This is a genomic window from Bradyrhizobium cenepequi, assembly GCF_020329485.1.
Taxonomy (GTDB): Bacteria; Pseudomonadota; Alphaproteobacteria; order Rhizobiales; family Xanthobacteraceae; genus Bradyrhizobium; species Bradyrhizobium cenepequi.
Genome location: NZ_JAGKJI010000003.1, coordinates 230,687 through 342,030, shown reverse-complemented (window position 1 = coordinate 342,030; position 111,344 = coordinate 230,687). Strand labels below are relative to the sequence as shown.

The following is a 111,344-nucleotide window of genomic DNA, read 5'->3' as shown; positions in this document are numbered from 1 at the left end:
GACAGTCCATACCATTGCTGCAGCAGCAGCGCCTTGAACATCACCAGCCGCGGGTAGGGCGGCGCGCCACGCTCCGGTTCCGGAAGGCCGCGCAGCACAAGCTCCACAGCCGCCCAATCGACCAGCTCGCCGATCCGCTTCAACGCTGGATTGCCTTTTCCCCGCCGCGATACCAGCGCATCTGCGAAGCTCGGTTGTCCAACCCGCCGATATGTCACTCCAGCCCCCTCTCCGATCCTCTCTTAGAGAATCGCAGATTCGCCCATTATGCAAAGCTCTCGCAAGCGGGAGAGGTGAAGTAAACTCGCAGACGAGCCGCTTCGATCAACCATACCAAGCAATAACTCACCCAAACGAGAGCGCTTCATGACCGCCACGGATTACGTCATCCCTGCCCCGCCACAAGCTTCACTCCCCGTCGTCGGCGAGACCAAATCCTTCCCCGTCCGGCGGATCTGGTGCGTCGGGCGCAACTACCTCGAGCACATCCGCGAGATGGGCAATGACGAGCGCGCGCCGCCCTTCTTCTTCGCCAAGCATGCCGACATGCTGGTGCCTGACGGTGCCAGCATCCCCTACCCGCCGCTGACCAAGGACCTGCACCACGAGGTCGAACTGCTGGTCGCCATGAAGAGCGGCGGCCTCAACATTCCCGCCGACAAGGCGCTCGACCATGTCTACGGCTATGCTGTCGGCATCGACCTCACCCGCCGCGACCTGCAGATCGCCTCGCGCAAGAAGGAGCGTCCCTGGGAGATCGGAAAGTCCTTCGACTATTCCGCGCCCTGCTCCGCGCTGCAGCCGGCCTCCAAGATCGGCCATCCGTCAAAGGGCAGGATCTGGCTCACCGTCAACGGCAAGGAGACCCAGAAGGGCGACCTCACCGAACTGATCTGGAATGTGCCCGAGATCATCTGGCAGCTCTCGCAGCAGGTGAAGCTCGCCGGCGGCGACCTCATCATGACGGGCACGCCGGCCGGCGTCTCACAGCTCCAGCCCGGCGACAAGATCGAGTGCGGCGTCGACGGCGTCGGCACGCTGAAGGTCTCGATCGGCCAGCCGGAGTAACACTCCGGCGTCACCACGCCCACAGACGTCATTCCGGGGCGATGCGCAGCATCGAGCCCGGAATCCATTTCTCCGCCGTCACCTGCCGCCTGACGGATTCCGGGCTCACGCTACGCGCGCCCCGGAATGACGACCCGCGTTATTGCCAAGGTCGAGAGCGGCCCCGGGGTTACGCTGGCGCTCTATCCGGGCTACAGCCAGAGCATACTCGGTTCTGATTGAGTCACTACTTCCTTTCCGAAGCCCGCGCAGCCGGGCCGAGATGCGTCTTCTCGTACTCCAGCCACAACTCGAGCAGGCACATGAACATCACCACGGCGCCGGCGACGATGCTGAAATGCATCGCGCGCGTGTGCGTGAAGCCGAGCAGCCATGGTGACACGATCAACCAACCACCGACGAGCAGGTTGATCCATTCTTCCCAAACGGAAAATGCAATCATCGCCGCCAGCGACAGGACCGCGATCGCCGTTCCGCTTAGGCGCAGATCGATCGCCGCCGTCGGGTTGGCGCGGACAAACATCCACGGTGCGGCAAGCAGGAAGATCGCTGCCGCCAGATTGTAGAGATCGAGCGCCGATTCACTCCGCCATTTCAACATGCCGTTTCCTCCTTGCTAGCTTATGCCGGCCGGCGATGCGCGTCGGCCGCGTTGATGTCTTTCCCGGTGTAGTCGGTCATCATCGCAGTCGCGGCCAGCGTGATGACGGCGCAGATCGCGATATAGACCGCGATTGCGGTCGACGACTGGAACGTGCCGAACAGCCAGGTCGCGATCAGCGGCGCCGGACCGCCGGCGATCACGGATGCGAGCTGGTAGCCGAGCGATGAGCCGCTGTAGCGCAGGCGGCCGGTAAAGCTCTCGGCAATCAGCGCCGCCTGCGGCCCGTACAGCATGTCGTGCGGAATCAGCGACAGGAAGATCGCGAGGAAGATGATCGCCAGCGATCCCGTGTTGAGCATCGCGAAGTAGATGAAACCGAAGATGCCGGTCGCCACCGCACCGATCATGTACATGGTCTTGCGGCCGATCCGGTCAGACAGATGCCCGAACAGCGGGATCGAGACGAACGACAGCACCGAAGCCGTGAGCACCGCGGTGAGCAGGAAGTCGCGCGAGACGTGCAGCGTGGCAATGCCATAGGAAAAGACGAAGGCGGTGAAAACGTAGAACGGCGCCTGCTCGGCCATGCGCGCGAAAGCGGACAGCAGGATTTCCTTCGGATACTCCCTTATCACCGTCAGCATCGGCGTGCGGTCGAGCTTTTGCTCGGCCACCAGTTTGGAGAACACCGGCGTTTCCATAATACCGAGCCGGATGTAGAGGCCGACGCCGACCAGGATGAGGCTGACCGCAAACGGAAGGCGCCAGCCCCAAGCGAGGAACTGGTCCCCGGCCATCTGGCTGAACGCCAGCACTGCAAGATTGGCGAGGAACAGGCCGCAGGGCACGCCGAATTGCGGCCATGACGCGATGAATCCGCGGGAGTGGTTGTCGCGCGCCCACTCCATCGACATCAGCACCGAGCCGCCCCATTCGCCGCCGACACCAATGCCCTGGATGAAGCGCAGCACTGTCAGGATCACCGCTCCCCAGATGCCGACGCTCGCATAGGTCGGCACCACCGCCACCGCCGCGGTCGCCAGTCCCATCAGGAGCAGCGTCGCGATCAGCGTCGCTTTACGGCCGATGCGGTCGCCATAATGCCCGAAGATCGCAGCACCGATCGGCCGCGCGACAAAGCCGACCGCATAAATGGCAAATGCCTCCAGCGTGCCGACCCAGGGGTCGGAGTGCGGGAAGAACAGCTTTGCGAAAACCAGACCGGTGACGGTGCTGTAGAGGAAGAAATCATACCATTCGATCGCGGTCCCAATCGTGGAGGCGATGACGGCGCGACGAAGCTGAACTTGGTGCTCGGACGGGGAGAGTGGTGTGACGTCGAGTGTTGCCACGAAGCATTCCTCCGACGCCCCCTTTTCTTTTCTGATCGTGACGCAACGCGCCACGTTGTTGAACGTTCCAACTACGTCGGGAGCGACGGCTAGACTTCAAGCGGATCGACTGACCGAAGGCGAACACAACCGCGTGTATCCTCGCGACCAACGCGCCGCTTCGTTCTTGCGCAGGCGCAGCGATGCCAGCGCAGGGCAGGAAGCTCACGGAAATTTCAAGAAGCTCACAGAAATTTAATGTGGCCGCGGGACTTAGAGCCTTTTCCGTCAGGCATTCCCATATTAACAGCAAATCAATACCAAAAAACGACGGGATGGAAGCAATGAAGCGAGGCATTGTCGTTTTCGCCTGCCTGTGCGCCCTTTCCAGCGCGGCCTACTTTGCCGTCAGCAAATGGGGAATTCGGCACGAGAGCTTGAGTCTCTATGATGAGACCCGACAACGGCCGGTGCCGGTCGATCTTGCCGTGCGTGCGGACTACGAGATGAAGGCCAATGCCGGATTCTGGAAACTTCCGGTGGCGATCATCAGCAACGGCAACACGGTCAAGAACACCGAGTATTCGTTCCTGGAAAACGTGCTGGCAGCGGACGGATATCTGGTCGCGAGCATTCAGCAGGATATTCCGACCGACCCTCCGCTGGTCACGAAGGTGGGACTGCCCTATGTCGGCAGGCTTGGCGTCTACAATAAGGGCGAAGCCAACATCGGCTTTGTGCTCTCGAAGCTAAAGACGCTTGAGCCCAATGCCGTCTACGATCATCTGACCCTGGTCGGTCATTCGAACGGCGGCGATATCGCCATGTACTACGCCAAGCAGCATCCCGAACTGGTGTCAAAGGTGATAACGCTGGACAATCTGCGCGTCCCCTTCGTGGTTGACGACAGACTGAAGATCCTGTCGTTCCGCTCGAAAGACCCCAACTTCAAGACCGATCCCGGCGTGTTGCCGGCCTCCGAACAGGCCAAGAAGCAAGTTATCGATATCATCGATACGCAATTCCGGCATACTGACATGTGCGACCGTGGACCTTATTCCGTCAAGCACAGGATCCAGGCTACGCTCGACGAATTTCTCACCAAGGGCAGCAGCAGCGAACTGTCGCCGGCGGCGACCGACAGCCCGCTCGTTGCCAACGCCGCTGCGGCGCTTCCCTAGTGCCGTAGGGCGGATTAGCGCAGCGTAATCCGGCCTACGGCCCTACACGCTCCGCATCCATCACCGCAGCGCCGACACGACGATCAGCCCGAGGATCAGCACCGCCAGCGAATATTTCAGCGTGTAGTAGACCTTGCGGTTCCACTCTTTCACGCGGCGGCTGGCTAGGTGAATCTCGTAGAGCTTGCCGAATACCTTGTTGAGCACGCCGACATGCTCGCCATCCACGTTCTGCGTGGCGGAGGCCTTGACGATGTGATGGCTCACCCAGCGGTTGATCGCGGTCATGAAGCCATACTTCATCGGGCGTTCGACGTCGCAGAACAGGATGATCCGGTTCTGGTCGGTCGCATTCTCGGCGTGGTGGATGAAGGTCTCGTCGAACATGAAGGCCTCGCCGTCGCGCCAGACGCATTCCACTCCGTCGACCAGGATCCGGCACTTGTTCGAGTTGGGAGTGACCAGCCCGAGGTGATAGCGCAGTGAGCCAGCAAAGGGATCGCGGTGCGCACCGAGCTTGCCGCCAGGCGGCAGCATCGCAAACATCGCGCCGTGCACGGACGGTATCGAATTCAACAGCTCCACGGTCTTCGGACACAGCGTGCGCGCCGACGGCAGGAAATCGTCGTACCACTTCAGGTAGAAGCGCTTCCAGCCGCTCTTGAAGAAGGAATAGAAGCCCCAGTCGTTGTTCTTCGCGGCCGCGCGGATAAAACCCTTGTCGAACAGCCGCACCGCCTCGTCGCGGATCGTCTCCCAGTTCTCGCTGAGCTTGGCGAGCTCGGGAAATTTCTCGACCGGTATCACCGGCACATTCGGGACGGCCGAACCGGCGTACATCAGCACGTTGTACGGGGCGAGATAGGTCGAATGGTCGCCGAGCTGGCGGGCAAACCGGAGCCGCTCGCGGCCGCGGAAGTGAACGTAGATGGTGGATGCCGCGAGGATGTAGAGGATCACAAGCTGCGGCGCGAATAGCGTTTTCAGCATGGTAGTCTCATGATCGTGGTCCCTAGCCACGTCCGTTTTTCCTATATCCAACGAAGTCGCGGAAGCCAATCCTGGAGGAAGCTTCGGGGCTTGCACGCGGGGGCGAATTTTCCTTGCAATTTCAAGGTGAATCGGGTCGTCCAGTCCCTGTTCACCAAAATTTTCCCCTTAACCCGTCGGGCAAATCACCTGTATAACCCCGCGCCATCTCACCCGATGAGAGGGGCGGATCGCGATCGTCACGAACGCGCGGTGAGATGCGGTGGACGCGGGTGTTGCGACTGACGAGCGTGGCATCAGCGGACGGCGAAGTCGTGTGGTTCTGGCGCCCCGACGCTGGCGCTAAGCTTGCGGGAAGTATCCCGCGGGTGACGGTGGCAAGAAAGCCCGGTCACCGGGAAGAGCACGAAGTAAGCCGTAAAACCACTGCGCAGGGAAAGCCGGTGTTGCTTCGGTTGACCTGTGGTCCTACCCCCGTGCTTTTTGTTGCACGGGGCCCACGGGTGCAACCGGCACCCGGCTTTCCCTGCGCCCTCTGCTATCGAGGAGGGTGAAACGAGACGCAAGACTCGGACGCAACGCGCCGCGAGAATGCAGACTCACATCCTCCCTGCTGTTTGACATTTGAATCGTGATCTCTCCTCGCGTCGTCCCGGGCTTGACGCGGGACCCATAACCACAGGTCGCTTGTGATATGCTCCGCCACAACCACTTGCTCGCGCCACAACAACCACCTGTGGTTATGGGTTCCCGCTTTCGCGGGGACGACACCGTGCGGGCGTTGGGAGAATCGTAGGATGGGTAGAGCGAAGCGAAACCCATCATTCACGCGGCGTGCATCATCGCGATGGGTTTCGCTTCGCTCTACCCATCCTACGCATCAAACCCGGACGCACCGTCAGGCGCGCATCGCCTGCAGGCCTTTGAAGGTCAGGCGCTTGGGGTCCTTGATGCCGGCGAGGTAGAGGCGGCGGATGAAGGTAACGGCGGCGTCGCGGTCGCAATCGGTCAGCGCCACCAGGGCATCGACGGCAATTCGCTGGGCATCCATGGGCTTCCTCGTGCTATCAGCAGCCACAGGCCGTGCAGCGTAGGGCGTCTCGGTTAATCCGGCGTTAACCGTCGCGCCAGAATGGCTGATTCGGCGCCGCGCCCGAATACGCAAAACAACCCATGGGATGCTTGGACGGATGCAGCGCGAGAACAGCGAGGATTGTCACGAATACTGCATCACGCCGTCATCCACCTTGCCGTAGCGCAGGGAGACGATGTCGAGCGCATAATTCTGGTAGAGCCGCCACGGCCGCTTCGAGCCCTGCTTGGGCAGTTTTGCGATCGAGCGTTGCACATAGCCGGAGGAGAAATCCAGCGCCGGCAGCGCCTCGATCGAGGGATCGAGGTTATGCGGCACGCATTGCCTGAAGCCGTGCCGGTCCATGTAATTGATCAGACGGCAGACATATTCGCAGGTGAGGTCGCATTTCAGCGTCCAGGAAGCGTTGGTGTAGCCGAGCGCGGCAGCGAGGTTCGGCACATCCGAGTACATCATCCCTTTGTAGCTCAGCGTTTTTGCGAAATCGACCTTGCGGCCGTCGACGCTGACCTCGACGCCGCCGAGCACCTGCAGGACCAGGCCGGTCGCGGTGATGATGATGTCAGCCGGAAGCTCGCTGCCGCCCTTTAAGCGAATGCCGTTCCTGGTGAAGGTGTCGATGTGGTTGGTGACGACGGAGGCGCGCTTCTCGCGAATCGACTTGAACAGGTCGCCATCAGGCACGAGGCAGAGCCGCTGCTCCCAGGGATTGTAGCGCGGCGTGAAATGCGTGCCGATGTCGTATTCCGGACCGAGCGCCATCTTGATGCCGCCGAGGATGAGCTGCTTGGCGCGCTCCGGCTTGCGGCGGCAGAGTTGGAAGAAATACATGCCGAACAGCACGTTGCGCCAGCGGATCAAATGATAGGCGAGCTTGGCCGAGAGCTTGCGCCTGAGCTTGTTGGCGAGCGCGTCCTCCGCCGGGCGCGCCACCACGTAAGTCGGCGAACGCTGCAGCATGGTGACATGCGCAGCCGTCTTCGCCAGTTCCGGCACCAGCGTCACCGCTGTCGCTCCCGAGCCGATCACGACGACGCGCTTGCCGGCATAGTCGAGATTCTCGGGCCATTTCTGCGGATGCACGATCTGGCCCTCGAAGTCGGCGGTGCCGGCGAATTCCGGCGTGTAGCCTTCCTCGTATCTATAATAGCCCGAGCACATGAAGAGGAAATTGCAGGTGAAGCGCACGATCTCTGCCGCGCCCTCACCTGCCTTGCGCTCAGCCTCGACGGTCCAGCGCGTCGCTTCGGACGACCACGAGACGCGCTTGACGCGATGGTTGAAGCGGATCTTCTCGTCGATGCCATTCTGCTGTGCGGTCTCGCGCACATAGTTCAGGATGCGCGGCCCGTCCGCGATTGCCTTCGGCTCGGTCCACGGACGGAACGAGTAGCCGAGCGTGTACATGTCGCTGTCGGAGCGGATGCCGGGATAGCGGAAGAGGTCCCAGGTGCCGCCAATGCAATCGCGGCCCTCGAGGATGAGGTAGCTCTTGGTCGGGCACTTCTGCTGCAGGTGATAGCCCGCGCCGATGCCGGACAGCCCGGCGCCGACGATCACGACGTCGAAATGCTCGACTGCTTCAGTCATGGCGTTCTCCCTGCCGAAGTATTGAGCAGGTGGGAACCAATTTGCAACTCGCCTTTGGTTGCCGCGGCAAAGAAAAAGGCCCCGGACTGCGCCGGGGCCTCGCAATATTTCACTCAGGAGGACTGCAGCTCAATAGCGGTAATGATCCGACTTGTACGGGCCTTCCGGCTTCACGCCGATATAGTCGGCCTGGTCCTTGCGCAGCTCGGTCAGCTTGACGCCGATCTTGGCGAGGTGCAGGCGGGCGACCTTCTCGTCCAGAGTCTTGGGCAGCACGTAGACCTTCTTCTCGTACTTGCCGTTCTTGTTGTTCGCCCAGAGCTCGATCTGCGCCAGCGTCTGGTTGGTGAACGAAGCCGACATCACGAAGGACGGATGGCCCATGGCGTTGCCGAGGTTCACCAGGCGACCTTCCGACAGCAGGATGATGCGGTGCTTGTCGGGGAATTCGATCTCGTCGACCTGCGGCTTGATGTTGGTCCATTTCAGATTGCGCAGATGCGCGATCTGGATCTCGTTGTCGAAGTGGCCGATGTTGCAGACGATGGCGCGATCCTTCATCGCGCGCATGTGCTCGATGGTGATGATGTCCTTGTTGCCGGTCGCGGTGACGAAGATGTCGGCGCGCGGCGCGGCATCTTCCATGGTGACGACCTCATAGCCTTCCATCGCTGCCTGCAGCGCGCAGATCGGATCGACCTCGGAGACCATGACGCGGCAGCCGGCCTGGCGCAGCGAAGCCGCCGAGCCCTTGCCGACGTCACCGAAGCCCGCAACCATCGCGACCTTGCCCGACAGCATCACGTCCGTGCCGCGGCGGATGCCGTCGACCAGCGACTCGCGGCAGCCATAAAGGTTGTCGAACTTCGACTTGGTGACGCTGTCGTTGACGTTGATCGCCGGAAACAGCAGCGTGCCCTTGTTCGCCATGTCATAAAGGCGGTGCACGCCGGTGGTGGTCTCTTCCGAGACGCCCTTGACGTTTTTGGCGATCTCGGCGAACCAGCCCTTCGGCTTCTCCTTCAGGAGCCGCTTGATCAGCGCGTAGAAGATCTCTTCTTCTTCCGAGCCGGGCTTGTCGAGGAACGCAGTGTCGCCCTGCTCGGCGCGGTAGCCGGCATGCACCAGCATGGTGGCGTCGCCGCCGTCGTCGAGGATCATGTTGGGCGTGCCGCCGCCGTGCCAGTCGAACAGCTTGGCGGTGTAGTCCCAGTAGTCGGTGAGCGTCTCGCCCTTCACCGCGAACACCGGAATGCCGGCCGCCGCGATCGCCGCCGCCGCGTGGTCCTGGGTCGAATAGATGTTGCAGGAGACCCAGCGGATGTCGGCGCCGAGCGCAGCCAGCGTCTCGATCAGGACCGCTGTCTGAATCGTCATGTGCAGGGAGCCGGCGATACGCGCGCCCTTCAACGGCTGCTTGGGGCCGAACTCCTCACGCGTCGCCATCAACCCGGGCATCTCGGTTTCGGCGAGCGAGATTTCCTTGCGGCCGAAGTCGGCGAGCGAGATGTCCTTGACGATGTAGTCGGTGAAGGCAGGCTTCTTGGCGGCGGCGGTCATGTGGTTGATCCCTCAAAAAGCGTATTCCGAAAAGCGATCTCAGCTTTCCGGAATACGCGACACGGTTACGAACAACAGTTACGGAGAAAGTCAGACCGCGCGCTTGAGCGGCTCGACGAGATCGGTCTTCTCCCAGGAGAAGCCGCCTTCATTGTCGGGCGTGCGGCCGAAATGGCCGTAGGCCGAGGTCCGCGCGTAGATCGGACGGTTGAGGTCGAGATGGGTGCGGATGCCGCGCGGCGTCAGGTCCATCGCCTGCGCCACCGCCTTCTCGAGCTTGTCCTCCGGCACCTTACCGGTGCCATGGGTGTCGATGTAGATCGACAGCGGTCGCGCCACGCCGATCGCGTAGGCGAGCTGCAGCGTGCAGCGCTCGGCGAGACCGGCAGCGACGATGTTCTTGGCGACATAGCGCGCCGCATAGGCGGCCGAGCGGTCGACCTTGGTCGGATCCTTGCCGGAGAAGGCGCCGCCGCCATGCGGTGCTGCGCCGCCATAGGTGTCGACGATGATCTTGCGGCCGGTGAGGCCGGAGTCGCCATCGGGACCGCCGATGAAGAACTTGCCGGTCGGGTTGATGTGCCAGATGGTCTTGCCGTTGATCCACTCCTCCGGCAGCGCCTCGCGCACATAGGGCTCGACGATGTCGCGCACCTGATTGGAGGAGAGGTCCTCGACCAGATGCTGGTGCGAGACCACGATCTCACGGACGCCGACCGGCTTGCCGTTCTCGTACTGCACGGTGACCTGGCTCTTGGAGTCCGGCCCCAGGACCTTCTCGCGGCCGGAGTGGCGCGCTTCGGAAATCAGCCGCAGGATCTTGTGGGCGTAGAAGATCGGCGCCGGCATCAGGTCCGGCGTCTCGTTGGTGGCGTAACCGAACATGATGCCCTGGTCGCCCGCGCCTTCTTCCCTGGTGTCGCCCGGCTGCTGCCCATCGACGCCCTGCGCGATGTCGGCCGACTGCGGATGCAAGAGGATCTCGACGTCGCAGGTCTTCCAGTGGAAGCCTTCCTGCTCGTAGCCAATGTCCTTGATCGCTTCGCGGACGGTGCTTTCGATCTGGTCGTTGGTCACCGACTTGGGCCCGCGGGTTTCGCCGGCGATCACCACCTTGTTGGTGGTGGCAAGCGTTTCGCAGGCGGCGCGGATCTGCCACGGGTCGATGCCGGCTTTCGGCCCTTCCCGATAGAACAGGTCCACGATCTCGTCGGAAATGCGGTCGCAGACCTTGTCGGGATGTCCCTCCGAGACCGACTCGCTGGTGAACAGGTAAGACGCGCGCATCAAGCAAACCCCTTTTTTCGTCGAGCTCCGACGTTCGTTCCTGAATGTGTCCCTGGAATGTCAGTCTCTACGACGCGAGATGACGTAGGATTCGTCGTAAAACCACAGCCCATTGTGCTTGCGCAGAACTTCGCGCGTAGCCTCCAGAGTTCGGCCGCTTTCCGTCATCTCGGTCAACCGGTCATCCTCGATCTGCGCGACATACACCGCCGCGTTCCACGCTGCAAAAGCCGTCGAGGTTCCGATCGACCCGGTGACCTCGTTGGGCAACGCTTCCATATCATAACGGAAGATCGAACGGTTATCGGCATAGGCATTAAAGTTGAGGTCGCGCCCGGCCGATCCCAGTTCGTACTTGACGGCGCGCAATATCTCATGGCGGCTGACGGCGAAAGGATTTTCTCCGGGCCACACTGACTGAATGATTTCCAGGCCCGGATCGTGGCCGTGGGAGTGAATGCCGATCAGGCGTCCACCGGCGCGCAGGGCCCGCGCCAGCGGCGCGATGATGCGCTTGGCGCGGAAATTCACAGAGGATTTTGCCCGGTATGGCTGGGATGCGATGACGAGGTCGAAATTGGCCTCGGACTTGCCGGCCCGCGGAATGATCGAATCGAGCAGGAACCTTTGGTCCTCCCGGTAGACCACCAAAACCACCGGCCGCTCATAGATGGGCATTCCCGATCGTGGGCTGACGCTGGCTCGCCAATTCTGCTCAAGAAATGGGCCGAGTTCCGTGATCTGGGCCTCGAATTCGCCCGACGATGCCCCTCGCAGTGCCACTTCGTGCCAGAGCGTGCCAGCGGCCGCCGCAGGCGATTTCGGCGTCAGCCAAGGCGCCTCGGCGTAATACATGTTGGTCAATACGAAGACCGTGGCGGGATGCTCGAACAGCCGGTCCTGCACCTTCTCCAGGGTCAGGCGGACATCCTCCAGGCTCAATTCCTTGCCGGCGACGTAGAACGGCATATGCGGAAAGCGGCTATGCATGGCGCGCAGGACTCGCGCGAGCACGGTCCCGTCGCCGATACCCGCGTCGAAGATCCGCAGCGCTGGCGGGCGGGGATGGATGGCGGAAAGCTCCAGCGCGACGCGCTGCGCAATCACCCGCTTCTCGCCGCAGGTATGGACAAACAGCAGGTATCTCTGCCGGTTCTCGAAGAAGCGGAAGTTCTGCCGCGGGTCGCGCTTTTCGGGCGGAACCACGAGGCCACGGGACGGCGCCACCCCGCCGGGCGTGGAAGTGGCGATGAAAGCCTGAATCCGGTCCAGCGTATCGATCGTGATCCGCTTACCCTCCCGCAGCCGATGCACCAGCTTGCCATCGTTCACTGCGCGGCGGCCGAACGTCGACTCGGCCATATCCGACCGGCGGCAGAAGTCGGTGATTTGGCTCAGGATTTCGTCGTTCTTCATTGGGCCGGGATGGTGGGATAACGGTGGGCAGCGGCAGGCGCAAGAGCACCTCTATCACTATCTGCCCACTCCTTGAAGCCCTCTTCCTGCTCGCCCACAACGCGTACCCCTGCAAGGTACTACCGGCCATCGCGAGCACAGCGACCTGCCCGCCGAAGCTCAACGAGCGGGGGCGGAAGCAACCCACCTTCGCGCTTGCGTAGACATGGATTGCTTCGTCGCGTCGCTGCTCGCAATGACGAAGTGGAGCTACCTGCCCCACACCTCTTCGGCGACTTCCACTGCGAGCCTGAGCTTCGCCCACTGTTCTTCTTCGGAAAGGATGTTGCCTTCCTCGGTCGAGGCGAAGCCGCATTGCGGGGAGAGCGCGAGCTGGTCGAGCGGCGCGAATTTCGAAGCTTCCTCCAGCCGCCGCTTGATGGCATCTTTCTTCTCGAGCTCGCCGAACTTGGACGTGATGACACCGACCACCACGACCTTGTTGCCCTTCGGCAGATAGCGCAACGGCTCGAAACCGCCGGCACGGTCGGAATCATATTCGAGGAAATAGCCGTCGTAATTGGTGCCGGCGAGCAGGGTCTGCGCCACCGGCTCGTAACCTCCGGACGAAATCCAGGTGGAGCGGAAATTGCCGCGGCAGACATGGGTCGATATCACCATGTCGGACGGACGGTCCGCGATCGCGTAATTTATGACTCGGGCGTAGATCTCCTGCAGGCCATCGGGATTGTCGCCGCGCTCGCGCGCCTTCTGCAATTCGTCCTGCGAGCAGAGATAGGCCCACACGGTGTCGTCGAACTGCAGATAGCGGCAGCCGGCGTCGTAAAACGCCTTCACGGCCTTGCGGTAGGTCTTGCCGAGGTCCTCGAAGAACGGCTCGAGTTCGGGATAGATATCCTTCGAGATCAGTTTGCGGCCGCCGCGGAAGTGCAGCACCGACGGCGCAGGGATCGTCATCTTCGCCGTGACATGAGCCTGGTCGGCATATTTCTTCAGAAACCTGAAGTGATCGAGCATTGGGTGGTTGTCGGGGAAATCCAGTTTGCCGATCACGCGGATCGCGTCATGGCGCGTCTGCACGCCCGCGAACTGGATGCCGACGTCGGGATGGAACAGTTCGCAGCCGGTCAGCTTGGCGAGGAAATCGAAGTGCCACCAGGAACGGCGGAATTCACCGTCGGTGGCGAGCCGCAGGCCGGTGGAGGCCTGGCGGTGCACGACCTTCTCGATCTCGATGTCCTCGATCTTGCGCAGTTCCTCGGGCGGGATCTCGCCCTTCTCAAGCTTGGCACGGGCCTCCTTGATCTTCGGTGGCCGCAACAGGCTGCCGACTTCGTCGGCGCGGAAAGGAGGTTTTGTTCGTTGCATGGTTTCGACTCCCTAGGGACAGAACTAATGGGCTTTGGCGCCGGTGACCCCAAGATGCCGCTCGAGCACCGTAGGATCGGCCTTCAAGGCATCGCTTGCCGCATCGTGAACGATTGTGCCGCGTTCCAATATCACAACGCGGTCGGCGAGCCCCAGGATCTTTTGCGCATTCTGTTCCACGATGATGGAGCAAATGCCGCTGCTGCGGGTGATTGTGCCAAGCGCCCTCAGCAATTCCTCAACGATGATCGGCGCCAGTCCTTCCATCGGCTCGTCGAGCAGCAGCACCTTAGGATTCAGCGTCAGCGCACGTCCGATCGCGAGCATCTGCTGCTCGCCACCGGAGAGTTGGTTGCCGAAATTGCTGCGGCGTTCCTCGAGCCGCGGAAACATCCGGTAGATTTGCTGGACCGTCCACGGGCCGGGCTGGGCCACCGCGGTCATGTTCTCCTCGACCGTGAGGGAGCGAAAGATATTGCGTTCCTGCGGCACCCAGCCGACCCCAGCGCGAGCCCGCTGGTCCGGGCGCAACGCCGTAATGTCCTGCCCGCCCAGCGATACGGTGCCGCCGAAACGGCGGGTGACGCCGACAATGGAATTGATCAGCGTGGTCTTGCCGGTGCCGTTGCGCCCGAGCAGCGCCAGCACCTGGCCTTCGGGGATCGACAGTGTCATGCCCGGCAGCACCACCGCTTCGCCATAGCCGGCGCGCAGACCCTCGATCGCGAGCAGCTCACGCATCGGCCGCCTCGCCGAGATAGACCGCCTTCACCTGCGGGTCGCGCGCCACAGCATCGGGCGCACCTTCGGTCAGCAGCGCACCGTTGACCAGAACCGAAATGCGGTCAGCGAAAGAGAATACGAGATCCATGTCGTGCTCGATCAGGAGTACCGTCACCTCGCGCGGCAGCGCGGCGACCGCGGCCAGAATGTCGCGGCGCTCGGTTTCGGGCACGCCGGCGGCCGGCTCGTCGAGCAACAGCACCCGAGGTCGGGCGGCGATCGCGACCGCGATCTCGAGCAGACGCTGCTTGCCATAGGGCAAAGTGACGGTGAGCTCGTTCATGACGTCGAGCAGATGAAACCGCGCGAGGATCTCGGCGATCTCGGCATTGACGTCCGCCCGCGTCCCCATCCGCCGCCACCAATCGCCGCCGCGTCCCATCCGTTCGGAGACCGCGAGCCCAATGGTCTCGAGCGGGGTGAGATCCGGATAGAGCTGATTGATCTGGAACGTTCGCGACAGGCCTCGCAGCACGCGCTTGTGCACCGGCAGGCTCGTGATGTCGTTGCCTTCGAGCAGGATGCGGCCGGCATTGGGTCTTAGCACCCCGGTGAGCAGGTTGATCGCCGTGGTCTTGCCGGCCCCGTTCGGCCCGATCAACGCGTGGCGGGCGCCCTGCTCTATCCGGAGCGAAAGGTCGCGCGTGACGCGCAAGCCGCCGAAGGATTTATCCAACCCCCTGGTTTCCAGCGCGATCGTCATGACGGGTCGCTCTCGGGAACCGCGACAACGGCCCGGCGGCCGGCCAATTGCCGGATGATGAGGTTGGGCACCCAAAGCGCCCAGCGATGGATTCGGGCGCGGCCGACCAGAACGATCACGACCAGCACCAATCCGATCCAGAACAGCCAGTATTGCGGCGTAATGGTCGAAAACAGCTCCTGCAGCATCTTGAACACCACGGCGCCGATCAGACCGCCATAGAGATAGCCGGTGCCGCCGATGACCAGCATCAGCATCAGGTCGGCCGAACGCTCGAACGAGAACACGTCGAGCGAAGCGAGCGCCGTGGTCTGTGTGAATAGCGCGCCGGCGATGCCGGCATAGAACGCCGACACCATGTAGATCGCGATCAATCGGCGATTGACGGGAATACCGATCGCGGCGCCGCGTAGCGGGTTGTTCCTGATCGCGCGAAGCGACAGGCCGAATGGCGAATGCACGATCCGCCGCGCCAGCAGGAACAGGAGAAACAGCACGATCGACGAGTAGAAGAATCCGGTCTTGCCGAAGATGTCGAAGGCAAAGCGGCCGAGGATCGGCTGCATCTCGATGCCCTGCAATCCGTCAGTGCCGCCGGTGACACCAGAGAAGCGTTCGGCGAGCGCTTCCAGGAGCAGCGCGATGCCGAGCGTCACCATCAGCCGGGTCAGATCGACGCCGCGGATGACCAGGAAACTCGTGAAGAAGCCGAGCACCATGGCAGCAAAGCCTGCGACCACGAGCGCAACCACCGGCTCGTTGATGATCCCGTGCAGTGCCAAAAGCCCGGCGGAATAGGCACCGACACCGAAGAACGCGGCATGCCCGAGCGAGACGATGCCGGCATAGCCAAGGATCAGGTCGAGCGATAGTGCGAACAAAGCCAGCCGCACGATGTCGGTCATGATGAGGTAGCGGGACGGAAACAGGAATCCGCAGGCGACGACCACGATCCAGAACGCGATCTCGCCCGGGCGCCAGCGGGCGCCAGCGATGGCACTTGTCGAGACGTCGGGAAGCGTGGTCATCGCATCCTCAACGCGCGGCCGTGCGGCCGAACAGGCCGTTCGGACGCCAGATCAGGATCACGATCATGATGGTATAGATCACGAACGGTCCCATCTTCGGGACATAATACTTGCCGGCGACATCCCCGATGCCAAGCAGGAGCGAGGCCAGGAACGGGCCCGTGATCGAGGAGGAGCCGCCCACCGTCACCACGATCAGAAAGTAGATCATGAATTTGAGCGGAAAATACGGATCAAGGCCGAGGATCTCCGCGCTCAACGCGCCGCCGAGGCCGGCGAGTCCGCAACCGAAAGCGAAGGTGAACGCGAAGACCTGTGGCACATTGATGCCGAGCCCGATAGCGGCGCGGGGATCGTCGACGGCTGCGCGCAGGCGGCTGCCGAAGCGCGTGCGCGCCAGGATTAGTTGCAGCGCGACCGTGAGCAGGCCGCAGATCACGATGATCATCAGCCGGTAGCGGCCGATGCCGACCCCGAAGAAATCGAACTGCCCTTCGAGGGCCGCCGGCAGTTTGATGAAGACCCGCGACGATCCCATGATGTAGTCGATCGCTGCGACCGACATGAAGACGAGGCCGATGGAGAACAGCACCTGGTCGAGATGGCTGCGCGCATAGAGATGACGGTACAGGGTTCGCTCCAGGACCATGCCAATGGCGGCACTCGCGACGAAGGCGAGTGGCAGCGCCGCAAAGAATGGCCAGCCGGAATTGTTCACCAGCACCGCGCAGATATAGCCGCCGGCCATCGCGAAGGCGCCGTGCGCGAGGTTGACGAAGTTCATCAGCCCGAGCGTCACCGCGAGCCCGCAGGCGAGCACGAACAGCAGCATGCCGTAGGCGACGCCGTCGAACAGGATGGTGAACAGCGTGGTCATGAACTTAAGCCAGGATCAGCCAGCGCTAAAGATGACGCCTGCGTCACTTCTTGGTCTTGCCGGGATCCTTGACGGCCTCGAAGGTGGCGAATTCCACGTTGTAGAGTTCACCGTCGACCTTCTCGACCTTGCGGATGTAGATGTTTTGCACGATATCGCGCGTCTCGGGATCGATCGAGATTGGCCCACGCGGGCTCTCCCACTTCATCCCCTTCATCGCCGCGATCAGCTTGTCGCCGGTAGCGTCGCCGCCGGTCTTCTTCAGGGCTTCGTAGATCAAATGGATTCCATCATAGCCGCCCACCGCCATGAAGCCGGGCCGGTTGTTGAACGCCTTCTTGTAGGCGGCCACGAATTCCTTGTTGATCTGCGAGGGATGCGCGGCGGAATAGAGGTGCGCGGTGACCGCGCCGAGCGCCGCGTCGCCCATGTTGTTGAGGAGATCGTCATCCATGACGTCGCCGGGGCCGATCACCCTGATGCCGCTCTTGTCGAGCCCGCGCTCGGCATACTGCTTCATGAAATTGCCGCCCTGCCCGGCCGGCACGAACACGAACATGGCATCCGGCTTGGAATCCTTCATCCGCTGCAGGAATGGCGCGAAATCGGGATTGGCGAGCGGCACCTTGACCTCTTCGACGATCTCGCCGCCGCCGGCCACGAAATGCTCCTTGAAGGAAGCGAGCGCGTCATTGCCGGGCGCGTAGTCCGAGGTCAACGTCGCCACCTTCTTGATGCCGTTCTTCGCCGCCCAGTCGCCGATGATCGTGGAGGATTGCGGCAGCGTGAAGCTGGTGCGGACGACGTAGGGCGAGCGCTCGGTAATGATCGAGGTGCCGGCCGCCATGACGATTTCCGGAACTTTCGCCTGCGTTGCCAAGGGCGCCGCGGCGAGCGCGGCCGGGGTGACGCCGAAACCGGCAATGATGTTAACCTTCTCGTTGACGATCAGCTCCTGGGCGAGCCGCTTGGTGTTGTCGGGAACCGCGGCGTCGTCCCTCAGGATGATCTCGATCTTCTTGCCGGCGACCGTGTCGCCCTTCTGCTGCATGTAGAGCTTGATCGCGTTGTCGATCTGCCTACCGGTCGAGGCCTGCCCGCCGGTCATCGGCACAATTAGGCCGATCTTGACCGCCTCTTCCTGCGCACAGGCGGGCACGGCGGCCGCTGCGGCGGCAACGGCGCCGGCAGCCAGCAACACTTGACGGCGAACGAACATGAACGCTTCTCCCCCTCATCGTTCCTGCGATCGAACCGAGTCCCCGGCCCTTGCCTCACCATAGCCCAGATTGTTCGGCCGTGTAGCGCGGCGAATGGCGTCGTCCGGTGTCGGTTTGTCAAGCCGACGTAGGGATGGCGCCGGCGCGCTGACCGGCAGCAGCCGCCGGCGACATCTTCTGTATATTCGGCAGCTTGAGGTTCTATCATACCTCCAACAGGACCTGATAAGGCTATCTTACCATTTCGAAACTAGGGTCCGCCGACCCGCGCCAAGGTTGGCGCAATTCGGTCCAAACCTTCAAGCCCCACGACACCCCGCATCGCGATGCCGACCAGCGCCCGCCATCTCGCAACCCTCTTCGCCCTCGCCCTGACGGGCTGTGCCTTGGGCGGGTGCGGTACCATCAACGAGAAACTGTCGGCCGGCACGGCGGACCTGATTCCGGCGTGGGCTGGCGGGCTGCCGGCCGACGCCCCACCTCGGCCAGGCACCGCCCAATACGACGAATTCATGCGCGAGCGGGAGCGCAAGCGGCTGATGCCGGCTTCCGAGCGCGGCGACGAGAACAAGTCGGCACCGACGTCGCAGGAGGCCGTTCACTGAGGAAGGGTTGGCGCCACTCCGCTCAGTCGACGAACACCACGGTCTTGCGGCCGTTGGGAATCACGCGGTCCTCGAGATGGTAGCGGATGGCGCGGGCCAACACGCGGCGCTCGATATCCCGGCCCTTGCGGACGAGATCGTCAGGCGTATCCCGGTGGCTGATGCGCTCGACGTCCTGGTCGATGATCGGCCCTTCGTCGAGGTCGCCGGTGACGTAATGCGCAGTGGCGCCGATCAATTTGACGCCGCGCTCGTGCGCCTGGTGGTAGGGGCGCGCGCCCTTGAAGCCCGGCAGGAACGAATGGTGGATGTTGATGCAGCGGCCTGCGAGCTTTGCCGACAGCTCGTCCGACAGGATCTGCATGTAGCGCGCGAGCACGACCAGGTCGGTGTTGGTATCCTCGGCGAGCTTCCAGAGCGCGGCTTCCTGCTCGCGTTTGGTTTCCTTGGTCACGGGGAGGTAGTGGAACGGGATCTCACCGAAATCGAGGTGGCTGTAGGCTTCGCGCGGATGGTTGGAGACGATGGCGGTCGGGATCATCTGCAATTCGCCGGTGCGCCAGCGATAGAGGATATCGACCAGGCAGTGATCGGATTTGGAGACGAGCAGCATCACGCGGCGGCGGGCCGCGCGGTCCCGCATCTGCCATGTCATGCCGAAACGTTCGGCGATTGCGGCAAAGCCGGTCTGCAGCGCCGACAATTCGACCGCGAGATCGGCGGCCGTGAACACCACCCGCATAAAGAATTTGTTCGTCTCGATATCGTCGAACTGCTGGGCATCCAGGATGTTCTGACCATTATGTGCGAGAAAGGTCGAGACCGCCGAGACGATGCCGGGGCGGTCGGGGCAGGACAGGGTCAGGACAAATTGAGGGTCGGGCATGGCGATCGATCGAGACTTGGCTGATTGGGGTTTGGCTGATTAGGGCGTGATTGATTAAGGCTTGGGCAGCCGCACGGAACGGCGGATTTGCGGCCCCTGCTCTAGCACCGCCGTCGCGCTTGCGCCAATCCTGCGGCAGGGGCCAAATTGAGCTATATCGGAGGCACCAACATGGCTGACCGGCTGAACGGCTACCGCATCCTGATCCTGGAGACGCGCGAGGAGGCGCAATTCTCCCGTCTGCTCGCCGAACAGGGCGCCGACGTGCTGCAATGTCCGATGTTCGCGATCCACGATGCGCCGGATCCGGCGCCGATCGAGGCCTGGATCCAGCGCTGCATCGAACGGCCCTTCGACGATCTGGTGCTGATGACCGGCGAAGGCCTGCGGCGGCTGATGAAGGTCGTGCGCCGCATCGACATCGAACAGGAATTCGTTGCGGCGCTGACCAAAGCCCGCAAATTCGCCCGTGGCCCAAAACCCGGCCGGGCGTTGCGCGAAATCGGGCTTGAGCCGCAGGTGACGACGGAAAAACCGACCTCTGAAGGCGTCATCGAGATGCTGTCCCGCATCGAGCTGAAAGGCCATCGCCTCGGCTTGCAGCTCTATCCGGACAAGGACCACGGCGCGCTGATCGGCGCGATCGAAGCGCAGGGCGCGGAGGTCGATACCGTGCTGCCCTACGTCTACGATTCCAAGGCCGCTGATGCCAACATCGTTGCGGCCATCGACGAGATGGTGGACGGCCGGATCGATGCGATCGCGCTGACCAACCTGGGCCAGGTGCGCCGGCTGTTCGAAGCCGCGCGGGCACGCGGCTATGAGGACAGGTTGCGCCAGGGCCTTGACCGGACCGCGATCGCCTCGGTGGGGCCGGCGGTCTCTGGCGAACTCGCCTCACACGGCCTGCGCACCGACATCGCGCCGGCGAACGACGCCTATTTCATGAAGCCGCTGATCTCGGCGATGGCGGTGGCGCTCGCGAAGCAGCCACCGCGGAAGGCGGCGCGGTGACGCTGCGCCGTCAGAAAATCACTCGGCCGCCTGCTGCGTTTCACTGAGATACGCCTGATAGGCGAGCCTGATGCCGTCTTCCAGCGACGTCTTCGCTCGCCAGCCAAGCGCAGCCAGCCGGCTGACGTCGAGCAGTTTGCGCGGCGTGCCGTCGGGCCGCGAGGTGTCATAGCTGATCGCGCCGTCATAGCCGATCGTCGCCGCGACCACACGGGCGAATTCCGCGATCGTGATGTCCTTGCCGGTGCCGATATTGATCAGGCCGCTGTCGGAATAGACCTTCATCAGGTGGATGCAGGCGTCGGCGAGATCGTCGACATGGAGGAATTCGCGCCGCGGCGTGCCCGTACCCCAGACCACGACGTTCTTCGCGCCCGATACTTTCGCCTCATGGAAGCGGCGGATCAGGGCTGCGACCACGTGGCTGTATTCGGGATCATAATTGTCGCCGCGACCGTAAAGATTGGTCGGCATCACGCTGATGAAATCGGCGCCGTACTGGCGGCGATAGGTTTCCACCAGCTTGATGCCTGCGATCTTGGCAATCGCGTAGGGCTCGTTGGTCGCCTCCAGCGGCCCGGTCAAGACCGCATCCTCGCGCAGCGGCTGCGGTGCCAGCCTCGGATAGATGCAGGAGGAGCCGAAGAACATCAGCTTCTCGGTTCCGTTGACGTGGGCCGCGTGGATCACGTTGGTCGCGATCGCCAGATTGTCGTAGAGAAACTCGGCGCGCAGCAGGTCGTTGGCGGCGATGCCGCCGACCTTCGCGGCCGCCAGGAACACCGCCTGCGGCCGCTTCGCGGCAAACCATCTGTTGACCGCCGCCTGATCGCGGAGATCGACTTCCGTTCGTGGCACCGTCAGGAGCTTGACATCTTCCCGCGCGAGCCTTCGCAACAGGGCGGAGCCGACCATGCCGCGGTGGCCGGCGACAAAGACCATTTTGCCTTTCAGCTCAAACGGCGTTCTTGCCATGGGCGACCTCCTGCCTCGCCTCGGCGAGATCGCTCGCGACCATTTCCTTCACGAGCTGGGCAAAGCTGGTCTTCGGCGTCCAGCCGAGCTTGTCGTGCGCCTTGCTGGCATCGCCGATCAAGAGATCGACTTCGGTCGGGCGGAAGTAGGTCGGATCGATCCGGACCACAGTCTTGCCGGATTTGGTGTCGACACCGGTCTCGTCGACACCCTCCCCGCGCCACGCGATTGCCCGTCCGACCTCGGCAAACGCCAGTTCCACAAATTCGCGCACCGAGCGCGTCTCGCCGGTCGCGAGCACGAAATCACCGGGGGCCTCCGCCTGCAGAATCCTGTGCATACCCTCGACATAATCCCGCGCATGGCCCCAGTCGCGCTTGGCCTCGAGATTGCCGAGATAGAGCGTGTCCTCGAGCCCGACCTCGATGCGGGCGACGCCGCGGGTGATCTTGCGGGTGACGAAGGTCTCGCCGCGGATCGGGCTCTCGTGGTTGAACAGGATGCCGTTCGAGGCATACATGCCGTAGGCCTCGCGGTAGTTCACCGTGATCCAGTAGCCGTACAGCTTGGCGACGCCATAGGGCGAGCGCGGGTAGAACGGCGTGGTTTCCCGCTGCGGCACTTCCTGGACCAGGCCGTACAGCTCCGAGGTCGAGGCCTGATAGAACCGCGTCTCCTTTTCCATGGCGAGGATGCGGATCGCCTCCAGCAGGCGCAGCACGCCGACCGCATCGGCATTGGCGGTGTATTCCGGGCTCTCGAAACTGACCCCGACATGGCTCTGCGCGGCGAGGTTATAGATCTCGGTCGGCCGGATCTGCTGCATCAGCCGGATCAAATTGGTCGAGTCCGTCATGTCGCCATAATGCAGCAGGAACGGCACGTTGCCGACATGGCGATCCTGATAGAGATGATCGACCCGCGCGGTATTGAACGACGACGAGCGGCGCTTGATGCCGTGCACGCTGTAGCCGAGGCCGAGCAGATATTCGGCGAGGTACGCGCCGTCCTGGCCGGTGACGCCCGTGATCAGCGCGACACGTCGCTTGGAGTCCTGAGCCGCCATATCCTCTCCGAAGGCGCGGAACTGCGCCGGGTTGCGAATGGCTCGGTCTGTAGCATCCGCTTCCCGCGAAGTCTAATGCCATAACCGTTTGAAATCAGGCCGTTAGGCACAAGCTTTCGGGCGCACACGGCGTCGGACCGGTCGGCTGGACTATTCGCCGTAGTGGCGCAGACGTTCGAGGTCGACGATGGTCACGCCGCCATATTCCAGCCGCAACAGCCCCTCCTTCTCCAGCCGCTTCAGGCACTGGTTCGCATTCTGACGCGAGATGCCGGAAAGCGCCCCGATTTCCTCCTGCGTGATCTCGAGATGGCACGAGAGCTCGGGGTAGAGAATTGGGTTGAACAGGGAGGCGATGGAACGCGCCAGCCGCGCGGTCGCATCCAGCGTACGGCCATATTCCAGGAGCGCAATGAACTGGCCAAGCCGCTCGTTGAGCTGCGCCACCAGGAAACGGTTGAACGCCACGCTGTTCTCGAACAGCCACACGAAGGTCTTGCGGTCCATCATGGCCAGCCGCGTGTCGCGCAGCGCCACCACATCGTAACGCCGCGCTTCGTTCTTCAGCACCGACCCCTCGCCGAACCAGGCGCCGGCAGTCAATCCGGCGAAGCTTGCCGCCTTGCCGCCGCGGGAGACGATGCCCATCCGCGCCAGCCCCGTGACCACGCCGGTCCAGTAGTCAAAACGGTCGCCGCGCATGAAGATGAATTCATTGGCGCCATAGGATTTCTCGGTGATACCACTGCGCGCGATCTCGATCTCGCGGTCATCCAGTTCACGCGACCAGGCCGCGATGCGCTTTAGGTAATCGGCAGCAATCATGATTCCGTTGACTGTCGTCCGCCTCACTATGTTGCGCCGCAACAACGCGCGGGCCGGACGAAATTTGCCAGCCAATTGTCGGGCACAAGACATTTCACCGTACCGCTTTGCCCTATGGAGAGCCACCGGCGCAATGTCTGCGCGACACGCGTGCAAGCGCGAGCGGGCAAGGCGCCGGGTGCGGCGTTACCGCGCATGAACGGTGGCGTCCGCAGTGGAACGAGGCACCATTAATCGGATGGCTTAGCCGGAACGGCCGATGTAAGATTATCGCTGTCTTTGCAAGAAGAGACAAAGAGCGCGTGAAGCGCCGCATCTGGAGGAAATAGGTGGAATACACGTTGGAGGTGCGCGGGGTGTCGCTGCGCTTTGGTGGCGTCCGTGCGCTGACCGAAGTGAGCTTTGGCGTCAAGCCTGGCGAATTGTTCTCCATCATCGGTCCCAACGGGGCCGGCAAGACCTCGATCGTCAACTGCATTTCCGGCCGCTATAAGCCGACCGAAGGCCGGCTTTTCTATCGCGGCAAGGATATCACGGGCCTCAATCCGAACGCCCGACCCTCGCTCGGCATCGGCCGCACCTTCCAGAACCTCGCGCTGTTCCACCACATGAGCGTGCTCGACAACATCATGGTCGGCCGCCATCACCTCCTGAAGAATAATTTCATCACCGGATCGCTGTACTGGTTGACCGGTGCGCGGCGTGAGGAGCTCGATCATCGCCGCAAGGTGGAGGAGATCATCGATTTCCTCGACCTGCAGTCGGTGCGCAAGGCGACCGCCGGCACACTTCCCTATGGCCTGCGCAAGCGCGTGGAACTTGCCCGTGCAATGGCGCTCGAGCCGCAGCTCATCTTGCTGGACGAGCCGATGGCCGGCATGAACTTCGAAGAGAAGGAGGACATGACGCGTTATATCGTCGATCTCAACGAGGAGTTCGGCATGACCGTTGTGATGATCGAGCACGACATGGGCGTGGTGATGGATATCTCTCACCGAGTCACGGTGCTCGATTTCGGCCGCAAGATCGCGGAGGGCGATCCCGCGACTGTGCTCGCAGATCCCCACGTCAAGCGCGCCTATCTCGGCGAAGAGGATGAGGCGCTGGTCGATCCCGATGACGTGCCGCTGCCGCGGGAGAGCGCGGCATGATCGATTACGCCGGGCGCGCCGCACGGGCCGACACCTTTCCGAAGATGCTGCGGCTGAACGCCAGGGAACATGGCCGCGAGATCGCGCTGCGCGAGAAAGATCTTGGTCTGTGGCGTGAATTCACCTGGAACGACTACCAGGCCCGCGTGCAGGAATTCGCGCTTGGCATGATCGAACTGGGCCTCGGCCGCGGCGACGTCATCGGCATCATCGGCGACAACCGTCCGGACTGGGTGGCTGCCGAGATCGCAACCCATGCGATCGGCGGCATGAGTCTCGGGCTTTACCGCGACGTGCTGGACGAAGAGGCGGCCTACCTCCTGAACTATGGCGAGGCGAAGCTCGTGTTCGCCGAGGACGAGGAGCAGGTCGATAAGCTGCTGGGGCTGGCCGACCGCGCGCCGCATCTGAAGCACATCGTCTATTCCGATCCGCGTGGCATGCGGAAATATGACGATCCGCGCTTGATGAAAGCGAGCAAGCTCGCAAGCCTCGGCCGCGAGCGCGCGGCGCGCGAACCCGGCCTCTACGACACGCTGGTCGATGCCACTGACGGCGAAGACGTCGCGATTCTCTGCACGACCTCAGGCACGACGGCCAATCCGAAGCTCGCGATGCTCGCCGCCGGCCGCGTGCTCAAGCACTGCGCGACCTATCTCTCCTTCGATCCGAAGGGGCCGGACGACGAATATGTGTCGGTGCTGCCGCTGCCCTGGATCATGGAGCAGGTCTACGCGCTCGGCAAAGGTCTGCTCTGCCGGATGAAGGTCAACTTCGTCGAAGAGCCCGACACCATGATGCACGATTTCCGCGAGATTGCGCCGACATTCGTGCTGTTCGCGCCGCGGGTATGGGAGGCGATCGCGGCCGACGTGCGCGCCGGCGTGATGGATTCGTCGCCACTAAAGCAAAGGCTGTACGATCTCGGCATGAAGACGGGGCTTGCCGCGCTCGAGCAGGACAAGCGCTCCGTGGTCGCAGATCAGCTTCTGTTCCGCGCGCTCCGCGACCGTCTCGGCTTCACGCGGCTACGCTCGGCGGCGACCGGTGGTGCGGCGCTCGGCCCAGATACTTTCAAATTCTTCCGTGCGATGGGCGTGCCGCTGCGCACGCTTTACGGCCAGACCGAACTGCTCGGCGCCTATACCCTGCATCTACCCGGCGCAGTCGACCCCGACACTACGGGCGTCCCAATGGACGAGACGATCGAGATCCGCGTCGACAACCCCGATGTCAATGGCGTCGGCGAGATCGTCGTACGCCATCCCAACATGTTCCTGGGTTACTACAAGAACCCGGAAGCGTCTGCGGCCGACATTCAGGATGGCTGGATGCGTTCCGGCGATGCCGGTTATTTCAACGACAACGAGCAGCTCGTAGTCATCGACCGCATCAAGGATCTCGCCGAGACCTCGCGCGGCGATCGGTTCTCGCCACAATATATCGAGAACAAGCTGAAGTTCTCGCCCTACATTGCGGAAGCCGTGGTGCTCGGTGCCGGCCGCGACGCGCTCGCCTCCATGATCTGCATCCGCTACTCCATCATCTCGAAATGGGCGGAGAAGAACCGGATCTCGTTCACCACTTATACCGATCTCTCCTCGCGTCCCGAGGTCTACGCGCTGTTGCGCAACGAGGTCGACACCGTCAACGCCTCGCTGCCGCCGGCGCAGCGCATCTCCCGCTTCCTGCTGCTCTACAAGGAACTCGACGCCGACGACGGCGAGTTGACGCGCACCCGAAAAGTGCGCCGCGGTGTCATCAACGAGAAATACGCCGACATCATCGACGCGATCTATCGCGGCGATGTGAACATTCCGGTCGATACCGTGATCCGTTTCCAGGATGGCACGACCCAGCGCGTGCGGACCACGCTGAAAGTGGTGGATCTGGCAGCTGCCGCGATCGCGGAGGCCGCTGAATGAGCGATCGGCAACAGCAAAGCACGATGCGCATTGTAGTGCCCTCTCCCCTTGTGGGAGAGGGCTGCTCCGCAGGTAGACAAGGCCTCGATAGGGTGAGGGGTTCCCTCTCCACACTCCCGATGCGGAGACAACCCCTCACCCGGCTTCGCTTCGCGAAGCCACCCTCTCCCACAAGGGGAGAGGGTGTAGCGGCACCTGTCTCTTTCGTTAGTTGCAAATCAACATGAACACCCAATTCCTGTTCCAGCTCCTGATCAACGGCCTCGTGGTCGGCACGCTCTATGGCGTGGTCGCAATGTCGTTCGTGCTGATCTACAAGGCGACCCAGGTCGTGAATTTCGCGCAAGGAGAGCTGCTGCTGATCGGCGCTTGGGTCTGTTGGGCGCTGCTCGCCAAATACCAGGTGCCGTTCTGGCTGGGCATGCCAATCACACTGGTGTTCATGTTCATCTTTGGCATCGCAATTCAGATCGTGATCCTGCGGCCAATGATCGGTGAGCCTATCATCTCCGTCATCATGGTGACGATCGGGCTCTCAACGGTGTTCCAGGCCGCGCTGAAATGGATATTCGGCGTCAACCCGCAACCGTTCCCGCGCGTGTTCCAAAGCCAATCGGTCAACCTGTTCGGCCTGCAGATCCAGACCGTCTACGTGATGAGCCTCGTGGTTTCGATCGCAATGATGATCGGCATGGCCTGGTTCTTCCGTGCCTCCAAATACGGCCTGGCGATGCGAGCCACCGCCTTCAACCAGCAGGTCGCGCAGTCGCTCGGCATTTCCGTGAAAAGCGTGTTTGCGATGGCCTGGGCGATTTCGGCGACCGTGTCTGCCGTCGCGGGCGTCGTCGTGGCCGTCGTGAACGGCGTCTCCTCCGGCCTCTCCGCCTATGGCATCAAGGTGTTTCCGGCCGCGATCCTGGGCGGGCTCGATTCGGTCGGCGGCGCCGTGCTCGGCGGCATCATCATCGGGCTGCTCGAGAATTTCGCGCAATATGTCGACAGCCAGTACCTCCACTGGGGCAATCTCTACGAGATCGCGCCGTTCTACGTCTTGATCATCATCCTCATGATCAAGCCCTACGGCTTGTTCGGCACCAAGGATATTGAGCGGGTCTGACCATGGCGACGCGTTCCCTGATTCCCTCCGGCGACTTCCGCACCACCTACGCGGCCGACACCACGATCTTTCCGACAATAACGAGCCGCAACTTTGCGATTTTCGGCATCCTGCTCGCGTGCTTCGCGCCCTATGTATTCTCCAACTACTGGCTCAGCATCTCGATCCAGATCGGTATCTTCGCGATTGCAGCGCTCGGCCTCAACGTGCTGGTCGGCTTCACCGGGCAGATCTCGATCGGCCACGCGGCGTTCTTCCTGCTTGGCGCCTTCACCTCGGCCTATATCTCGAACAATGCGCCGATCCCGGTGTTCTTCGCCATTCCGTTCGCCGGTCTCGTCACCGCGCTGGTCGGCTTGATCTTCGGTGTGCCGGCCGCGCGGCTGAAGGGGCTTTATCTCGCGATCGCGACGCTCGCCGCTCAATACATCCTGCTCGACTTCTTCTCCCGTGCGGAATGGTTTTCCGGCGGCTCGGTGCCGGCAAGCGCCGAGCCATTTTCGATCTTCGGCTATATGCTGCGCGGTGACCGCCAATATTTCTATGTCGTGCTGGCCTACCTGATCGTCAGCTATCTCCTGGTCACCAATTTGATGCGCACGCGCGACGGCCGCGCGCTGATTGCGATCCGCGACCACTATCTTTCCGCCGAGATCATGGGCATCAATCTCAGCAAATACCGAACGCTGTCGTTCGGCATTGCCGCATTTTTCGCCGGCATCGCTGGCGCGCTCTACGCGCACTACCAGCTTGTCGTCTCGCAGGAAGGCTTCGGCATCGAGCGCTCGGTACTGTTCCTGGCCATGGTCATCATCGGCGGCACGGGTTCAGTCATGGGGACGCTGATGGGCACAGCTTTCGTCGTGCTCCTGCCTGAGACAATGGAGTGGATCAGCCTGGAGCTGAAGGGAAGCGCGATCGACAGGGCGCTGGAGCTCAACACCAACATCACCTTCCTGCGCGAGATCGCGATCGGGCTGATCATCATCGCGTTCCTGATGTTCGAGCCGGACGGGCTCGCGCATCGCTGGCGGCAGATCAAGGCATATTGGAAACTCTACCCGTTCTCGCATTAGCGTCGGGGCAAAGACTTACGAACGCATCAACGAATAACAGGAGGAAAGACCATGACGATTAGATCCCTTTTGAGCACGGCTTCGTTGGCGCTGCTGATCGGCAGCGTATCCGTGGCCGCGCAGGCCCAGATCGCGATCGGCCACCTCGCCGACTATTCCGGCGGCACCTCGGACGTCGGAACGCCCTACGGCCAGGCCGTCGCCGACACCTTTGCCTGGGTCAACAAGAACGGCGGCATCGGCGGCAAGAAGCTCAATGTCGACACCAACGACTACGGCTATCAGGTGCCGCGCGCGATCGCGCTCTACAAGAAATGGTCGGCGCCCGACAGCAAGGTGGCGGCAATCATGGGCTGGGGCACCGCCGATACGGAAGCGCTGACCGGCTTCCTCGCCCAGGACAAGATCCCGGATATCTCGGGCTCCTATGCAGCAGCGTTGACCGATCCGCAAGGCACCAGCGGCAAGGCAAAGCCCGCCCCCTACAATTTCTTTTATGGTCCGAGCTATTCGGACGCGCTGCGCGCCATGCTAATGTGGGCGGCGGACGATTGGAAAGCGAAGGGCAAACCGGGCAAGCCCAAGTTCGCTCACATGGGCGCCAACCACCCCTATCCGAACGCGCCAAAGGCGGCCGGTGAGGCCATCGCCAACGAACTCGGCTTCGAGGTGCTGCCGCCGCTGGTGTTCGCGCTCACCCCGGGAGACTACTCCGCGCAATGCCTCAGCCTGAAGAGTTCCGGCGCCAACTATGCCTACCTCGGCAATACGGCAGCTTCCAACATCTCCGTGCTGAAGGCCTGCAAGGCGGCAGGCGCCGACGTTCAGTTCCTCGGCAACGTCTGGGGCATGGATGAGAACGCTGCCAAGACCGCCGGCGACGCGGCGGACGGCGTGATCTTCCCGCTGCGCACCGCGGTCGGCTGGGGCGGCGATGCGCCCGGCATGAAGACTGTAATGGAAATCTCCAAAATGTCGGACCCGTCCGGCAAGATCTATCGTCCCGTGCACTACATCGCCGCCGTCTGCTCAGCGCTCTATATGAAGGAGGCGATCGAGTGGGCCGACAAGAACGGCGGTGCCACCGGCGAGAACGTCGCGAAGGGCTTCCATCAGAAGAAGGACTGGGTGCCATCAGGCATGGAAGGCGTCTGCAACGCCTCGACCTGGACCGAAAAGGACCATCGCCCGACGACAAAGGTCGATCTCTACCGCTCCAAGGTCACGGGCTCGACCGACGGCGATCTCAACGACCTCATCGCCAAGGGCACGATCAAGCTCGAGAAGGTCAAGACCGTGGAGCTGCCGCGCAAGCCGGAATGGCTGGGCTGGTGAAGCACGTCACCGACGCTCAATCGTCATCCCCGCGAAGGCGGGGGATCCAGTACGCGGCGAGTTTGCAGTCAAATTGCAACCGCCTCTGGAACACTGCGTCACCCGCCTTCGCGGGTGACGACGGTCGAAAGTGATCCGATGACCCAAACTGTCGAAGCAACTCACTCGGCACCAACTGCGGTCGACGTGCCGCCTCTCCTCAGTGTCAACAACATCGAGGTGGTCTACGATGACGTGATCCTGGTGCTGCGAGGCCTGAGCCTCGAAGTGCCCAGAGGGTCGATCGTGGCGCTGCTGGGGGCCAACGGCGCCGGCAAGTCGACCACACTGAAGGCGATCTCGGGACTACTCAAGACCGAAGATGGCGAGGTGACGCGCGGCGAGATCATCTTTGACGGCGAGCGCATCAATGGCATCGATCCCGACAAGATCGTCCGCCGCGGCATCTTCCAGGTGATGGAGGGACGCCGCATCATTGCCGACATGACGTCGCTGGAGAACTTGCGGCTCGGTGCCTTCACCCGCAGCGACGGCGAGGTCAATGCCGACATTGACATGGTCTTCAACTATTTCCCGCGCCTGAAGGAGCGCACGGGGCTGGCCGGCTATCTCTCCGGCGGCGAACAGCAGATGCTGGCGATCGGCCGCGCGCTGATGGCGCGCCCGAAGATGATCCTGATGGACGAGCCGTCCATGGGACTGTCGCCGCTGCTGGTCAAGGAAGTGTTCGCCATCATCAAGGAGATCAACCGCGACCTCGGTGTTACCATCCTCCTGGTCGAGCAGAATGCGCGGGCGGCCCTTTCGGTGGCGAGCCACGGCTACATCATGGAACAGGGCAAGGTGGTGCTCGACGGAAGTGCCGATGAATTGCGTGACAACGAGGACGTCAAGGAATTCTACCTCGGCGGCGCCGGCGACCAGCGCAAGAGCTTCAAGAACCTCAAGAGCTTCAAGCGGCGGAAGCGGTGGCTGTGAGCGCAGCCCGGTGCCTATTGCAGCACCTGCTCCGCTTCTGTAACCGCGCAAAGAACATGATAGAACGAAGACGCAGGTATGGTGGCGACCAGCGACGTGCCGTCGCGATCGAACTGATCGTACCAGCCGCCCGCAACAGGGTGGCTCAGATAATGCCGCTCAAGGCGCGCCAACGCAGCGCGCGCCTCATCGGCGGCACCCGCCTCGCCGGCTTCGGCTTGCGCAATCCACGCCTTTGCGATCTCGCTCTGGGGCCACAAACGCCGCGAGTGGCGCCGGATAACGCCCTCAACATTGCCCTCGTCGGTGAGGCAGTCGGTCGCCTCGTCGCGATAGCGCAGCGCCGAGGCCAGCAATTCACCGCGATAGCGCCCCGTCGGGCAGCCGGTGATGCGTTCAAATCCCTTCAAGAGCCAGACCCATTCGGCCAGGTGTCCCGGTTCGACGCTGATGGGCGGAATCCTGGACCAGTCTTCTTCGAAATATTCGCCAAGCACGTGGGTCTGCTTGTCATAGAGATTGGCGAGGAACAGCGCAAAAAACTCGCCAGCGCGTTGCTGGAACGTCAGATCATGCGTTGCGTCGAATACGGCGATCATCGCCTCGAACAGATGCATCTGCGGATTTTGCCGCCGCGGCAGGGATGCCGGCGCCCCCTCGAGAAAGCCGCCATTCGGCGAGCGCAGATGCGCGTCCAGATAGGCGAGCAGCGCATCGATCTCCGATCGCACCTGCGCGTCCCGATCGAGTCCATACACGGTAGCGAGCGCCAGCAGCACAAAGGCGTGGTCGTAGGTGTCGCGCCGCGCGTCGAGCACACCGCCGTCGGCCGTCAGCCGGTGGACGAAGCCCGGCCGGCCGTCCGGCGCCTTCGCCTTCGTCAACAGGTGATCGAGCCCCTTCAGCGCGATCTCGCGGCCTTCGCCGTACCAGCCCATCTGCGCGGCTTTGGCATAACAGTAGATCTGCCGGGCCTGAACGAACACGCGCCGCGGCGCGAGCCGATCGGCGCGGCCGTCGGGGTCGAGCCGATCAACGAAGCCCCCTGCCGCGTCATCCCAGCCTTCCGTGCGCCACAGCGGCAGGCAGTGATCGATGACGCGACGCTTCAGCCTGCAGACGACATCGGCATCAGAAGGCTCGCTCACCTGGGCAGTCTGCATATCGGCCATTGCATTTCCCGGAGCATCGCCAGTTCGGCGGGAAGCCATCTGATAGCACGTCGAAGGCGGAGCGCAATCGGCGCGAACCCGTGAGGATCACCCATGACAGATCACTATGACGCCCGCGAAACCCGCGATCCCGCCCAGCGCGAGGCGGAACTGTTCGCCCGCCTGCCGGACGTCCTGCGCCGGGCCATGGCGGCGCCGGCCTATGCGGAGCGCCTCAAAGGCGTCGATCCCGCCACCATCACCAGCCGCGCCGCGCTGGCCCGCCTGCCGGTGCTGCGCAAGTCGGAACTCCCGGCCCTGCACAAGGCTGCCCCACCCTTCGGCGGCTTCGTTGTCGGGCCGCCAGGATCGTTTGCGCGCCTGTTCACCTCGCCCGGACCGATCTTCGAGCCCGAGGCCGCCCAGGTCGACGGCTGGCGCGGGGCGCGGGCCCTGTTCGCGGCAGGCTTTCGTCCCGGCGACGTGGTGCTCAATACCTTCAGCTATCATCTCACCCCCGGCGGGTTCATCTTCGATACCTCTGCCCGTGCACTCGGCTGTGCCGTGATCCCGGCAGGCCCTGGAAATACCGAACAGCAATTCGAGTTGATCGAGGCCTACCGGCCGATCGGCTACAGTGGCACACCCGACTTCCTGAAAATCCTGCTCGATGCGGCCGCAAGCGCCAGACGCGACGTCTCGTCGATCAAGCGCGCGCTGGTGTCGGGCGCGGCCTTTCCGAAATCCCTGCAGGAGGAGATCAAGTCGCGCGGCATCGAGGCTTGTCAGGCGTTCGGCACGGCCGATCTGGGCATGGTCGCGTTCGAGACCGGGGCGCGCGACGGCATGGTGGTCAGCGAGGACCTGATCCTCGAGATCGTCAGGCCCGGCACCGGCGATCCCGTCACACCGGGCGATGTCGGTGAGATCGTGGTCACCTCCCTCGACCTGCACCACCCCTGGATCCGCCTCGCGCTCGGCGACCTTACCGCGGCCCTGCCCGGGATAAGCCCGTGCGGACGCACGAATATGCGCATCAAGGGCTGGATGGGGCGCGCCGACCAGACGACCAAGGTCAAAGGCATGTTCGTGCGGCCCGAACAGATCGCCGAGATCGGCAAACGTCATCCGGAGCTCGGGCGGCTGCGCCTGGTCGTGACGCGTTCCGGTGAGACCGACCTGATGACGCTGAAGGCAGAAGCAGCCGCGGCGAGCGAAGCCCTTCAGCACGAGCTCGCGGCGACGCTGCGTAGCGTGACGAAGCTCGGTGGCAATGTCGAACTGGTCGGCGCGGGGGCGCTGCCGAACGACGGCAAGGTGATATCGGACGAAAGGAGCTGATAGAGACTTCGAGGGAATATGGACTTGCGACAGGTAATCAGCAAGAAAACTCCAACTCAGCTACTCTAGCGCTAGGCACTGCGCATCGATGAGGCACTATCAGATGGCCGCAAGAAGACCAGCAGTCTTTTTCGATCGTGACGGAGTGCTGAACGAAGATACCGGCTATGTATTCGAGATTGGTAAGTTGAAATGGATAGAGGGCGCACGTGAGGCAGTAAAAGCGGTCAATGATGCGGGATACTTCGCCTTTGTGATCAGCAACCAGTCGGGCGTCGCCAGAGGGCTATACGACGAGACTCAAGTGAACGCGTTACACGAGTGGATGGCAGCCGAGTTGGCCAAGATCGGAGCCCGTATAGATGCGTTCGAATATTGCCCATATCATCCTGAAGCCACGATAGAGCGCTATCGTCAGACCAGTGACCGACGCAAGCCTGCACCGGGCATGATAATCGATCTATTGAAGCGCTTCCCGATTGACATCGACCGGAGCATCCTTGTCGGAGACAAGACTACCGATCTCGAGGCGGCACGCGCCGCCGGGCTGAAAGGATACCTGTTTTCAGGTCAGAATTTGGAACGGTTCATGAAGCCACTCCTGCAAATCGAAAAAGACCAAAGCTGATCGAGATAACGGACGAAACGCCTAGCGGAGCTCCATCCGCAAAAAAGCACCGCTATGGCAGCGAGAAGGAGCGCGACGCCGCGTACTGAGACGCTCAAATTGCCCAGGCTCAAAAAACTTGATCCTGGCCGACATACCAGAGGTAAATCACGCCCGTCACCGCATGCAGCTAGCTGGCCAACGAGTTGACAATTTGTCCTTGAATCAACTTCTATCGAGACGTGCTTTCTATAAGATATGCACCTACTGCTGCGCAGCTGTCTCAGAGACATTTCTCTAAAGTGCCCGCTGAAAATTGGGTTCGTTTTGTCAGTTTTTGAGCTCCCATTACAGCTTCAACCTCATCAATCGGTACGACCATTGGAGGCGGCCGAAAGCTTCTGCGCTGCCCGCCGGCGCCTTTTGAGCGCCTGCCGTTCGTAACGGTCCAAAGCCGCCAGCCGCAGCACCTGCTTGAGGTTCGCCGAGGTGAAATCCAAATTTGCCACCAGCTTGCTGCGGACGGCGGCAACCCGCAGCAACTGGGCGTGGGCTTGCGCCATCTCGACCGCCGCTATCATCCGCATATCGTCGGCCCCTGCCGCCACCAACATCAGCGCCAACTGACGTGCCTTCATCAACGCCGCCGGGTCGGCCGTCAGGGGAAGCGACAAACCGTGGCGCAAGGCATTGCGGCTGGACCTCAAGCGTCCTGCCGCAGTTTTCGGCCCTGAACTCCGCTTGGCGTTTTCGCGATTGGCCCTGAGCTGTTTTTCACTGACCATGGCGATGCGCTCCTACTCCTTACTTACTCACTCCCTTTCGTTGCTTCACGCCGGTCTTCACGCCGCCGACGATGGTCCTCTTTGCTGAGCTTGCGTCGGCCTCGTTCACGCGCGGCGATCATGCGCTCGAACATCTGCAAGGCATCGCTATTGTCCTGGGCCGCCTTGGCGTGAAGCTCTGCTTGGCTGATTCCATACTGGTCCAAGCGCGATCTGACTTCGTTCCTTTCCTTCGGGTCCCGGCTGAAGTATCCGATGGCCTCAGACATCGATGCTTCGAGGATTCTTCCTAGGTCCAGCTCACCGTCCCTAACCTGCTCCAAATAATATGCCACCGCCTTGATCATTCCGCCGCGAATGAGCGCGTTAGAAGCGCGCCTGAAGACTCGCTCCTCCCAGAGCTTGGTGACCAGGTCGTTGACCGCGATCCAATCCGTGACAGTCACGGGTTTGCGCTCCTCGATCACGGCGGCGAGCAAGCCCCGATAGAGATTTGGGTCCTCACCCTCCAGGAAAGGCGGCTCGCAAAACAGGCCTTTGAGCTGATCGGGAATCTTGCTTTCAGCTGTTTCGATGGCGGGTTTTTGGGTTTCCTCTTGCATGTCACTCCCCAACGTTTGGTCGGTCCCCCCCCCCCAACACAGGTGCGCAAAGAGGCTGCTGAAATTCGTCCGCGAACTGCCATCACGTGCACGACCGCCGCCCTCACGGCCCGTCGAGCGCAGGCAAGTCCCGCAACCGCGTGCTTTGCGCCCACGTGTGGCAGCTGTTGGCGAAAAATATCGCCTTTAGCGCCTCCCGACTACATATAGGGACGATATTCGCAGTGTCTACAAATCATAGAAAAAACAATCGGAACCGAACCCAATTTGTTGACCCGGTTCCGTAAACAGCAGTGATACTCAGGAGCGCGCCCAAGTCCCCGCCCATCCACATTGTTTCACTGCGTCCACGCGGAGACTTTGGCGTCACTCCTTCGTCGGTTTGGCTTGACTCGGCTTTCGTAGCCGTACGCCTGCCCCTCCTCCGTTCTCGTCAATGAACTCGACCCCGGCAGCCTCTAAGGCACGGCGAAGGGCGAGGTCGTTGGCGGCTGTCATAGAAGTCTCAGCATCAGTTAGCTCCGCACGGCGAATAGTCGTTAGCCCAACTGAGGACGCGCGCGCGAGATCTTCCGCGCTCCAACGGATCAGAGCACGGCCGGCTCGCAGCTGAGCGCTGGTCAACGGCATTCGTTCACGGCTTGACTTAATCATTCTATATGGTATTTTTCATTCCATAAGGATCTAAAACATCCACAGTGAGTTTTTGGCCGAGTTGGTTGGAGAAAGCCATGAGTCCCCCAAATTACGCAATATCTCCGTCGGATCGCCGCGCCTTCATCGGCGGCTCGGACGCCCGTATTATCATGGGCGATGACGAAATCGCCCTGCTGCGCCTTTGGCGGGAAAAGCGCGGCGAGGTCGAGCCCGAGGATCTATCGACAAACTTGATCGTACAGCTCGGCACGGTGACCGAGCACCTCAACCGGCACTGGTACGAGCGGAATACCAGCCACGTCGTGACCGAGGTGCAGCGGCAGGTATTTCATCCGGTTAAGCGCTGGATGGCGGCCACCCTCGACGGCATGGTTGAGGAGACCGGTGCCGTGTTCGAGGCCAAGTTCATGCTGCCATGGTCGTTCTCCGAGGAAGGGGCCGCCGAGAAACATATGGCGCAGCTACAGCACAATATGTGGGTCACCGCCTCCAGAACAGCGGTGCTGTCGATCATTACCGGTGGCGGCAAATGGATCGAAATGGTCATTCACGCCGATCCGCTGTACCAGCATCTGCTGATCACTGCGGAGAAGAAGTTCTGGCGTTGCGTGCAAAACGGTGAAACCCCTCGCCTATTCGGCGTCGAGCCGCCGCGCCCGCGCTTGGAAGCGGTCCGGGTGGTCGATATGAGCGCCTCCAACTCCTGGGCAGAATTCGCCGCCGTGTACCGCCGAACCAGACCAGCATTCCAGGAGCACGAAGTCGCGAAGGCCGACCTCAAGAAATTGGTGCCAGAAGATGCCAAGGAAGCCGTGGGGCACGGAATTCGGGCCAAGCGGTCGAAAAGCGGTGCAGTCAGTTTCGAACTGATGGACATGGAGGTGGCTGATGCACCGCTCTAGCGAGACCATCGGCGCGATCGCCGCGGCCTTGGCCAAGGCCCAAGGCGAGCTCACCAATCCGGAAAAATCCTTGAGTGCCACCATCCGATCCCCGTTTCCCCGTGAGGGGGATCGGACCTTCCGCTATGCCTCTCTGGCAAGCGGCCTCGATCTCGTCCGCAAGAGCTTGGGCCGGCACGAAATCGCCACGATCCAGACCACGGCCATCGACCAACCCTCCGGGCGAATCCAACTCACCACCCTTCTGGCACATGCCTCCGGCGAATGGATCGCATCGGACTGGCCGGTCTGCGCGGCCAGTGAGATGGTTGCCCCCCATCGCATGGGAGCAGCCCTCACCTACGCGCGCCGTTACGCATTGTTCGCACTGGTGGGCATTGCCGGCGAAGACGACCTCGATGCGCCGGATCTTCTCGCAGAGTCATCTCCCACCACCAAACCACCGGTCGGCGCCGATCACAGCGATCACACCGGTCAGCGTCCGGCTAACGGCACCGTCCACCGGCCACGACACCCAAAGCCGGTGCTTCCATCTGCACAATCCGCCAGCTTGCGCGATGAGTTGCTCGCGGAGATGGCCGACCTCAAAGACGGCGAAGCACTCGCTTTGTGGGCGCATCGACGTCTGCCGGCCAAAAACGCGCTGGCGGCGGATGACGCCCGCATCATCGACAACGCCGCCCAAAGACTTCTGGGGATCTGTCGCGAACCCGAACCCCGTCAAGCGGACGAAGTCCCTACCCCGGCGCTCGCAACGTCACAAACGACAGACGTGGCAATGATGCCTAGGGAATCTAGTGCCCGCCCTGCGAGGATTGCCGCTCGCACAGTGTTGCCTTTGGTAAAGCCGTCCCGGATACGCAATAAAGCCCATCTCGCCTTTGTCGCTTCGCAACCATGCCTGATCTGCCAGCGCACGCCGTGCGACGCGCACCATCTTAAATTTGCACAACCAAAGGCACTAGGCCGCAAGGCGAGTGACGAATTCACCGTCCCGGTATGCCGGGAGCACCATCACGAACTGCATCGGCACGGCAACGAAGCCGCCTGGTGGGCCAACCTTCACATCACTCCTCTCAATATTGCGAAGGAGCTATGGCAAACGAGCCCCATTCATGGCGCTCAGCAGTCGGTTATGGCCAAACTTACTTCTGATTAGCGCGCGGATGTTTTGTCCTTCTACGCAGCGAGCTTCCCGGCAATTTTGATTGCTCGCTGTAGCCTCAGAAATGGAAAACATGAATGAGTGACCCGCAGATCGTTTGTCCAAAGTGCAGCACGCCGATCAAATTGACTGATACCCTGGCAGCACCACTGATCGCGAAAACCCGCAGGCAGTTCGAACAACAATTAGCGCAAAAGGATGCGGACATTGCAAAGCGCGAGGTAAGTTTGCGAAAGTCCCAGAAGGCTCTCGCCAAGGCCCGCGAAGCGATCGACGACGAAGTCGCCAAGAGACTTCAGATCGAACGTGTGTCGATCACGGAATCTGAGCAGAAAAAGGCCCGCGTCGCGCTTGCCGCCGAGCGGAAACAGCGCGATCGGTTGCTGGCGGAGCTTCAGGGCAACCTTGATGCCAACAACGCAAAATTAGCCGAGGCGCAAAAGGCCCACGCAGACGTCCTGCGCAAATCCCGAGAGCTCGACGACGCGAAACGCGCACTCGATCTTTCCGTGCAGAAGAAAGTGCAGGAATCGCTTGCCGCCGTTCGCGACCAGGCCAAGGCCGAGGCTGAGGACAGCCTGAGGGCTAAGCTCTCGGAAAGGGAAGCCCAGATTGCAGGGATGCAGCGTCAGATCGAGGAGTTGAGCCGAAAGGCCGAACAGAAATCCCAGCAGTTGCAGGGTGAGGCGTCAGAACTTGAGCTTCAATCCTTGCTACGCAATCGTTTTCCCCAAGACATGATTGAGCCAGTGCCCAAAGGTGAGTTCGGCGGCGACATCCTTCAACGGGTTCAAGGTCCTGGCGGTCAACTCTGCGGTACCATATTGTGGGAATCCAAACGCACCAAAGCTTGGAGCGATGTCTGGATCACCAAACTGCGGGACGACCAACGCACCGCAAAAGCCGAAATTGCACTGATCGTTTCCACCGTGTTGCCTAAAGGCGTCGAAACGTTCGACCTCATCGACAGCATTTGGGTGACCAGGCTGCGCTTTGCGATCCCGCTTGCGATCGCTTTACGCCAATCGCTGATCGATCTGGCAAGTAGCAAGCGAGCCGCGGACGGCCAGCGAACCAAAATGGAAATGGTTTACCAGTATCTAACCGGACCACGCTTTCGGCATCGTATCGAGGCGATCGTCGAGAAATTCACCGATATGCAAGTTGATCTCGATCGCGAGCGAAAAACGATGATGCGGATGTGGGCCAAGCGCGAGGAGCAGCTGAAAGGCGTACTCGATTCTAGCGCCGGACTGTATGGAGACCTGCAAGGCATCGCCGGACGTGCCATGTCGGAAATTGAGGGCCTTAGCCCACTTATGATCGAGAGCAAATCAAGCGATCAGTGAAATAGGGTAAAATTCGTGGTAAATGTCGGACTCATCTCCTTAGTACACGCAGATTTGCGCATCGCCACAAAGGCGAACCTCTTACTGACTATAGAACCTGCGGTCCTGCGGGGCTTAAGGCAGTGCGGCAAGTAACGCCGCGTTGTTCTTAAGCAGGAGATACCGGTGAGTAGTGTTCAGACCGATGGCGCCGTAAAGCCTGAATTTCAAGTCCTCAAGTTCGATCACGTCCTCCACCTTGGCGGCGAAGTTCTTGTCGCGCGAGACTTTGAAAGTGTTGACCAGATGCGGCTTCAGCCCATGCGCATGCCAGATCCGCTGCGCACTGCTGTAAGAGATGCCAGCAGCCTTCGCCATGCTGCGCACGCTCCAATCGGTCGCATTCGGCGGTTTCTCGTGTAGCGTCATGTGCACCACCTGCTTGATCTTTTCGGACGGCAACGGCTTGACACGAGAGGGTCGCGTCGCGTCCTTCAGAAGTCCGTCCACACCTTTCGCCACATAGCGACGGCGCCAGCGGCGGACTGTCAGCAGGCTCTTGCCAACCGCCGCTGCGATCGCCTCCCGTCAATCCATCGCTCGCCAGCAGCACGATCCGTGCTCGTCAAACCACCTTCTGCGGCGTGTTCCGGTCCCGGACCAGCCGCTCCGATCGTTCGCGATCGGCTGTGCCGACGGCAATCGGCTCGATCTTCCTCATCGGCGCAGACTCGCAGGTTTGCGCCGATTTGTGAATCGTCCGTCAGTGACGGAACACTAGTACAAGCGCAATCCGCCGACTGAATAGATGGCCCCGAAAATAAGGACCGCCATTCCAATCGCTAGCAGCAACATTCGTATGATTTCAGACCGTGAAGTCATGAAGCCCCCAGATTGCGTCAACGGCGCCCGCCCTTATAACTACGCTACCCACGGTACAGGATCAAACTTCCTCGCTGCACTTCCGATCCCACTCAGCCCCTTCCCTCTTACGTTTCTGTTGTCCCGACGGTTGTGGCTTCGCTTTGTCGGGATCAGACTCGAAATGTCGCCCCCCACTCGTTCGAAGGATCCGTTTCTGCGTTGCGTAGGCCGCACGTTCACAGCGCTCGAGCGCAGCCGTTCACCTGATTTCAGATTTGGAGACTGCAACAGTGCGGTGACGAGCCCGTGACGAGCCAATGGGCGGCAAGCCTTCGCCTACATGCTCAAGGAATTCATCAACTATCTGCCGGAGGATCGGGATCTCCGGAAAGACCTTGAGATGGCGCTTGGGAAGTTCAAGGACAGGCAGATCGGGGGGGCCGCGATGAACCCGCTGCTTGTCATGATGCTGCTCAAGCCCAGGAGAGCTGCGGCGACCTGGCCGACCATCGCGAGGCGGCTGCACGGAAGCGCTGGCCTCAGAACGTGGCTTTGACGAACGAAGCTATGACGTCGGCTCTGCGAACTGCACACTCATCGTTTGGATGAGTCCCGTCAAAGGTGAGGGCCTTGTAGTTGTGGATGTTGATGCCGAACGTGCGCCACATGTCTAGGCAGGGAATGTGGTGTCGCTCGGCGATCTGGATCATGGCGTCCACATAGTCCTTCAGGAATAGGCCGATCCCGTTTGGATTGGTGTCGCTGTCCAGCCCCTTTGGATTCAGCCGCCAGGCTGGCGTGATCAGGAACATCCGCAGCTTCGGAAACGCCGCCCAGAGCTTCGATAGCGAATAACTGAGGGCACCGCTGAAGGTTCGACAGTCTGTATCGGAAGCTTCTCCGATCGGGCAGTCATAGGCATAATCGTTCGGCCCGTACTCGAGGCCCAGGAGGCTCAGCTTGGAGAAGTCCGCGGTCGCGAGGTGCGAGATGTTGGTTTTGATTGTCGGATCGGTTTCGGCTTCCTGGCGCGACCAGTCGCCGGATATCACCGCGTCCACCACAGCGAACAGGGATCGGTGATCCCTGCCGGCAACGGTATGATGGCCAACCCAAGCGCCGGCAATCCCGCCGTTTATGCCGACCATGCCAAGCTGATCGCCAACGAGCGCAGGAGTCCTTCCGGCCTTCGGCGTAACGCCGGCCGTGATGCTGGTGCCCATCTGAAGGTATGTCCCGCGCCAATGAGCGCGCGTGGTGAAATAGGTGCCAACCGCACCCGCTGCCGCAACCCCCAGCGACAGCAGAACTTCCCGCCTGTTCATTCCCAGAACTACTTCGCTCGACGCAAAACGCGTCGCGCGTCCTCTTGCCCAACTGATCGCCTATCAAAAAGGCAACCTGCGATCAATCCCGTAAATTGCCGGATTCCGGCACGCCCACGAGTGCGGTGACGAGCCCGTGACGAGCCGGCCTTAGCTCAAGCTTCAGGTGCATGATATCCGGCAGATCAATTTTAGGCACCTTTCAATCTGCGCCCGACAAACCGCGCGAGCGAGCCTCTCTACTGCCGGGCCTTCGCCTGGAATTGGCCGCGACAGGCCATGACGAAGGGCGTTTTGACGCGACCTTGCCTTTCCACTCGCAGCTTGGGCCCCGTGCTTTGCTTGACGTTCTTCATTGACTTCGATTTGTCGTTTTGACGCCACCACACCCGCCTCCGTCACCCGTTTTCGCCAACCTGCCTGGGTGACGGCCGAACCTTCAAGGGACGGCGGCGCGCAAAAGAGCAACAATCTTGCTGCAGAAAGGACTGGCATTCTACGCCAACGGAGCGTTACTGAGTCGGCCGGGCGCGTAGCCACCCCGGTATCTCACCTCGCAGGCGCGGGGCTTAAGGCAGTGCGGCAGGTAGTGCCGCGCCAGTCTTTAAGTGGAGATACCGGTGAGTAGCGTACAAACCGATGGCGCCGATGCGCCACAAATCCGAATCGTCAAGTTCAACCCGGTCGATCGCCGCCATTTCATCGGCGGCTCGGATGCCCGCGTCATCCTGGGCAATGACGAAGCCGACCTCGTTCGTCTCTGGCGCGAGAAGCGCGGCGAGATCGAGCCGCAAGACTTTTCCGACAACCTCGTCGTCCAGCTCGGCACGGTGACCGAAGCATTGAACCGGACCTGGTATCAGCGCTCAACCGGCCAGACCGTCAAGGACGTCCAGAAGCGGATGCGCCATCCCGTTCACAAATGGATGGCGGCAACGCTGGACGGCATCGTCGAGGAGACCGGCGCGGTGTTTGAGGCCAAGTTCATGCTGCCCTGGAGCTTCACCGAAGAGGCGGCGGCCGAGAAGCACATGGCGCAGCTGCAGCACAACATGTGGGTGCTGGCCGCGCGCTCCGCCGTGCTGTCCATTATCACGGGCGGCGGCAAGTGGGTTGAAATCAAGCTCCATGCCGATCCGCTCTACCAACACCTGCTTTTGACGGCCGAGAAGAAGTTCTGGCGCTGCGTGCAGACCGGTGAGCCGCCTCGCCTGTTCGGGATCGAAGCGCCGCGTCCGCGGCTGGAAGCGGTCAAGGTCGTGGACATGGCATCATCCGATCTATGGGCTGAGCTTGCGGCAACTTACCTCAGAACCCGCGACTCCCATGCAGAGCACGAGACCGCGAAGGCAGAACTGAAGAAGCTCGTACCCGAGGACGCCAAAGAGGCAAGCGGACACGGCATCCGGGCAAAGCGATCGAAATCCGGCGCCATCAGCTTTGATGCCACCCAGACGGAGAGCACCGATGCACCGGTCCAGTGAGCGCATCGGCGCGATTGCGGCCGCCCTTGCAAGGGCGCAGGCGGAGCTGACCAATCCTGAAAAGACGCTGATTGCCACCCTCCGTTCGCCGTTTCCACGCGAGGAAGACCGCTCATTCCGTTATGCCTCGCTCGCGAGCGGGCTCGACATCGTGCGCGAGGCCCTAAGCCAGCAGGAGATCGCGGCCATCCAAACCACCCGGATCGAGCCGAGCACGGCACAGGTGCATCTGACCACCCTGCTTGCCCATTCCTCGGGCGAATGGATTTCGTCCGACTGGCCGGTCTGCGCCGCCAAGGATACCGAGGCTCCTCACCGGATGGGAACGGCGCTGACCTATGCCCGCCGCTATGCCCTGTTCGCCCTCGTCGGGATCGCCGGGGAGGACGATCTGGGATGCGCCCGACACCCTGGTCGGCTCAGCGCCCAACCGAGTCCCGGCCCGGCAACGGCACCGGTGGCAACCAGGGAAAAGGCGTTCTGTCGCGTCCCTCAACGCTCAGCGCACAAAAATCGGCCAAGCTGCACGACGAAATGCTTGGTAAGGTCAACTCTCTGAGTGCCGAAAACGACCTCTCGTGTGGGCCAAGAACGGCCTTCTCCGTAAGAATACCCTGCTCGAGGCTCCATCGCCGGCAGACAGCCTAAGTGCTATTCTGCTGCCTTCAAAACCGATGCGGCAACGTCAACCTGCGACAATGGAACAATGTGGTGATTGAGAGGCCAGCAGTTTTCTTTGATCGCGACGGTGTCCTCAATGAGGATGCTGGGTACGTGTTTGAGATCGCCAAACTGCGATGGATAAAGGGGGCGCGCGAGGCGATAAAGATCGTCAACGATGCCGGATACTTTGCCTTCGTGGTCACCAATCAGTCAGGTGTAGCCAGAGGGCTGTATGAAGAAGCCCACGTCAATGCGCTACATGATTGGATGGCGGCAGAGCTGGCAAAGGCTGGGGCTCATATAGACGCATTTGAGTATTGCCCTTATCACCCCGAAGCCACACTAGAGAAGTACCGCCAAATAAGTGAGAGACGCAAACCAGGCGCGGGTATGATCACCGATCTCTTGAAGCGCTTTCCGGTGGATGTCTCTCGCAGCATTCTGGTCGGCGACAGTCCAACTGATCTCGAGGCAGCTCGCTCCGCGGGAACAACAGGGCACCTATTTAGGGGAGGCAACCTCGCACAATTCTTGGCGCCACTGTTGGACTTCGATCAACACTAAGTGGCTCAAGCCTCACCGGACTTCCATCCGTACCAATCGTTGTCCGGGCTCGTACTTGAGAATATCCTTGGGACCTGGATACCGTACAAGCTCTGCACCATTCAAGACGTAGAGATCGTCTGTCTGCTCGCAGCGCCATTCGCCGCGGCCGGACAACGGCAGATCGATCTTTTCGCCGAACGCACTCACCCAGCCGACTTGGCGCGCAGGCGTTCCCACCATCATGGACCAGTCCTTCGAACTCTTGGTCAGCGTGGCACCCGCGGCGAGGAAGGTACCGACGCCGCAGGTAATGTCGGGCACCACCGTGGAATTCGCTCCCAAGGTCGTCCCGGTTTTCACCAACGTCTTCTTGAACACCGCGTGGCGGTTGATCGCGGCACGGGGAAAGGAGATATGGGTGAACACCATATAGGGCGCGCAAAATACGAAGTCCTCGAGCTCGACATGGGAGAAGATCGAGACCGAATTGCCAAGCCGGCACGCGTTACCGACGATGGCGTTGCGCTCGACATAGGTGTTCTGGCCGAGGCTGCAGTTCTCACCGATCACCGCGCCCGGCGCGACGTGCGAAAAGTACCAGACCTTCGTGAAGTCACCGACCTTCGCCCCCTCCTCGACCACCGCGGTCGGGTGAATAAACGGTGCCGACCCCTCTTCTTGCGTCGTTTTCATCCAGGATGCTTACCCCCTCGTTTTGCACTCTAACGCACCATCCGAGCGACGCTACTTGCCAAGTGCCCCGCCCGCTACCGATTGGGTCGTATATTAGGAAAAAGCTCGGCCAATCAAGGTGAAATGCTGTGGTTCCACGCGAGGAGGCTCCAAATCCATATGAGAAAAGCATCAAGACGGTTCTGCCGCTGGCGCTCCTTTCTTGTTGTCGAGTCGTCATCGCTCAACCATCCGTTGCGGGTAGGTGTTCGCGAGAGCGAGCGCGCGCAAATCCGAATGCACCCCGCTTGGAGCGACCAACCCGCGGATGCCGCATATTTGTACGATTCTCACTCGGAAAGGATTGTTCACTGGACGGCCGCAGTGCTAGTCGATCGCGGTGATCGGCTGGGGGAAGCGCGTCCATGTTCCGGGCCATGCGCCTGTTTTTGGAGCGGCGAATCGATTTTGCTTGGCAGCAATGCGCGCTGCTTCTATTCGCCATCCTGTTTGCCGCCAGTCCACTCGCAGTTCTAGCGCACGGATGGTTCGCGACCGGCTCGTGGTTCACCGGCTTTCTGATGGTCGGATCGACGGCAGCTCTGCTCGCGCTCGGGCGATGGCGTGAGTTCGAGATCGATGCGCGCGATGCAATCTTTTGCTGCCTGCTGCTGGCGATAGGCATTTCTCTGGCGTTGAATGGAATCGGTCCTGATCGGAAGGAATTCTTCCTCCTGACGCTCACGCTCGCCGCGTACCCGGCGGCGCGGCTGTGTCCGGCGAAAGTGCTGTCGGGCAGCTTCATCCTCCTCATCGCAACGGTCGTTGTGGCAGGTACGCTGGTAACGATTCCTTCGCTGATCGAGCAATGGAGTGATCCAAACCACCCGAAGCTAGTGGTGTTCGGTCTCTATGATGCGGCCCCGGCGCAGTTCACGATGCTGTTAGGTTTTCTGCTGCTGTCTGTGACTGCCCGGCAGCTGACTGGGCGCGGAGCAGTCCTCGTCGCTGGGCTGTCGGCGGTGCCCGCCTTCGTCTTCGCAGCGTGCCAGGTGAGGTTTACGTTCGTCGCGATTGCCGCAGCGATGCTGGTCGCAATCGGCATTGCAAACCAGGCGCGACAGCGCCTCTACATTCTACTGATTCTGGGAGCCGTCTTGGCGGCGGGCTTCGCAGGCAGCGCGGCGCGTTGGGGAACAAGTAAGCTGTTCGTTCATCTTGCTATCGAGAGCACAACTTCCTTGGACGCGGGATGCGCGGCGGTCGACCTCCGAAACTCGATCGACATTCGTAAGCAGCTCTATGTCGATGCGCTCCGGCTGCTGGCCAGGGGCGACTTATTCGGTATCGGCTTTGAGCGCTTCCCAACCATGTCTTGCATTCGAGGGACGCAGGTCCATAGCGCGCCGCTGCAGGTCGCCGTCGAATTCGGTCCGCTCGCCGGCGCGTTGTTTGTGATCCTAATTGCGAAATGTGTCGGTGTCCGGATGTATTGGCTCGGACGGATCAACCCGGAGGCCCGGTTCGTCCTCGCAGGCGTCGCCTTCGCCACCATTCTGAGCCTGGCGCACGGACGGATCAGCCGCGAGATCCCCTTATTCCTGCTGTTGGGCTACGCCGCTGCCGTGAGCAGCCGCGGCCATCTCTTTGCGATGGAATGGATGCGAGACAGTCTCAAAGGCTGTTCGATGCCTTCAGATCCATGGAGTTTTGACGTATCCGGTCCGGCGGCGCCCGTAGGTCTAGCCGAGTTTGAAGAACCCGCTTTGCCTGTTGGGCGCGTCGGAGAGCACAGCGATTTGCGATGACGTGTTCGTGTGGACCTAGGGCAATGCGTCGGCTCGCTGAAGGGCCAAGCTTTCGTTCGCAGCAATCGGCGGACAAATCTGCGAGATTGCCGCTCTTGAACAGATGTCCTCGTATTCGTGCGGCGGCTGCCTCTAGATCGTGCGGTTTGCCGCCGATCAGAATGCATGCCTCTCTTCGCGCCGGCCAAGTTCTGAAACAGTCCAGAATCATTCCAGGCACTGGTTTGCGCAATCCCTGGCCCGCCGTCACTGCTCGACGATCCCGCCCTCGTGATAGGGGCAATATTGAAACTCGTCTATATGAGCGCCCATCTTGGCCAGTTCGCTATTCATCCAGCCGTGCAATCGACGAACGGCATCAATCCCATAATAGCCGCGCGCGACGCCGGCCTGCTTCGTCACAACGAAGGGCAGATAGCCCAGATCATTGCAGAGCTTGATCGCTTCCGGTGCGCCGGCGGTCCACTCGAAGTCCTAGATCCTATGCACGTAGTTCTTGTCGACGTTAAGCACGCCATCGCGGTCGAAAAAGACCGCCGGCCGACTTGTTCAGATCTACTGGCCCCCCGCTGCCGATCGAGAGTCGGCCGGCTTCAATGAGCAAAGTCCGGCGGCGTTCATGTAGGCACCTTGCTTCCACAAGGTTACTCTGGTGGTTTCAGCTTCCTATCAGCTTTGTAGCAATCGGAACACCATCCTCAAGATACATGTTGGCTGGTTCGGGCGGACACTAAGCTGTCCAGGATGAATCCGACGTCCCGCGTGAACGTCCGGAAGAGAGACCGGCACGAGATCGCAAATGGGAAAGCATATCAAAATAGAATCATGGCGTTGTCTTTTGGCGCCCGAGGCTTTCCCATGCCTCGTTGTTGTCGGTGGCGTGCTACGACAGGGGTCCGAAGTCAGACGAAGCATCTTAGGTCCCCGCTTGAGGCCGGCAGGCCATTTTCCGGAATTCGCCCCATCTACGATAGTGACCTGCCAGTTCAAGGGGAGGATCCTTTAGATGAACTTAGGCATCCGAGCGACAACGCGGACGGGACCCATGGCCGTTATTAATCTTCTTGTCTCTGCTTGTGCGAGTACCGACCGAGCCACACTGAGCTCGACAGCTCGATCAGGCGCGCCCTGGGCCCAGAACCTCAATGAGCCGCCCCCAAGTCGAGAGCCCCCAAGCGATGCAGCCGCACGGCTAAGAGCGGAGTTAAATGCTACGCGCGAAGGAAGATCGCGCTAGCCCAGTGGGACCCAGAGGCTAGCGCGCATGTATGGTGTGGCGGGTCGCAATCCACACCCACGCGCCCGACGGATTGGGATCAGTGCGGCCGTCCCTCACGCGGTGATCAAGACCTTCAACGTTGCCGCGTCGAGGGTGCCGGTGATCGGCATCCGAGCCCGATCGCAAACTCGATTAGATCGCCCCGTCGCCTGCCGACCCGTCCGGACTCCGCTCCTCACTACGGAACCATTCTCACTAAGAAGCCAATTGATTGTTCGCTGGCATCTTTCGCGTCGGGGCGACAATCGCCGCCATCGCACAACAACGAGCGCGAAACGCCATATCGCCCCCACCGTCGCCTAACCTGGGCGAGGCGCCTGTAAGCTCTCCAGGACGATCTTGAGCTTCTCATCCCTGACGAGCTACAGCGCCGGCCCGTCCGCCACTCAAGCCGGGCACTGCACTTATCACTGTCCATAGGTACAATTCTCAATTCGTCAGCAACCGATATTCTAGATCGCCGCCGATGTTGTTCAGCAACTCTCCGGTCGGATGGCGGCAATCAGGTGCGCTGATAATCGTCCTCGATGCGGATGATATCGTCCTCGCCGAGATAGCTGCCGGTCTGCACCTCGATCAATTCCAGCAGGATCTTGCCCGGGTTCTCCAGCCGATGCACCGCGCCGATCGGGATGTAGATCGATTCGTTCTCGTGCACGGTCGTCACCGTTTCGTTGACGGTGACGCGTGCGGCGCCTCGCACCACGATCCAGTGCTCGGAACGATGGTGATGCTTCTGCAGCGACAGCCGCTCGCCCGGCTTGACGATGATGCGCTTGACCTGATGGCGTTCGCCATTGTCGACCGATTGGTACGAGCCCCAGGGCCGATGCACCTTGATATGGTTCTCGGTGACCTCAGGCGTCACCGTCTTGAGTTTCGCCACCAGCCGCTTCAGGCCGTTGGCGTCCTTCTGCCGCGACACCAGGATGGCATCCTGCGTCGCCACCACCACGAGATCGTCGACGCCTTCGAGCGCGACCAGCGCGCGGTCGGTCGAGACATTGCAGTTGCGGGAATCCTCGAACACCGCAGCGCCTCGTGCGGCATTGCCCTGCCCGTCCTTCTCGGACAATTCCCACACCGCATGCCAGGAGCCGACATCCGACCAGCCGCACGACACCGGCACCACGGCCGCGCGCGCGGTCTTTTCCATCACCGCATAATCGATCGAGATCGCTTTCGCCGATCCGAACGCGTCTGCATCGAGCTTGACGAAGCCGAGATCGCGCTGAGCATTCGTCACCGCCTCGGTCACCGCCTGCACGCTGGCGGTATCGAAGTTGCGGTATTCGTCAAGCAGCACGGCAGCGCGGAACATGAAGTTGCCGCTGTTCCAGAGATAGCCCGACTTGATGTAGTCGGCCGCGGTTGCGGCATCCGGCTTCTCGACGAATTTTGCGACCGCGCGCACCTGCCCCGAAATGCTATCGCCGGGGCTGATATAGCCGTATTCGGTGGCCGGGCGTTCGGGATTGATGCCAAAGGTGACGATGCGGCCTGCTTTGGCGGCAGCCAGTCCCTCGCGACAGGCGGCGACGAAGGCTTCGGTGTCGCCGACCACGTGATCGGCGGCGAGCGCCAGCACGATCGCTTCCCTGTCGCGCACTTGCGCAAAGGCGGCGCCGGCTGCGATCGCCGGCCCGGAGTCGCGCCGGGCGGGCTCGAGCAACACGTCCGCCTCGCGCCCGATGCCGGCCAGTTGCTCCAGCACCATGAAGCGATAGGCGTTGTTGGTGATGACGATCGGCCGCTCGAACAGCGCCGGATCCGACACCCTGAGCAGCGTCTCCTGGAAGGTCGAGCGCGCGCCGAACAACGGCAGGAACTGCTTCGGATGGACCTCGCGCGACGCCGGCCACAGCCGGGTGCCCGCCCCGCCGCACATGATCAAAGGGATGATGCGTTCACTCATGAGACCTCGCCTGCTGCAGCTTATGATAGTCGCCCGAATTGTATTGAATGTGCGATCGCTTCCAATGTCTGCGCCATCGCAAGTTGCCTCGGTTTGTGCAACCCTTGTTGATGGATTGACATATTAACCAGTATCCCTGCTACCGCAGGCCCAAATGACGGTAGGCGTCGAGAACTAGCCCGGCGCTTCGATACCAGTCGAACGTACGCGCCCGGTTAATCCGGAGCCTCCGCAACGCTGGATCTAGGTGTTCGTTGCATGAAAGCGCCTGGCGTAAGATACCGCTCCAAGCGTCGACATCCTCGGCCGGCGCAACCCTACCGAGAGTTAAGGCGATTTCCTCCATCGCAGAGCAAGAGCTGTATGCGACCGGCGTTCCGCATGCCATGGCCTCTACGACCGGCATACCGAACCCTTCGTACAGCGAAGGCATCAGCAGCAGACGCGCCCCCTCGTAGAGGCTTCGCAACTGCATATTGGGAACACCGCCTAAAAGGCGCAACGAACCTTCGGAACGTAGCGCGTCCAACTGCCGCGGCAGCTTCAAATCACCCCACCCTTTTCCGCCGGCGACGACGAGCGGACATTGCGCACGCGCGGACGGTGCCAGCTGGGCGTAGGCGCTAACGAGCGTGCGGATATTCTTGCGCGGCTCAAGTGTGCCCACTGCGAGGAAGTACTGGCCATGCTTTAGACCAAGCGGCGCGAGGTCGCGAGATGTCATGGGCTCGCCCTTCGGTGCGAACACGGGAGCCGCGGCCGGCGGTGCGACGAAAATGTCTTCCGCTGGATAGCCAAACAGATCTATGATCTCGCGCTTGCTAAATTCGGAGATGGTCTGCACCAGTGGCGCGCGCGCAATGATGTCGCCGAGCGGGGCAAGCCATGCGACGCGATCGGCCGGATGATATTCTGGATGGCGAAATGTCGAAAGATCGTAGATCACAGGCAGCACGGGCACCCCCGGGTCCGACGGTGGGCGAAAATTGAAGGCATGAAAGAAGTCAAGACGCTCCGAGCGAACGGTCGCGGCAAAACTGCGGCGGTAGGTCGCCCTGTACAACAGCCGGATAGGCCGAGCATCCGAGAAGCGAACGACCAGCTGAGTCGGGAGACGCGCAATACGCCTGGAAAACGAATTCCCGGAACGGAAGGACGTTGAATTCTCGTCGCCGCCTTCGCCCTGCTCCGCAGTCACTAGCGAGGCGAGCGTGATATCGCGCCAGCCGGTGCCGACAAACCCCCGAAACTGATAAGACGACGTCTGTTTCAGAAGACCGCGCACTATGTGAAAGCTATAGTTGGAAATGCCCGTCATTGGGCCGTACAGCATCCGGGCTTCGAGCCCGACCGTGGATCGTATCGTCAAAGCGACGCTCCGGGTCACTGCGGCAGCTTTGATCTGAAGCGATCATGCATCGTCTTGAGAACTGAAGCGAGTTCGTCGATTTTAGGCCGAGACCACACGGCATTCTTAATGCCGGCATAGTGTCCCTGCAGATCGCGCACTCGTTGCAAATCATAGCCGACGGCACAAACGCCTCGGAGCACCAGAATCTTGGGTGCGATCCGCCATCCGCTGGCAGTTACCGGCAGCCCGGCTTGCGCGGCCTCGACAAGATTTAATCCGTAACCTACAGCGCATGAAGACGAGAAATAGAGGTCGATCGCGTGATAGAACTCGTGGATACTGAGCCGCTTCTTTCCATCATAAATGCGGATGCGGCCATCGCCCGCGATCACCTTTAGCGCGGCCCTCTCGATCGGCCGGTTGTCGAGATCGTACGACTTCAGAATGAGCAACACGCCTCTTGTATCCGGAAAGACTTGGACGAATGCTTTAACGGCGTCGTCTGGATAGTAGTTCGAGTACACGGAAAAGGAGTAACCGATGACTAAAGCACCAGGGGCGATGCCCTCGCGCGTGCTAATATCCTCCCTGCCGGTTGGGTCTACCTTTGGGAAAGGATCTTTATGGATGGCGTAGGGCAATATTCTCAGCGGACGCTGAAAATCCGGTAGATTTTCCCTGATCGTGTCCAAGTTCAGATCTCTCCCGGTCCAGATTTCGTCATAAGAATTGCTCGCTAACCTGCAATAGCGCGGAAGCACGTCGAGCTCCCCAGATCCGATATTCGATAATCGTGCGCCCAAGCAGCCGCTTTTGATCGAAGACGCAAAGAGAGGGGTGGTCGGGATTCACGATGAACAGGACGTCCGTGATACTGGCGTTTGTGCACCCCGGAGTTCCACTTAGCGACCGGCGATGAAGTGTTCCGGGAACCGAGCTGGTCGGACACTGCGAAGTTCTCTCCCCCAGTCGACCGGCTCAGGTCAAGTCCATCGAAATCCTTTTCGAGCGATTTCTCTTGATTCGAGCGAATTCTTCTTGATTTTTGCCTCCTCCTCGTCAAGAAATTCCGCTATTGTACCCGCTATGAAGCGCATATGACCGAATCCAAAGTCCGTTTAGCGCTAGACATGTATGTGCTAGCGCAAGGGGTAAAGACTGGCGTTTATCGTGTTTGTGACGAGCTGTTTCCACGACTGGTAAGATCAGGGCGTTTTGAGACCCACTATGTATATCGCTCGGGCGATGACCAGAGCCTCGCCAAGTATCTTGTAGACCGAGAGCTCCCGCAGCCTACCTATGGTTCGGCTCGCGGCGCGTTGCCGAGCGAGGTCGATATTTTTCTGTCATCGTTTGGCGTGGCGGAGCCGATCTGGCATGATTATGAGCGGGTGTTGCGAGCGCACGTCATCTACGATCTTGTAGCCATTCCTCACCCGGAGTTCTTCGAGCCAGTTGCCGCCAGCGAGGTCCACCAAATAATCGCCAGCCTGGACGAGCACACGGTCATATTTGCGATTTCCGAGAGCACAAAACGCGACTTGATCGCCTACCGCCCTGACTTGAATCCGTCACAGGTCACGGTCATTCCGTTGGCGGCCGGCGATTGGTTCAAACCGTGCAACGATTCGGCCGAGTTGGCGAGGGTGCGCCAAAAGTATGGCATTCCTGCCGCAGCACCCTATGTGCTGAGCCTGGCGACGCTGGAAATCCGCAAAAACCTCCACCAGGTGGTCAAGTCCTTCCTGGCATATCTCGAGCGGAGTCAGGCGACCGATATGCATCTCGTTATGGTCGGGATGGTCGGGTGGAGGACCAAAGAACTCGATCGTATTCTTGCCGATGCTGGGCGCTGGCGTCACCGCATTATCCTTGCGGGCTTCGTGGACGATAGCGACCTCTCGGCAATGTACAGCGGGGCAACAAGTTTCATTTATCTTTCGCGCTACGAGGGCTTCGGCTTACCCCTACTAGAAGCCATGGCATGCGGGACGCCCGTCATCTCGGCCAATAATTCGTCGTTGCCTGAGGTCGTTGGCGACGCCGGCTTGATGTTCGATTGTGATGACGTAGACGGGGTTGCGGACGCGATCGATAAGGTGGCCTCGTCTCCCGAGCTGCGGACAAAGCTCTCGGCGTGCGGGATTGAGAGAGCTCGATTGTTTAGTTGGGACCTCTGCGCAGATATTGTTGGAAATACTCTTTCTCTAGCCCAATACCGCCATGCGGAGCTGCTACGTAAGGCAGGAGGAATCGTGAAAGCTAGCGATATGCGCTCCAAAGCTTGGCCCAGAGACGAGAGCGGTGCGATACAGGCGAGTCCACTCGGATACATGGACGGAAGCGAAGGGCCTGAGTTCCCAAGGCGTCGACCGGCAGGCGCGCATACTGACTGGCCCAATTGGCGAGATCGACTCTCTCCAGGCGCAGGCAACGGCAAGCGAATCGAAGGCGGCCTCCGGACTGGTGGGCACCAGAAGGAAGCGACACCCGAGAATCCGTTAGTGAGTTACGTCACTGTCGTTAGAAACAACACGGAAACGCTCTCCCGGGCTATCGAAAGTGTTCAACGGCAAACTTACAAGAATGTCGAGCATATCGTCCTCGACGGGGCTTCGACAGACGGGACACTGGCGCTGATCGAGGGGTACGCTGATCGGATTGACTATTTTGCTTCCGAGCCCGACCGAGGCTTGTACGATGCGCTTAACAAGGCGATTCCGCTGGCACGCGGCCAATTGATTTGCGTGCTGAACTCGGACGATTGGCTCGAGCCGTCTGCGGCTGAGATTGCGGTCAAACGGCTGCGAGGTCGACATGATGCGACACTTCTGTTCACAGCAGCGGCTGTTAGCCTCCCCGACAACAACGCCATCACGTGGGCTCCGGCGTTCGTGCATCCTGGCAGTTACTTTACCTGCGCGAATGATTGCCACAACGCCATATACGCGACGCGAGCAGCTTATGAAGCATCGGGCCCGTATAACACATCTTACAAGATAGCTGCGGACTTTAGGTGGATCATGAGCTGCCTAGATGCCGGCGTCCGCAATGTTTACACACGAGAAATCACCGTCAATTACTCGCTGGGTGGAGTTTCCAGCGATCTTTATGTTCACTCCATGGAGTGTATTCGAATAGTCCGAGAACGATTTCCGATGCTGCTGCCTGCTGAGGCTCACGGGCTTCACCATAGCTTTTTTACACTTCACAGGAAGGTCGCCCACCTCATCCCGAACCGCCCAGACAATAGCAATGTATTTATTTCCGGCTTGCTGACAAAATACTCGAACCGCGATGACTTTGTAAGTTCGGTGGCCTGGGCTCTGGCAGGAAGCGCTGTATTAAACCCGTTGGAGGTGACCACAGGACATGGTGATATTGGCGCTGGTGTATCGGACGTTCGCCTGGCGATGAAAGGTTTGCTGAAGGCTACGCTGAAAAAAAATCCAACGGCATATGCGCTTGCCAGGAAGCTTTACCCGTTGCTGAGGAAAAGGTAGCGACTTTGATGCGTGTGGCCTACGTCGATCATTCATTCCATGAAAAAACGCGGTCCACATCGTTCTTGGCTGAAATGATGAGGCGACATGGACTCGTTGTCGATTGTTTCTGGGATAATTCGTGGCAAGGCGGAGCCCCAGTAGCTTGGGAAGATGTGCGCACTTATGACGCGGTGATGATGTTTCAGGCTTTCTGTCCGATTCCCGCATCGCATTACAGAACATTACACCCGAACGTCATATACATCCCGATGCTCGACCAGTTCGGATTATGGCGCGGACCTATGTACAACTTGACAGGTTTTTGGGAACCGTTCCAGGGGTCGAAGATCCTGAACTTCTCGATCGGTCTGCATTCAATGACTCTGGGACTTGGCATTGCAAGTCATCTTGCACGTTACTATCAGGAGCCAAAGGCACAGCCGGCTTCGTTTGAGGGGGGGCTTCACGGCTTTTTCTGGCTTCGCCGTGAGCGCGAGATTTCATGGTCGACGATCCGAGCCTTGATATCTCGCAATCAGCTTGCCAGCCTCCATCTTCATCTCGCAGTTGACCCAGGCACCCCGCCTCCCCGGCTTCCGACCAAAGCGGACATGGATCACTACAACGTAACGATTTCAAATTGGTTTGAAGACAAGACAGCGCTCGATCAGTTGCTCGAAAAAAAGAATGTGTTCTTTGCCCCTCGAGCTGAAGAAGGCATCGGTCAATCGTTTCTCGAGGCCTTTGCGCGCGGCCAATGCGTGGTGGCGCCCAGGAACGGCACGATGAACGAATACATAATCCCCGGCGTCAACGGGCTTCTGTATGACCTGAAAAATCCTGCTCCACTGGACCTTACGTCGGCCTCAGAAATGGGACGGCTGGCAAGGAAAGCTTCGGCGATTGGGGCGCTGACATGGACGACTTCCGAACGACAGCTGATCGATTTCATTTTGACCCCAAGCGAGAAGCTTTATATTGGCAAGTATGACCATCCGGCGTTGGCGCGCGAGTATCCATCTACTGTGGAGCAGACTCGGCGAAAGCTGTCTCACCGACTTGTTCATCTATCGCGCAATTATCGAATTTTTCGCGCTACCCGCGCGTTTTGGTATCCTTTGATCACGTTCGCGCGGAACCGCCTCCGCGCGAGAAACTAGCTTTGCTCCTCTTTGCGCAAAAAAGAAGGAGCGAGCGGCAAGAGCCCGCGAGATCGGAACGGAGAGAGACTTTTGGCAAAGAAAGTATTTGTCGCCGGACATAACGGGCTTGTCGGATCGGCAACGCTGCACGCTCTTCGCGAGCGAGGCTGTTACGACACAGTCACTTGCCCACGCGATCGGCTAGATTTGGAAGATCGCGAAGCGACGTATGATTTCTTCATGCGATCTCAGCCGGACTTTGTGGTGATGTGCGCCGCAAAGGTTGGTGGGATTCTCGCCAACTCAACTTGTCCTGTGGATTTTCTGCACAAGAACCTGCGCATCCAGCTAAATGTCTTTGATGCGGCTTACACCAGCAACGTTCGTCGAATGATTTTCTTGGGATCCTCTTGCATTTATCCCAGGGATTGCCCTCAGCCAATCAGGGAAGAATATATTCTCACCGGGCCGTTGGAGTCGACTAACCGCGCATATGCTGTCGCAAAGATTGCAGGCGTTGAGGCCTGCCAGGCATTTAACCGTCAGTTTGGCACTAGCTATCTCGCATTAATGCCAACCAACCTGTACGGTCCGGGTGATAACTACCATCCCCAGAACTCTCATGTCATACCAGCCCTCATCCGGCGATTTCACGAAGCTAAGCAAAGGTCCCACCAGTCAGTGGCCGTCTGGGGCTCTGGCACGCCTCGTCGGGAATTCATGTTCTCGCTGGATCTGGGCGATGCCATCGCATATCTGCTGGGCTTGCCTGACGAGCAGTTCAAGAGCCTGACTCTCACAGACACAATGCCACTAATCAATGTCGGGGTGGGTCAGGATATGACAGTTAGAGAGATTGCTTCACTGATTCGATCCACTGTCGGCTATGAAGGTGACATCGAATTCGACTCATCGAAGCCCGATGGAACACCGCAAAAGCTTCTGGAGATAAGCAAGATGTCGCGCCTCGGTTGGAAAGCCAAGACGGCAATTAATGCGGGATTATCCCTCGCCTACGAGGACTTTCTGCGAAAGCACGCAAAAGATTAGTCGGATGCTTTCCACCAAGGCAAATGAGCTTAAGTCGCTCTGCTAGATAGAAATGCATGCTTTGACATCCATTGGACCGTATTCGGCTATTCGGCTAGAGTCCTCGGCCAGTTTTCTCATGCCGGCACGGGGCCGAAGGCGACGAAGGCCTCGAAGTTTGTCACGCCGTTTGCGGATATCCTCAATAGCCTGGTCGGGTTCGCAGCTGTGAACAACACGTTCACACTTGGGACGAATAGTGGACAAAACATACGGGGCCCCCGTTTGACCACAACCCCGAATATCGCCAGTATCCATTTCGGCACCGGCATCACTACTATAGTATCGTTCTAACTCCCGACAGCAGTAAGTGCTGCAGTTGCTTGCGGCGTCAAGTCAGGTTGCCAGCTGAAATTCGCTGGCCAAAGGCGCGTGTTGATCCAGAACTGCGTGCCGTCGAAATAGGTGGCCCCAGTTACGTCAGGCAATTGGCTAGTTGTATGAAACTTGCAAGGCTTCTCGTAGATTAACACCCAGTCGTGCCGGCGAAGAAGATCGATCAACTGGCCTTCAATGACCCGGCTGTGGGTTCCGATAACAACACTTTTTATCTTTGAACAAAACGCATTGAGTGACGCCGAGATGCTAAGATATTCAAATCCCTGAATGTCCATATGAACAAGATCAACGATGGGTTCGCGTTGGAGCAACTCTGAGATAGGCAGGGCGGGGACTGAAACGCGATCTCCGGTTGCGCCGCGATAGTCGGCACCACCGCTGTCTTTAGACGCGGCGCCCCCCCAGTCTTTGATACCTTGGGCGGAAAAGCTGAGCGTTCCGCGTTGATCGGATACTGCGGCGTGAATGATCTCGGTTGAGACGATAGGGTGTGGCGCGCCGGGTCGCGGCAGATTGTTATCTGCGAAGTGCTGTTCGATTAGAGGGAGGCGTTCGGGGTCAGCCTCGACAGCGACGAGTTTCAGCCTCTTCATCGGCCGTTGCAGTGCCATAGCAGCGGTACAGACGAGCCAGGGAGCGAAGCCAGCGCCGAATTCATAGACGACCATTTCGTCAACGGCCGCATCCACAGCGCGGCAGGTGGCCAGAAATTCGACCGCCTCGCCATAGAGCGAGTTGTCTGGGAACGGTAGATTTGGTTGGACAGCCTGGCTGTCGGCCGCATCTGAGAAGTACGAATATCGCGTTTTGATGCCAAAGCAATCGACATGAAAGCCGGGGCCCGCGGCAGTGACGGACTTGCGATATTTCGCGAGCGCGGCGAGGTCGCTGAAGGGATAACCTAAAAAGACCTGATTGTCGTTCAAGCGCAACTTTGGGTGTTGGACGAGTGAGGTTGTGGCGATTTGCAGCCCCGAGGGCAACAGGCCTGCGGCTCTCATTGCGCTAGAGAACAGGGGCGATCGCGACACAAGTCGCTTGGCTGCGGCCTTCAATTTGGAATGCATGGGGCACTTTCCTAGTCGGGAATGACGATAGACCAGGTCTCAACCCAAGATCAACTAGCCGCCCTCCGGGGCAGCTTTTCTTTGGAGCCTTCATGATCCAGCAAGGAACAGCTTGTGGGCAATCTGCAGATCCTCCTCCGAGCGCCGCAGATCCGCCGGCCCGGCATCGGCACCGACCATCGCATTGGGCGCGGCCATCTCTGGTTCAAAGCACGACCATGCTAACAACGCCGTGCTCTCCGCCGTCGGCTACAACTTCCACCGCCTCACCAGTGGCTCAGAATATGTTGCGCCGAAATCCTTACCGTGCGACTTCGCGGAAGCGCTGATCAATCCGACTTCATGTTGCCTGGCCGGGTCATCGCCTACCGATCTTGATCGTCGCGTCCATCCATGCGCTACCCAAAAAAAACGGATAGTCAACATTTACGACATCAAAAACTACGGCGTTGTCTCGCCATTCGTAGTTGTCGTCAAGGTGTGTATCTGAACTACTCAGGCTCGGAGTAAATGAATAGGAGCCCGGTCCAAGAGTGCATGTGAACTGGAACGTATATTCGATGACCTCTCCGCCCTTGATGTTCTTCAATATTTGTTTGGTATGCCATGTGTTTGACCCCCAAACCACATGGCCGGCGCGATCTCTAAGCATTAATCCAAGAACAAGACGCGGAATATCTTCGCTTGCGCAAGCCTTTAACCGGAGCTTGAGCTTTTGGTTAACCCGAGCAGTAGCCACGAGCTCCTCCGTGTCCGCACTTACCAAGACTATTTCGCCGACGCTGATCTCATAGGTACCAGACCTCGTAACAACCCAGCCGTTGCCTTGGCGCTTCTGCTCTACTTTTAGATTTGCGTTCTCTCGATCGGCGATCATCGCATTGTAAAAATCAACGACCTCCTCGGGCGAGCCATCTTTCATGACGACGCCCCTATCGAGAAGTATCACCCTATCACAAAGAGCTCTCACATCGGCCAAATTATGAGTCACCAATATGATCGACGTGCCTTGGTTTTTGAAGTGCCGAATACGATCGAAGCTCTTGTGCTGGAAGTAACTGTCTCCAACCGAAAGAACTTCGTCAACTATCAACACTTCCGGACGCTTTGCTGTCGCTAGCGCGAAAGCAAGTCGCGCCTGCATGCCGCTCGAATAGACGCGAATCGGTTGATCAAAAAAGTCACCGATCTCAGCGAAGGCTTCGATTTCGGGCATTAGAGATGTCAACTCTTGCTGAGACATACCCATTAATCCGCCTGCATGGAGGATGTTCTGTCTTCCTGTGAATTCGGCGTTGAAGCCTAGCCCCAGTTCGAGGATAGCGCTCACGTGTCCGCGGACCCCAATTATGCCAGTGGTTGGTCGAACGGTTCCCGTAATGATCTTCAGCAGCGTGCTCTTGCCCGCGCCGTTTTGACCGATGAGCGCCAGCGCCTCACCCGACTTGACCTCGAAGGAAATATTCCGATTAGCCCAAAATTCTGACGAAGGAGCAACCCGCGCACCAAACCAGTTGGCGAAACGCTGCAGATTGCTCCGATAAGTGGAGTAGCATTTACCAATACCAGCAACCGACAGGACGGACGTCATTACAGCGCATCCACGAGCTCAGGACTTGCACGGCGAAAAATGGCGAACGACGCTAATACTGCGACGACACTTATAATCACGGGTGGAATTAGGCTTCTCAAAGACGGGCCTTGATTCAAGAGCAGTGCGTTCTGATAGACACCAACAAGCCCTGTCATGGGATTTAGGTCTATAACCGCTTGAAACTTTGCAGGAACAACGTTCTTTACATAAACAATCGGCGTGAACCAGAACCACAACTGCATCGCAACGGTCATGATTTGCGCGATGTCGCGAGCAAAGACGTTCAAGACGCCGAGGAAAACTCCAATCCCAAATGCCATGGCAGAAATCAACACCATACCCGGGACGATATAGCTCCATGCGAGTCCGGGTAAGTGGCCAAAAAATAGAAAGATTACAGCAATTGCGACCAAAAGCAGGACGTGATTGATCAGTGCATTGCCCCAGACAATGATTGGAAGGCAGAGACGCGGAAATGCAATTTTCTTCATCGCAGAGGCTTGTTCGATGAAGATATTCAAGCTGCGGTTTAGTATCTCGCTAAAGAGCCCCCATGCGGCCATTCCCGATAGCACATATATAGGATAGGCTGCTTCGCTATCGACGTTTGGCATGCGTGCGCGCATAATCTCTGCAAGAATGATTGAGAAGATCAAAGCTTGCATGAGAGGGTGCAGAAGAAACCAAAAGCCGCCTAAATATGATCGCGCGAAGCGTCCCTTTAAGTCGCCTCGGATCGAGGACATAATGAAGTAGCGATACCGCCACAAACTCCGTAGCATTTGAACCTCTTCTTTTGCCCGAGCGATTGTTAGTTGATTGCACCCGCGCGTTACCTCGCCGAAGTGACGATGATGTGCGCAATGCCACCATAAACGTCCGGCAGGTAGATCTTGTAAGCATGGAGCACACGCATCAAGGCGTTCATCCCGCGAGGTCAGGACAGCTTCATACCGGAACTGCGGGGCTTCGATGCCATTTCGTCCTGCAATAGCTTCACCCGCGCCTGAACCATGCTCGAAACTAGGTCGGGGAAAGCCACTTTGGGCCGCCAATTGAAGACTGATCGAAGTTTGGCCGGGTCCGCACGCGTGTAGTGATTATCGGTTTTCCGAATGAGCTTCGGATCGACGCTGACATAGTCGGTCCAGTCGAGGCCAACCGATTGGAAGGCAAGCTCGCAAAACTCCTGAATCGAATGATCCTCGCCGGTGCCGATCACAAAGTCGTCCGCCGTCGGATGCTGCAGGATCATGTACATGACTTCGGCATAATCGCCGGCAAAGCCGAAATCGCGCCGGACGCCCAGGTCGCCGAGCAGCAACTTGCCATTCGAGAGGATAGGACGGCCGCGCTCATCGAGTTCAGGCGTATCTTTCAGCCCACACGCGGCGGCGGCAGCCGCATAAGCGATCTTCTGCGACACGAACGACAGCGGTCGATACGGGCTCTCGTGATTGAACAGGATGCCCGAGCAGGCATGAAGGCCATACTGCTTCCGATAGGCACCGACGATGCGATGGCCGTAGAGCTTGGCGACAGCATAAGGCGATTTCGGCACGCAATGGGTGTGCTCATCCTGGCGCTCGCTGAAGCCGTCGCCAAAGATATCCGACGACGACGCTTGGAACAGGCGGCAGCCCGGCTTGTGCTTCAGCAGCAGCTCACAGATGTTCTGCGGCAAGAAGGCATTGATCTCGGCGGTTTCTCGAGGAACCTGCCACGACATGATAGGCCGCGATACGGCAGCGAGATTATAGATCTCATCCGGCTGGGTGTCCGCGATAAGCCGCTCGAGAAATGCACCGCTCGTGAGATCGCCCACATGCCATTGGATGCCGTCAACGGCCGCGCCGGGGAGCGGGGCGCGCCGCGACTGCGCATGCACGACATAGTCATACCTCCGCAGCAGGTCGACGAGATAGCGGCCGTCTTGGCCGGTCGCGCCAGTTACCAATGCGCTTTTCGCCAACGAATTGTCCCCATCCGCTCGTGTTAGTCTCTTGGCCCGCCATCGTCCGCTTGCGCCCGCTGTGATCGCAAAGCCGGCCTTAATCCAACGGACTGAGCGCACCCCTATTCGTGATAATTGAAGTGGCTGTAGCCGTGCTGCTTGACCAGCTCGTCGCGCTGCGCAGACTTCAAATCCTCCTGCATCATCTCGCCCACTAGCTGCGAAAACGATGTCGTGGGTGACCAGCCGAGCTTGCGTTTGGCCTTGGAAGGGTCACCAAGCAGTGTCTCAACTTCGGCCGGACGGAAGTAGCGCGGATCAACCTGGACGATGCACTTGTCGGTCGCTGCATCATAACCCTTCTCGTCGACGCCGGCGCCTTCCCAACGAACGGAGATGCCGGCTTCCTTGGCAGCGACCTCGACGAATTCTCGTACCGAATGCTGCTCGCCGGTGGCGATCACATAATCTTCTGGCTCGTCCTGCTGGAGCATGAGCCACTGCATCTCCACATAGTCGCGAGCGTGCCCCCAGTCGCGCCGCGCATTGAGATTGCCGAGATAAACTTTCTCTTGCAAGCCGAGCTTGATGCGCGCCAGCGCGCGTGTGATCTTACGGGTGACGAATGTCTCCCCGCGGATCGGCGATTCATGGTTGAAGAGAATGCCATTACAGGCGTAGATGCCGTAGGCTTCGCGGTAGTTAACGGTGATCCAGTAGGCATAGAGCTTCGCGACCGCATAGGGCGAGCGCGGATAGAACGGCGTGGTTTCCTTCTGCGGCACCTCCTGGACAAGTCCATAAAGCTCCGAGGTCGAGGCTTGGTAGAAGCGAGTCTTCTTTTGCAGCCCGAGGATCCGGATCGATTCCAACAGACGCAAGGTGCCGAGCGCGTCGGAATTGGCCGTGTATTCCGGTTCCTCGAACGACACTGCCACATGGCTCTGCGCCGCGAGGTTGTAGATCTCGTCGGGCTGCACCTGCTGCACGATGCGAATGAGGCTCGACGAATCGGTCAGATCTCCGTGATGCAGCGTGAAGTCGTGGCCTCTTTCATGAAGGTCATGATAGAGGTGATCGATACGGTCGGTATTGAACAGCGAGGTCCGCCGCTTGATGCCATGCACTCTATAGCCTCTAGAGAGCAACAGCTCCGCGAGGTATGCTCCGTCTTGTCCCGTTATTCCGGTAATCAGGGCGGTTTTCTTAGACATTCAGGTTTCAACCGATAATTGACAGTGGACTATGATCTTCCGTGCTCCTATGGAGGCATCGGTCCGAAAATATGACGGCCGGTCCCCAAGAACGAGGCGGAAGCATTAGCTGGTGCAGCGACCATTTACAATTGCTCGCTGCGGGCACCATTGTTCGACAATCTTAAACTCGCGGCGATGTCTATTAGCGGAGACACAAAATAAGCGGGTAGGAAAATTTTCATATTCCTCCGCCAGCAGGATAAGACAGGTCTTAAAGCGCGCCTCGTGACGGATGTCGAAAAAGCGGAAATGGCGCATAGTGCGATGAAAATGGCCTGGATCGCCCGCAACGCCGGTTTGGAAGCAGGCTCCGCGCCGCCGCCTCCTTCCCTTCGTTGGCCGCGCCTCCTACCACGGCGTCCCACCGTCCGCAATCCTAGCGCTGCGGCAGGTCGAAACCGCGGTCCGCTCCGCAATTCTCGCCACATTACCAAAGAATGGTGGTTGGGAACAACTGTTGGTGCGATGGAACCGCACGGGTATCGGCTATCGAATCGCGACCCCTACTACGCGTTGGCGCGGTTGAGTTGAGCGCAGCCTCACTTTGCGCACCAAGCCGAGCTCGCAGGTGGTGGGATTTTTGACCAGGGACAACGGTTGCGATGGTCATTCTTGCTGGTCGTCGGTCTCAATGATACGACCGGTCATCCAATCGAAGGTCGCACATGCCTGCTCAATCGGAGAAACTTTCCACCATCTATCGGCAATTTGAAGATCGATTTCGCGGATCTCGCGATTTGATCAAAGAGAGACTGAGGATTTACCTGCCGCTCCTCGAGTCTGCTGCGGAACACCTGAAGATCGATGCTTTGGCTCTCGACCTCGGTTGCGGCCGAGGGGAATGGCTCGAGTTGTTATCTGAATGCGGCTGGCGTGCCATTGGCGTCGAGCTAAATCTTGATATGGCTCAAGCAACTGAAGACAAAAGCTTGTCAATAGTCAACGCGGATATACTCCAGTTCCTACGCGATCAGTCTGACGCTTCTGCAGGCGTTATTACCGCCTTTCATGTGGTCGAACATCTCTCCATCGATTACCTAATCGATCTTCTGCAACAATGTCATAGAGTGCTATCAGAAACCGGACTGTTAATTTTGGAGACTCCTAATCCAGAGAACCTCACGGTAGGAACCTGGTCCTTCCATCTGGATCCCTCGCATAACAAGCCATTGCCCCCTCCGCTTTTGGCATTTTTTGTGCAGGCATCAGGATTCAAAGATGCAGCGGTTGTACGATTGAACGGCACCAATCCCAATCCCGAGGAAGGCCCCCTGGAGCAATTTGCTAGCACTCTTTTTGGATCCAGTATGGATTACTCGGTGGTTGCACGGAAGAGTGCACCAGAGACGAAAACCGACGCAAACAAACTGCAATCATTCGCCAACGCTGTTTCCCAGAACAACCCCGCCAACATTGTTGAGCTCAAAGCCCTGTTCAGAAACACGGATAGCCAGATCACGACGTCGCAACAAGAGCTCTGGAAGCAGCGGTTGGATCAAGATGGCTTGCGAACAGAGTTGCAAGAGGAGCTCAGGAGGCAGAGGCTGGAGCACGCCGACTTGCGAACAGAATTGCAAGAGGAGCTCAGGGGGCAGCGGCTGGAGCAAGCCGGCTTGCGAGCCGAACTCGCCGAGACAAGAAAAGAAAAGGCAGAAATATCCGCTGAGCTGGCGGCAGTCTATACTAGTACGTCTTGGAGAATCACGGCGCCTATTCGAAACACGGGGCGTTTCTCGCAACGGGTTTTCCGAGCTCCGCTCAAACTATTGCGCCTCGTTCTAGGTCGATTGAGCCGCGGCTGATCTCGCTGCGGCATGTCACACGCGAATGTCACGACTTGCATCGCAGTAAGAGGCACAAAACCAAAGGTCACCGGCTTCTAGGTACGGCGCCCTCGTTCTGTTTTGCCCCTAATTCACTTTCGTCCAGGCCGCAAAGGACTGAGGCAGGCTTGGCGCTTCGCGCGGAGGCTGATGGAACAGCTCGCCGTATTGCGCGTTTGGCTGGAGCCTCGATTGACCGGTAGGTCACCCATGATGCGGCCATTACGGCGAGCAGAAAAAAGAGAAGGGTGCCCAGTCTATGAAAGTCGAGGCTGATCAGTCGCTCACGTATTAGCAGCAAAGCCAGCAACTGTATCGGAAAGTGCACCAGATAGACCGAGTAGGAGATGTCTCCAAGAAAACGGACAGACTTTCCGGCATCGAGCAGGACATATTGAAGTGCAGCCAGAGTCAATACAGCCGTAGGAAAGACCGCGCCAAATAGAACTCCCGTCCATGACGGGTGCGGGAACAACACTGCGACCATAGCCAAAGAAGCAGCAAGCAACAGCACGCTTGCACAAAGGATGACAGCCCAGGATACTGAATGGCTGTAGCTCCGCTGAAGAAAAACGGCCGCTAGTCCGCCATTAAAAAAGCCGAGCATCGCCAAACCTATCGAGTCGTCCGTCTTCCCGATCACAGCACCAGCAAGGCCGAGTAGAACGCATAATGCTGTTGCAGGGATTGAGCTGTTCCTCGAAACTAAAGCAACTACAAAGAACGCAAAGTATAACAGCGCTTCTATCGAGACGGACCAAATTGGCGCATTAAACGAAAAGCCATTCTCCCAGCCCCAGTGCGACGCCAGAAGCACGTTTAAGACGAAATGATAAGCATCGTTGTTTTCATAAACGATCGACCGTCCGAACCGGTCATAGGCGATGCACTGCAGGATCGAGACAACTAGCAATGTAACAAAATGTAGCGGGTAAATACGCGAAAACCGAAGAACGAAGAAATTCCACGCCGAAACGGCGCCCGTGCCTATGGGCTTCAAGTACTCTGAAAAGAAAATGAAGCCAGAGATCGAGAAAAAGAGCTGAACAGCATAGTTCCCGTGGTTATAGAATGGAAACAGCAGCCAATAGAGAGGTTGCTCACTGCGCGAAAACGAAGCAGGGAGTACGCCGGGTGACGTCATAAAAAAATGTTGATAATGCCAAATCAGCACCGTTAGGGCTGCTACTCCTCGCATGAGGTCCAACAAGAAATAGCGCTGTGGTTGATTCGAAGCGAGCTGTTTCACGACGTGATTGATTCCACTTCAATTGGGGCTGCTTGCTAAACTTCTTCTAATCCGGCCGGAAAGAGAAGGCAGCTCAAGCCGCGAATAGCTGACCAATTGAAACCACTCGGGTTTTCTGCGGATCACTAGATGATATCGTCTTCCATAAGGCTCGGCCACAAACACTGCCAGCAAGGCTGCCAAAATGATCATCGCACTCTCTGTCAGTCAGCAGACATGCGCTGCCAGAGCTAGAAGACCTGCAACGGGCTTTGGACACGCACTGTGATGCCGTTCACTTCGAACTCATCGTACAGCGTCAGCCGAGCGACCTGGTTGGGCTCAGCCTCCATCATCTCGCGCCGAACCGCTTCTTCGCATTGCATGCCGCCATGAGCGTTCCTGAAATTCAATACGAGCGCAAAGCCATCCTCGGGAATGTCGTTTGCAGCAAGCCAGCGCTTTATCATCAGTGTCAACTCGTCCATTTCTCCCTCCCGACTTTACGGTCTTTTCACGTGCGCAGCCGGCCATGCGGATCACTCCGGCTCCGCGGGCGAGCGGTCGGCAGCGAGGCCGCTTGCTATGATCCGCGCCGACGGCAGCAAAATTCGCAAGGTAGATCTAGCACCCCAGTTGAATTACGTATAAACTAGAGGGGAATCCGCAGAAAAGGCCTCCATTCCTCTGGCGTGAAGATCGGGAACGACAGCCGCGTTAACCGACCGTACCCTCAGTTTGCTAGGTCCACAGCATATGTACCACAGCTCGGACCAATGACGATTGAGCCGCTCAAAATTCTCCACACCTACAAGGTATATCGCGGCGACCTAGAGGGTGGAGTGCCCTCCGTTATCTCCGTTCTAAGTCGCGAGTCTAGAGAGTCGATCGACAATCGCGTGCTCGTCGCCCGTACGCGCGGTCGCTTTCGGCGCGAGACTATCGACGGCACGCCCGTAGAGGCTGTTGGATCCCTGGGTACATTGTTTTCGACGCCTTTGGCGCCCACCTACCCTTTTGCCCTTCGTCGTCGCGCACTCGATTTCGATATCGTGGTTCACCATGCACCGTTCCCACTCGCCGATCTTGCAGTTTCGCGACTTTCGAACCGTGTAGGCCTCGTCGTGTTTTGGCACGCTGACATCACAACCTATCCTCAGCTGCTAATGCTTCTCGCTCCCGCAATCACCCGGACCTTAGACCGAGCGGATCGGATCATCGTTGCCGATCAGTCATCAATAGAAAATTCGCGCCTTCTCCAGCCGTTCAGAGCAAAATGCGTCGTTGTGCCCTACGGGATCGACATCGATTATTGGTCGTGCTGCTCATCTCAGGAGAAAACAAAGGCCGAAGAGTTGACACGGAAGTACCCCAGAATGATTCTAGCCTTGGGGCGGCTGGTCCCGTACAAGGGATTTGCCGTATTGATTGAGGCCCTCAAGGCCGTGGACGGACAATTAGTGCTCGTCGGAGAAGGGGCGCTTCGAAGCGAACTGGAAAAGATGGCCGTCGACTCGGGGCTTTCCGATCGTATCACCTTCCTCGGAGCTATTAGCGACAGCGAAGTGAAGTCATACTTGCATGCCGCGCGAGTTCTCGCATTCCCCTCGGTAACGCAGGCTGAAGCGTTTGGGCTGGTTCAGTTGCAAGCGATGGCAGCTGGATTACCTGTTGTAAATACGACCTTGCCGACCGCGGTACCGCATATCGCAAGACATAACTTAGAAGCCCTTACAATTCCGCCGAATGATCCCAGCGCGCTCGCTTCAGCGCTAACTGAAGTCCTCGGAGATCCTTCGTTGGCTTTACGGTTAGGCCAGTCAGGAAATAGGCGCGCCAAAGAACTATACGAACAAAGGACTTTCATGCAGCGTGTGAAGAGCATCTATTTTGATGTCCTAGGACGAAGTGAACCCAATTCAGTCGGTTAAGGCCACGACGACGTTCGCCTACCGTCTTGTTCGAGCTGTCGTGGATATTCCTCCGATCGAATTACTTACGAAAGGATCGCTGTATGCATATGGCGCACCTTTCCGATCGGATGCAACCCAAGGAATCCAGGCGGAGTTCGACGTGCGAACGGACCCAGATTTTCATTCGCCCGGCGCACAAGCGCTCCTCAATGTCGGATCAACAACGAAAGGCTGCACCAGCACGAGTATGTAGTATATTGCCTTGCCGTCCCACGGCACACAGCGGCATAGCACAAGGGCGCTTTGAGAGGCCAGCGGATTGCTGCTCGGCAGCCGTCGTGACACAACGAAGTCACTTAGGAACATGATGTCAGATCGCGACAGACGTATCGTCATTGTTGGTTGTGTCGTAGCTCACATAGCTGCAGTCTGCCTATCGTTTGTGTATGCTTCCGTCTACCGTCCAGAACTCACGGCCGGCGATCCGCTGCAGGGATCCATGGGCTTGTGGTTGATGCTTGCAGCTCTGATCCCGCTTGCGTGGGCATTCGGATCAACACAATTCAGCTTCGGGTATGTCGTCGGCTTCTATCTATATCAGATGGTTGCCGGTTTCTTATTTCTGAACGCTTTTACCATTAGAGACTACAATCATTATCTTGCCGGTGCGTCCGCGCTGATTTCTACCGTTGCGTTTCTAGTACCCGCCCTGATGCTACGCGCGCGGCCAAAAGCGCTGTTATCGCTTGCGCCTCGTACTTTTGACCGTTTCTTGTTGCTCATCCTAGCATTGGGGATCGCAGTGATCCTTCTCGGGATGGTCTACAGTTTCCGTGCTGATTTTGGCAGCTTTGCAGACTTCCGCAATGAACTACTCACCGCTCGGCTGCGAAATGAACTTAAATTGCCCGCATTGTTGAGATATGGCGCTGGCGTTTTCTCAAGTTCACTTATCCCGTTCGTGTTTGCTTGTTTTCTGTTGCGGCAACAGTACTTGAAGGCTGTGGCGTCGCTCGTCTTGCTGGCTCTTTTCTTTCCGATCACGTTAAGCAAGAGCGCTCTGTTCACACCTGCGTGGCTGTTGTTCATTGCCCTCCTCGGCCGACTTTTCGAAATTCGGCTGGCCGCAGTACTTAGTCTGGCTATACCGCTTCTGGTCGGTGTCTTGGCAGCACTCCTTGGACAACACGAGAACGATGCCTTCCGTCTTTTCGCGTTTCGAATGATTGATACCCCGGCGGCGGCCTTGGCCGTCTACAATGAATTTTTCGCCCGACATGAGCCGACCTACTTTTGTCATTTGTCGTTCGTGAAGGCGCTAGTGGATTGCCCTTATCAAGATCAGCTTGGCGTAGTAATGGCGCATGCATATGGGTTGGGAAACTACAATGCTTCCCTGTTTGCGACTGAGGGCATCGCCTCTGTCGGAATGAAACTAGCACCACTATCAGCTCTCATTTGCGGTCTCGTCGTTGCGCTAGGCAACAGCGCTTCGGCACGATTACCACCGTCACTGGTCTTCATCTCGAGCTCTGTCATGTCCCAAGTCATTCTCAACGTACCGCTATCCACAGCCTTCATCACTCATGGTTGTGGGGTATTGTTCTTATTATGGTACATCAGTCCGCCAGAGGTGTTTTCGAAAGAACCAGCTGCCGACCTTCGTTGATCTGAGTCCTTCAGTGGCGGCGCCGTTGCCGAGCGACACACCAGTGCTTGCCGACGAAGCCGCTTTTACGCGTGGCTCAAACCTTGATGGGTACGCTGGATCGTACCGCCTCTCACGGGCGCGCTCCTGCGAACCAGCCACTACAAGCGCTTCGGTAGGTCGGTAGCTATGTCCTCCGATAGTCTTGGTTATCCGGCCGAGCGCTAACAGCGCTGCTCATCTCAGATCGCGTGCTCACCATCGGCTGTTCGAACCGCGACGGAAAGGCCCTCGTCGAGAGTAAGCTCTTGCTGCCACCGGGTGGCTATCAGCTTCGATAGATCAACCTGCAGGCTGCCAACAAGGCTGTCACGGATTCGGGGCCTGCCACTTGCGCGCAGAAGGAGCTCCAACGCCTTGCGCGGAACTGGAAAAAGCCGCGCCTTTCTGTCCATCGCTCGCGCCAGCCTCCCAATAAATTCTGGCGTCGAGACTTGCTCCTTGTCGGCTACCAGGAATACGTCGAAGGCCTTTTCCTTATGCGTAAGCCTGTTTGCGATGAAGGAGGCCAAGTTCTGCACGCCCACGAACGCGCGGCGATTGTGAACCGCGGCGAACGGGAGCGGAGCCCCCGAGCGTATCGCTTTGACCAAGAGATGGAAATTGCCCACAGCCCCCGGTCCATAGACTAGCGGCGGTCGGATAACGGTGATGCTCATCGGCAGATCCGCAGCCAATTGCTTCAATCCAAGTTCTGCCTCTGCTTTCGAAACCCCGTAAACTCCTCGCGGCGCAAGTTCATCGGACTCTCGAAACGGAGCGCGATCGTCGGTACAACTCCCATGAACCAGCATGGTACTCACAAAGATAAACCGCTTGACGCCTGCCTTTGCAGCAGATCGAGCGAGCTGTAACGTACCTTCGACGTTAATCGTTCGGTAAACGTCTATCGCGCTCTCTTCTTTGACTTGGTGTACTCGCGCCGCCAGATGAACCACCGCCTGCGTTCCGGTCAGCGCCTCTGACCAGTCGGTCGAAGGGCCGATCGATCCAGCAACGACTTCATCATGAATGGATGACCCGGAACTTCGGACAGCCCGCCGAACCCTCCAGCCTGCTTGTGACAGTACAGGGGTTAGGTGACGGCCGACAAAACCATTTGCTCCCGTTACCAGTACAACTGGCCGAGATCCAGTTTCTGGTGTGGATTTCTTATCAAGCATGACCGTCAAGTTAGCTACTTAACACTACTTGCCGACTCTGCGTTGCCCCGACCGAGCGACAGAATACGCAAAATCAATGAACTTTCCAAAAGTCATGACAAGCAGCAGGCCTACAACCATGGGTTAGTCACCGATCACTATCTCGAATGTCGCGTAAGCACAACAACCCTCGATAATTCCTGTTCCGCATAGATTGCAAGCGAATCCCGTAGCGCTGAGTCGCGCGCGGCTGCTCCGGCCTGTCGCTTCCTATCCAGACTTGGCGCCAGACGGATGGGAGGCGCCCTTCTTGGATTGAGAAAATTCGCCCCGAAAGGTTGAGGTACGGCTAGGCCCTGCAGGGAGCGGCAGTTCGCGGTGCGCACTACGGTAGGTCGCAGCCGCAGCCTCAGTGCGTCTAAGCCTGCTTGCCAGCAGCTATGCCTAGTCCCTGCCGACGGGCCCGGAGGAGCCCGACGCCCTTGGCGACACCTCTGACGGCTCGGAAGGACCCTCTAGCCATCGTTTGAGCGGAGCGCCTGCCAATGCGGCGACAAATAACACCAATGCGGCCTGGGTGTCGAAGAGAAGGTAGTGGATCCCCCGATGGAGCATCATCCGATGGCCAGAATGGAAGTCAAAAGGGATGCCGAATTGGGTAGCCAAGGTCCACGACGTCCATTTGCCAGCGTCCAGCCAGTCAGCCGCCTGCAGGCTGATGATGCTAAGCGCCATGAGCGCCACAATTTCCCAGAACATCACGACGGCAAGAACGATGATGAAGCCAATAGCTAGATAGTACCCGTCCATCGTCGCCTCTGTGGATTCCGCACTCCGCCGCGCTTGTAACCGATCTCAGATTGCACGGGTGCTCGCTGGTCTCCTGGGACACGCGCATGACGACACGGCGGAATGCCGCGTTCATGGTGCCTCACTTCAACAGACGATCGAGCCGGAAGGAGACTGAATCAAAGTCTTAAGAAATTTTTGCGCACGCCCCGCGGAAGGGTATTTCCCTTACCCACGGCCGCCGAGACGTTCAATAGGCTAGGTGCGGTTTTTTTTTCGAATCCGCTGAACGTGAACGGTTTGGCTGAGCCGCTGATTCTCTGATTATAAGGCATAGCCATCGAAGGCTCGGCCGAAGGATGTAAGATGACGGCAGCTCGAACTAACGGTAATATGTGCCGCGCAGGCTGGTGGCGATAGGACTCTCAATTTTGTCATGCCGGACGCGCTTAATGAAGCTGCTCGCTCGCGCGCGCCGTCATTGCTATATGCACGTAAGAACGAGCAGCCCAACCGACAGTTACTTGGGATTGTCGTACTAAAGGCTATGCATGATAGTGGCGACCGCGCCTACACATCTTGTGAGGCAGAGATACAGCCAAGGAATGCAATCTGAGAAACCATGCGGATAATGATCCTCAACGCGGATTATCCGCGCTTCCTCGCTTGGCTCTATCGCAAACAGCCTGGTCTTGAGAATAGATCCTACGCCGCCCAAATGGCGGCTCGTAATGCCAGCCTGTTCGGGGTCGCGGACTTCTACTCGAAGAATTTTGAGGCCTTAGGCCATTCCGCGGCGGAGATCCACGTCAACAATCCTTGGCTGCAGGCAGCCTGGGCGCGGGAGCATGGCATGGCCGCGGCCGTCACGGAGCCGGCCATGGGCGCCAGTGACCGACTTCCGGCGTGGCTGCTGCAGGCGGTCGCGCCGTTCAAGCCGATATTGAGGCCGTTCGCCCGCAAGGTTGGGCTCAGCCCGAAGCTCGATGCGCAGGCGGAAGAAATTCTGCTCGCCCAGATCGAGGATTTCAGGCCAGATCTGGTGCTCAACCAGGACACGTTTCACATCGACACCGCGCTGATGCGTCGCATCAAGGGAATCGGCAAGCCTAAACTCGTTGGCCAGATCGGGATTTCGCCGACCCGCGGCGAGGACTGGCGGGTCTATGACCTGTTGATCTCCCAGTTGGCCGCCACGGTCGCGTTTTTCCGAGGCCATGGCGTCAGCGCCCAAGTGAGCCACCTCGCCTTCGAGCCCTGCGTCAACGACGCGCTACCTCCGGCAACGACCGCGGACGTCGATATCTCCTTTGTGGGCACCGTCTCGGCCGATCATCGGCAACGGATCGCACTCTTGGAGGCCGTTGCCGCGCGCTACGATCTCAAGCTGTTCGGCAATATCGCGCCGGGCCTGCCCGCCTCCTCCCCCCTGCATCGCTGCTTTCAAGGCGAGGCCTGGGGTGCTGAGATGTATCAGGCGATGCGGCGCTCTCGCATCACGCTGAACTCCCACATCGACATGGTCGGCCGCGAAGCGGGAAATGTGCGGCTGTTCGAGGCGACCGGCGTCGGCACGTTCCTGCTCACCGACTTCAAGGACAACCTGCATACGCTGTTCGACCCGGACCGCGAAGTCGTGGCGTGGCGCTCGATCGACGACTGCATTAAAAAGATCGAGCGATATCTCGCCGACAATGCGGCACGACAGGAGATTGCCGCTGCCGGTCAGCGCCGCACGCTGACAGCCCACAATTATCGCGAACGAACCCGCGCAATCCTGGCAGCCGTCGAAAACTTGTGACGCCTCCAGCGCGACCGGATGGACGGAATATCTCCTTGACGCCAACGGCCAAAATAGCCACATTGCCCGCGAAATCGCCGCTTGGCTCTTGAATTTACTCACCTTTTCGGATCGCCTCATGGATAGCGTCGAACACTGTCGCTTTAACGATCAGCTCTACGCGATCATCGTTCGCGCCTCCTTTCGGGAACCGGGCATCACGTTTTTCTCCACGCCCGAATTGTCGCAGCAGCTTGCCTATATGAGCCACCCTAAGGGTAAGAGCATTGCGCCGCATCGACACAACAAGGTGACGCGCGAGGTTCACTACACCCAGGAAGTGCTGGTGATCCAGAAAGGCAAGCTGCAGGTCGACTTCTACACCGAGCGCGAAGAATATCTGGAGAGCCGCGTGCTCGCGGCCGGAGACGTCATTCTTCTTTGCAGCGGCGCCCACGGATTCGAGGTGTTGGAACCGCTCGAGATGATTGAAATCAAGCAGGGGCCCTACGCGGGTGAAGGCGACAAGACGCGCTTCCCCGAGGCGCCGGCTGTGGTGAAGCGGATCAAGGGTCCGGTTGCGTGACGCAGGCTTTCGTTCCAGTCAACACGCCGCTTCTCAACGGAAACGAAGCTGAATATCTGGCCGAGTGCGTTCGCACCGGATGGATATCTTCCGAAGGTCCGTTCATTCCGCGCTTTGAGGCGGCCATGGCGCAGATCGCGGGACGCCGTCACGGCGTTGCCGTCACCAACGGATCCGTTGCGCTCGAGATTGCCGTTCACGCGCTTTCGCTCGCGCCGGGCAGCGAAGTCATCATCCCGACGTTTACGATCATCAGCTGCGCATCCGCGGTGATTCGCGCCGGACTTGTTCCCGTCGTGGTCGATTGTGATCCGAACACCTGGAATATGACGGCGGACGCAGTGCAAGCAGCGATCACGCCAAAAACCCGCGCCATCATGGTGGTGCATATCTATGGCCTGCCGGTCGATCTCGACCCGATCCTTAAGCTGGCGCGCAAGCATGACCTTCGCGTGATCGAGGACGCCGCCGAGATGCACGGCCAGACCTATCGCGGCCGGCCCTGCGGCAGCTTTGGAGACGTGAGCACGTTCAGCTTCTATCCGAACAAGCACGTCACAACAGGCGAAGGCGGCATGATCCTGACCGATGACGCTGAGCTCGCCGACCGCCTCCGCAGCCTCCGCAATCTTTGCTTCAAGCCCGAGCAGCGCTTCGTCCATGACGAGCTTGGATGGAACGCGCGCATGACCAACCTGCAGGCCGCGCTCGGCGTCGCCCAGACCGAGCGGCTGGGCGAGATGATCGACATCAAGCGCCGGACCGGCCGGCGCTATGACGAGCTCCTGGAGGGTGTCGATCTGATCCAGCGCCCTGTCCCCCGTACCAATTACGCTGATAACATCTATTGGGTGTATGGCGTCGTGCTGAAAGACGCGATCGCGTTCGACGCCAAAGAAGCGATGCGTCGGCTTGCCGGCAAGGGCATCGGCACCCGTCCCTTCTTTTGGTGCATGCATGAACAGCCCGTCCTGCGCAGAGCCGGCCTGTTCACGGGCGACTCGCATCCCCACGCAGAGCGGATCGCGCGCCGCGGCTTCTATCTTCCGAGCGGCCTTGCGCTAACGGACGACCAGATCGTGCGATCCGCACAGGCGCTGAAGGAGATCCTTGCTTGAGCGCCTTCGAACGCTATGCGCCGTGGTATGACCTCCTTTATCAGGATAAGGATTATGCCGCGGAAGCCTCCTTTGTGGACGTGCAGCTTCGTCGCCATGGCGCGACGCCCGGGACGCTGCTCGATCTCGGATGCGGCACCGGCGTACACGCCCGTGAGTTTGCGCGCAGGGGATGGACGGTCACCGGCGTCGACATCAGTGCAGACATGATCCGCCGGGCCGAGGCGCGTACGGGAGACAGTGCGGCACGGGTTCGGTTCCGGCAGGGTGACGTCTGTGAAGCCGGCCCGGAGCGGGAGTTCGACGCCGCGGTCGCGCTGTTCCATGTGGCGAGCTACCAGACCCGCCAGGGAAGACTTCAGAGCATGTTGGCGAGTGCGGCCATCGCGCTCAAGCCGGGCGGCATTCTCCTGTTCGACTATTGGTATGGCGGCGCCGTGCTCGCGCAGGGCGTTGAAACCCGCGTCAAGATCGTGGAGCGCCCGCCCCTGCGCGTCACCCGGATCGCGCAGTCCAACCACAACGAGGCCAGCGCGACCGTTCAGGTGAATTACACGCTGTTCTGCGAGGACGTTGCACAATCGACGATCCATCGGATCGACGAAGCACACCACCTCCGTTACTGGTTTCCGTTCGAAATCGAGGGGCTTCTCGGCGCGACCGGTTTCGAGCCAATCGGCCACTATGCGTGGCTGTCGACGACCAGTCCGCCGAACTCGCGGGACTGGGCGGCCTATTCCATCGCCAGAAAGACGGTCCAACCGTGAAGCCGTATCACGTTGGCGTCGTGCTGGAGTTGCCGCTCGAGGTCGGCGGCGGTTTCCAGCAGGGGCTCAGCGATATCGCATGGCTGCGCGGCTGGGCGAAGACAGCCGAGATCGACGTGACCGTGTTCACCACCCAGCCCAACAATATCGCCATCCTGGCCGAACTCGGCATCGAGTCCAAGCTGTTGCGGATTGGCTGGTTCGACCGGCTGTTCCTGTTCCTGAAATATTGCGGGTGGTTCGATCTCCTGCAGTACGCGTTGCACCTGTGCCCGCCGTTTGAGAAGCGGCTGATCCGGGAGGATGTCGATATCGTCTATTTCCTGACGGCGTCGAATTGGCAGCTCGTGCTCTACAAGCTGCCCTTCATCATCACGATATTCGACGGCTGCCACCGCGATTCGCCGGAATTCGACGAGGCGCGCGAATTCGCTGCGTTCGAACGTCGCGAAATCGTCTTTCGCAGCGCCAGCTCCAAGGCAGCTTTGGTCATCGCCAATGCCAAAGAGGTGATTGACGCGCTATGCCGTCGTTATGCGATGGAACAGGACCGCGCGGTTTGTATCCCGTTTTCGCCTTCGCCCTATGTGACACGATCGATTGCGGCTGGCGAGCAAACGGACGCGGACGCCACGATCCTTCGAAAGTACGGCCTGGAGCCTGGTTATCTGTTCTACCCCGCCCAGTTCTGGTCTCACAAAAATCACGCAACCATCCTGCTGGCGATGCGTTTGCTGCGGGATCAGGGGATAGAGACAACGCTGGCGCTATGCGGGTCGGATCGCGGTTCGCGCACTGCAATCGAAACCTTGGCTGCACAACTCAATCTGAGCGACCGCGTGCGCATGCTCGGTTTCGTTCCCTCTGCCGAACTGGGCCCGCTCTATCGCAACGCAGCGGCGCTGGTGATGGCAAGCTACTTCGGTCCGACCAATCTGCCGCCGCTCGAAGCCTGGTCGGTTGGCACGCCCGTGATCTATCCCGAAGCCTTCAAGGCGCAAGCCGGTGATGCCGCCATTCTGTTCGACTATGACAATCCCGTTTCGCTGGCGGACGCCATCGTCAAGGCCAGCGTACCCGAGGAACGCGCCCGGCTCGCCACCGCCGGCACGCAGCGGCTCGAACATTTTGCGCGCCAGATTGACGACGGACATCGCGAGTTCGCGCAGCACCTGCTGAGACTGAGATACCGCCGCTACCCTCGAATCTATTGAGGACCGCACGAGACCTTACCGGGGAATCGTCGCGATTATCTTTGCGCGGATATTTCCCATCAGCAGCGGGATCGCCGCCACTCCTGCAACCGCCAGCCAGATCGCACATTCCGCGACGAAGCGCTGCACGCCGGTCCAGGGGATCGTGGAACGGATCATAATCCCCAACCCCCATCCGGCCAGCATCGTCGCAACCATCACCCCCATCAGAAACATCAGGTGCTGGAACGGGTGCTTGAGCGTTTGACGCATGATGGCGAGCGTCAACAAGCCGAACTGAATGAGGAGATCGCTCGCCACGATCGCGGCCGCAGCGCCCAGCGGGCCCAGTTGCGGGATCATCCACAGCGATAGGACGAAAAAGACAATGAGCTGCAGTCCCTTGCTGCGCACAAGAAGATCGGCTCGGTTGCTGTAATTGGCATAGCTTAGCGCCAGGATCGCGGGCGCGGCCACGCTGGTGCCGATCAGCATGGTCTTCGCCAGCAACGGATCATAGGCAATGGCGCCATGGGTCCAGAGTGCGAAGAAGTCAGGCCAGAACGGCAACAGCCCGGACACAACCGCACTGGCGAGCACTGTGACAAGCACAGAACCGCGGGCATAGAGCGCGCGCAATTGTTCGGTCGCACCAACAGCATAGTCGTGGCCGAGTTCGGCAGCGAGCGGAAGCGTCGCCTGCAGGCAGAGTGCCCGCAATAGGCCGGCCGCGATGCGGATCAAACCCCATTGTGCGACAGCGACGCGATCGGCTACCAGCGCGCTGACCAGGAGCACCGGGAGGTTCATCAGCGCCAGTTCGGTCGCGCCGGCGATTCCGAACGGCACCGCCTTGCGCAACTGACCGACCATCCAGCGCATCGAACGTATGCCCTTTGCCTTGCGCAGGAATGGATGCAGGTGCGGCACATCGATGATGATCAGATAGGTCGCGATCAATATTTGCATCGTGACATAGGCGAACGTAACGGCAAACAAGCTCGCTGTCGCAACGATCGCAACCAGCTGCGCGACCTGCCCGATCAGCGTTCCGAGACTCTGCAACCAGATAGCGCGACCGTACAGCCCCCGCGCCCGATAGAGCGCCGACACCAGACCCGCCGGAAGCGTGAGCAGCATACCCGCCGTCATCGCCACAAAGGCGGCATCGAAATTTTCGATCGCCTCGAACCGGAAGACCGTGGACGGCGAAACAGCCAGCGCCGCGGCCACCACCAAACCGGCGAGCACGACGCTGAGCCAAAGGTAGAGTCGCAGCATCGCGGCGTAGAATGCCGCGGTGCGGCCGTCGCAATCAACACTCGACTTGAATGAGAAGAAGCGGTTGATGGCGCGAAGCTGCAGGCCGCCGTCGGCGACCAGCACAAGGCTGCCGATCGCATAGATCACGAACCAGGCGGCCAACTCCTCGCCGCTCCAAAAATGCAGGAAGACCGGAACCAGCGCGACCTGCTGGATGATCCCGAGCACCAGCTGGAAAACGCTGGCGGACCACCCCGCAAGCAGCCTTCGTGCCCGGGTCGGGGGCGAAATGCCCGCGGGGGCATTCTCTCTGCCGCGCGCGTTTGGCTCGTCGATCAAGTCCGGGGACCTCTTTGGCGTACGGAGGGGGCTAGCAGCAACCCGATGGGATGTCGATACTTGGCCCTCGCGCCAGAACATGCCGCAAGCAGGCTCTGACGGGCTTCCTTGGCGGCGCAAGGATGCAGGACACCCAAAACTGGCCACAGAGACCACTGGCACGGAGTGTGACCCGAATGTGGAAAGCGCACCCGCTCTTGCGGGGTGGGCGTCCCTGAAACGGATCCCGATCGCCGCCCCGCATGATTCCCGCCAACCCACTCAAAACATCAAGTCCGCCATGCCGTTGCCGGCAGGAGGCAGACCTTGCCGGGAGGTTGTCCGGCGCTATTGTAGCGTTACCGTTCGACCCGGAGCTCCCTAAATGCCCGTCCCGCATGCATCGCAAGCCCTGTCCCGATTCACCGTTCTCGACCTCACCCGCGTCCGCTCCGGTCCCACCTGTGTGCGGCAACTCGCGGACTGGGGCGCCAATGTCATCAAGATCGATGCGTTGACGGAGGATGCCGGCGACGAGCAACCGGGTGGCCCACGGCATGGTTCGGACTTCCAGAACCTGCACCGCAACAAGCGCGCGATGACGCTCAATCTGAAGGATCCGAAAGGTCTCGAAGTATTCAAGCGGCTGGCCGAACAGGCTGACGTTGTGGTTGAGAATTTCCGCCCTGACGTCAAAGCCAAGCTCGGCATCGACTACGCGAGCCTCCGCCAGATCAATCCGCGCATTGTCTATGGCAGCATCTCCGGCTTCGGCCAGGACGGGCCCTACCACAAACGCCCGGGGTTCGATCAGATCGCGCAAGGCATGGGCGGGCTGATGTCCGTAACCGGCGCACCCGGCGGCGGCCCAATGCGGGTCGGTATTCCCGTTGCCGACCTTGCCGCCGGCCTGTTCTGCGCGATCGGCATCCTAACCGCGCTCCTGGAACGCGACGTGTCGGATGAAGGCCAATGGGTGCAGACCTCGCTGTTGCAGGCGCAGATCTTCATGCTGGATTTCCAGGCCGCGCGCTGGCTGATGGAAAAAGAAGTGGGGCAGCAGGCCGGGAACAACCACCCAACATCGATCCCCACCGGCGTGTTCAAGACGTCAGATGGTTACATCAACATCGCCACGACGGGCGGACGCATCTGGGAGCGCTGCGCACAGGCGATCGGGGCGCCTGAACTGATCAGCGATCCGGACTATGCCACGGCGCCGGCGCGCTCCAAGAACCGCGACGCGCTCAATGCAAAGATCAACGAGCGGACGCAGAAGAAATCCACCGAGACCTGGGTGAACGAATTGAACGCGGCCGGCGTCCCCTGCGGGCCGATCTATTCCATCGACCAGATGTTCGAGGATGCGCAAGTGAAACATCTCGGCATCGCCCAGGACGTGTCAAACGCAGAGGACCGCCATATCCGACTGGTGGGCCAGCCGGTGACACTGTCGCGGACACCAAGCACGATGGCGGCGCGCCCGCCGGAATTTGGCGAGCAGACCGATGAAGTGCTGGCGGAGTTCGGCTTCAGCAAGGATGAAATTGCTGAACTCAGGCGGTCTAAGGTGGTGTGATTGTCGCGTGCCAGGTATTTTGCCGGCACTCGGTATCCATTGTGATTGATGTCTGGTTCAATCCGGGAGACGATTGTCAGCCCATCACCGATCTTGACGGCCTCGCCCAGGCGAACCGAAAGACCTCTTTCGTATTGCTGCGATCCCAACGCGCTACAGCTACATGGTTTCGGCAACACAACCCTACTTCGGAATCTTGCCTCGCAAGAGAGCCTAGACGGCTTCTAACACGATAGCGGTCAGATTGCGGGGACCGGCGATCAGCTCAGGCAGTTACGTCTTCCGCGGGCGCAGGCGATCCACGAGCTTCAGGACTACCGCTCGGTGTGGCGGCGGATCTTCGTCGGCAATCTTGAAACGATGTTTCTTCAACAGTTCGTTCAAGTATCGAAGTCGGTCATGCGCCGTTGCCCCGGGTACTTTCGCTTCGAAAGCAAACGCCACTAGCCGAGTATAAAAATCTTGCGGTTCTTGCATTGGGTCCGTTTCCTGTATCGTGGGAGAATGTTACAAATCACAACCGTTCCCTGCAACGGCCCACGCCCTGCCCGACCGGACGGTTGTACCTCCTCCTTTAAACGGGCCCGAGCGCCCCCCAGCAACTTTCACCCCACTTGGGTGCCTAGATCGGCATCGCCAGTGCATGCGGTCGCTCTAACGCCAGCAAATGAGGCGTAAATCCAACCACTCGAGCTGTCCATTTTTTGTCCGCAGGAGCGCTTTTCGTGCTGAGGCGCGGGAGAAGATTTACCCCAGCATGATCTTCGACGCCAATCTCGGCCTGCAGGGGCTGGTCCGCCTCGCGCTGCCGGCTTGAGGCTGCCCGTATCTCAGATTGAATGAATACCTGCCAGGACGGTGGGAACCAAACCGAAGTAGTGCGGCGCGCCGGGCTGAATTCGGGGACGAAGTGCTGGCGGAGTTCGGTTTCAGCAAGGATGAGATTGCCGAGCTCAGGCAGCGCAAGGTCGTGTGAGGCTTTACGCCTTCGCCGGTCGCAGCCGGCGCGTGGCGCCGCTGAGCGCCTTGTCGATCAAGGGCCAGAACAGCAGGATGATGGCGAGCGTCGTGATCGAGCCGACGAGCCCATTCGACCAGAACACTTTCATATCGCCGCCAGAGCCGATCATCGACAGCCGGAACGCATCCTCCGCACGGTTACCGAGCACAAGCGCGAGCGTAAACGGCGCCAGAGGAATGCCGATCTTCTTGAAGACGTAACCGACCACGCCAAAACCCAGCATCAGCCAGATATCGAACATCGCATTCTGGATCGCATAGGCGCCGATCGCGCACGACACCACGATCATCGGCGCAACTGCCGCAAACGGCACGCGCAGGATCGAGGCGAAGATCGGCACCGTCGTCAACACCAGGACTAGGCCCACGACGTTGCCGAGATACATCGAGGCAATCAGGCCCCAGACGAAATCCTTGTGCTCGACGAACAAGAGCGGCCCCGGATTGAGGCCCCACACCATCAAGCCGCCGAGCAGGATGGCGGCGGTTCCCGATCCGGGAATTCCGAGTGCCAGCATCGGCAGCAATGCCGCCGTGCCGGACGCATGCGCCGCCGTCTCCGGCGCGAACACGCCCTCGATGCGCCCCTTGCCAAAACTGTCCTGGTCCTTGGCAAAGCGTTTGGCGAGGTTGTAGCCCATGAACGACGCGGCAATCGCGCCGCCCGGCGTGATTCCAAGCCAGCAGCCGATGAAGGACGAACGCGCCAGCGTCGCCCAGTATTTCGGCAGGTCTTTCCAGACCGACAGCACCACCCGCAGGCTGATGCCGGCGGCGTGGCCGCGCAGCGCCAGCCGCTCTTCCATTGTGAGCAGGATTTCGCTGATGCCGAACAGGCCGATGACCGCGACCAGGAAGTTGATGCCGCGCAGCAGCTCAGCGGAGCCGAAGGTCATGCGGAGCTGGCCGGACACGGTATCCATGCCGACGCCGGCGAGCAGGAGACCAAGCGACATCGAGATGACGGTCTTGTGCTTGGCCTCGCGGCCAAGGCCGACAAAGGAGCAAAAGGTGAGGAGATAAACCGCAAAAAATTCCGGTGGCCCGAACTTCAGCGCGAATGACGAGATCATCGGCGCCAGGAATGTGATCAGGAGTACCGCGACCAAGGAGCCGATGAAGGACGACGTGAAGGCAGCCGTCAGCGCTTCCGCCGCCCTGCCCTGCTGCGCCATCGGATAGCCGTCAAACGTGGTCGCCACAGACCAGGCTTCGCCCGGAATATTGAACAGGATCGAGGTGATGGCGCCGCCGAACAGTGCCCCCCAATAGATGCAAGACAGCATCACGATCGCCGAGGTCGGGTCCATCGTGAAGGTCAGCGGCAGCAGGATCGCCACGCCGTTCGGCCCGCCAAGCCCCGGCAAAACGCCGACGAAAATTCCGAGCACGAGCCCGACCATCATCAATAACAGCGTTTTCCAGGTGAGGAGAACGGCAAAGCCGTGAAGCAGCAGGCCAAAAGCTTCCATGACTGAAAGTCCCGCCGATCGATTAGTAGCCGAGAGCCGCTTCGAGCGGCCCCTTCGGCATGATGACGTCGAAGGCGATGTCAAACGTCACGAACATCGCGGCGGTGAAGATGAAAGCGGTGAGCAGAGACTTCCACGCCGCGATCTTGCCGACAAAGCGCATGAAGCCGGAGATCAAGAGGAAGCTCGCAACATAGAGCCCAAGCAATTGCATGGCGAGACAGAACAAGACCGTCGGCACGAATACCGCCATGACCCGGCGAAGCTGTGCTTGCGTCACGAAGGTCTCGGAAGCTTCCCTGCGCGAGAAGACCGCCGCAAACAGTCCGTAGAGGCTGGCGCCGCCAAGAATGACCGAGAGGTAGAACGGGAAGTAGCCAGGCTCCGGACCGGTCGCGTCCCAGGCCGCGCCCGTGCGCCAATTATCCCATCCGAGCGTGACAGCAAGCGCGAGCAGCACGAGCGACACGACAGCATCCACGACGCCATTGCTGGTCACCGCGGGGGAATTGGCTTCGGGCGCAGTCGGATCGTCGACGACGATTTCGATATCGGTATTGGACATGGAGGCGGACGGTTCGGGCGGACGCTCTAGCGTGGATACGTGCTGACGCGACCGGCGTCAATGCAGTGCTCAGCGCGTGCCAGTCCGCTCCGGGAACGCGCTCGCAAGTGCAGCATGATCAGGCCGGAGCACGCCACGTTCGGTAATCAAGCCAGTCACCAGCCGCGCGGGCGTGACGTCAAAGCCGTAATTGGCGATCGGCGAGCCCTCAGGGACGACGCGCACGATTTCAATTCGCCCGTCCGCCGTGCGCCCGCTCATATGCGTCACTTCGGTTGCTGCACGCTGTTCGATCGGAATCTCTCGGCCATCATTGATACTAAAGTCGATGGTCGGCGACGGCAGTGCAACATAGAATGGCACGCCGTTATCGCGCGCGGCGAGCGCCTTCAGATAGGTACCGATCTTGTTGCAGACATCGCCATTGGCTGCGACCCGGTCGGTTCCAACGATCGCCAGATCGACCATGCGATGCTGCATCAGATGGCCGCCGGTGTTATCGGGGATTACGGTGTGCGGGACGCCGTGGTGGCCCAGTTCCCAGGCAGTGAGCGAGGCTCCCTGATTGCGCGGACGCGTCTCGTCGACCCAGACATGAACCGCCAGCCCGCGATCATGGGCCCGGTAGATTGGCGCCGTGGCCGTTCCCCAATCGACGGTCGCCAGCCAGCCCGCGTTGCAGTGCGTCAAAATGTTGATGGTGTCACCGGCTTTCTTGGTGGAAGCGATCGCTTCGATCACTTCGAGGCCGTGGCCGCCGATCGCCCGGTTGATCCCGACGTCCTCATCGGCGATTTCGCCGGCGCGCTTGTAAGCCGCTTCGCTGCGCACAGAAGGCGCAAGCGGACGAAGCACAGCCTCCATCTCGTCGAGCGCCCATTTCAGATTGATGGCCGTCGGCCGCGTCGCAAGCAGCAGCTTGTACGCGCGATCGAGCGCCACGTCAGACGGATCAGCGTGCATGGCCAACGCCATGCCGTAAGCGGCGGTGGCACCGATCAGTGGCGCGCCACGGACCAGCATGGTTCGGATTGCGTCCGCAGCCTTCTCGCCGCTGACCAGATGCGCGATGACAAATTCATGTGGCAGTCGTCGCTGATCGATGGCACTGACGGACCAGCCGTCAGGCTCAAGCCAGATCGTGCGAAAATGTCGGCCGTCGACTTTCATGAGCGCAGTATCCGTCCCGCAACGGCATCAAGCTTCTTGAGCAGTTCCGGATCGCGCGCCTCGGGCGCCGTGATCAGCGCGGTCTCGAGCGCGCGGTCGGAGCCGATCGGGCACGGCTCGTGCTCGCGCGGAAAATCCTTTGCCAGGCGCGCCACCAGCGCCTTGGCTTTCTCGGCATTCGAGTTAAGCACGCGAATGATGTCTTGCACGGTCACCGCATCGTGATCCGGATGCCAGCAGTCGAAGTCGGTCACCATCGCCACGCTTGCATAGCAAATCTCGGCTTCGCGAGCGAGTTTCGCCTCAGGCATGTTGGTCATGCCGATCACCGAGTAGCCAAGTTCCTTGTACGTCAGACTTTCGGCAAGGCTGGAGAACTGCGGACCTTCCATGCAGAGATAGGTGCCGCCGCGCGCGAAGTGAATGCTTTCGGCCTCTGCAGCGGCCGCCAGATGGATGCGCAAGCGCGGCGATACCGGATGCGCCATCGAGACATGGGCGACACAGCCTTTGCCGAAGAACGAGCTTTCGCGCTTGTAGGTGCGGTCCACGAACTGATCGATGATCACGAAAGTGCCGGGCGACAGTTCCTCCTTGAACGAGCCGCAGGCCGACAGCGATACGAGGTCGGTGACCCCTGCCCGCTTCAGGACATCGATATTGGCCCGGTAGTTAATGTCGGAGGGGGACAGCCGGTGCCCCTTGTCGTGCCGCGGCAGGAATACGATTGGTAGGCCTGCAATGGTGCCAAGGCGGAGTGGCGCGGAGGGCTCGCCCCAGGGGCTCGTGATCGTCTCCTCGCGGACGTTTTCAAGACCCGGCAAGTCGTAGATGCCGGATCCGCCGATAACGCCTAGCACTGTGCTGGTCATGGCCTCTCCCGATCAGACTTTCGAAGCAATGTTCGACTATACTGCGACGCAATAATCAAGCATTCTCCGGAGCGGTAAACGGCGTTTGATAGGTTAACCATGAACGACAAGGAAAAACGCCAATCCATCATCGATGCCTGTCTGCGCATGAATGGGCTCGGCATCAACCAGGGCACGTCGGGCAACATCAGCCTGCGGCATGAGGCGGGCCTGCTGATCACCCCGACCAGCGTCCCCTATGAGACGATGCAGCCCGAGCAGATCGTCTATATGGGCCTCGACGGTTCATTTGATCCAACGCAGCGGCCATCGAGCGAGTGGCGCTTCCACCTGGACATCCTGCGCGCTCGCCCGGACGTGAACGCCGTGGTTCACGCCCATCCGACCTATTGCACGATCCTCGCCATTATGGGCCTGGAGATTCCGCCGATCCACTACATGGTCGCCTGCGCAGGCGGCGACACCATCCGGTGCGCGCCATACGCAACGTTCGGCACGCAGGAACTGTCCGCACATGCCGTCAAGGCGATCGATGGAAGGCTCGCCTGCCTGCTCGAACATCACGGCATGATCGCCGTCGGGCCATCGCTTGCCAAGGCCATGTGGCTCGCGGTCGAGGTCGAAACGCTGGCGCGGCAGTACCACGGCTGCCTGCAGATCGGGAAGCCGCGTCTGCTGCCCACCGAAGAGATCGAAAATGTCCGTATCCGCATGGTCGGTTACGGCCACGCTGACAAATGAGACCGGGAATCCGACTGCTGCCCGGACGCGCTACTTCGCGACGAAGCCAGCTTCGTTCATCAGCGAGGCATTGAGCTTGTCGTCTTCCTCGAGGAACTGCACCATATCCTTGCCCGTGAGGAAGATCGGCTTCAGCGCCTGCTTTTCCATATATTCCTTGTATTCTGGCGTTTGCGTCACCTTTTGAAACAGGTCGACATAGAACGCCTGCTGCTCGGCCGTGACCTTGCCCGGCAGGAACATCGCCCGCAACATCAGGTATTGGACGTCGAGCCCCTCTTCCTTGCATGTCGGGATATCGTTCCAGGATTGCGTTTCGGTGACCTTGGTCTTGTAGGAGATGCGCTCCTTGTCGAACACGCAGAGCGCGCGCACCTGACCGGCGCGCCAGACTTCCAGATTCTCAGAGGGATTGTTGACGTTGGCTTCGGTGTGATTGCCGACCAATTGCGTCGCCGCTTCTCCGCCGGACTTGTACGGTAGATAGGAGAATTTCGCGCCGGTCTTCTGCTCCATGAACACCGTGAGCACGTGGTCCTCACGCTTGGAGCCGGTGCCGCCCATCTTGAACGGTGAAGATGCTGCCTTCGCTGCAGCGATGAACTCTTTCACCGTCTTTGGACCCGATGCGTTGTCCCACAATACGAACTGATCCATTGCGACCACCGATACCGGAGTGAGGTCACGCCAGTTGAACGGAATTTTCGCCGACAGCGGCAGCATGTAAATCAGGGAATAGGCGACGAGCACCTTGTTTGGATCACCCTCGCTCGATTTCATGTACATCAGCGCTTCGGCCCCCGATGCACCGCCCTTGAGCGAAACGACCATCGGCTGCTTCATCAGATTGTTCTTCTGGATCGCTGCCTGCATCATGCGCGCCATCTGGTCGGAGGCGCCGCCGGCTCCGGCAGCGACGACGATCTCGACCGGCTTGGTCGGCTCCCAGGCAGCAAGTGCCGGTGCGGTCATTAGAACGGCCGCCAAAGCGGTCGCGGCTCCTGCGAAATGTCTCACGTTTCTTCCCTATGGCTTTATTTTGGATTGGCACATCAGGGGCGTGCCTGCGTTGCCATTCTGCGGGCTGGGAACGCGAAGTTCAAGCCGCGAACCCCCACATTGCTACTGACTTTGGGATGAGATTGTAAGAGCCGACGCGGCGAATCGGCCCCGTCCGCGGGCCTGCCGAGCGCCACGCCGGTTCGCGGCAGCGTCCGTCCAGCATCGACCGCCGCAGAAAAGACGATGCCACCTACTTGCCCTTCCAGTTCGGCGTACGCTTGTTGAGGAAGGCGTCCATGCCCTCGCGAAAATCCTCGCTCATATAGGCACGCAGAATAAGGTCCTCGCCCTCGTCGCGCGACAGCGTACGGCGGATGCGGCGCACGGCCTCCTTGGTTACCTCAAGCGTGATCGGCGCGTGGCTCGCAATGAGCTTTGCGGTCTCGTCCGCGCGGCGCTGCAAGGTCACAACGTCGGGCACGACTTCATTGAGCAAGCCGAGCGCCAGCGCTTCTGGCGCCTCGACCAAGCGGGCCTTGAAAATCATATCTTTGGTGCGCGCCGGACCGATCAGCGCGACAATGCGCGAGATATTCGACATCGACAGGCAGTTGCCGAGCGTGCGCGCGATTGGAAATCCGATCCGCGTCGCTTCGGTACCGATCCGGATGTCACAGCAGGCCGCAATCCCGGCGCCGCCGCCCGTACAGGCACCGGCGATCGCCGCGATGACAGGCACCCGGCACTGCTCAAGAGCGCCGAGCACTCGGTCGATCCGCGCTTCATAGTCAAGCGCGTCCTGCGCCGTCTTGAAGGCGCGGAATTGCGAGATGTCGGTACCTGAGGCAAACGCCTTATCACCAGCACCGGTCAGGATCAGCGCCTTGATCGAGCGGTCTCCGTTGATGCTCTCGCAGATCGAGGCCATCTGCTCGTACATCGCGAAGGTCAAGGCGTTACGCGCCTGCGGCCGGTTGAAAGTGATCTTGGCGATCCCGTCCTCGACGGAATAGATCAGGTCTTCGCTGGGAGTGACCGGGGCGTTCATGGCGACCTCTCTGTTGTTATTGGACCAACTCAGGCGACCGCGGCCTTGGGCATCGGCAAGACATCGCGCCCCTTAAGCACCTCCATAGCCGCCAACACGCCGCCGCTCCGATGTGGCACCTTGGCCAGGTCGAGCCCCATCTCGACGCCCGACAGCGTGCCCATCAGCATCAGGTCGTTGAAGTGCCCGATATGGCCGATCCGGAACATCTTGCCCTTGATCTTGTTCAGCCCGGTACCGAGCGACATGTCGAAGCTTTCCAGCACCATCTTGCGAAAATTGTCGGCGTCATGGCCTTCCGGCATCACCACGCCGGTCAAGGCCGGCGAGTGTGCTTGGGGATCCTGGCACTGGGTCTCCAGTCCCCACACCTTCATCGCCGAGCGCGTCGCCGCGCTATGGCGCTTGTGGCGGGCGAAGACATTTTCGAGGCCCTCTTCCTCGAGCATCTTGACGGCTTCCCTGAGCCCGAACAGGAGGTTGATTGCCGGCGTATAAGGCCAGGTGCCGGCCTTGTTGAAAGCAATCACCTCCTGCCAGTCCCAATAGGAGCGCATCGAGGATGAATTGGCTTTCGCCACCGCGAGCGCTTTTTCCGACACCGCGTTGAAGCCGAGGCCCGGCGGCAGCATCATGCCCTTCTGCGAGCCCGCGACGGAAACATCGATACCCCAGGCATCATGCTCGTATTCCATGGAAGCCAGGCCGGAGATAGTGTCGACCATCAGGAGCGCGGGATGCTTGACGCGGTCCATTGCCCTGCGGACCTCGAGCGGCGGTGTGACGCAACCGGTCGAGGTCTCGTTGTGCACGACCATGACCGCCTTGATCTTGTGCGCACGGTCGGCCGCAAGCCGCGCTTCGATCTCGCCGATGTCCGCGCCATGACGCCAGTCGCCCGGAACGAACTCGATGTCGAGATTGAACTTGCTGGCGATGCCATGCCAGAGCATCGCGAACTGCCCGGTCTCGGCCATCAGGACCTTGTCGCCCGGCGATAGTGTGTTGACGATCGCGGCTTCCCAAGCGCCAGTGCCGGACGAAGGAAAGATGAGCACCGGCTCCTTGGTACGGAACAGGCGCTGCAGGCCGGCCAGGACCGCAAAACCGAGCTCGGCAAATTCAGGGCCGCGATGGTCCCAGGCCGGCATGTCCATGGCGCGCAGAACCCGGTCCGGCACGTTGGTCGGTCCCGGAATCTGCAGAAAATGCCGTCCAGTGTGCAGGGTCATGAGCCGTCCTTCCCGGTCTAGCCTTGGCGTTTTGAGCCGCTCGAATAGCATTCTTCGGGCAGGCTTGTCCCCCACCGGGCGGGACCCGTCAATGCATAATCAATATACAAGACGCGGGCGCCCAGTGCCCCGTCTGGCCACGGTCGGCAGGCGATCTTAGCTTAGCAGCTGCGAAGGACCGCTGCCGCCCGTCTTTGGGCACGACCCGCCCGTTGCGGGGCCTATCATCATTCCGCAGCCACCGTCTTTCCGCCCGGGACGCCGACCACGATCTCGTCGAACGGTTGCTCGGGATGCATCATGAACGCCGAAAAACCGCCGAGCGTCAGAAGTCCCATCGACATCAAGAATGGCAGATACCAATTGCCGGTTGCATCGATGACAAAGCCGGCGACGAGTTGCGAGACGATGGCGGCGAGGGCAGAGCCGGTGTTCATGATGCCGGAGGCCGTGCCTGAATATTTCGGCGCGATGTCCATCGGTATCGACCAGATCGGACCGATCACAAGCTCAGCGAAGAAGAAACCCGCAGACAGGCACAAGGCCACGACCGTGATACCATGGATGAACAGGATCGGGAGCAATGAGGCGAGCGCTCCGGCAAACCCGGCGACGATCACGCTCAGGCGAGCGAAGCGGATGCTGCCGGTGCGCTTGAGGATGTGGTCGGACAGAATACCGCCCATGCTGTCGCCGACGACGCCGGCGAAGAAGACGCCTGAAGCGAACAGCGCCGAGTTCTTGATATTTAGGCCAAAGTTGTTCTTGAAGAACAGCGGCAGCCAGTTGAGATAGAGCCACAGGGACCAGCCGTAGCCAAAGTAGGTCAGCGTGACCGGCCACATCCGCCGCAGGAGCGGAGACCACGGCACCGGAGGCCGGGGGCCGGTCGGACGTGGTGGCAATGACGCAAGCTCAGCCTCGGTCATTCCCGCATGCTCCCGTGGCTCGTTCCGGAAATACCAGGCCCAGGCGATCCCCCAGACCAGGCTTACGAACCCCAAGGCGACAAAGGATCCGCGCCAGGTCACCCACGTTATCAGCAGCGCGATCAAGGGCGGCGTCGCCGCGTTGCCCAGTCGCGCGAAGGCGTGCGTCAGCCCTTGCGCGAAGCCACGCTTGTCCGATGGCGTCCAATACTGCATCGCGCGCGTCGCTGTCGGAAAGGTCGCGCCTTCGCCGAACCCCAACGCGACACGTGCGACGAACAGCGACACGATGCCAGCGACGAACCCGGTCATGATCGTTGCGGCAGCCCAGATCATGCCGCACCAGAACAGCGTCTTGCGTGGCCCGAAATGGTCGCCGACCCAGCCACCGATGATCTGGAACAGCAGGTAGGGATAGGCGAAGGCCGAGAATATGAGGCCTAGCTGCGTATTGGTGAGGTCTAGCTCTTTCTGAATCTCGCTGGCCGCGGTGCCAATATTCACGCGGTCGACATAGGTGATAAAATACATCGCGCACAGCATCGCGAGCACGATATGTGTCGCCTTGAATCGGAACTTCAAGTTCGACCTCCCTCGGCTTTATGGCTTGTTCGATTTGTTCGAATCGCCGCGCGCCTGCGGCGAGACGCTAGCTTGAGAGGAGGAAGCCCTAGCTGCCGACGACTTTGAGGTGTGCCGCGGAATTTGCCTCGGTGCGCTGTTCGAGAAGCTTCATCGCGACTTCGACGCCGCCAGCCCGGTGCGGAATGCCCGCGACCGATAATCCCATTTCCACGCCCGTCAGCGCCGCAAGCAAGGTCAGCTCATTGCATTCGCCGAGATGCCCGATGCGGAACACCTTGCCTGCCACCTTCGACAATCCGGAGCCGAGTGACATGTTGTAATTGTCAAGCACCACCTTGCGGAACTGATCTACGTCATAGCCTGGTGGCATCACCACGGCGGTGAGCACCGGAGAAAAGTCTTTTGGCTCCTGGCACAGCACTTCCAGACCCCAGTGATTCACAGCCGCTCGTGTTGCGGCCGCGAGCCGCTGATGGCGGGCGAACACGTTGGCGAGCCCCTCTTCCATCAGCATTGTGATCGCCTCGCGCAAGCCGTAGAGCAGATTAGTCGCCGGCGTATACGGGAAGAAGCCGTTTGCATTCGGCTTCAGCATTTCCTCCCAATCCCAGTATGATCGGGGCATCCTGTTGTTCTTGGCGGCGGTGCGAGCCTTGTCCGAGATGGCGTTGAATCCGAGGCCTGGCGGCAGCATGAATCCTTTTTGCGAGCAGCTGACGCTGACATCGACTCTCCATTCGTCGTGCCGGTAGTCGACCGAGCCCAACGAAGAGATGGTGTCGACCATCAGCAGGGCCGGATGACCGACACGGTCCATCGCTGCGCGGATCTCTCCGATCCGGCTGATCGCGCCGGTTGAGGTCTCGTTGTGAACGACCATCACAGCCTTCAACACATGGGACGTGTCGCGCGCGAGCCGGTCTTCGATGGCGGCGGGGTCGGCGCCGCGACGCCAGTCGCCGGGCATGAAATCGACATCAATCCCCCAGCGCGCGGCCATCTGGCGCCATAGGGTGGCGAAGTGACCGGTCTCCACCATCAACACCTGATCCCCCGGCGACAGTGTGTTGACGATCGCAGCCTCCCACGCACCGGTACCCGAGGACGGAAAAATCACCACCGGTCCGGAGGTTTGGAAGATCTTCTGGGAGCCTTCCAGAACGGTGCGGCCGAGTTGGCCGAACTCGGCACTCCGATGATCGATGACGGGCATGTCCATGGCCCGGAGAATGCGATCGGGAACCGGGCTGGGGCCTGGAATCTGCAGAAAATGCCGTCCTTGCCGCATAACAGAACCTCCCTTTGTGGCAGCTGCAGTTTTGCATTCAACTTTTTCCGTGTAAATTATATTCTACATGCAATTCTGACCATCGACGCCGATGGCTCAGCAAATTATTGTTGGCCCTATGAAATCGACGATTCCCGAATCCGGGGAGCCAATCGCCAAAATCGCCGACAATGGCGGCCCCGATCGCCCCGAATCCTCGCTTCATGGGGAGATCCTGTCGCGCCTTCGCGACTATGTAGTCGAAGGCAACATCCCAGACGGCGGGCGGGTCCCCGAACGGCAGCTGTGCGAGCTATTCGGAATTTCCCGCACCCCCCTTCGCGAGGCCCTCAAGGTGTTGGCCGCGGAGGGGCTGATAGAGCTATTGCCCAACCGGGGGGCGCGCGTGCGCCGGCTGGGTAAGCGGGATCTCGAAGAGCTGTTTGACGTGATGGGCGGCCTGGAAAGCCTCGCCGGGCGGCTTGCCTGCGAAACCATCACCGATGAGGAAATCGCCGAGATCGAGCGCCTGCACTACGAGATGTACGGCTACTACCTGCACCGCGACATGCACAATTATTTTCAGGTCAACCAGCGCATCCACGAGCGGATCGTCGCAGCCTCCCGTAATGAAACCTTGCGCACCACCTATGCTAACTTGGCCGGCCGGATCCGCCGCGTTCGCTACTCCGCCAACTTCGCGCGGAAGCGGCAGCGCTGGGCCGAGGCGATGCGCGAGCACGAGGCGATCCTGGACGCGCTGCGCCGCCGGGCCGGTAGCGAGTTGAGCGACACCCTGTTCCAGCATCTGCGCAACAAGCGGACTGCGGCAGTCGAGTACCTCGGCAGCACACCGGAAGGCCTGGCCACCGAAGCTGTCGACGGTTAGCTCTTGGCGCATTATGAATTCATAATTGGCGCCAACCAGACATAGATTGCATCTATTGGTTGGAGGTTTGCGGAACGGCCCTCCTGGACCACGAGACTTGGGATGAAGAACGCGTCACCGCTTGAACGCCAGCTCCGGTCAAACATCACCGGCGACGTCCTTTTCGACGCCTTCAGCCGCGGACGCTATGCGACGGACGCCTCGTTCTATCAGATCGTCCCCGAGGGCGTGGTGGTTCCCCGAACCATGGACGAGGCACTACGGGCGCTGACGATCGCGCGCGACGCCGGCCGGATCGTGACCCCCCGTGGCGGCGGCACCTCGCAATGCGGCCAAACCGTTAACCACGGTATCGTGATCGATTTCTCCCGGCACCTGAACAGAATCCTCTCGCTGGACGTGCAGAATCGGACCTGCGTCGTCGAGCCGGGCATCGTGCTCGACGATCTCAACCGCCAGCTCAGGAAGCACGGGCTGTGGTTTCCGGTCGATGTCTCCACCGCCTCGCGCGCCACCATCGGCGGCATGGCGGGCAACAATTCCTGCGGTGGACGTTCGCTGCGTTACGGCACCATGCGCGACAATACGCTGTCGATGGATGCTGCGCTTGCCGACGGCACACTCCTGCACTTCGGCGAAGTGCCGCGGGATCTGGGGCGGGTGAACTCACCGGACAGCGGACTCGCACTGTTCCGCGACATGCTTGATCTCGGCGAGCGTGACGCGGCCGAAATCGCGGACAGATTCCCGAAGGTGCAGCGCCGGGTCGGCGGCTACAATCTCGATGCGCTGGTGCCGCGCAATGCGCCGAACAACTTGGCGCATTTGTTGGTGGGCTCCGAAGGTACTCTCGCGTTCACCACCAAGGTCGAGCTCAAGCTCTGGCCGATAATCCGCAACAAGGTGCTGGGCGTCTGCCATTTCGGTAGCTTCTACGAAGCAATGGATGCGGCCCAGCATCTGGTCAAGCTACGGCCGATCGCAGTCGAACTGGTCGACCGCACCATGATCGCGCTCGGCCGCGATATCGCGATGTTCAAACCGGTCATCGCCGCCGCCGTGCGCGGTGATCCCGATGCGATCCTGGTCGTGGAATTCGCTGAGGAGGACCAGGCTGAAAATCTCGCGCGGCTGAAGCAACTCGGCGAGTTGATGGGCGATCTCGGCTTCGGCTGGGACAAGCCTCCGCGCAAATGGGGTGGCGTGGTCGAGATCGTCGAACCCGCCCTGCAAGGTGCTATCGCTGACTTCCGTGCCGCTGGCCTCAACGTCATGATGTCGATGAAGCAGGAAGGCAAGCCGGTCTCCTTCGTCGAGGATTGCGCGGTGCCGTTGCCGCATCTCGCTGATTACACCGACCGGCTTAATGCCGTGTTCGCCAAGCGTGGCACGAGCGGCACGATGTATGCTCACGCCTCCGAAGGCTGCCTGCATGTCCGCCCCGTCCTTAATCTCAAGCTCGAAAAGGACGTCAAGGCGATGCGCGCCATCGCCGAAGAGGCGTTTGCCTTGGTGCGCGAATACAAGGGCTCCCATTCCGGCGAGCATGGCGACGGGCTGGTTCGGTCGGAATTTCACGAGACGATGTTCGGCTCGCGCATTGTCGCCGATTTCAAAGAAGTCAAACACCGGTTCGATCCGAACGACGTGCTTAACCCCGGAAAGATCGTCGATCCGCCAAGGATGGATGACCGTTCGTTGTTCCGCTACTCGCCGCAGTACAAGGTCAACGAGCTGAAGACAGTACTTGACTGGTCGGCTTACCCCGGCGCCGGCGGGGGTTTCCAAGGCGCCGTCGAGATGTGCAACAATAACGGCGCTTGTCGGAAGCTCGAGGGCGGCGTGATGTGCCCGTCCTATCGTGCGACCCGAAACGAGAAGGACGTCACGCGTGGACGCGCCAACACGTTGCGGCTGGCCATCTCCGGGCAGCTCGGACCCGACGCGCTTTCATCGGACGAGATGATGGAGACGCTGAAACTCTGCGTCTCCTGCAAGGCCTGTCGACATGAATGTCCGACCGGGGTCGACATGGCAAAAATGAAGATCGAGGTGTTGGCTGCGCGGGCGGCGAAACACAGGCTCTCGCTCCGCGACCGGCTGATTGGCTATTTGCCGCGCTATGCGGGTCTAGCGTCCCGCTTCGCGCCGCTTGCGAATTGGCGCAACAGCAGCCGCTCTCTCCGCGCGCTGTTCGAGAGGTTCGCCGGCATCAGTTCGAAGCGGTCGCTGCCGGCATTCCGGCGCGATGTCTTCAAGACAGAGGCGGAAGTCTTTGGTGCGGAAGGGGGCCATGAAGTGGTGCTGTTCGCCGATACCTTCAACCGCATCTATGAGCGCGAGAACCTCGATGCCGCCTTGCGTGTGCTCGTGGAGGGCGGCTATCGCGTTCATCTTCCGGGGCCCATCGATCGCGCCCGGCCACTTTGCTGTGGGCGCACCTTTCTCTCGGCCGGTATGGTCGATCAGGCTCGTATCGAATTGGATAGGCTGGTCGCCACATACGCTCCTTTCGCAGCGCGCGGAGTGCCGATCGTCGGTCTCGAGCCGAGTTGCCTCTTGACGCTGCGCGACGAACTGCTCTCATTGCGTTCCGACGAGGTTGCAAGAAACATCAGCGTCCATGCCCTCCTCTTCGAGGAGTTCTTGGTACGCGAAGGCGAGGCGGGCCGCTTGCGGCTACCGCTTGGCGCCATTGCCGACAAAGCCCTGGTTCATGGCCACTGCCATCAGAAATCATTCGGCGCGTTCAAACCGGTCGAAAAAGTGCTGCGCCTTGTCCCGGACCTGACTGTCGAAAGTATCGAGTCCAGCTGTTGTGGCATGGCCGGCGCGTTCGGCTATGGCGCCGACACCTACCAGGCCTCGATCGATATGGCTGAACTCTCTCTCCTTCCCACCGTCCGCCGCGCCGACGATACGACGCTGATCGTTGCTGACGGCACCTCGTGCCGACACCAGATCAGGGATGGCACTGCACGTCCCCCGTTCCATGTTGCGCGCGTGCTCGCCATGAGCCTGGATCGTGCAAAAGCCGAAAGCCTCTCCTCCCCCGCAAAGGAACTCCCTCATGACTGAGCTTACGCTTGATGTTGCACGAAAGATCCTCGACGCCGCGCTTGCCAAGGCGCTCGAGAAGAAACTCAAGCCGCTTGTCATCACCATTCTCGATGTGCGCGGCGCCATCAAGCTCACCGCAGCGCAGGACGGGACCAGCCTGATGCGCGCCGAGATCGCGCATGGCAAAGCCTACGGTGCACTGGCCCTCGGCATGGGGTCACGGGCATTGTTTCAGCGCGCACAAGAGCAGGCTTATTTCATCGGCGCCGTCAATGCGCTGGCGCAGGGCCGCCTGGTACCGGTGCCCGGCGGCGTACTCATTCTGGATGGCACCGCCCTGCTGGGTGCCGTTGGCGTGAGCGGTGACACCTCGGACAATGACGAGATCTGCGCGATCGCGGGCATCGAAGCAGCAGGGCTGAAGGCAAATCCGGGCTAGGCGGACAGCGTTCCGAGCCGGCGGCCCTTTCCTGGATCGGCTTTTATCGACCGGGCCAGGAGGGCTTGCGCTTTTCGCTGAACGCCTTGAGGCCCTCCTTGGCATCCTCGGTCATGGCCAAGAGGGCGATCTGGCTCTCAGTATAGGCGATGCTCTCATCGAATGACATCGAGGCGATCGCGCGCATAGCGTATTTGCCACGCCGGATCGCGGTCGGCGACTTGTCGACGATGCGGCCGATCAACCACTCGACCTTCGCGTCAAGCTCGGTGGCCGGCACCACATAGTTCAGCAGCCCTGCGGCCTGCGCGGCCTTGGCGTCAAAGGGCTCGCCGGTCAGCGCCCATTCGTTGACAAGGCGTGGGGGCGCCATCGACTGCAAAACGCTCATCACCTGCATCGGGAAGACGCCGACCTTCACCTCCGGAAGGCCGAAGATCACGTGGTCGGCGGCCACGGCCATGTCGGTCATACATAGCAGGCCCATGCCGCCGGCCATGCACACGCCGCCTACGCGCGCGATCGCGGGTTTGGTCGAATTTTGCGAGAGCCGCAACAGATCGGCGTAGTCGACGTTCGGCTTGGCATAATCCATCGCGAAGGCGGCGCCGCTGTTCTGCAGGTCGGCCCCGGCGCAAAAGGCCTTGTCGCCTGCTCCCGTCAGCACGATGACGCGAACCTCGCTGTCAGCATGAGCATCGCGGTAGCCTCTTGCGATACCTGCGATCACGTCGCCATTGAGGGCGTTGCGCTTGTCCGGCCGGTTGATCGTGATCCAGAACGCCTGGCTCCGCTTCTCCAGGATCACACTGCTGCTCTCGGTCATGTTGCCCGCCTGTTCTTACCGTCTCCGGCAACCATTTGCGGCAGGACCGCGGCCGACTGCAAGAGCGATTTAAGCCGAAACCTCAGCCTTCCTGATCCAGACCTTGTTGTCGTGGAATGCGGCCCCACCAACGGGGGCGACCGTCTCGGCACCAGTCAGCATATTGATGCCACGGCCACCGATATGGGCCTTGTTTGGATGGATGGATTCGGCGATCAGCACCCCGCGGCGCAAGCCATCGAACAGTCTTGCCGTTAGCGTCGTTTCGCCGCGCATATTGCCAAGCGTCACCGCATCGCCGTCAGCAATCGAAAGGGCGGCAGCGTCGTCCGGATGGATCATCACCGCCGGCTTACCCTCGCGGGCCCGGGATCCCGGCGTCTCATTGAAACTCGTGTTGAGATAGCTCCGTGACGGCGAGGTCGCGAGCCGGAACGGATGCTCCGTGTCGGCCTCCTCAATAATGGTCCAATGATCGGGTAGCGACGGCATCTGGTCCCATGGGCCGAGACCGGCGATTCCGAAAGGCGGGCGGGCCCAATCGGCCTTGAAGTGGAACTTCTTGTCCGCATGTGCAAAGCCGTCGAGGTAGTGCGAGGTACGGAAATCCGGCTGGATGTCACGCCACAAATCCGCCTCCAGCCTCTCGATATCACCATGGCCGCTCTTCTTCAGCGTCACGTCGATCAATTCACGCGGCGACATCTCAAAGCCGGGATGGAGCGCATTGAGGCGGCTCCCCAGCGCCTGAATTACTTGATGGTTGCTGCGGCATTCGCCTGGAGGCTCGATCAGCTTGGGCCCAACCGAGATGTGCTGATGACCGCCGCCGTAATAGAGATCATCGTGCTCCATGAACATTGTCGCGGGCAGGACGATATCGGCCGTGGCCGCCGTCTCGGTCATGAACTGCTCGTGGACGGCCACGAACAAGTCGTCGCGGGCAAACCCTTTGCGCACCAGCGTCTGCTCCGGCGCCACGGTCATCGGATTGGTGTTCTGGATCAGCATCGCCTTGACCGGCGGTCCGCCCTTCAAGGCCTCGGCGTCGCCGGTCAGGATACGTCCAATCCTCGACTGATCGAGCCAGCGCGTGGTGCGGTCGATCGCTTCATGCCCCTCGATCACGGACTCGTCGAATCTCCAGATTGCGGCATTGTTGAAGAACGCACCGCCACCTTCATATTGCCAGGCACCGGTCACTGCCGGGATGCAGAGCGCCGCATGCATTTGCGCCGCGCCATTTCGGCTTCGCGTGAAGCCGTAGCCCAAGCGGAAGAACGAGCGTTTGGTCTGGCCGACCAGACGGGCGAAAGCCTCGATCTCCTCCACCGGCACGCCTGATATCGACGAAGCCCATTGGGGCGTCCTGTTGGCGAGATGCGCCTCCAATTCGTCCGGGCAGTCCGTATAGCGATCCATGTAGGCGCGATCCGCGTATCCTTCGCGAAACAGCACATGCATGACGCCGCAGGCGAAAGCAGCGTCCGTACCAGGCCGCAGGATGATCTTCACGTCAGCCTGCTTCACCGTATCATTGTTGTAGATGTCGATCGCGGCAACCTTGGCGCCCCGCTCTTTCCTGGCGCGCATGGCGTGCGTCATGACGTTGACCTGGGTGTTCACCGGGTTGGTTCCCCAGATCACGACGAGGTCGGAGACGCCCATTTCACGCGGATCGACGCCCGCGATCTTGCCGGTACCGACCGAAAATCCGACACGCGCGATGTTCGCGCAAATCGTGGAATAGAAGCGGGAGTATTTTTTGACATGCGCGAGGCGATTGATGCCATCGCGCATCACGAGCCCCATGGTGCCAGCGTAGTAATAGGGCCAGACCGATTCGGCGCCGAATTCGCGTTCGGCCGCATCGAAGCGCGCGACGATCTCGTCTAGCGCCTCGTCCCAGGAGATCCGGGCAAACTGGCCCAAGCCCTTCGGCCCGGTTCGCCGCATTGGGTAAAGCAGCCGCTCGGGATGGTGGATACGCTCGGCGTAACGCGCAACCTTGGCGCAGACGACACCCGCCGTATAGGTCTGTAATTTTGAGCCGCGGACCCGACCAATCGAGCGTTCCTCGATCACCTCGATGTCGAGCGCACAGGCCGACGGGCAATCGTGCGGACAGGTTGAATGGCGAATTTCGATCTTGGCGCGTTCGTTCATGTCAAATAGGTAACATCAAATTCCGGTCCCGCCGAGGGGGATTTGTCGGGAATTTGAGTGCGAGACAGGGCATAAGCCGTACAGCGGGGCCAAACCAGGTTCCGCGAAGCGCCGACGTCAATCGCCACGGATCGTGCGGAATCGCATTGTCGGCTGCGCAAGTCGTGTCGGCCGGGGATCGTCCGGTACGATGTCCGGACCGACGAAGTCTGGGCCGACAGATTCGGCTTGCGCCGTATCCGAGACCCAATTCACGGCCGATGGATGACTAACCACCATGCCGATCAGAGCAATGACGATGAGCAACGGCAAAGCAATAAGCTTGATGCTCCAGCTTTGATAGATGTTCTGATCGTCATCAGGCGGCTCGAATGAGTCGTGCATGAGTCTCTCCACATTGCGGATGTGGTCCGCAATGCCTCGGTTAGCGCGACGCACGCCGGCCCCCTGTGAACAGCCTCACAGGTGCCACGAGCTCACCGACTTGTGAGAGATATCACGGAGCGAAGCTATTCGCTGCCGTTTTCCGATCCAGAATCGACTAGCGTCTGTAGTTCTTCCGGCTTCAGCACCACGATCGCGCCATGCTCGAGCCGCACCCAGCCACGCGTGGCCCAAACCCGAAGCTGTTTGTTGATGCTTTCACGGGTCATGCCGACCATCTCACTGATCTCTTGTTGGGTGATGGCAATGACACGACTTTGCGGCTCAGGCTTGTGCTTTTCAGTAAGGCGAAGCAAGGCGCTGGCGAGCCGACCGGGCAGATCTTGAAGGATAACCTGTTCGACTTGATCGCTGGTCCAGCGCAGCCGTCCGCACAGCAGTTCGATGAACTTCATCGCAAGCGCGGGCTGGCTGCGGACGAAGGGAATGAATTCGCGCCGATCAATAATGAAAAGCTCGCAATTGCTGTTTGCGGTAGCGTCGGCCGTCCGCGACCCTGCATCGAGCACTGCGATCTCGCCGAAGATCTCCCCGGCCTCGATCAAGTTCAGGATCGCGTTGCGGCCATCAGGCGAGGAGATGCTGATTTTCACCGTGCCCGATATGACTGCAAACAGGCTTGTGCCTGGATCTCCCTTCGAGAAGATCGCAGCCCCACGTTTCAGCGTCGTGTGCTTGGCGTAGCGACAGAGCTGCTCGAACGCCTCGGGTTCGAGATCGACAAAATACGGATGTTTGCGGAGGACCGACAATTTGCTGGTCGAAAATCCGCGAGTCTCGCCCGTTTTATCCTGGGGCACGCTCGTTACAACTCCGAAAGCAAAAACTGCTTGGGATGTGGTTCTTCCGTAAGCAACCGAAACCGGCTTTTCAACCGAAAAACGGCTTTCCACGTCAGTGTGAGTGTACCGCTCCGACCCTGACGTGGGAAGCCAGCCGTCTAAAGACCATTTCTTGTCTCGCGCAGGTAGCTCTCGTCTGCGCCTGCCACTTGCAGGACACGTGCGACCGGTTCGACAACTCTACGACAAACTTAACTAATTTCGGCTGCCGCTTCCAAAGTGACCGCGCCGATTTGGTGGAGCGCTGCCGTGCATCCCGGGCTTCGTCACCCGAGGCTATCCCGGTCTATTTGCCGCCTTCGTCTGCGAGAAAGCGACCGAACGTCCCGCGCGCAAACAGCAAGGGATCATGGCGGTTGTAGGAATAGGCCTCGACCGCACCCAAGAATATGACGTGATCGCCACCATGATAGCGATTGACGGCACGACATTGAAAGTTGGCGACACTTTCGGCGATGACGGGCGCATTCCCCAATCCGGGCGTCCAGCTCACGCCAGCAAATTTGTCGGCTACGGATTTTGCAAATTGCGACGCCAATGCCTGCTGGGATGCACCAAGTACATTGACCGTGAAGTGGCTCGCATTCTGGAAGATAGGCAGGCCCTGCGAGAACAGGCCAAGGCTCCACAACACCAGCGGCGGATTTAGCGACACCGACGCAAAGGAGTTGCAGGTGACGCCATATGGTTTGCCGTCCGCGGCCATCGCTGTGACGATTGTGACGCCGGTTGCGAATGTGCCCAAGGCATTCCGAAAATCCCGTGGGTCGATCGGCGAGTTGCCGCTGGCAAATTCGTTGGCCGGGTCGGCCGGATGCTTGGGTACGTCAGACATCCGGTGAACCTCAGAGCGTCAGATTTTCGGACGGCAAGCCTAGCGCCACACGTCCATAGTTGGTCCCTGCCGCATCGAAATTGAAGGCAAGGTGTGAATTGACCGCATGGGCGTCGCGAAACTGCCGCTGCAACGTACCTGACGTGAAAAGGCTGCGCGCTCCGCTCGCGGCAAACAACAGCGACACCGCCTCGCTACAGAGATTGACCGAGAAAGCGCCATCACGCCGCAGCCTGGTCTTGGCGGCGATATCGGAGATATGGCCGCTCCGTGCATTCGCCATCGCGCCAATGCAGTTTGCTCGCATGATCAGGCGCGCCGCGTCGATCTTGGCGGAAGCTTCCGCGATCTTGATCTGTGTGCTCTGCATATCGCCAAGCTTGGCGCGATTGGAGGTCGAAACGCGGTGGCGGGCGATCTCGATATAGTCGTCGAGACAGGCCTGCGCATTGCCGAGAGCAACGCCTGACAGGACATAGGGAAACAGCGCGAATACCGGCAATGCGTAGAGCGGGTTCGGGTTGACCGACCTGCCAGGTGTCGGCCCGCCCGTGAGATCGCTCACCGCGATCGACATCACATTTGCGACAAAGGCTTCCTCAACCTCGACCTCGTTCGATCCGGTCCCACGCAGGCCGGTCGCGTTCCAGATATCCTTGATCCTGTAGTCTCGCCGGTTGAGCAGGAAGATCCGATATTCGACTCCATCGGCCTCGTCATCGGAGGAGACGACGCTGCCAAGCATATTCCATTCGCAAGATTCGACACCCGACGAGAATGGCCAGCTTCCGGTCAGCACGTGGCCTCCGTCGACCTTCCGCGCGCGGCCGGCGGGGAATATGAAGGAGGACGCAATCAGCGCGTTGGGTTCCTTGCGCCAGACCACATCCTGCGCCTGTGGATCGAACATCCCGAGCATCCAGTGGTGGCTCGCAAGGTTGGCGAAATTCCACGCTACGGAAGCATCGCCCTGCCCCAGCGCATCGGCACAATCGATCAGCGCGACGTAGTCGAGCTCCGCGCCGCCGACGCGCTTCGGCTGCAGGATCCGATACAGGCCGGCGCTATGCAGGTCGTACTCGGTTTCCGGCGGCAGGCGTCGTAATTCCTCGGTCCTTGCCGCTCGCTCGCAAAGTGCAGGAATGAGGGCCCTGGCGCGGGCAACCATGGCCGCATAATCTTCTGCTTGCCGCTCGGTAGGCGAGCTTCCATCGGGCGTGCGGCCTGCTGTTGCCATTGGCGTTTTCCCGCTCGGCCGTTCTGATTCCAAAGTGGCCAAGACCGTCAGCAGTTTAGCCCTTGAACGGCGTCAATCAAGACGTCTCTGACATACGGCCGGTCGATCCGGTCGTGCCCATTCCAGCCCAAAGAGTATGGGCGCGCCCAACTGGTTACGGACCGTTCGCAGCTGTTGGCCGCTCTTCATGGTGCTAGAGGCAAAGCAAAGTTCGACGGCTCAGCAGCATCGAAGCCTGGCATCAATGTCCATCGTTGAACTTGAGGTAGACGGCGCGAAGAACGCTGAGACAGTCCGCGACGTCCCGATCGCCCATCGACCTCGACACATCGTGGGTCTCCCCAATCGTGCGCCGCTTGCGGACTCCGCTCCATATTCTGCGATGTTAGATCAATTGCGTTGTCATTTGCCGAGCGCCGAATCGAGCCCGAGCCAAACCGCCGCAAGCAGCGCGGTGGCAATAACAGTGATCACCGCTTTCAAGGTGTAGGTCTGCGCCTGCTCCACGCTCCGGCGCCAGCGGCGAAGGTATTGTAGGTCGGCGCGCAGTTCCTGCCGATCCTCCTGTTCGATGCCAAACGACATCAAGGTCGTCGCCACCGTCTTCAGAACCGCAGCGTCGATCTCCTCGCGACGGATTAGCTGTTGTTCAGCCAACGGCTGAGCGAAGATATCCCGGAGCGCCGTTCTGGTATGACTGCGTGCGAGCGAGCGGATCTCGGTAACGGTCTTTGCCACTTAAATCTCGTGCAGATCAGGAAGTTCCTCCGGCGGCGCGTCTGTCTTCTCGATGACGCCATCGGCCGGCGGCGCTGAAAGGAAAGCAATGGTCGGAAAGTCGGTTTGTTCGCAGTCGCGGTGCGGCAGCCGAATGAACCGGATGATCTCCACACTCATTCGAACGCCTCGCACAGCGTGATGGTGACCAGCCCTGCGCGCGTCGGCGATATCAGATAGGCGGTCATGTCAGCGTCGTTCTCAACTGCTGTCTGGCGAAGCGGGGCGATGAAGCGACTGAAGTATTTCAATCATGTCGCTTCGCGCAGTGACGTATTTGGGCTGCGGCAGATCGCCCGGGAGACGGCGATCATTTGGGCGCGAACCTTATCCCCTCGGGTTGTCGGGGGCCGCATGCGGCGGTGGCACGTTGGCGCCACGCCGCGGGCCGGCGCGTTCGCGCGCCGGCCGATCGACGGTGAAAGTGGTTCGGACGACGGCGCGCTTGCGACGCGCGGGGGCGTCGGGCATGGAGATGTGGCGTCGCGACGCGCAGGCCGTCGTCCGATTCGAAAAACCCAAAGAAGAAAAACCCAAAGAAAAAGCCCGCCGCAGATTTCTCCGCGCGGGCTTCACAATGTTTGCGAATGATGTCCTTATGCCCCTGATTTGCCCGACGTGTCAACGTCGATGTCGACCTGGCACAGAGCCAGCGATCCGGCTGCACATCGGTGGTCCCATGCTGTGACAACAAAATGCCCGCAGCAATTATTTCCGCTGCGGAAAGTGAGACTAGCCTCGAGGCCTATTGCGGCACCCTGGGGTTGACCGGGTGCGCGGGCTTCGGTCCGGGCGGAACAGGCTCAATCGGCGGCTTCGGCTCCGTCGGCATTACCGTAGCGCCTGCCGCCCGCGCCGCTTCGCCTGTTGTGGAATAGTTGGCCGTCTCGGCAGGCTGCACCTTCGGCTTGCTCCATGGACCATGATCGACCACCAATATGCCGAGCACACCGGCGGCTGCTACCGCCATTGCCACCAAGAGCGGTACTCCGCCGTGCCGGTTCGAACGATTTCCGACCAAAGGATTCTTCTCCTCTCCATCGAATGCGTCTAGCCGAATAAACAAAGCCCTGCCGGGCTCCGAGGTTCCGCGTTCACCAGACCGAACTGGACTGCATGCAGCGGAACAAATTGGCCATTGACGCATTTGGTCGACTAACGCCGGGAAGAGCCTTAGGCGCAGCCTGCGCTGCCAGTCCAGATCTCGTGAGGTTCGAGCCGTGAATTTCGAAACACCCGAATCGCCGCTGCAGCCAAGCCTTGGCGAACGCGCAATCGACACCGCAACCGACGTATCGCGCACGATTACGGAAGTTTCCGACGGGCTCCGAGCTGCGATCGACCGGCTCAGCGACGCAATCAAAACCTCGCGTCAACCCGGCGGTACGCTTTCCACGATCAGCGCGATCACCCGCGAAGCGCCGCTAACGAGCCTGCTCGTCGCATTCCTGTTCGGCGTCGCGGTGGCACGTCGCCGCTAAGCTTCCGTTCTACCCCAGCGACAACCTGCTCCGGAATCGAACCGGATTCCAATAATGGCTGTAATGTGGCACAGTGATTCGGTGAGTTGCTCGTTCACAGGTTAGTGGCGTTGCGTCTCTTGGGGACATGGGGGATCCAATGCTGCGGACATTCCGGCCGACGCCGACCTGCACGCGATTCAAGACCAGCATCGAAATGCCGTGCATGAAATGCGGCGCTCAGATGAGCCTCGCATTGATCGAGCCGCGAGATCAGGTTTACGATGTGCTCACCTATCGCTGCACGCCTTGCGCTTCGGATGAGAGCTTCCTGCAGGCCCGCTAGAGGTGCTTTTGCCGGCCCAAGCCTGCATCATCAGCCACCAAGCACCGCCATGCCGGCTTGGGTGAGAACAGTATCCTCGTCCTGCAGCTCGATCAGACCGAGTTCGCTTAGGACGCGCAGGTCCTCGTCGCTCGCAGGCGACATCTTCAGGCGGCAGGCTTGGATGTCCCGCAACGCCCAGCGCAGCGCAATGGCTCTCTCGAGAGAGAAATCTGCGAACGGGTTATCTGCCATTCGCATCGACTATTCCGGCATTCTCGTGTTCCGCTTCTCGGACGCTGGGCATAGCTCCGATAACGCGACAGACGCCTTCGCGTTCCCTCGCCTCTTCCGCCGATCGGAAATGCTGCCGCTAGTAGCGATACGGCTCAATATCCAACAATGGAAACGCGCTGAACACGCCGGGCAGGTTGGTCGCCGTCGCGGGATGCAGGTAGGACTTGTCGAGTTCGGCGAAGCTGGTCACGCCGAGCAGACCGAGGCAGCGGATCACCTCGTCCTCCAACAGATCCAGCATCCGGACGATCCCCCGCTCGCCGGCGGCGGCCAGCGCCCAGCATTGCAGGCGGCCGATGCCGACGAGATCGGCGCCCAAGGCAATCGCCTTCACGATATCAGTGCCGCGGCAGAACGAGCCATCGACCATGATCTTGGCGCGGCCCCTCACCGCCTCGACAATCTCCGGCAGGACCTGCATGGCGCCACGGCCGTGATCAAGCTGACGGCCTCCATGATTGGACACGTAGATCCAGTCGACACCGTGATCGAGCGCGATGGCTGCATCTTCCGCGGTGGCGATACCCTTGATAATCAGCGGTATCCTGAACTTGTCCTTGATCAACTTCACCGTCCGCCATTCCAGCCCTTTCTGGAAGTCGCCCCCGGTGGCGCGAATACGGCTTTCCCGAACGTACCGCTTCGCAATATCGCGCTCGCGGCGGCTGTAATGGGCGGTATCGACGGTAAGGCAGAACGCGGAATAGCCGTTGGCAACACTGCGGCTGACGACGTCCTCGACGAAAGCATCATCCCCGCGGACATAGAGCTGGAAAATGCGCAGGGCGTCGGGGGCGGCTTTCGCGGTACTCTCAAGCCCGGGCTCGGACACTGAGCTCAGCATATGCGCCGCGCCGAATGTGCCGGCGCCGCGGGCAACCGCCGCCCCGGCCGCGGGATCGAAGATTTCGAGCGCACCGACCGGCGCGAGCATCACCGGCAGTCGCAATTTGCGCCCGAGCACCTCCGTTGAAGTATCGACGTGAACGACGTTGCGCAGCACACGCGGCCGGAATGCAATCTCGTCCAGCGCCATCCGGTTGCGCCGCAGCGTGGTCTCGGTCTCGGAGGCACCAACGATGTAATCCCAAGCGTTCTGGTTCAGCCTGGCGCGGGCCTTGCGGACAAATTCGTGCAGGTTCTGATATTCTTCGCCGCTGGCCCCAAGTTCGACATTGCGCGCCGGCCCAATGGAGGTCCCGTCATTCATGGTGGTTTCTCTCCCGTTTTGGCCGGCACATTAGCCGCAGATAAGCAGCAAAAGCTACCGCCTTGAGCGGATAATTCCCGGACGCGAACGAAAGGCTGCTATTCGCCTGCAGCGACCGTCTGCTGATAGAACCAGGGCTCAACCGCCCGAAAAGCGGTTTCTATATTCGGTCGGCGATACGCCGAGATGCCGCAGGAAGGCGCGCCGCATTCGCTCGTCGTCGCCGAAGCCAGCACGTTTTGCGACCTCCACGACGCCGCGTATCTGCCGGCTCTCCAGCAACAGCCGAGCGGTTTCGACGCGGAGTGCCTCGACGCCAACTGCCGGCGTCATGCCGGTACGGCTGGCATAGGTGCGAGCGAAGGTGCGCGGGGTCATGCCGGCCTTCGCTGCCAACGTCTCCACCCGGAGATCGCTGGCGACGTTTTCGATGATCCAGGCGTGAAGCGCGCTGAAGCGACCCTCGACGTCGGAAGCCTGCGCCGCAAGCACCGTCGAGAACTGGCTCTGACCACCCGGCCGCTTCAGAAACACCACCAGTCGCCGGGCGACATCGAGCGCAATCGTATGGCCGAAATCCTCTTCGATCATGGCGAGCGCCAGGTCGATGCCGGCGCTGACGCCGGCCGATGACCACACGTGGCCGTCCTTGACGAAGATCGCATTGGGCTCGACGCGAACATCTGGAAAGCTGTCCTGCAGCCGCGGGCAATAGCGCCAGTGCGTTGCAGCGCGCTTGCCGTCCAGCACACCGGTCCAGGCGAGCGCGAAAGCCCCGAGACAGACCGAGGCAATCCGGCGCGCCTGTGGCAGCACCTGCGAAATCCATTTCATCAAGCGAGCGTCTTTGCGGATCTCCCAAATGCCAGGACCGCCCGGGATCACCAGCGTGTCGATCTGGTGCGGCGGCACGCTGCTGATCGGAACGGTGTCGATCATCATCCCCACATCGGTCGAAACCAGTCCGCCCGAGGTGGACAGATAGGAAAGTGAATATCCGGGGCCCGGCAATTCGATCGCCTCCAATTCGGCGAACACCTGCGCCGGGCCGGAGATATCGAGCAGCGTCACGCCAGGGAAAGCGACAATCGCAATCCGCCGCCTCGCCGCCTGCGGGCGCGGAGGGAGCCGTCGGGATTTGGCAGCTTTCGAGGGCATATTGTCCTTTAAGCCATTCGAGGCTGGCCTGTATAGCTCTCCATGGACAGTGGAGTTCTGCCATGGTGCGAAAGCTCGGCAGCCAATACCAGGCGATCAACTCGCCCTGGACCGGTTATGCGGTCTATAGTTTTCCGGATGCGTCCTGCATCTCCGCTTCCGATCGCCAGCCGCTGATGGACGCCATGAACGGCATCATCGCCGTAAACTGGAAGGCGAGCGAACCGCACTGGACGGCAAGCTCCTCCCCCTTCGACGGCAAGTATAGCCTCATCCTTGTGTTTGACAGCTTGGGACTGGCGGCTTTTTCCGTCTATCGCGTGCTGCAGATGTCATGCGGGCCTGCGGTCTATCGCTGTGGCACCGAGGTACTTCCTGCTCATCAGGGGCGCGGTCTGTACGGCTTCTTCACCCAGGAAGTGCTGAAGCGCGCAGGCTCCGCGGCAAAGGGGATTGGCGGCCTGTTCTACGGTTGGCGGACACGCAATCCAATCGTCTGGGCAGCCAATGCCAAGATCTGCGAGAAGGTCACACCTTCGCTGCTCGACGGCATCAGGGATTCCGCCCTGCAAGCAGCCTGCGTTGAGATGTGCGCGATACTCTATCCGGGCAAACCGCTCGAGGTGCCGGCAATGATCATGCGTGGCGCCTACGGCCACATCAGGCACCATCGGCAGGCTTACCGTGGCACGGCATCACTGGTCGATGCGGCGATGGCCCGCATCATTCCAGATTCAGCGGACGCATTGTTCTCGGTTGGATATGCGGGGGTGTGATGTCGATGCTGGGTCAGCAAACCGCATACGCCCCGACGGCCTCGAGGCTCCGTGACCGTGCCTATTTGGCCTGGGGGTCGGTAGCCGTCGCCTACGCCATCGCTTTCCTGCAGCGCGTCTCACCGCAATCGGTCAATCTGAGCCTGATGCATGACTTCGGCACCGACGCCGCTGGCGTCGCGATGCTCGCCTCCGGCTATTTCTGGGGCTACACGCTGATGCAGATTCCGGCCGGCCTTCTGGTCGACCGCTACGGCGTCAAGCGCGTGGTGCTGGCCAGCATGGCTGCTTCGTCACTGGGCAGTGCAGCCTTTGCGCTGGCTCCGAACCTGCTTGATGTCTTCGCCGCGCGTCTGATCGTCGCCTGCGGCGACGCGCTGGTGTTCACCGCGCTGCTGAAGCTGGTCGCGCAGAACTTCTCGGACGAGCGGTTCGGCATCATGTCGGGCATCTCGCAAGTATCGGGCTATGTCGGAGGCGTGATCGCGACGACACCGCTTGCAGCCGCTGTGACCGGATTTGGATGGCGCGCCTGCTTTCTGTTTATTGCCGCTATCGGCCTCGCCAATCTCGTTGCCGCCAAGTTCGCGCTGAAGCCAGATCCGGTGTCATCCAGCAACAAGACGCTCAAGAGCGTCATCGGCGCCGCGCGGCAATCCTTGTCGCATGTGGCCAATTGGGGATGCGCCATGACCTTCGCGTCCCATTTCGCGGTCGTAACGACGTTGTCGGGCGTGTGGGGCATTCCGATGGTGGCGCATTTCTTCAACATTTCGCCGACCGCCGCCGCAACCCCGCTGCTTGCCTTCATGATCGGCAACGCCGTCGGCTCCATCTTCCTCGGTCACGCGGCCGACCGTACGGCCGCGCTCGACGCCGCGCTGATCCGGATTTGCGTGTTACGTATGATCCTGGTCGCGATGCTACTGCCGCCGATCGCCAAGGCATTTGGCCTTGTTTACGTCACCGTGGTGTTCACCACCCTCGGCCTGGTCGCCGGCGGAACGGTACCCCTCGTGCTCAAATGCACCAAGCGGCTCTACACTGCCGACCTTATCGGAGTCGGCGCATCCGTGAACACGACAGCGGCCGGAATCTTCGCCGGCATCGCGCAACCGATCATCGGGTTCGCCATGCTTGTCGCGAGCCACTTCGCCGGAATCGGAACCGCACACGGTACAGCCGCGATCGGTGACGCCGGCTACGGCGCCTTGATCGCAATTTTGCTGCTCATGTCGCTGCCCGGGATTGCCGGACCGCTGTTGATGAGAAGCAAACTGATAGTTCAGTAGTGGCGTTAACAGTATAGGGGCAGTTATGGAGCGTTTGTTCTTGAGAAGAGGAGAAGTTGCTTCGAAATTTGCGGTGAGCAGCTGGCAAAGCGTGATGTTCGCCGAGTTCGAGGCCCAGATGAGCAGTGAAGCGAGGCCGTTCCCCTGCGTGTTCGGCGTAGCCGGTTATCGCCAGGACCAGCTCCGCTATCTGTTCCTCGATCCCTACGACGTCGAAGTGCTCGGAGAGCAACTCGCGCACTATGTCTCGCAGGCCCGCTCGTTCGGTCCCAATACGTCGTTGATCATGTTCACCAGGCCACGTCCGGTACAGACGCTGGACGCCTATTATCGCAAGATGTGGTCGACGCTCGACCAGCTTGCGCGGCTGGACAAGTCTCCCTGGCCGACCGACATCCCCGAACAGTTGGACGACCCGATGTGGGAGTTCTCCTTCGCCGGCGAACCGATCTTCGTGGTGTGCACCACGCCTGCGCATGTGATGCGCCAGAGCCGCCGCTCCAGCGCGTTCATGCTTACCTTCCAGCCGCGATGGGTATTCGCGAAGATCCTGGGAACGGAAAAGGCGGCCAATGCGGCGTTTGCGGAAGTGCGTAAGCGGCTCATTCCCTACGACAGCACAAGTCCCTCGCCGCTGCTCGGACGCTACGGCGCAACCGATGGCCGCGAGTATCAGCAATATTTCCTGCTCGACGACAACCATTCCGTAGCGGGCTGTCCATTCGCCAAGCTCGCGCAGAACAAGTCGGCTCACACCAGCAACACGGAGCAAGCGGCA

Annotated in this window: 103 protein-coding genes (2 of these 103 running past the window's edge); 42 read left to right on the top strand and 61 right to left on the bottom strand. The window is 60.2% G+C overall.

What is annotated here, in order from left to right:
* On the bottom strand, nucleotides 1-218 hold a 218-nt coding region (locus J6497_RS42515), incomplete at its 3' end, for a transposase (protein WP_225709250.1).
* 148 nt (nucleotides 219-366) lie between these two features.
* Here J6497_RS42515 and J6497_RS07015 point away from each other — a divergent pair.
* Entirely contained in the window at nucleotides 367-1,068 is a 702-nt protein-coding gene (locus J6497_RS07015) for a fumarylacetoacetate hydrolase family protein (RefSeq protein WP_225703512.1), read from the top strand.
* 226 nt (nucleotides 1,069-1,294) lie between these two features.
* Here the strand turns inward: J6497_RS07015 and J6497_RS07010 are convergent, their stop codons facing one another.
* Both J6497_RS07010 and J6497_RS07005 read right to left on the bottom strand, forming a co-directional pair.
* Entirely contained in the window at nucleotides 1,295-1,669 is a 375-nt protein-coding gene (locus J6497_RS07010) for an SPW repeat protein (protein ID WP_225703511.1), read from the bottom strand.
* 20 nt (nucleotides 1,670-1,689) lie between these two features.
* Nucleotides 1,690-3,024: an MFS transporter gene (locus J6497_RS07005; RefSeq protein WP_225703510.1), complete on the bottom strand. Its 1,335-nt coding sequence runs from the start codon at nucleotides 3,022-3,024 to the stop codon at nucleotides 1,690-1,692.
* A gap of 323 nt (nucleotides 3,025-3,347) precedes the next feature.
* On the opposite strand from J6497_RS07005, the gene J6497_RS07000 reads away from it, so the two are divergent.
* Entirely contained in the window at nucleotides 3,348-4,184 is an 837-nt protein-coding gene (locus tag J6497_RS07000) for an alpha/beta fold hydrolase (RefSeq protein ID WP_225703509.1), read from the top strand.
* A 60-nt stretch (nucleotides 4,185-4,244) separates the two neighbouring features.
* Here J6497_RS07000 and J6497_RS06995 read toward each other — a convergent pair whose 3' ends face one another.
* The 12 genes from J6497_RS06995 to J6497_RS06940 all read right to left on the bottom strand — a co-directional run bounded on the left by J6497_RS06995 (nucleotide 4,245) and on the right by J6497_RS06940 (nucleotide 18,098).
* Nucleotides 4,245-5,174 (bottom strand): aspartyl/asparaginyl beta-hydroxylase domain-containing protein, encoded by a 930-nt coding sequence (locus tag J6497_RS06995; protein WP_225703508.1) that lies wholly within the window; start codon nucleotides 5,172-5,174, stop codon nucleotides 4,245-4,247.
* Nucleotides 5,175-6,072: 898 nt separating this feature from the next.
* Entirely contained in the window at nucleotides 6,073-6,225 is a 153-nt protein-coding gene (locus J6497_RS06990; protein WP_225703507.1) for a hypothetical protein, read from the bottom strand.
* Between the two features lie 165 nt (nucleotides 6,226-6,390).
* Nucleotides 6,391-7,857, bottom strand: a complete 1,467-nt coding sequence (locus J6497_RS06985; RefSeq protein ID WP_225703506.1) for a flavin-containing monooxygenase — start codon at nucleotides 7,855-7,857, stop codon at nucleotides 6,391-6,393.
* Nucleotides 7,858-7,986: 129 nt separating this feature from the next.
* Nucleotides 7,987-9,417 (bottom strand): adenosylhomocysteinase, encoded by a 1,431-nt coding sequence (gene ahcY, locus J6497_RS06980; RefSeq protein ID WP_225703505.1) that lies wholly within the window; start codon nucleotides 9,415-9,417, stop codon nucleotides 7,987-7,989.
* Nucleotides 9,418-9,507: 90 nt separating this feature from the next.
* Nucleotides 9,508-10,704, bottom strand: a complete 1,197-nt coding sequence (gene metK, locus J6497_RS06975; protein ID WP_225703504.1) for a methionine adenosyltransferase — start codon at nucleotides 10,702-10,704, stop codon at nucleotides 9,508-9,510.
* A gap of 60 nt (nucleotides 10,705-10,764) precedes the next feature.
* Nucleotides 10,765-12,120 carry a hypothetical protein gene (locus J6497_RS06970; protein WP_225703503.1) on the bottom strand — a complete coding sequence of 452 codons (1,356 nt, stop codon included), beginning with the start codon at nucleotides 12,118-12,120 and terminating at the stop codon, nucleotides 10,765-10,767.
* A gap of 249 nt (nucleotides 12,121-12,369) precedes the next feature.
* Nucleotides 12,370-13,488, bottom strand: a complete 1,119-nt coding sequence (locus J6497_RS06965) for a cobalamin-independent methionine synthase II family protein (protein WP_225703502.1) — start codon at nucleotides 13,486-13,488, stop codon at nucleotides 12,370-12,372.
* A gap of 24 nt (nucleotides 13,489-13,512) precedes the next feature.
* Entirely contained in the window at nucleotides 13,513-14,229 is a 717-nt protein-coding gene (locus J6497_RS06960) for an ABC transporter ATP-binding protein (RefSeq protein ID WP_225703501.1), read from the bottom strand.
* Nucleotides 14,222-14,974 (bottom strand): ABC transporter ATP-binding protein, encoded by a 753-nt coding sequence (locus tag J6497_RS06955; protein ID WP_225703500.1) that lies wholly within the window; start codon nucleotides 14,972-14,974, stop codon nucleotides 14,222-14,224. Before J6497_RS06955 ends, J6497_RS06960 begins: the two co-directional genes overlap by 8 nt.
* Nucleotides 14,971-16,002, bottom strand: coding sequence for a branched-chain amino acid ABC transporter permease (locus tag J6497_RS06950; RefSeq protein WP_225703499.1), 1,032 nt, complete (start codon nucleotides 16,000-16,002; stop codon nucleotides 14,971-14,973). The genes J6497_RS06955 and J6497_RS06950 overlap by 4 nt, the downstream gene beginning before the upstream one ends.
* A gap of 7 nt (nucleotides 16,003-16,009) precedes the next feature.
* A complete protein-coding gene (locus tag J6497_RS06945) occupies nucleotides 16,010-16,879 on the bottom strand; it encodes a branched-chain amino acid ABC transporter permease (RefSeq protein WP_225703498.1) in 870 nt (289 codons plus the stop codon).
* A 43-nt stretch (nucleotides 16,880-16,922) separates the two neighbouring features.
* On the bottom strand, nucleotides 16,923-18,098 hold the full coding sequence (locus tag J6497_RS06940; RefSeq protein ID WP_225703497.1) for an ABC transporter substrate-binding protein: 1,176 nt from the start codon (nucleotides 18,096-18,098) through the stop codon (nucleotides 16,923-16,925).
* A gap of 327 nt (nucleotides 18,099-18,425) precedes the next feature.
* Here J6497_RS06940 and J6497_RS06935 point away from each other — a divergent pair, with 327 nt between their 5' ends.
* Nucleotides 18,426-18,704 carry a hypothetical protein gene (locus J6497_RS06935; protein WP_225703496.1) on the top strand — a complete coding sequence of 93 codons (279 nt, stop codon included), beginning with the start codon at nucleotides 18,426-18,428 and terminating at the stop codon, nucleotides 18,702-18,704.
* Nucleotides 18,705-18,726: 22 nt separating this feature from the next.
* Here the strand turns inward: J6497_RS06935 and purU are convergent, their stop codons facing one another.
* Nucleotides 18,727-19,590 (bottom strand): formyltetrahydrofolate deformylase, encoded by an 864-nt coding sequence (purU, locus tag J6497_RS06930; protein WP_225703495.1) that lies wholly within the window; start codon nucleotides 19,588-19,590, stop codon nucleotides 18,727-18,729.
* A gap of 171 nt (nucleotides 19,591-19,761) precedes the next feature.
* Here purU and J6497_RS06925 point away from each other — a divergent pair, with 171 nt between their 5' ends.
* Complete coding sequence (locus J6497_RS06925) at nucleotides 19,762-20,604, top strand: uroporphyrinogen-III synthase (protein ID WP_225703494.1); 843 nt, start codon at nucleotides 19,762-19,764, stop codon at nucleotides 20,602-20,604.
* 18 nt (nucleotides 20,605-20,622) lie between these two features.
* Here the strand turns inward: J6497_RS06925 and fcl are convergent, their stop codons facing one another.
* The 3 genes from fcl to J6497_RS06910 form a co-directional block, all read right to left on the bottom strand.
* On the bottom strand, nucleotides 20,623-21,579 hold the full coding sequence (gene fcl, locus J6497_RS06920; RefSeq protein ID WP_283844393.1) for a GDP-L-fucose synthase: 957 nt from the start codon (nucleotides 21,577-21,579) through the stop codon (nucleotides 20,623-20,625).
* Nucleotides 21,560-22,645 carry a GDP-mannose 4,6-dehydratase gene (gene gmd / locus J6497_RS06915; RefSeq protein ID WP_225703493.1) on the bottom strand — a complete coding sequence of 362 codons (1,086 nt, stop codon included), beginning with the start codon at nucleotides 22,643-22,645 and terminating at the stop codon, nucleotides 21,560-21,562. Before gmd (J6497_RS06915) ends, fcl begins: the two co-directional genes overlap by 20 nt.
* A gap of 150 nt (nucleotides 22,646-22,795) precedes the next feature.
* Nucleotides 22,796-23,470, bottom strand: a complete 675-nt coding sequence (locus J6497_RS06910) for a Crp/Fnr family transcriptional regulator (RefSeq protein WP_225703528.1) — start codon at nucleotides 23,468-23,470, stop codon at nucleotides 22,796-22,798.
* Nucleotides 23,471-23,799: 329 nt separating this feature from the next.
* Between J6497_RS06910 and J6497_RS06905 the strand changes: the two genes are divergently transcribed.
* The 6 genes from J6497_RS06905 to J6497_RS06880 all read left to right on the top strand — a co-directional run bounded on the left by J6497_RS06905 (nucleotide 23,800) and on the right by J6497_RS06880 (nucleotide 31,052).
* A complete protein-coding gene (locus J6497_RS06905; RefSeq protein WP_225703492.1) occupies nucleotides 23,800-24,621 on the top strand; it encodes an ABC transporter ATP-binding protein in 822 nt (273 codons plus the stop codon).
* Nucleotides 24,618-26,546: a long-chain fatty acid--CoA ligase gene (locus J6497_RS06900; protein WP_225703491.1), complete on the top strand. Its 1,929-nt coding sequence runs from the start codon at nucleotides 24,618-24,620 to the stop codon at nucleotides 26,544-26,546. Before J6497_RS06905 ends, J6497_RS06900 begins: the two co-directional genes overlap by 4 nt.
* Before the next feature lie 223 nt (nucleotides 26,547-26,769).
* Nucleotides 26,770-27,663: a branched-chain amino acid ABC transporter permease gene (locus J6497_RS06895; protein ID WP_225703490.1), complete on the top strand. Its 894-nt coding sequence runs from the start codon at nucleotides 26,770-26,772 to the stop codon at nucleotides 27,661-27,663.
* 2 nt (nucleotides 27,664-27,665) lie between these two features.
* A complete protein-coding gene (locus tag J6497_RS06890; RefSeq protein WP_225703489.1) occupies nucleotides 27,666-28,739 on the top strand; it encodes a branched-chain amino acid ABC transporter permease in 1,074 nt (357 codons plus the stop codon).
* Nucleotides 28,740-28,790: 51 nt separating this feature from the next.
* On the top strand, nucleotides 28,791-30,074 hold the full coding sequence (locus J6497_RS06885; protein ID WP_225703488.1) for an ABC transporter substrate-binding protein: 1,284 nt from the start codon (nucleotides 28,791-28,793) through the stop codon (nucleotides 30,072-30,074).
* 138 nt (nucleotides 30,075-30,212) lie between these two features.
* Complete coding sequence (locus J6497_RS06880) at nucleotides 30,213-31,052, top strand: ABC transporter ATP-binding protein (protein ID WP_225703487.1); 840 nt, start codon at nucleotides 30,213-30,215, stop codon at nucleotides 31,050-31,052.
* A 14-nt stretch (nucleotides 31,053-31,066) separates the two neighbouring features.
* Here the strand turns inward: J6497_RS06880 and J6497_RS06875 are convergent, their stop codons facing one another.
* A complete protein-coding gene (locus J6497_RS06875) occupies nucleotides 31,067-32,215 on the bottom strand; it encodes an AGE family epimerase/isomerase (RefSeq protein ID WP_376708173.1) in 1,149 nt (382 codons plus the stop codon).
* Nucleotides 32,216-32,317: 102 nt separating this feature from the next.
* Between J6497_RS06875 and J6497_RS06870 the strand changes: the two genes are divergently transcribed.
* Together J6497_RS06870 and J6497_RS06865 are read left to right on the top strand one after the other, a co-directional pair.
* Complete coding sequence (locus J6497_RS06870; RefSeq protein WP_225703485.1) at nucleotides 32,318-33,544, top strand: phenylacetate--CoA ligase family protein; 1,227 nt, start codon at nucleotides 32,318-32,320, stop codon at nucleotides 33,542-33,544.
* Nucleotides 33,545-33,647: 103 nt separating this feature from the next.
* Nucleotides 33,648-34,172 (top strand): D-glycero-alpha-D-manno-heptose-1,7-bisphosphate 7-phosphatase, encoded by a 525-nt coding sequence (locus J6497_RS06865; protein ID WP_225703484.1) that lies wholly within the window; start codon nucleotides 33,648-33,650, stop codon nucleotides 34,170-34,172.
* A gap of 344 nt (nucleotides 34,173-34,516) precedes the next feature.
* Here J6497_RS06865 and J6497_RS06860 read toward each other — a convergent pair whose 3' ends face one another.
* Both J6497_RS06860 and J6497_RS06855 read right to left on the bottom strand, forming a co-directional pair.
* The gene (locus J6497_RS06860; protein WP_225703483.1) at nucleotides 34,517-34,936 is read right to left on the bottom strand and encodes a hypothetical protein; all 420 of its coding nucleotides are present in this window, start codon (nucleotides 34,934-34,936) and stop codon (nucleotides 34,517-34,519) included.
* 23 nt (nucleotides 34,937-34,959) lie between these two features.
* Nucleotides 34,960-35,538, bottom strand: coding sequence for a hypothetical protein (locus J6497_RS06855; RefSeq protein WP_225703482.1), 579 nt, complete (start codon nucleotides 35,536-35,538; stop codon nucleotides 34,960-34,962).
* Nucleotides 35,539-36,269: 731 nt separating this feature from the next.
* Between J6497_RS06855 and J6497_RS06845 the strand changes: the two genes are divergently transcribed.
* The 3 genes from J6497_RS06845 to J6497_RS06835 all read left to right on the top strand — a co-directional run bounded on the left by J6497_RS06845 (nucleotide 36,270) and on the right by J6497_RS06835 (nucleotide 39,611).
* Complete coding sequence (locus J6497_RS06845) at nucleotides 36,270-37,097, top strand: YqaJ viral recombinase family protein (protein WP_225703527.1); 828 nt, start codon at nucleotides 36,270-36,272, stop codon at nucleotides 37,095-37,097.
* Nucleotides 37,084-38,256, top strand: a complete 1,173-nt coding sequence (locus tag J6497_RS06840; protein WP_225703480.1) for an ERF family protein — start codon at nucleotides 37,084-37,086, stop codon at nucleotides 38,254-38,256. Before J6497_RS06845 ends, J6497_RS06840 begins: the two co-directional genes overlap by 14 nt.
* 83 nt (nucleotides 38,257-38,339) lie before the next feature.
* Nucleotides 38,340-39,611 (top strand): DUF2130 domain-containing protein, encoded by a 1,272-nt coding sequence (locus J6497_RS06835; RefSeq protein ID WP_225703479.1) that lies wholly within the window; start codon nucleotides 38,340-38,342, stop codon nucleotides 39,609-39,611.
* Nucleotides 39,612-39,725: 114 nt separating this feature from the next.
* On the opposite strand, the gene J6497_RS06830 is transcribed toward J6497_RS06835, so the two are convergent.
* On the bottom strand, nucleotides 39,726-40,169 hold the full coding sequence (locus tag J6497_RS06830; protein ID WP_225703526.1) for a helix-turn-helix domain-containing protein: 444 nt from the start codon (nucleotides 40,167-40,169) through the stop codon (nucleotides 39,726-39,728).
* 625 nt (nucleotides 40,170-40,794) lie between these two features.
* Here J6497_RS06830 and J6497_RS06825 point away from each other — a divergent pair.
* On the top strand, nucleotides 40,795-41,010 hold the full coding sequence (locus J6497_RS06825; protein WP_225703478.1) for a hypothetical protein: 216 nt from the start codon (nucleotides 40,795-40,797) through the stop codon (nucleotides 41,008-41,010).
* Here J6497_RS06825 and J6497_RS06820 read toward each other — a convergent pair.
* On the bottom strand, nucleotides 40,994-41,779 hold the full coding sequence (locus J6497_RS06820; RefSeq protein WP_225703477.1) for an SGNH/GDSL hydrolase family protein: 786 nt from the start codon (nucleotides 41,777-41,779) through the stop codon (nucleotides 40,994-40,996). The two genes, J6497_RS06825 and J6497_RS06820, sit on opposite strands and share 17 nt — an antisense overlap.
* A 620-nt stretch (nucleotides 41,780-42,399) precedes the next feature.
* On the opposite strand from J6497_RS06820, the gene J6497_RS06815 reads away from it, so the two are divergent.
* The 3 genes from J6497_RS06815 (at nucleotide 42,400) to J6497_RS06805 (ending at nucleotide 44,490) form a co-directional block, all read left to right on the top strand.
* Nucleotides 42,400-43,263, top strand: a complete 864-nt coding sequence (locus J6497_RS06815) for a YqaJ viral recombinase family protein (protein WP_225703476.1) — start codon at nucleotides 42,400-42,402, stop codon at nucleotides 43,261-43,263.
* On the top strand, nucleotides 43,247-43,822 hold the full coding sequence (locus J6497_RS06810; protein WP_225703475.1) for an ERF family protein: 576 nt from the start codon (nucleotides 43,247-43,249) through the stop codon (nucleotides 43,820-43,822). The genes J6497_RS06815 and J6497_RS06810 overlap by 17 nt, the downstream gene beginning before the upstream one ends.
* Nucleotides 43,823-43,971: 149 nt before the next feature.
* Nucleotides 43,972-44,490 carry a D-glycero-alpha-D-manno-heptose-1,7-bisphosphate 7-phosphatase gene (locus tag J6497_RS06805; protein WP_312010233.1) on the top strand — a complete coding sequence of 173 codons (519 nt, stop codon included), beginning with the start codon at nucleotides 43,972-43,974 and terminating at the stop codon, nucleotides 44,488-44,490.
* 12 nt (nucleotides 44,491-44,502) lie between these two features.
* Here the strand turns inward: J6497_RS06805 and J6497_RS06800 are convergent, their stop codons facing one another.
* Entirely contained in the window at nucleotides 44,503-45,165 is a 663-nt protein-coding gene (locus tag J6497_RS06800; protein WP_225703474.1) for an N-acetyltransferase, read from the bottom strand.
* 404 nt (nucleotides 45,166-45,569) lie between these two features.
* Between J6497_RS06800 and J6497_RS06795 the strand changes: the two genes are divergently transcribed.
* Nucleotides 45,570-46,952 (top strand): O-antigen ligase family protein, encoded by a 1,383-nt coding sequence (locus J6497_RS06795; RefSeq protein ID WP_225703473.1) that lies wholly within the window; start codon nucleotides 45,570-45,572, stop codon nucleotides 46,950-46,952.
* Between the two features lie 246 nt (nucleotides 46,953-47,198).
* Here J6497_RS06795 and J6497_RS06790 read toward each other — a convergent pair whose 3' ends face one another.
* The 4 genes from J6497_RS06790 to J6497_RS06775 form a co-directional block, all read right to left on the bottom strand.
* The gene (locus tag J6497_RS06790; RefSeq protein WP_225703472.1) at nucleotides 47,199-47,354 is read right to left on the bottom strand and encodes an HAD family hydrolase; all 156 of its coding nucleotides are present in this window, start codon (nucleotides 47,352-47,354) and stop codon (nucleotides 47,199-47,201) included.
* A gap of 1,379 nt (nucleotides 47,355-48,733) precedes the next feature.
* Nucleotides 48,734-50,146: a mannose-1-phosphate guanylyltransferase/mannose-6-phosphate isomerase gene (locus tag J6497_RS06785; protein WP_225703471.1), complete on the bottom strand. Its 1,413-nt coding sequence runs from the start codon at nucleotides 50,144-50,146 to the stop codon at nucleotides 48,734-48,736.
* A 139-nt stretch (nucleotides 50,147-50,285) separates the two neighbouring features.
* Nucleotides 50,286-51,479 (bottom strand): glycosyltransferase family 4 protein, encoded by a 1,194-nt coding sequence (locus J6497_RS06780; protein ID WP_225703470.1) that lies wholly within the window; start codon nucleotides 51,477-51,479, stop codon nucleotides 50,286-50,288.
* A 50-nt stretch (nucleotides 51,480-51,529) separates the two neighbouring features.
* Nucleotides 51,530-52,189 (bottom strand): glycosyltransferase, encoded by a 660-nt coding sequence (locus tag J6497_RS06775; RefSeq protein WP_225703469.1) that lies wholly within the window; start codon nucleotides 52,187-52,189, stop codon nucleotides 51,530-51,532.
* Nucleotides 52,190-52,594: 405 nt separating this feature from the next.
* Here J6497_RS06775 and J6497_RS06770 point away from each other — a divergent pair, with 405 nt between their 5' ends.
* From J6497_RS06770 to J6497_RS06760, 3 genes are all read left to right on the top strand, one after another.
* On the top strand, nucleotides 52,595-55,000 hold the full coding sequence (locus J6497_RS06770; protein WP_225703468.1) for a glycosyltransferase: 2,406 nt from the start codon (nucleotides 52,595-52,597) through the stop codon (nucleotides 54,998-55,000).
* Nucleotides 55,001-55,008: 8 nt separating this feature from the next.
* A complete protein-coding gene (locus J6497_RS06765; protein ID WP_225703467.1) occupies nucleotides 55,009-56,142 on the top strand; it encodes a glycosyltransferase in 1,134 nt (377 codons plus the stop codon).
* A gap of 72 nt (nucleotides 56,143-56,214) precedes the next feature.
* Nucleotides 56,215-57,174, top strand: coding sequence for a GDP-L-fucose synthase family protein (locus J6497_RS06760; RefSeq protein ID WP_225703466.1), 960 nt, complete (start codon nucleotides 56,215-56,217; stop codon nucleotides 57,172-57,174).
* A gap of 329 nt (nucleotides 57,175-57,503) precedes the next feature.
* Here the strand turns inward: J6497_RS06760 and J6497_RS06755 are convergent, their stop codons facing one another.
* The 5 genes from J6497_RS06755 to gmd (J6497_RS06735) form a co-directional block, all read right to left on the bottom strand.
* Nucleotides 57,504-58,478 (bottom strand): FkbM family methyltransferase, encoded by a 975-nt coding sequence (locus J6497_RS06755; protein ID WP_225703465.1) that lies wholly within the window; start codon nucleotides 58,476-58,478, stop codon nucleotides 57,504-57,506.
* A 499-nt stretch (nucleotides 58,479-58,977) separates the two neighbouring features.
* Nucleotides 58,978-60,210, bottom strand: a complete 1,233-nt coding sequence (locus J6497_RS06750; RefSeq protein WP_225703464.1) for an ABC transporter ATP-binding protein — start codon at nucleotides 60,208-60,210, stop codon at nucleotides 58,978-58,980.
* Nucleotides 60,210-60,959, bottom strand: coding sequence for an ABC transporter permease (locus tag J6497_RS06745; protein ID WP_225703524.1), 750 nt, complete (start codon nucleotides 60,957-60,959; stop codon nucleotides 60,210-60,212). The genes J6497_RS06750 and J6497_RS06745 overlap by 1 nt, the downstream gene beginning before the upstream one ends.
* 191 nt (nucleotides 60,960-61,150) lie before the next feature.
* The gene (locus tag J6497_RS06740) at nucleotides 61,151-62,185 is read right to left on the bottom strand and encodes a GDP-mannose 4,6-dehydratase (RefSeq protein ID WP_225703463.1); all 1,035 of its coding nucleotides are present in this window, start codon (nucleotides 62,183-62,185) and stop codon (nucleotides 61,151-61,153) included.
* A 104-nt stretch (nucleotides 62,186-62,289) separates the two neighbouring features.
* Entirely contained in the window at nucleotides 62,290-63,381 is a 1,092-nt protein-coding gene (gene gmd, locus J6497_RS06735) for a GDP-mannose 4,6-dehydratase (protein ID WP_225703462.1), read from the bottom strand.
* Between the two features lie 707 nt (nucleotides 63,382-64,088).
* Here gmd (J6497_RS06735) and J6497_RS06730 point away from each other — a divergent pair.
* Entirely contained in the window at nucleotides 64,089-65,225 is a 1,137-nt protein-coding gene (locus J6497_RS06730) for a class I SAM-dependent methyltransferase (protein WP_225703461.1), read from the top strand.
* 67 nt (nucleotides 65,226-65,292) lie between these two features.
* On the opposite strand, the gene J6497_RS06725 is transcribed toward J6497_RS06730, so the two are convergent.
* Both J6497_RS06725 and J6497_RS06720 read right to left on the bottom strand, forming a co-directional pair.
* On the bottom strand, nucleotides 65,293-66,495 hold the full coding sequence (locus tag J6497_RS06725; protein WP_225703460.1) for an acyltransferase family protein: 1,203 nt from the start codon (nucleotides 66,493-66,495) through the stop codon (nucleotides 65,293-65,295).
* Nucleotides 66,496-66,725: 230 nt separating this feature from the next.
* A complete protein-coding gene (locus J6497_RS06720; RefSeq protein WP_225703459.1) occupies nucleotides 66,726-66,962 on the bottom strand; it encodes a hypothetical protein in 237 nt (78 codons plus the stop codon).
* Between the two features lie 288 nt (nucleotides 66,963-67,250).
* Here J6497_RS06720 and J6497_RS06715 point away from each other — a divergent pair, with 288 nt between their 5' ends.
* On the top strand, nucleotides 67,251-68,405 hold the full coding sequence (locus J6497_RS06715; protein ID WP_225703458.1) for a glycosyltransferase: 1,155 nt from the start codon (nucleotides 67,251-67,253) through the stop codon (nucleotides 68,403-68,405).
* Between the two features lie 349 nt (nucleotides 68,406-68,754).
* A complete protein-coding gene (locus tag J6497_RS06710; RefSeq protein ID WP_225703457.1) occupies nucleotides 68,755-70,056 on the top strand; it encodes a hypothetical protein in 1,302 nt (433 codons plus the stop codon).
* 221 nt (nucleotides 70,057-70,277) lie between these two features.
* Here J6497_RS06710 and J6497_RS06705 read toward each other — a convergent pair whose 3' ends face one another.
* Nucleotides 70,278-71,258, bottom strand: a complete 981-nt coding sequence (locus J6497_RS06705; protein ID WP_225703523.1) for an NAD-dependent epimerase/dehydratase family protein — start codon at nucleotides 71,256-71,258, stop codon at nucleotides 70,278-70,280.
* A 423-nt stretch (nucleotides 71,259-71,681) separates the two neighbouring features.
* Entirely contained in the window at nucleotides 71,682-72,047 is a 366-nt protein-coding gene (locus tag J6497_RS06700) for a hypothetical protein (protein ID WP_225703456.1), read from the bottom strand.
* Between the two features lie 601 nt (nucleotides 72,048-72,648).
* Here J6497_RS06700 and J6497_RS06695 point away from each other — a divergent pair.
* The 5 genes from J6497_RS06695 to J6497_RS06675 all read left to right on the top strand — a co-directional run bounded on the left by J6497_RS06695 (nucleotide 72,649) and on the right by J6497_RS06675 (nucleotide 77,491).
* Complete coding sequence (locus J6497_RS06695) at nucleotides 72,649-73,827, top strand: CgeB family protein (protein WP_225703455.1); 1,179 nt, start codon at nucleotides 72,649-72,651, stop codon at nucleotides 73,825-73,827.
* 118 nt (nucleotides 73,828-73,945) lie between these two features.
* A complete protein-coding gene (locus J6497_RS06690) occupies nucleotides 73,946-74,392 on the top strand; it encodes a cupin domain-containing protein (protein WP_225703454.1) in 447 nt (148 codons plus the stop codon).
* On the top strand, nucleotides 74,389-75,510 hold the full coding sequence (locus J6497_RS06685) for a DegT/DnrJ/EryC1/StrS family aminotransferase (RefSeq protein ID WP_225703453.1): 1,122 nt from the start codon (nucleotides 74,389-74,391) through the stop codon (nucleotides 75,508-75,510). Before J6497_RS06690 ends, J6497_RS06685 begins: the two co-directional genes overlap by 4 nt.
* The gene (locus J6497_RS06680) at nucleotides 75,507-76,277 is read left to right on the top strand and encodes a class I SAM-dependent DNA methyltransferase (RefSeq protein ID WP_225703452.1); all 771 of its coding nucleotides are present in this window, start codon (nucleotides 75,507-75,509) and stop codon (nucleotides 76,275-76,277) included. Before J6497_RS06685 ends, J6497_RS06680 begins: the two co-directional genes overlap by 4 nt.
* Nucleotides 76,199-77,491, top strand: coding sequence for a glycosyltransferase (locus J6497_RS06675; protein ID WP_225703451.1), 1,293 nt, complete (start codon nucleotides 76,199-76,201; stop codon nucleotides 77,489-77,491). Before J6497_RS06680 ends, J6497_RS06675 begins: the two co-directional genes overlap by 79 nt.
* Before the next feature lie 15 nt (nucleotides 77,492-77,506).
* Here the strand turns inward: J6497_RS06675 and J6497_RS06670 are convergent, their stop codons facing one another.
* Nucleotides 77,507-79,072 (bottom strand): MATE family efflux transporter, encoded by a 1,566-nt coding sequence (locus J6497_RS06670; protein ID WP_225703450.1) that lies wholly within the window; start codon nucleotides 79,070-79,072, stop codon nucleotides 77,507-77,509.
* 364 nt (nucleotides 79,073-79,436) lie between these two features.
* Here J6497_RS06670 and J6497_RS06665 point away from each other — a divergent pair, with 364 nt between their 5' ends.
* Nucleotides 79,437-80,630, top strand: coding sequence for a CaiB/BaiF CoA transferase family protein (locus tag J6497_RS06665; protein WP_225703449.1), 1,194 nt, complete (start codon nucleotides 79,437-79,439; stop codon nucleotides 80,628-80,630).
* A 980-nt stretch (nucleotides 80,631-81,610) separates the two neighbouring features.
* Here the strand turns inward: J6497_RS06665 and J6497_RS06660 are convergent.
* From J6497_RS06660 to J6497_RS06645, 4 genes are all read right to left on the bottom strand, one after another.
* A complete protein-coding gene (locus tag J6497_RS06660) occupies nucleotides 81,611-83,122 on the bottom strand; it encodes a tripartite tricarboxylate transporter permease (protein ID WP_225703448.1) in 1,512 nt (503 codons plus the stop codon).
* A 22-nt stretch (nucleotides 83,123-83,144) separates the two neighbouring features.
* Nucleotides 83,145-83,687, bottom strand: a complete 543-nt coding sequence (locus J6497_RS06655; RefSeq protein WP_225703447.1) for a tripartite tricarboxylate transporter TctB family protein — start codon at nucleotides 83,685-83,687, stop codon at nucleotides 83,145-83,147.
* A gap of 69 nt (nucleotides 83,688-83,756) precedes the next feature.
* On the bottom strand, nucleotides 83,757-84,857 hold the full coding sequence (mtnA, locus tag J6497_RS06650) for an S-methyl-5-thioribose-1-phosphate isomerase (RefSeq protein WP_225703446.1): 1,101 nt from the start codon (nucleotides 84,855-84,857) through the stop codon (nucleotides 83,757-83,759).
* Complete coding sequence (locus tag J6497_RS06645) at nucleotides 84,854-85,729, bottom strand: S-methyl-5'-thioadenosine phosphorylase (RefSeq protein WP_225703445.1); 876 nt, start codon at nucleotides 85,727-85,729, stop codon at nucleotides 84,854-84,856. The genes mtnA and J6497_RS06645 overlap by 4 nt, the downstream gene beginning before the upstream one ends.
* A gap of 99 nt (nucleotides 85,730-85,828) precedes the next feature.
* Between J6497_RS06645 and J6497_RS06640 the strand changes: the two genes are divergently transcribed.
* Nucleotides 85,829-86,470, top strand: coding sequence for a class II aldolase/adducin family protein (locus tag J6497_RS06640; protein ID WP_225703444.1), 642 nt, complete (start codon nucleotides 85,829-85,831; stop codon nucleotides 86,468-86,470).
* A gap of 30 nt (nucleotides 86,471-86,500) precedes the next feature.
* Here the strand turns inward: J6497_RS06640 and J6497_RS06635 are convergent, their stop codons facing one another.
* From J6497_RS06635 to J6497_RS06615, 5 genes are all read right to left on the bottom strand, one after another.
* A complete protein-coding gene (locus J6497_RS06635; RefSeq protein ID WP_225703443.1) occupies nucleotides 86,501-87,442 on the bottom strand; it encodes a Bug family tripartite tricarboxylate transporter substrate binding protein in 942 nt (313 codons plus the stop codon).
* A gap of 280 nt (nucleotides 87,443-87,722) precedes the next feature.
* Complete coding sequence (locus tag J6497_RS06630) at nucleotides 87,723-88,520, bottom strand: enoyl-CoA hydratase/isomerase family protein (RefSeq protein ID WP_225703442.1); 798 nt, start codon at nucleotides 88,518-88,520, stop codon at nucleotides 87,723-87,725.
* Nucleotides 88,521-88,549: 29 nt separating this feature from the next.
* The gene (locus J6497_RS06625; RefSeq protein ID WP_225703441.1) at nucleotides 88,550-89,752 is read right to left on the bottom strand and encodes a pyridoxal-phosphate-dependent aminotransferase family protein; all 1,203 of its coding nucleotides are present in this window, start codon (nucleotides 89,750-89,752) and stop codon (nucleotides 88,550-88,552) included.
* A 227-nt stretch (nucleotides 89,753-89,979) separates the two neighbouring features.
* Nucleotides 89,980-91,263, bottom strand: a complete 1,284-nt coding sequence (locus J6497_RS06620; RefSeq protein ID WP_225703440.1) for an MFS transporter — start codon at nucleotides 91,261-91,263, stop codon at nucleotides 89,980-89,982.
* A gap of 88 nt (nucleotides 91,264-91,351) precedes the next feature.
* Entirely contained in the window at nucleotides 91,352-92,554 is a 1,203-nt protein-coding gene (locus J6497_RS06615) for a pyridoxal-phosphate-dependent aminotransferase family protein (protein WP_225703439.1), read from the bottom strand.
* 118 nt (nucleotides 92,555-92,672) lie between these two features.
* Between J6497_RS06615 and J6497_RS06610 the strand changes: the two genes are divergently transcribed.
* The 3 genes from J6497_RS06610 to J6497_RS06600 all read left to right on the top strand — a co-directional run bounded on the left by J6497_RS06610 (nucleotide 92,673) and on the right by J6497_RS06600 (nucleotide 96,921).
* Entirely contained in the window at nucleotides 92,673-93,422 is a 750-nt protein-coding gene (locus J6497_RS06610; protein WP_225703438.1) for a GntR family transcriptional regulator, read from the top strand.
* Nucleotides 93,423-93,524: 102 nt separating this feature from the next.
* Nucleotides 93,525-96,500 carry an FAD-binding and (Fe-S)-binding domain-containing protein gene (locus tag J6497_RS06605; protein WP_225703437.1) on the top strand — a complete coding sequence of 992 codons (2,976 nt, stop codon included), beginning with the start codon at nucleotides 93,525-93,527 and terminating at the stop codon, nucleotides 96,498-96,500.
* The gene (locus tag J6497_RS06600; protein WP_225703436.1) at nucleotides 96,493-96,921 is read left to right on the top strand and encodes a GlcG/HbpS family heme-binding protein; all 429 of its coding nucleotides are present in this window, start codon (nucleotides 96,493-96,495) and stop codon (nucleotides 96,919-96,921) included. Before J6497_RS06605 ends, J6497_RS06600 begins: the two co-directional genes overlap by 8 nt.
* A 43-nt stretch (nucleotides 96,922-96,964) precedes the next feature.
* Here the strand turns inward: J6497_RS06600 and J6497_RS06595 are convergent, their stop codons facing one another.
* The 10 genes from J6497_RS06595 to J6497_RS06555 all read right to left on the bottom strand — a co-directional run bounded on the left by J6497_RS06595 (nucleotide 96,965) and on the right by J6497_RS06555 (nucleotide 105,018).
* Nucleotides 96,965-97,747, bottom strand: a complete 783-nt coding sequence (locus J6497_RS06595; RefSeq protein WP_225703435.1) for an enoyl-CoA hydratase/isomerase family protein — start codon at nucleotides 97,745-97,747, stop codon at nucleotides 96,965-96,967.
* A 69-nt stretch (nucleotides 97,748-97,816) separates the two neighbouring features.
* Nucleotides 97,817-99,913 (bottom strand): molybdopterin oxidoreductase family protein, encoded by a 2,097-nt coding sequence (locus tag J6497_RS06590; protein WP_225703434.1) that lies wholly within the window; start codon nucleotides 99,911-99,913, stop codon nucleotides 97,817-97,819.
* Nucleotides 99,914-100,030: 117 nt separating this feature from the next.
* A complete protein-coding gene (locus J6497_RS06585) occupies nucleotides 100,031-100,351 on the bottom strand; it encodes a hypothetical protein (protein WP_225703433.1) in 321 nt (106 codons plus the stop codon).
* Between the two features lie 71 nt (nucleotides 100,352-100,422).
* A complete protein-coding gene (locus J6497_RS06580; protein WP_225703522.1) occupies nucleotides 100,423-101,157 on the bottom strand; it encodes a Crp/Fnr family transcriptional regulator in 735 nt (244 codons plus the stop codon).
* 328 nt (nucleotides 101,158-101,485) lie between these two features.
* Nucleotides 101,486-102,034, bottom strand: coding sequence for a flavin reductase family protein (locus tag J6497_RS06575; RefSeq protein ID WP_225703432.1), 549 nt, complete (start codon nucleotides 102,032-102,034; stop codon nucleotides 101,486-101,488).
* Between the two features lie 10 nt (nucleotides 102,035-102,044).
* Nucleotides 102,045-103,271 carry an acyl-CoA dehydrogenase family protein gene (locus J6497_RS06570; RefSeq protein ID WP_225703431.1) on the bottom strand — a complete coding sequence of 409 codons (1,227 nt, stop codon included), beginning with the start codon at nucleotides 103,269-103,271 and terminating at the stop codon, nucleotides 102,045-102,047.
* Between the two features lie 402 nt (nucleotides 103,272-103,673).
* Nucleotides 103,674-103,943 carry a hypothetical protein gene (locus J6497_RS06565; protein ID WP_376708172.1) on the bottom strand — a complete coding sequence of 90 codons (270 nt, stop codon included), beginning with the start codon at nucleotides 103,941-103,943 and terminating at the stop codon, nucleotides 103,674-103,676.
* A 66-nt stretch (nucleotides 103,944-104,009) separates the two neighbouring features.
* The gene (locus J6497_RS06560) at nucleotides 104,010-104,168 is read right to left on the bottom strand and encodes a hypothetical protein (protein WP_225703429.1); all 159 of its coding nucleotides are present in this window, start codon (nucleotides 104,166-104,168) and stop codon (nucleotides 104,010-104,012) included.
* The gene (locus tag J6497_RS41180) at nucleotides 104,165-104,299 is read right to left on the bottom strand and encodes a hypothetical protein (RefSeq protein WP_283844392.1); all 135 of its coding nucleotides are present in this window, start codon (nucleotides 104,297-104,299) and stop codon (nucleotides 104,165-104,167) included. Before J6497_RS41180 ends, J6497_RS06560 begins: the two co-directional genes overlap by 4 nt.
* 494 nt (nucleotides 104,300-104,793) lie before the next feature.
* Nucleotides 104,794-105,018, bottom strand: a complete 225-nt coding sequence (locus tag J6497_RS06555; protein ID WP_225703521.1) for a hypothetical protein — start codon at nucleotides 105,016-105,018, stop codon at nucleotides 104,794-104,796.
* A 250-nt stretch (nucleotides 105,019-105,268) separates the two neighbouring features.
* Here J6497_RS06555 and J6497_RS06550 point away from each other — a divergent pair, with 250 nt between their 5' ends.
* Complete coding sequence (locus tag J6497_RS06550) at nucleotides 105,269-105,529, top strand: hypothetical protein (protein WP_225703428.1); 261 nt, start codon at nucleotides 105,269-105,271, stop codon at nucleotides 105,527-105,529.
* Between the two features lie 139 nt (nucleotides 105,530-105,668).
* The gene (locus J6497_RS06545) at nucleotides 105,669-105,854 is read left to right on the top strand and encodes a hypothetical protein (protein ID WP_225703427.1); all 186 of its coding nucleotides are present in this window, start codon (nucleotides 105,669-105,671) and stop codon (nucleotides 105,852-105,854) included.
* A 30-nt stretch (nucleotides 105,855-105,884) separates the two neighbouring features.
* Here the strand turns inward: J6497_RS06545 and J6497_RS06540 are convergent, their stop codons facing one another.
* From J6497_RS06540 to J6497_RS06530, 3 genes are all read right to left on the bottom strand, one after another.
* Nucleotides 105,885-106,094, bottom strand: a complete 210-nt coding sequence (locus J6497_RS06540; RefSeq protein ID WP_225703426.1) for a hypothetical protein — start codon at nucleotides 106,092-106,094, stop codon at nucleotides 105,885-105,887.
* A 112-nt stretch (nucleotides 106,095-106,206) separates the two neighbouring features.
* Nucleotides 106,207-107,340 carry an alpha-hydroxy acid oxidase gene (locus tag J6497_RS06535; RefSeq protein WP_225703425.1) on the bottom strand — a complete coding sequence of 378 codons (1,134 nt, stop codon included), beginning with the start codon at nucleotides 107,338-107,340 and terminating at the stop codon, nucleotides 106,207-106,209.
* Between the two features lie 138 nt (nucleotides 107,341-107,478).
* Nucleotides 107,479-108,498 (bottom strand): GlxA family transcriptional regulator, encoded by a 1,020-nt coding sequence (locus tag J6497_RS06530; RefSeq protein ID WP_225703424.1) that lies wholly within the window; start codon nucleotides 108,496-108,498, stop codon nucleotides 107,479-107,481.
* A 62-nt stretch (nucleotides 108,499-108,560) separates the two neighbouring features.
* On the opposite strand from J6497_RS06530, the gene J6497_RS06525 reads away from it, so the two are divergent.
* Nucleotides 108,561-109,274, top strand: a complete 714-nt coding sequence (locus tag J6497_RS06525) for a hypothetical protein (protein ID WP_225703423.1) — start codon at nucleotides 108,561-108,563, stop codon at nucleotides 109,272-109,274.
* 5 nt (nucleotides 109,275-109,279) lie between these two features.
* Complete coding sequence (locus J6497_RS06520) at nucleotides 109,280-110,566, top strand: MFS transporter (protein WP_225703422.1); 1,287 nt, start codon at nucleotides 109,280-109,282, stop codon at nucleotides 110,564-110,566.
* A gap of 73 nt (nucleotides 110,567-110,639) precedes the next feature.
* On the top strand, nucleotides 110,640-111,344 hold the 5' portion of the coding sequence (locus tag J6497_RS06515; RefSeq protein WP_225703421.1) for a YqcI/YcgG family protein. Its footprint extends 3 nt past the window's final position; 705 of the gene's 708 nt are visible here — the first part of the coding sequence; its start codon is at nucleotides 110,640-110,642; its stop codon lies beyond the right edge, outside the window.
* Nucleotide 111,344: a 1-nt sliver of a cupin domain-containing protein gene (locus tag J6497_RS06510; protein WP_225703420.1), read on the top strand. 320 nt of this gene lie beyond the right edge of the window; just 1 of its 321 coding nucleotides falls inside the window; its start codon straddles the right edge of the window (only 1 of its three bases is visible, at nucleotide 111,344); its stop codon lies beyond the right edge, outside the window. The genes J6497_RS06515 and J6497_RS06510 overlap by 4 nt, the downstream gene beginning before the upstream one ends.

What these genes read in the sequence shown, in the direction of transcription:
- J6497_RS07015 (WP_225703512.1), top strand. Translation starts at nt 367, where the DNA reads ATGACCGCCACGGATTACGTCATCCCTGCCCCGCCACAAGCTTCACTC.
- J6497_RS07010 (WP_225703511.1), bottom strand. Translation starts at nt 1,669, where the DNA reads ATGTTGAAATGGCGGAGTGAATCGGCGCTCGATCTCTACAATCTGGCG.
- J6497_RS07000 (WP_225703509.1), top strand. Translation starts at nt 3,348, where the DNA reads ATGAAGCGAGGCATTGTCGTTTTCGCCTGCCTGTGCGCCCTTTCCAGC.
- J6497_RS06995 (WP_225703508.1), bottom strand. Translation starts at nt 5,174, where the DNA reads ATGCTGAAAACGCTATTCGCGCCGCAGCTTGTGATCCTCTACATCCTC.
- J6497_RS06990 (WP_225703507.1), bottom strand. Translation starts at nt 6,225, where the DNA reads ATGGATGCCCAGCGAATTGCCGTCGATGCCCTGGTGGCGCTGACCGAT.
- J6497_RS06985 (WP_225703506.1), bottom strand. Translation starts at nt 7,857, where the DNA reads ATGACTGAAGCAGTCGAGCATTTCGACGTCGTGATCGTCGGCGCCGGG.
- ahcY (WP_225703505.1), bottom strand. Translation starts at nt 9,417, where the DNA reads ATGACCGCCGCCGCCAAGAAGCCTGCCTTCACCGACTACATCGTCAAG.
- metK (WP_225703504.1), bottom strand. Translation starts at nt 10,704, where the DNA reads ATGCGCGCGTCTTACCTGTTCACCAGCGAGTCGGTCTCGGAGGGACAT.
- J6497_RS06970 (WP_225703503.1), bottom strand. Translation starts at nt 12,120, where the DNA reads ATGAAGAACGACGAAATCCTGAGCCAAATCACCGACTTCTGCCGCCGG.
- J6497_RS06965 (WP_225703502.1), bottom strand. Translation starts at nt 13,488, where the DNA reads ATGCAACGAACAAAACCTCCTTTCCGCGCCGACGAAGTCGGCAGCCTG.
- J6497_RS06960 (WP_225703501.1), bottom strand. Translation starts at nt 14,229, where the DNA reads ATGCGTGAGCTGCTCGCGATCGAGGGTCTGCGCGCCGGCTATGGCGAA.
- J6497_RS06955 (WP_225703500.1), bottom strand. Translation starts at nt 14,974, where the DNA reads ATGACGATCGCGCTGGAAACCAGGGGGTTGGATAAATCCTTCGGCGGC.
- J6497_RS06950 (WP_225703499.1), bottom strand. Translation starts at nt 16,002, where the DNA reads ATGACCACGCTTCCCGACGTCTCGACAAGTGCCATCGCTGGCGCCCGC.
- J6497_RS06945 (WP_225703498.1), bottom strand. Translation starts at nt 16,879, where the DNA reads ATGACCACGCTGTTCACCATCCTGTTCGACGGCGTCGCCTACGGCATG.
- J6497_RS06940 (WP_225703497.1), bottom strand. Translation starts at nt 18,098, where the DNA reads ATGTTCGTTCGCCGTCAAGTGTTGCTGGCTGCCGGCGCCGTTGCCGCC.
- J6497_RS06935 (WP_225703496.1), top strand. Translation starts at nt 18,426, where the DNA reads ATGCCGACCAGCGCCCGCCATCTCGCAACCCTCTTCGCCCTCGCCCTG.
- purU (WP_225703495.1), bottom strand. Translation starts at nt 19,590, where the DNA reads ATGCCCGACCCTCAATTTGTCCTGACCCTGTCCTGCCCCGACCGCCCC.
- J6497_RS06925 (WP_225703494.1), top strand. Translation starts at nt 19,762, where the DNA reads ATGGCTGACCGGCTGAACGGCTACCGCATCCTGATCCTGGAGACGCGC.
- fcl (WP_283844393.1), bottom strand. Translation starts at nt 21,579, where the DNA reads ATGGCAAGAACGCCGTTTGAGCTGAAAGGCAAAATGGTCTTTGTCGCC.
- gmd (WP_225703493.1), bottom strand. Translation starts at nt 22,645, where the DNA reads ATGGCGGCTCAGGACTCCAAGCGACGTGTCGCGCTGATCACGGGCGTC.
- J6497_RS06910 (WP_225703528.1), bottom strand. Translation starts at nt 23,470, where the DNA reads ATGATTGCTGCCGATTACCTAAAGCGCATCGCGGCCTGGTCGCGTGAA.
- J6497_RS06900 (WP_225703491.1), top strand. Translation starts at nt 24,618, where the DNA reads ATGATCGATTACGCCGGGCGCGCCGCACGGGCCGACACCTTTCCGAAG.
- J6497_RS06895 (WP_225703490.1), top strand. Translation starts at nt 26,770, where the DNA reads ATGAACACCCAATTCCTGTTCCAGCTCCTGATCAACGGCCTCGTGGTC.
- J6497_RS06890 (WP_225703489.1), top strand. Translation starts at nt 27,666, where the DNA reads ATGGCGACGCGTTCCCTGATTCCCTCCGGCGACTTCCGCACCACCTAC.
- J6497_RS06885 (WP_225703488.1), top strand. Translation starts at nt 28,791, where the DNA reads ATGACGATTAGATCCCTTTTGAGCACGGCTTCGTTGGCGCTGCTGATC.
- J6497_RS06880 (WP_225703487.1), top strand. Translation starts at nt 30,213, where the DNA reads ATGACCCAAACTGTCGAAGCAACTCACTCGGCACCAACTGCGGTCGAC.
- J6497_RS06875 (WP_376708173.1), bottom strand. Translation starts at nt 32,215, where the DNA reads ATGCAGACTGCCCAGGTGAGCGAGCCTTCTGATGCCGATGTCGTCTGC.
- J6497_RS06870 (WP_225703485.1), top strand. Translation starts at nt 32,318, where the DNA reads ATGACAGATCACTATGACGCCCGCGAAACCCGCGATCCCGCCCAGCGC.
- J6497_RS06865 (WP_225703484.1), top strand. Translation starts at nt 33,648, where the DNA reads ATGGCCGCAAGAAGACCAGCAGTCTTTTTCGATCGTGACGGAGTGCTG.
- J6497_RS06860 (WP_225703483.1), bottom strand. Translation starts at nt 34,936, where the DNA reads ATGGTCAGTGAAAAACAGCTCAGGGCCAATCGCGAAAACGCCAAGCGG.
- J6497_RS06855 (WP_225703482.1), bottom strand. Translation starts at nt 35,538, where the DNA reads ATGCAAGAGGAAACCCAAAAACCCGCCATCGAAACAGCTGAAAGCAAG.
- J6497_RS06845 (WP_225703527.1), top strand. Translation starts at nt 36,270, where the DNA reads ATGAGTCCCCCAAATTACGCAATATCTCCGTCGGATCGCCGCGCCTTC.
- J6497_RS06840 (WP_225703480.1), top strand. Translation starts at nt 37,084, where the DNA reads ATGCACCGCTCTAGCGAGACCATCGGCGCGATCGCCGCGGCCTTGGCC.
- J6497_RS06835 (WP_225703479.1), top strand. Translation starts at nt 38,340, where the DNA reads ATGAGTGACCCGCAGATCGTTTGTCCAAAGTGCAGCACGCCGATCAAA.
- J6497_RS06825 (WP_225703478.1), top strand. Translation starts at nt 40,795, where the DNA reads ATGCTCAAGGAATTCATCAACTATCTGCCGGAGGATCGGGATCTCCGG.
- J6497_RS06820 (WP_225703477.1), bottom strand. Translation starts at nt 41,779, where the DNA reads ATGAACAGGCGGGAAGTTCTGCTGTCGCTGGGGGTTGCGGCAGCGGGT.
- J6497_RS06810 (WP_225703475.1), top strand. Translation starts at nt 43,247, where the DNA reads ATGCACCGGTCCAGTGAGCGCATCGGCGCGATTGCGGCCGCCCTTGCA.
- J6497_RS06800 (WP_225703474.1), bottom strand. Translation starts at nt 45,165, where the DNA reads ATGAAAACGACGCAAGAAGAGGGGTCGGCACCGTTTATTCACCCGACC.
- J6497_RS06795 (WP_225703473.1), top strand. Translation starts at nt 45,570, where the DNA reads ATGTTCCGGGCCATGCGCCTGTTTTTGGAGCGGCGAATCGATTTTGCT.
- J6497_RS06785 (WP_225703471.1), bottom strand. Translation starts at nt 50,146, where the DNA reads ATGAGTGAACGCATCATCCCTTTGATCATGTGCGGCGGGGCGGGCACC.
- J6497_RS06780 (WP_225703470.1), bottom strand. Translation starts at nt 51,479, where the DNA reads ATGCTGTACGGCCCAATGACGGGCATTTCCAACTATAGCTTTCACATA.
- J6497_RS06770 (WP_225703468.1), top strand. Translation starts at nt 52,595, where the DNA reads ATGACCGAATCCAAAGTCCGTTTAGCGCTAGACATGTATGTGCTAGCG.
- J6497_RS06765 (WP_225703467.1), top strand. Translation starts at nt 55,009, where the DNA reads ATGCGTGTGGCCTACGTCGATCATTCATTCCATGAAAAAACGCGGTCC.
- J6497_RS06750 (WP_225703464.1), bottom strand. Translation starts at nt 60,210, where the DNA reads ATGACGTCCGTCCTGTCGGTTGCTGGTATTGGTAAATGCTACTCCACT.
- J6497_RS06745 (WP_225703524.1), bottom strand. Translation starts at nt 60,959, where the DNA reads ATGTCCTCGATCCGAGGCGACTTAAAGGGACGCTTCGCGCGATCATAT.
- gmd (WP_225703462.1), bottom strand. Translation starts at nt 63,381, where the DNA reads ATGTCTAAGAAAACCGCCCTGATTACCGGAATAACGGGACAAGACGGA.
- J6497_RS06730 (WP_225703461.1), top strand. Translation starts at nt 64,089, where the DNA reads ATGCCTGCTCAATCGGAGAAACTTTCCACCATCTATCGGCAATTTGAA.
- J6497_RS06720 (WP_225703459.1), bottom strand. Translation starts at nt 66,962, where the DNA reads ATGGACGAGTTGACACTGATGATAAAGCGCTGGCTTGCTGCAAACGAC.
- J6497_RS06715 (WP_225703458.1), top strand. Translation starts at nt 67,251, where the DNA reads ATGACGATTGAGCCGCTCAAAATTCTCCACACCTACAAGGTATATCGC.
- J6497_RS06710 (WP_225703457.1), top strand. Translation starts at nt 68,755, where the DNA reads ATGTCAGATCGCGACAGACGTATCGTCATTGTTGGTTGTGTCGTAGCT.
- J6497_RS06705 (WP_225703523.1), bottom strand. Translation starts at nt 71,258, where the DNA reads ATGCTTGATAAGAAATCCACACCAGAAACTGGATCTCGGCCAGTTGTA.
- J6497_RS06700 (WP_225703456.1), bottom strand. Translation starts at nt 72,047, where the DNA reads ATGGACGGGTACTATCTAGCTATTGGCTTCATCATCGTTCTTGCCGTC.
- J6497_RS06695 (WP_225703455.1), top strand. Translation starts at nt 72,649, where the DNA reads ATGCGGATAATGATCCTCAACGCGGATTATCCGCGCTTCCTCGCTTGG.
- J6497_RS06690 (WP_225703454.1), top strand. Translation starts at nt 73,946, where the DNA reads ATGGATAGCGTCGAACACTGTCGCTTTAACGATCAGCTCTACGCGATC.
- J6497_RS06665 (WP_225703449.1), top strand. Translation starts at nt 79,437, where the DNA reads ATGCCCGTCCCGCATGCATCGCAAGCCCTGTCCCGATTCACCGTTCTC.
- J6497_RS06660 (WP_225703448.1), bottom strand. Translation starts at nt 83,122, where the DNA reads ATGGAAGCTTTTGGCCTGCTGCTTCACGGCTTTGCCGTTCTCCTCACC.
- J6497_RS06655 (WP_225703447.1), bottom strand. Translation starts at nt 83,687, where the DNA reads ATGTCCAATACCGATATCGAAATCGTCGTCGACGATCCGACTGCGCCC.
- mtnA (WP_225703446.1), bottom strand. Translation starts at nt 84,857, where the DNA reads ATGAAAGTCGACGGCCGACATTTTCGCACGATCTGGCTTGAGCCTGAC.
- J6497_RS06645 (WP_225703445.1), bottom strand. Translation starts at nt 85,729, where the DNA reads ATGACCAGCACAGTGCTAGGCGTTATCGGCGGATCCGGCATCTACGAC.
- J6497_RS06640 (WP_225703444.1), top strand. Translation starts at nt 85,829, where the DNA reads ATGAACGACAAGGAAAAACGCCAATCCATCATCGATGCCTGTCTGCGC.
- J6497_RS06635 (WP_225703443.1), bottom strand. Translation starts at nt 87,442, where the DNA reads ATGACCGCACCGGCACTTGCTGCCTGGGAGCCGACCAAGCCGGTCGAG.
- J6497_RS06630 (WP_225703442.1), bottom strand. Translation starts at nt 88,520, where the DNA reads ATGAACGCCCCGGTCACTCCCAGCGAAGACCTGATCTATTCCGTCGAG.
- J6497_RS06625 (WP_225703441.1), bottom strand. Translation starts at nt 89,752, where the DNA reads ATGACCCTGCACACTGGACGGCATTTTCTGCAGATTCCGGGACCGACC.
- J6497_RS06615 (WP_225703439.1), bottom strand. Translation starts at nt 92,554, where the DNA reads ATGCGGCAAGGACGGCATTTTCTGCAGATTCCAGGCCCCAGCCCGGTT.
- J6497_RS06610 (WP_225703438.1), top strand. Translation starts at nt 92,673, where the DNA reads ATGAAATCGACGATTCCCGAATCCGGGGAGCCAATCGCCAAAATCGCC.
- J6497_RS06605 (WP_225703437.1), top strand. Translation starts at nt 93,525, where the DNA reads ATGAAGAACGCGTCACCGCTTGAACGCCAGCTCCGGTCAAACATCACC.
- J6497_RS06600 (WP_225703436.1), top strand. Translation starts at nt 96,493, where the DNA reads ATGACTGAGCTTACGCTTGATGTTGCACGAAAGATCCTCGACGCCGCG.
- J6497_RS06595 (WP_225703435.1), bottom strand. Translation starts at nt 97,747, where the DNA reads ATGACCGAGAGCAGCAGTGTGATCCTGGAGAAGCGGAGCCAGGCGTTC.
- J6497_RS06590 (WP_225703434.1), bottom strand. Translation starts at nt 99,913, where the DNA reads ATGAACGAACGCGCCAAGATCGAAATTCGCCATTCAACCTGTCCGCAC.
- J6497_RS06575 (WP_225703432.1), bottom strand. Translation starts at nt 102,034, where the DNA reads ATGTCTGACGTACCCAAGCATCCGGCCGACCCGGCCAACGAATTTGCC.
- J6497_RS06570 (WP_225703431.1), bottom strand. Translation starts at nt 103,271, where the DNA reads ATGGCAACAGCAGGCCGCACGCCCGATGGAAGCTCGCCTACCGAGCGG.
- J6497_RS06560 (WP_225703429.1), bottom strand. Translation starts at nt 104,168, where the DNA reads ATGAGTGTGGAGATCATCCGGTTCATTCGGCTGCCGCACCGCGACTGC.
- J6497_RS06555 (WP_225703521.1), bottom strand. Translation starts at nt 105,018, where the DNA reads ATGGCGGTAGCAGCCGCCGGTGTGCTCGGCATATTGGTGGTCGATCAT.
- J6497_RS06545 (WP_225703427.1), top strand. Translation starts at nt 105,669, where the DNA reads ATGCTGCGGACATTCCGGCCGACGCCGACCTGCACGCGATTCAAGACC.
- J6497_RS06540 (WP_225703426.1), bottom strand. Translation starts at nt 106,094, where the DNA reads ATGCGAATGGCAGATAACCCGTTCGCAGATTTCTCTCTCGAGAGAGCC.
- J6497_RS06535 (WP_225703425.1), bottom strand. Translation starts at nt 107,340, where the DNA reads ATGAATGACGGGACCTCCATTGGGCCGGCGCGCAATGTCGAACTTGGG.
- J6497_RS06530 (WP_225703424.1), bottom strand. Translation starts at nt 108,498, where the DNA reads ATGCCCTCGAAAGCTGCCAAATCCCGACGGCTCCCTCCGCGCCCGCAG.
- J6497_RS06525 (WP_225703423.1), top strand. Translation starts at nt 108,561, where the DNA reads ATGGTGCGAAAGCTCGGCAGCCAATACCAGGCGATCAACTCGCCCTGG.
- J6497_RS06520 (WP_225703422.1), top strand. Translation starts at nt 109,280, where the DNA reads ATGCTGGGTCAGCAAACCGCATACGCCCCGACGGCCTCGAGGCTCCGT.